The following is a 108013-nucleotide window of genomic DNA, read 5'->3' on the forward strand; positions in this document are numbered from 1 at the left end:
GATCGCCATCGCCGGGGCGTGGCTCGTGCCTGTCACCGGTGCCGTCGTGAGTGCCCTTGCATTGACGCTGTTCCTCGTCGGTTACGCCAGGCGACGGATGCCCGCCACGGCGACCCCGGTCGCACCCGGCACCGCATCGGGCGAGCCCGGCGAGCGGGTGGTCGCCGGCTGAGGCAGAACGCCCTCGGCGAACACGGCCTCGAGCGGCACCCTCGACGCGCCAAACGATATATCGTTGACGCGTCGCGCGGGTGGATGTCTGTCGTGCGCGCCGCGGAGCGAGAGGAAGCGCCATGAGCATGATGGGACGACCCGGTGGCGGTGGTGGCCGCGGTAGGGGCGGCGACATCGCTGCGCAGAAGGCCGCGAACGCCCGCGCACCGAAGATCCCGCATCTGATGCGCCGGGTGACCCAGCTGTTCGCGCCGTACAAGGCTGCACTGTCGGTCACCGTGGTGCTCGTGCTGATCTCGGCGGCGCTGTCCGTGGTCCCGCCGTTGCTGACCCAGCGCGTGTTCGACGACGGGCTGTTTCCGAAGACCGGGCATCCAGACCTGCGGGTCACGGTCATCCTCGTCGTCGCCATGATCGTCGTGTATCTCGTCTCGGGTGGTCTCGGCGTGTGGCAGACCTTTCTGACCGCGACCGTGGGCAACAAGGTGATGGGGTCGCTGCGTGTGAAGCTGTTCCGTCACCTGCAGTCGATGGAGCTCAGCTTCTTCACGCGTACGAAGACCGGTGTCATCCAATCTCGGCTCCAGAACGATGTCGGCGGCGTCTCGAACGTGCTCACCAACACGATCTCGAGCGTGCTCGGCAACATCGTGACGGTGATCGCGGCGTTCGTCGCCATGATCCTGCTGAACTGGCAGCTCACCCTGATCGCCGTCGTGCTGATGCCGTTCCTCGTCATCGCCCAGCGCCGCGTCGGTCAGGTGCGGGCGCGCATTGCGACGGCGACCCAGGAGTCGCTGTCCGACATGACGGCGATCACGCAGGAGACGCTGAGCGTGTCGGGCATCCTGCTCTCCAAGAGCTTCAATCGGCAGCGCGCAGAGACCGCACGCTACTCGAACGAGAACGAGATCCAGATCTCGCTGCAGGTCAAAGAGACGATGAGCGGCCAGTGGTTCTTCGCGATGGTGCAGATCTTCCTGTCATCCATTCCCGCGATCGTCTACCTCGTCGCAGCGTGGCTTCTCGGCCGTGGCGCGCCCGACATCACGTCGGGAACGATCGTCGCGTTCACCACGGTGCAGGCACGCCTGCTGTTCCCGCTGATCGGCATCATGCAGACCGCGCTCAACCTGCAGACATCCGGCGCTCTGTTCGCCCGCATCTTCGAGTATCTCGACCTGAAGCCGGCGATCGCCGACCGACAGCACGCGATCGACGTTCCCGCCGATGGGCCGGTGGGCGAGATCGCGTTCCGCGGCGTCACGTTCAGGTATCCGGATGCCCGTGCCACCGAGCGCGCGACCCTCGACGACGTCGACTTCACGATTCGACCCGGCCAGTTCGCCGCCTTCGTCGGGCCGAGCGGAGCGGGCAAGACGACCGTGTCCTACCTCGTGCCACGCTTCTACGAAGCCAGCGAAGGTGCCGTCATGTTCGCCGGCAAGGATGTTCGCGAGCTCAAGCACGAATCCCTCGTCGACCACATCGGCATCGTGAGCCAGGAGACATACCTCTTCCACGCCTCGATCGCCGAGAACCTCAGGTATGCGGCGCCGGATGCCACGCAGGAGCAGCTCGAGGCGGCGGCGCGTGCCGCGAACATCCACGACACGATCGCCGGGTTCCCCGACGGATACGACACTCTCGTGGGCGAGCGCGGCTACCGGCTCTCCGGCGGAGAGAAGCAGCGCATCGCGATCGCACGCGTGCTGCTGAAGGACCCGGAGGTGCTCATCCTCGACGAAGCGACCAGCGCGCTCGACACCATCTCGGAGCGCGTCGTGCAGCAGGCGCTCGATTCCGCCGCGACAGGACGCACCACGATCGCGATCGCACACCGACTCTCGACGATCGCCGCGGCCGACGTCATCTTCGTGGTCGACCACGGGCGCATCGCCGAGCGGGGCACGCACGCCGAACTGCTGGCGGCCGACGGCATCTACGCCCGCCTCTACGACGAGCAGGCCGCCGTCGCGGCCGCCCCGCTGGTCGAGTAGCGAGGGATCAGCGCAAGTACAGCTCCACCACCGGCACCGCGACATCCGGCCGGCGCACCGGCAGGGTGAGCGTCAGCGTGCCGGCGGGCTGCCCGCCCTGCGACATGTTCTGCGCCGTGGCGTTCGGGTCGATGACCCGCATGCCCAGCTCCGATGCGTCGTTCAGCAGTTGCGCGTACTCGACGTGCTCGGCGAGGCCCGGCAGGTGCAGTGTCTCGAACGGCCATGCGAAGAGGTGTGCGTAGAGCCGGTCTCCGCGTTGCGTGTAACGGATGTCGGTGGGCGGCGTGAACGAACTGCGCCCGGCGCCGTAGATGGATCGCGAGTGCAGGCGCATCCATTCGCCGATCCCGTCGAGCGACTCGAGAGCGTGCTCGTCGAACGCGCCGCGACCGTTCGGGCCGACGTTGAGAAGCAGGTTGCCGCCCTTGGCGACGCCGTCGATCAGCATGCGCACGAGCATCCCGACGTCTTTGTAGTCGGTGTTGTCGCGGTCGTAGCCCCAGCTTCCGTTCAGTGTTTGGCACGCCTCCCACAGCACAGGCTTGCCGCCGACCTCGAGCGGAGAATCGGGCTGGTACTGCTCGGGCGTGACGAGATCGCCAGGGATGCCGAGGCGATCGTTGACCAGGATGCCCGGCTGCAGCTCGCGCACCATCGTGAGCAACTGCTCCGACGCCCAGTCCTCAGCGCCCTTCGCACCCCAGACGACGGGCTCGTGGTTCACCGCGTAGGAGAAGTCGAAGAACAGGTAGTCGACGCGGCCGTAGCGGGTGAGCAGCTCGCGCACCTGGCCGTGCAGATAGTCCCGATAGCGCGCCAGGTCGCGCTCCTCGTTGACCGCGGCGGCGTTCGGATCGTCCCGCTGCGGGTGGAATCCGTCGATTGTGAAGTCGGGGTGGTGCCAGTCGAGAAGCGAGTGGTAGAAACCGACCTTGAGGCCGGCATCCCGAACCGCCTCGACGAACTCGGCGACGACATCGCGACCGAACGGCGAGGTGGTGACCTTGTAGTCGGTGAGGTCGGAGTCCCACAGGCAGAAGCCGTCGTGGTGCTTCGTGGTGAGCACCACGTACTTCATGCCTGCGGCCTTTGCGGCGGCGGCCCATTCCCGTGCGTCGAAGAGGTCGGGATCGAAGTGGCGGGCGTAGCGCTCGTACTGCTCAGCCGACATCCGTTCCCGGTTCATCAGCCACTCGTGGCGTGCACCGAGCGCATAGACGCCCCAGTGGATGAACATGCCGAAGCGGTTGTACGTGAACCAGGCCGACTGCTCGGTCGTGGCTGTCATGTCTGGATGCCTCCCCTGTCTGATGGCCCGATCAATGCAGACTCACTCGCTTCGGCAGCGCGAACACGAGCAGGAACGCGGCGACCGCGAAGACGGCGCTCGTCATCATCGCGAGAGCGGCGCCGTGGCCGAACGCAGTGGCGAGGTTCTGATCGACGTATTGTGTGATCGCGTGCTTGATGGCATCCGCTCCGCCCGCCGCGTGTTGCTGAGCGATCTTCGCGGTCTCCGCCTTGCTCGGGGCGAAGGAACTCGGCAGTTGTCCGAACAGGATGCTGCCGATCACCGCGATGCCGATCGCCGACCCGACACGCTGAACGGTCTGGATGACGCCGCTGGCTGCACCGGCCTCCGAGTTGTCCACGGTCGACACGATGAAGCGCGCGTTCGGCGCGATGAAGAGTCCGCTGCCGAACCCCGCGACGAAGAGCGGGACGAGCAGGTCCCAGTTGACGAGGTCGGTGGTGGGCGCCAGCCAGAGGATCAGCCACAGCGAGACGAGACCCAACGCCACGAGACCCGTGCCAAGGCTGAGCACGTTGCGGCCCATCCTGACGGCGAGCCGGTCGCTCAGTGCGGCGCCGACGATGTTGCCGATGGAGAACGGCAGCGACACGAGCCCCGATTCCAGGGCGGTGTGCTGCAGACCGGCCTGCCAGAGCAGGGAGATCGTGAAGAAGATGCTCGTGAACGCCGCGAAGTAGACGAACGCGAGCAGTACGCCCCCGGTGAACTGCGGATGGGAGAACAGGTGAGGCGGCACGAGCGGCTCGGCATCCGTCTTCGCGACGTGTCTCTCCCAGAACGCGAACAGCACGAGCAGCACGACGCCGCCGGCGAGGCTCAGGAACGTCCAGACCGGCCAGCCGAGATCCTCGCCCTCGATGAGCGGAACCAGCAGGGCGACCATGCCGGCGATGGCGAGCAGGAGGCCGAAGGCATCCGTCGAGAGGCGCTTGCCCTCTGCGCCGCCTGGCACGAGCAGGATGCCTGCGACGATCACGAGCACGCCGATCGGAGCGTTCACGAAGAAGATGGAGCGCCATCCCTCGGCCTCGCCGAACGCCTGGATGAGCAGCCCGCCGACGATCGGCCCGAGCGCAGTGCCGACGCCGATCACGGCGCCCATCAGGCCGAAGGCCCTTCCTCGGATGCGCGGCGGGAACATCAGCTGGATCAGGGATGCGACGGCCGGCACGTAGATACCGCCTCCGACGCCCTGCACGACCCTGGCGATCACGAGCTCCGTGCTCGACTGGGCGAGGCCGCACCACACGCTCGCGAGCGTGAACACCGCGACACCGATCACGAAGATCCACTTGTGGCCGAACCGGTCGCCGATCCGACCGGCGGGAATGAGCAGCAGTCCGAATGCCAGCGCGTAGCCCGAGATCACCCACGACAGCGTCGCTTCGTTCGCGTTCAGGCTCGTGCGGATGGTCTGCAGCGCCACGTTGACGATGCTCGTGTCGAGCAGTGCCATGAACATGCCGGCCAGGAGCACGACGAGCGCCCACCAGGCGCGTCTGCTCACCGTCGTGCCGGACGGGTCGGGGGAGAGCGTGAATCCAGCGGATGCCATGGCGCGCCTTTCGATCTGACGAGCGCTACGACGCGCGTATCGATCGTAGTCGTGCACCCGGGCATCCGGCGTGGCCGACTACGCTTGCTCTACCTTCGCCAGATCCGGAGTTCCCCATGCGAATCCTCGACTCCATCGACGACGCGCTCATCGCAGAGTTGCGTGCACAGAGCGAGTTCTTCTGGCTCGATCTCACGGCGCCGAGCGCCGCTCAGGTCGAGCACCTCGGCCAGCTGCTCGGCTTGCATCCGCTCGCCGTCGAAGACAGTGTCAAGTTCGGGCAGCGGCCGAAGCTCGACACCTACGGAGACACGGCGCTGCTGGTGCTGCAAGGCGGAATCGAGTCTCAGCCGGAAGACGAGAATCTGCACCCGCTGGAGGAGATCCATTGCCATCTGAGCGGTGATTTCATCGCCACCCTGCACCGCAACCCGTACGCGGAGCTGCAGAACCTCACCACCACCTTCTCGCATTCGCCGGCATCCAAGACCGAGCGTTACTACGTCTACAAGATCATCGATGTGGTGGCGGACAGCTATTTCCCGATCCTGGCCGACCTCGACGACGAGATCAATGCGCTCGAGGATGCCATCGTCTCTGGCGCAGGACGCCGCGAGTTGGAGGAGACCTTCCGGCTCAAGCGTCTGCTGCTGAAGCTGCGCAAGGCGGTGGTGCCGATGCGGGATGTCTTCGCTCGCGAGATCGAGGTCATCGCCGACCTCGCCGGACTCGAGCCGGACAGCCACGATTACTTCCGCGACGTCTACGACCACTTGATCCGCATCACCGACGAGCTGGACTCGTACCACGAGATGGTCGCGGGCTGCACCGATCTCTATCTCTCGACGGTGGCGAACAAGCAGGGTGAGACATCCAAGCAGCTCGCGATCATCGCGTCGATCTTCCTTCCGCTGAGTTTTCTCACCGGGTTCTTCGGCATGAACTTCAGCTGGGAGGTCGGTCACGTGCTGGTCGGTCCGTGGTCGTTCTTCCTGCTCGGCCTCGGGACGATGCTGGTGTCGGCGGGATTCATGTGGTGGTGGTTCCACCACAAGGGGTGGACCGGAAACGACGGGTGAGCACGCTCACCCGTGGACGGTGTCGGTGGGGCGCGCTAGCGTTCGGCCCATGATCGGAACATGGGAGTCCCTCATTCTCGATTGCCCCGACCCCATCGCGCTCGGACACTTCTACGAACAGCTTCTGCCGATGCAGATCGTGGTCGAGGAGCCCGACTGGGTCGAGCTCGCTTCGGGGCCGGAATCGAAACCGCTGCTCGTCTTCCAGAAGGTCGACGACGTGTACACGCCACCGCAGTGGCCTGGGCAAGAAGTACCTCAGCAGATGCACATCGACGTGCGGGTCGAAGACCTGGATGTCGGCGAAGCGCAGGTGCTCGCCCTCGGCGCAGTGAAGGCGGGGTCGGATCACGAGACGTTCCGGGTCTACCTCGACCCGGCGGGGCATCCGTTCTGCCTCATCGCCCCGACCGACTGAGCGCCGTCGTCGCCCGCCGCCGGGTCAGATGTCGAGTTCCACCTCGATGCCGACGTGCACCGTGTCGCCGAGGTCGACGTCTTCGCGCGTGCGGATCGACTTCTTGATGGCCAGAGCGTAGGTGCCGTCGGATTCGGGGAAGATCGAGGTCGACCAGCGTGACGAGCCGAGAGTGGCAGTGACCTTGATGGAGTTGAACCCGCCGCGCGGAAGCGGAGCATCGTCGAGTTCCTCGGAGATTTCGGCCGGCACGTGCGCGAACACCCAGAGTTCGCGCCGGGCCGCCCAGGGGACGAGCGTGGACTCGAACTCGTAGCGCATGCCGGCCATGCCCGAAGAATACCGGCGGCCGCCGACCTCCTTCCGGCACTGATCCGTGGCGAGACCCTGGCAGAACCCGGAAGTGCCTGCCACGGCCCGTCACGCTGCTACGCCCGGTAGTAGCGGTCGGCGACCGCGAGCGCCGTGTCGATGGCGTCCAGTCCGCGGCGCAGTTCGTCCTCGGTGATGACCAGCGGGGGCGCGACGTGCATCCGGTTGAAGTGTGTGAACGGCCAGACGCCGGCCGTCTTGCACGATGCGGCGACCTCGCCCATGGGTGTGGCATCCGCACCGCTCGCGTTGAACGGCACGAGCGGCTCGTGTGTCTCGCGATCGCGCACCAGTTCGAGCGCCCAGAACAGGCCGCGGCCTCGCACCTCGCCGAGCGAGGGGTGCGTTTCGAGCCATCCGGTGATCGTCGGCTCGACGACCCGTGAGCCGAGGTCGCGCACGCGCTGCAGGATGCCGTCCCTCTCGAACACCTCGAACGTCGCGATTCCGGCGGCACAGGCGAGGGGATGCCCGGAATACGTCAGGCCGCCCTGGAACGAGACGTCGTCGAAGAAGTGGGCGATGGCATCCGAGATCACGACGCCGCCGAGCGGCACGTACCCGGAATTGATGCCCTTCGCGAAGGTGATGAGGTCGGGTGTGACGTCGTAGGCATCCACCGCGAACCACTCGCCGACGCGGCCGAAGCCGACCATCACCTCGTCGGCGATGAACACGATGCCGTACCTGTCGCACAGCTCGCGCACGCCCTGCAGGTAGCCGGGCGGCGGCATCAGCACACCGTTCGTGCCGATGATCGTCTCGAGCAGGATGGCCGCGACGGTCTGCGGGCCTTCGAGTGTGATCACCTGCTCGAGGTGCTCCAGCGCGCGCTGTCCCTCTTCGGCCTCGGAGGTGGCGTGGAACGCAGAGCGGTACGGGTACGGCCCGAAGAAGTGCGCGACCGAGCCGTCGGCATCGGGCTGGTTGGCCCAGCGGCGCGGATCGCCGGTGAGGGCGATGGCGGTGTTCGTGTTGCCGTGGTACGAGCGGTACATCGAGAGCACCTTGTGACGGCCGGTGTAGCGGCGTGCCATGCGCACGGCGTTCTCGTTGGCATCCGCTCCGCCGTTGGTGAAGAACACGTGGTTCAGGTCGCCTGGCGCGACCTCGGCGATGCGGCGGGCGAGCTCGCCGCGCACATCGTTGGCCATCGACGGCTGGATCGTCGCCAGCCGGCCGGCCTGCTCCTGAATGGCGCGCACGAGATCCGGATGCTGATGCCCCAGATTCAGATTCACGAGCTGCGAACTGAAGTCGAGGTACGCGTTGCCCTGGTAGTCCCAGAACGTCGAGCCCTCACCGGCCGCGACCGGCGTCGGGTTGATCTGCGCCTGCGCGCTCCACGAATGGAACACGTGCCCGCGGTCGTCATCGCGCACACGCAGCTCCTCGGCCGCGTCGCCGAAGCGATGGGATGCCCCCGTGCGGTCGGTGTATCCGGTGCGGGCCTGCTGTTCGGTGATGGTCATCGTCGAGTTCTTTCCAGTCCGGTGGTCGAGCGGCGGTGGCGTCTAGTGGTTCCCCGGGAAGGCGAGCTCCACGCGGGACTGCGCGGGCTCCGGCCACCGGCTCGTGACCACCTTGGAGCGCGTGTAGAAGTGGAACGACTCCGGTCCGTAGATGTGGGAGTCGCCGAACAACGAATTCTTCCACCCCCCGAACGAGAACGATCCGACCGGGACCGGAATCGGCACGTTCACGCCGACCATTCCGACCTCGATGTTGAACTCGAACTCGCGGGCGGCCCCGCCGTCACGCGTGAAGATGGCCACGCCGTTGCCGTACGGGTTGGCGTTGATCAGCTCGATCGCGTCGTCGAGAGTGTCCACGCGCACCACGGAGAGCACCGGTCCGAAGATCTCGTCCCGGTACGTCTTCGACTGAAGCGGTACGTTGTCCAGCAGCGTGGCCCCGATGAAGAACCCGTCGCCCTCGAAGTGCTTCTGCGAACCGTCGACGACGACCGTCGCACCCTCGGATGCTGCACCTGTCACGTACGAGAGAACCTTCTCGCGGTGCTGCTCCGTGACCAGGGGGCCCATGCCGCTGGAGGCATCCGTTCCGTCGCCGATCACGAGGTCGTCGATGCGCTTCTGGATGGCCGGGATGAGCTTGTCGCCCGCCGCCCCGACGGCGACGAGCACGCTGACCGCCATGCAGCGCTCGCCGGCCGAGCCGTACGCGGCCGACACCGCGGCATCCGCTGCCGAGTCGATGTCGGCGTCTTCGAGCACCACCATGTGGTTCTTCGCGCCGCCGAGTGCCTGCACGCGCTTGCCGTTCGCGGCTGCGCGCTGGTAGATCGACTTCGCGATCGGGGTGGAGCCCACGAAGCTGACGGCAGCGACGTCGGGGCTGTCGAGAAGGGCGTCGACCGCCACCTTGTCTCCGTGCAGCACGTTGAGCACGCCGGCGGGCAGGCCGGCATCCGCGAACACCTTCGCCAGGAACACGGATGCCGAGGGGTCCTTCTCGCTCGGCTTGAGTACGACGGTGTTGCCGCACGCGATCGCACTGGCGAGCATCCAGAGCGGAACCATCACCGGAAAGTTGAACGGCGTGATGCATCCGACCACGCCGACGGGCTGCTTGACGCTGTGCACGTCGACACCCGTGGAGATCTGCTCGCTGTAGTCGCCCTTGAGGTGCTGGATGAGACCGGAGGCGAACTCGACGTTCTCGAGGCCGCGTGCGACCTCACCCGCCGCGTCGGAGAGCACCTTGCCGTGCTCGCTCGTGATGATCGCCGCAAGCTCGTCGCGACGCTCGGTGAGCAGGTGGCGCGCGCGGAACAGCACGTCGGCGCGCTTGGTGAGGCTGGTGGACCGCCATCCGGGGAGAGCGGCCTTGGCGGCGGCGATGGCGGCGGCGGCGTCCGATTCGGATGCCATGATCACCTGGTGCTGCACAGCACCGGTCGCAGGGTTGTAGATGTCCGAAGTGCGCTCCGGGTCGCCGAACTCGGCGCCGTTCACAACGTGGCGGATCAGGGCCATGTCAGGTCCTTTCGGTCGTGATCTCCCCATTGCGTCGGCGTGCTCCACGTTGTGGAAGCTGCCGAACGGTCGTGTCGAGCGGTCGAGCCGATGGCGGCATCCGGACGATTCGACGGAACGAGGGATAGTCTGGTTTCTCCCATGTTCACAGAGAAGTGGAAACGATAGCGGTGCCAGAACGTCACGGCTTCGCCGAGGGTCGCACAGATCGTCCGATCGATGGTCGCAGCGAGCCCGGCAACCTTCCCGACCATGCGGATGACGCGCTCGACCCGTCGTCCGCACCCGCGCTCGACGCTGATCGCACGGCGACGCGCCAGGCGGTCTCCCGTCAGGCCGTGCTCCCGACGATCCGCGATGTGCTGCGGCTCGAAGAGGTGGTCGGAGCCGTGCCGGAGGTGCTCGCCGGCGAGGATGCCCTCGATCGCGCAGTGCGCTGGGTGCACGTCTCGGAGACGGCCGACGTCGCCCACCTGGTGAGGGGTGGCGAGCTGATCCTGTCGACCGGGGTCGCCTGGCCGACGGATGCCGTCTCGTTGCGCACGTTCGCGTCCCGCCTGGTCGACGCGAAGATCGCCGGAGTCGTACTCGAGCTCGGCCACCGGTTCCCCGAAGCGCCGAAGGCGTTCGCTGACGCTGCGCGTTCACTGGATCTGCCGTTCATCGTTCTGCACCGCGAGGCCCGTTTCGTGGCGATCACCGAGGCCGTGCACGCCCGCATCATCGCCGACCAGATGGCCGCGCTGCGCGCTCGCGACGAGATCCACGCCCTCTTCACGCAGCTGAGTCTGCGGGGCAGCCCGATCGACTACATCGTGTCGCAGGTCGGCCGCACGCTCGGCTCGCCCGTCGTGCTCGAAGACCTCACGCACCGCGTCATCGCCGTCGAGGCGATGGGACACGACGCGCAGGTGCTGCGGGACTGGGAGCAGCGCTCCAGGCAGGCGCACGAACGGGCGGCGGATGCCGTCTCCCGTGGCGCGATCACGGGCAACGACGACTGGACCATCGTGCCGGTGGAGGCGCGCGGCACCCGCTGGGGTTACCTCGTGGCGCTGCCGGGAAGGCCGCATCTCGCCGGGCGCACGAACGTGCTCGAGCAGGCAGCGGTCGCCCTTGCGCTCAGCCGGCTCGCCGACCGCGGCGCCGACGAGTGGACGAGGAGCAGCCACGAGCGCATCGTCGCCGTTCTGCTCGGGCGCCGGTTCTCCAGCGAACGGTCGTTGGCTGACAGGCTCGAGGCCGCCGGCCTGCCGGTGACGGGTCGCACGTTGGTCGGGGTCTCCGTGCGCGTGCGAGGGAGCTCGCACTCGGCGGCCGCCGCGGCATCCGCTGCCCGCGAGCTCGGGGTGCCGACGATCACGGCGGCGCATCCGTTCGCCGATGCGTCGACGAGCGTGCTGATCGCGTCGGTCGCGCCCGGCGCCCAGCTGGCAGATGCCGTTCTGCTCGCCTTCGCGAATGCCGTTGCGCGTGCTGCGGAGGCGGCGCCCGCCGACGTGACGCTGGCCATCGGAGCGGATGCCGACGGCATCCCCGGCCTGCTCGCCTCGATCGAGCAGGCGACCGAGCTGCTCAGCCCGCAGGAGGATCACAAGCGTCGCGGTCCGCTGATCGTGCGGGTCGAGGATCGGCCGTTGCTGCGGCTGCTCAACTCGTTCGGGAGCGATCCGCGCCTGCAGGCGCACAGCGAACGGATGCTCGCTCCGCTCATCGAGTACGACCTGCGTCGCAGCGGCGATCTTCTCGACGTGCTCACGGCGTATCTCGCGTACCCGGGCAACCGCACGCGGGCAGCCACTGCGAGCCACCTCTCGCGAAGCGTGTTCTACCAGCGCATCGCGCTCATCGAGGACCTGCTCGGCGTCTCGCTGGACGACGGCGAGGTCGTCAGCGCGCTGCACGCGGCGCTGCTGGCGCGCCGGGGCCGCTGACCCCGTTCTTCGCTACTCGGCCAGCGGGGGAGTGTCCGTCTCGTCGTACCGCTCGGTGATCATGGGCATGGTCGCCGTGATGACGGATCCGTCCGGCCGCAGAGCGCCCTCGATGTCGCTGGTCGACGGTGCACCTTCGAACGTCGGTGAGTCGTCGACGAGCAGCGGAACGCGGATCGGCCGGCCTGCGAACACCTCCACCTCGCGTCCGCAGACGCTCACCTTGGCCGATGCGCCCTCCTCGATCGTCAGCGTGACGCTCGAGGATTCGGTACGCACGCGGAGCCGAGCGCCCAGAAGGGTGACCCGGAATGTCAGGGATTCCCACTCCTCGGGCAGCCGCGGGTCGATCGTGAACGTTCCGAGGTAGTCGCGCATGCCGCCGAAGCCGAAGACCAACGCGTTCCACACTCCACCGGCCGACGCGACGTGAACTCCGTCCGACGCGTTGTGATGCAGATCGCTCAAGTCGACGAACAAGGCCGAGTTGAAGTACTGCAGCGCGAGATCGCGGTAGCCGACCTCCGCGGCGACGATGGACTGCGTCGACGCCGAGAGCGTCGAATCCCCCGTGGTCAGGGCGTCGTAGTACTCGAAATCGCGCCGCTTCACGTCGCCGCCGAACTCATCACCCTGAAGCAGGAGGGCGAGCACGACGTCGGCCTGCTTGATCACCTGGAACCGGTAGATCACGAGGGGGTGGAAGTGCAGCAGCAGCGGATATTTCGACGGAGGCGTGTTCTCGAGGTCCCACAGTTCTTTCTCGAGGAACTGCGAGTCCTGCGGGTGGATGCCGAGATCCTCGTCGTATCCGATGTACATCGACTCGGCGGCCTCCGACCACTCGACGATCTCGTCTTCGTGAAGGTGCAGCCGGGACGCCATCGCCCGGAAGGCATCCGGGTCGCGCTGCATCAGACCACGGGTGCGACGTACCGCCGCGCGCAGGTTGGCGCGCGCCATCACGTTCGTGAAGAGGTTGTCGTTGACCACCGTCGTGTACTCGTCGGGTCCCGTCACGCCATGCACGTGGAACGATCGCGTGCCGTCCTCTCGCCAGAAGCCGAGGTCGGCCCACATGCGTGCGGTCTCGACGAGGATGTCGATGGCCCCGTCGCGGATGAGGAAGTCCTCGTCGCCGGTTGCCGAGACATACTGCGAAAGGGCGTGCGAGACATCCGCATCGATGTGGTACTGCGCCGTGCCCGCCGCGTAGTACGCGCCGGCCTCGAGCCCGTTGATCGTGCGCCACGGGAAGAGCGCGCCCCGCTGGTTGAGTTCGGCGGCGCGCTCTCGCGCGGCCGGAAGCATCCCGTGCCGAAAGCGCAGCGCGTTGCGTGCCACGTCGGGTGAGGTGTACGTGAGGAACGGGAGCACGTAGATCTCGGTGTCCCAGAAGTAGTGGCCGCCGTAGCCGGACCCTGTGACGCCCTTCGCCGCGATTCCGCCGCCGTCGGTGCGCGCCGTGGCCTGTGCGAGTTGGAACAGATTCCAGCGGATCGCCTGTTGCTGCGCCGCATGCCCGGGAACCTCGACGTCACTGCGCGCCCAGAACGCATCCAGCCAGTCGCGCTGGGCCGTGAACGCGTCTTCGAGCGGGCGCGACTCGATGCGATCGAGCGTGCGTTCGCACCGATCGGCCAGCTCGCGGGTCGGCACACTGTTGGTCGTGTGGTAGCTGATCACCTTGACGAGCTTGATCGACTTGCCCGCTTCGGCGTGCACCGCATAGACCTGCTTCGCGAGATCGTCCTCGATCTGCGAGCTCTCGGTCCAATCGTTGTCGGTCGTGAGCCGGTGATCGACGCCGCAGGCGATCGTCATGCCCGAGTTCGACGCCCGGTAGCCCAGGATGAACCGTGAACCGTCCGCTCGTTTGAAGCGCGGTTGCAGCACGCGCTCGCTGAACGCGGCGGCCTTGCGAGGGTCGTCGACCGGCTGCGCGTCGGCGGATGCCGCGTATTCGTCGACCCAGTCCTGACGGTTGAGAATCTGACTCGACAGCAGCACAGAGGCATCCTGATCGAGCATCGTCACCTCGTACTCGAGGATGGCCAGGTGCCGGTCGGTGAACGACACCATGCGGCGCGAGGTGATCGACACGTGCTTGCCAGACGGCGTGCGCCATTCGATGTCGCGCTGCAGCGTGCCGTTGCGGAAATCCAGGATGCGCTCGTAGTGCACGCACTCCGCCTCGCCGACGATCAGCGGCTCGTCATCGACGTAGAGCTTGATCAGCTTGGAGTCGGGGACGTTGACGATGGTCTGCCCGACGCGGGCGAACGCATATGCCTCCTCAGCGTGCCGGATGGCCCAGGTGTCGTGGAATCCGTTGATGTACGTGCCGTTCGCGTGCCAGCCGTAGCCCTCCTCAGGGCCGCCGCGCATGCCGAGGTATCCGTTTCCGATCGCGAAGAGCGTCTCGGTGAGGCCGGCGCTGTCCGCGTCGTACGAGGTCTCGCTCAGCGCCCACTCGTCGATCGGGAATCGCTCGCGGTCGAGTGGATCGGGAGTCAAGGTGATCATGACGGCTGGTCCTCCCGTTGCGATGAGACAGCGCCGGCCGGCACGGAACCGGCAGGCACAGAGCTCGCCCGCCCGGAGTTCAAGAACGGCGTCAGCTCATTGAGGTCGGAGACGACCACGTCCGCGCCGGCGGCGAGAAGCGCGGTTTCGCTGACCCCGCGGTCGAGTCCGATCACAAGGCCGAATCCGCCGTTACGTCCGGCGGCGACTCCCGAGATCGCGTCCTCCACGATCGCGCAGTCGGCCGGTTCGAGACCGAGCAGATGCGCGCCGAAGACATACGTGTCGGGTGCGGGTTTGCCCGAGAGGCGATGATCGGCTGCGGTGATTCCATCGACGACGAACTCGAAGCGGTCCCGCAGCCCTGCGACGTCGAGCACGCGCTGCCCGTTGAGCGAGCTGGTCACGACCGCGACCTGCAGGCGGGCGGCGATCACGGCATCCAGGAACGACACCGATCCGGCGTAGGGACGAACGCCCTCGTTCTCGAGCACGGACCTGAATTCACCATTTTTGCTGTTGCCGAGGCCCCAGACGGTGGGTGAGTCGGCCGGATCGTCCGGAGTCCCGTCGGGCAGCTCGATGCCGCGCGAGGCGAGCATCGCCCGCACGCCGTCGACGCGCGGGCGCCCATCGATGTAGGCGTAGTAGTCGGCGACCGAGTAGCTCGGCGTGACGTGATGCTCGGCCAGGTAACGGCTGAACAGTCGCGACCACGCCGCGATGTGCACGTCGATGGTCGGGGTGAGAACGCCATCCAGATCGAACAGAACGGCCCTCAGCGATCCGAGACGTTCTGCGGGTGTTGGTGGTACAGGCGGCATATGACTCCTGTCGGGAATGGCGACGGCGCCTCGTCGTTTCAGCGTAAGGCCGATCGTGCCTTCGTGCGTGTCCCTGATGCTTCGATCAGGTGACCGAAAGGGCCGTCGCAGGTCGGGATGACGGGCCGATCGTCATGGCGTCGCGGTCGATCTGCGCCGTCGCGGGATCACGCTGATCGCGAGGCCGACGATCGTGAGCATCGTGCCCAGCACGGTGATGATCTGCAGGGTGGTGCCCTTCGCGGGGAAGAGCGCCTCGATCAGGAGTGCCGCAACGAGTTGGCCGCTGACGGCGGCGAGTCCCTGCAACAGCACGCCGACGACCGGAACGACGACGGCGGCGATGGTGATGAAGATCACGCCGAACACGCCGCCGAGATAGAGCAGCGGGTTGCCGGGGAGTGAGGTGGGAGGCCCAGCGATGGCGATGTGCACCACTGCGATGATGCCGAGCAGCAGCGTTCCGCCGATGAAGTTCACGAGCGTCGCCGTGACGGGAGAGCCGGCAGCGGTGCGCACCTGGCCGTTGACGGCCTGCTGCCAGCCGGTGAGGCATCCGGCGATCAGAGGCATCAGCAGCACGAGGAACGGTGCGTGGGCGTTGATCTGCGGAGACACCGAGAGTGCGACGGACCCGACGACGACGATCGTGCCGATCACCCGAGTGATCGTGACAGGCTTCGGCGGCACCGTGCCGATTCCGCGCGCATCGATCACCAGGCTGCCGATGGTCTGGCCGGCCACGATGGCGACGGTGAACAGTGCGACGCCGATGAGGGTCACGGTGAGTCCCTGCGAGAGCACGAGCGTGGCGCCGCCGAAGCCGCCGAGCAGCATCCACCAGGGGAGCTCGCCGCTGCGCACGGCGGCCGGGATCAGGCGGATGCCCCGCCGCGCCTTCGCCGACACCGTGACCATCACCGCGATGAGGACGAGTCCCACGAAGAACGAGATGAAGGCTGCGGTGTATCCGTCGTCCAGTTCCAGCGACAGCTGCCCGTTGACGCGCGCCTGAATGGTGATCAGCCCACCGCCGAGAGCAGCCACCACGACGGAGGCCACCGCGACGACAAGTCGTGGCGAACGACTCGGCTGGGGCTCAGCGAGCGCCGTCTCGACCTCGCGGCCGTCGGCGATGATCTCGCGTTCGATCTTCCGCAGCCCCGTGTCGTCCGTTTCGCCCTGATGCACGTGCCCATCCAACCCGATGCGGCCGCCCCGCATTCCCACGCCCTCGTGCCGCCACCCCCTGTCACCTCACGCGAGACTGCACGCCAGCGCCGAGACCGTGGGTATTACCCGCGCCTTCGTCGCGGGCGTGCAGTCTCGCGAGGTGGAGAGTGCAGCGGACGGAGCGTCAGGACTTCGCGCCGCCCCTGCGGGTCACGGCGCCGTTCAGCAGCGCGATAAGCAGTGCCACCACGAAGACGATCGTGCCGAAGCAGAGCACCTGCGGCGGCAGGCCGACCTTCGCGGCGCCGTACACGAACAGCGGGAACGTCACTGTCGGACCGGCGACGAAGCTCGTGATCACATAGTCGTCGATCGACATGGCCAGCGCCAGGGCCGCACCGGCGAACATCGCCGGAATCAGCATCGGGAACGTCACCTTCCAGAACGCGGTGAACGGATTCGCACCGAGGTCGCCGGCCGCCTGCTCGAGCACGGTGCCCATGCCGCTGAGACGGGCGCGAACGACCACCACGACGTACGCGATGCAGAACGTGACGTGCACGAGAAGGATCGTCAGGTATCCGAGCGGAACCGACGACGACAGGAAGAACGACAGGGATGCCGCGCCGACGACGATCGAGGGCGCCGCGATGTTCGCGAACACCACGGCGTTCAACGGTCCGCGCAGCGCGAACCGGTAGCGCTCCAGCGACATCGCGAGCGGAACGCCTATCGCGATCGAGATGACTGCGGCGAGCACCGCGATCTCGATCGACACCAGGAACGACCCGCCGAGTCCCTGCACCTGGGTGAGGTTCTCGTACCAGTACGTCGTGAACCCGTGCCACTGGAACGTGATGCGGTTCGTCGGCGTGTTGTTGAAGCTGTAGATGATCATCACGAGGATCGGCACCATCGTGATGGCGATGACGACCCAGTAGATGATCGGCAGCAGCGGCCGCTTGCGGCCTCGACGTTCCCCGATCGGCTCGCTCACCAACTGCGCGGTGGTGACCGGCTCGGTTCCGAGTGCGGCGCTCATACGAGATCCTCGATGTTGTCGGTCCCGGCGATGCGGGCGTACACGAACAGGATGATCCCCAGCACGATCATCAGCACGGTCGAGAGAGCGGCCGCGACGTTGTATTGCTGGTTGGTGAGGTAGGCATCCTGAATCGCTTGGCCGATCACATAGGTGTGCGTGCCGCCGAGCAGCGACGCGTTCACCGGGTCGCCTGCGCTGTCGATGAACACCAGCAGGATGCCCGCGAACAGACCGGAGCGCGTCAACGGCAGCACCACGCGCGTGAACGTGCGCGTCTTGTTGCCGTACAGATCGGCGGATGCCTCGATCAACCTCGGATCGATCCGTTCGAGTGCCACATAGAGCGGCAGCACCATGAAGGCGAGGTCGTTGTACGCCATTCCTCCGATCACCGCTGCGCTGGTGCCGAGAATGTGGAAGTCCTTGCCCGCCAGGTGCAGGTCGCGCAGCACGGTCAGCACCGGTCCCTGGTCGGAGAGCACGAACGCCCACATGTCGGTGCGGATGACGAACGAGACGAAGAAGCTCAGCGCCACCAGCAGCAGGAGCGCGTTCTTCCACCGCTGCGAAACGCGAAAGGCGATGAAATACGCCATCGGGAATCCGATGATGATCGTGACGAGTGTGGCAGCAGCGGCGTACCACAACGCACGCCACAAGAACAGTCCGTACGAGACGCCGGAGTTGAAGAAGACGTCGTAGTAGACGCTCCAGTTCCACGTGAGCGTGTAGCCCTGCTCCGGGTTGCCGGTCATCAGCGACACGGCGAGGCCCGAGATGAGCGGGATCACGAACAACAAGAGCAGCCACACGATGCCGACGAGTCCGAGCAGGTACGGCGTGGAATGGCGCTTCAAACTGCGGCGGAAGCGACCTTCCTGGCGCTCGAGCGGGGTCTGGCCGAGTCGCTTCTTGTCGACCGGAGTGCCGACGGTCATGGTCGTCATGACTGGATCACAGGGTTGAACACCTTGTTCCATTCCTCGTAATCGTCGTAGTTCTTGAAGACGTAGAAGTTGTGCAGCTTCTCGTCGGTCGCCTCGTTCGGGAACACGAGCGGGCTGTTGGCGACAACGGGGTCGCGGAGTTCGTGCAGGATGTAGTCCCTCGCCCCTGGCACCGGACAGACGTAGTTCACGTAGTCCGCCACCATGCCGGCGATCTCGGGCGTGTAGTAGAAGTTCATCCACGAGAGCGCCGACAGCGGGTTCTGCGCCTGCATCGGGATCATCATGTTGTCGTGCCAGAGCATGACGCCCTCTTGCGGAATGACGAACTTGAGGTGCTTGTTGCCCCCGGCGATCGCCTGGAACACGTCGCCAGACCACGCCTGGGTGATCCAGGTGTCGCCGTTGGAGAGCTTGTCGATGTAGCTCTGGTCGTAGTAGCCGGCGACCTGGCCAGAGTCGCGCTGCTTCGTCAGCCAGGCGGCCGCCTTCTGCCAGTCGGCAGGGGTCGACTTCGTGGGCTCCACTCCGGTGGCGAGGAGCCCGAGGCTGCCGAGCTCGGTGTTGTCGTTCATCATGCCGACGTGGCCCTTGAAGGCCGGGTCGAGCAGGTCCTGCAGGCTGTTGATCTCGCGCGTGATCAACTTCGTGTTGTACGCGATGCCGGTGAATCCGGTCTGCCACACCACCGAGTGCTTGTTGGCCGGATCGTAGGGCGGGTTCTTCACGTTCGCCGCACCGTATTTAGCGAAGTTCGGCAGTTTGGAGTGATCGAGTTCGATCACGAAGCCGTTCGAGATCATCTCGGTGAGTTCCCAGCCATTGGTCATGACGACGATGTCGTAGCCGGTGTCCTCGTGCGCACGCAGCAGCGGCGAGACCGTCGCATAGAACGGGGCGTTGTTCTGGATGACCGGCTGGTAGTTCACCGCGATGCCGGTCTTCTTCGTGAAAGCTTGCAGCGACGGGTACTTGCCCTTGTCCTGGTCGATGTAGAGCGGCCAGTTGGCGAAGTTGAGCTTCGTCGTCGGCTTCTGATCGGACCAGAACTTCGTCCAGTCGACCTTCACCTCGTTCTGGCTGCCGAGTGAACCAGGAATGCTGCAGCCCGCCAGGGTCGATCCGAGAGCTGCGACGCCGACACCACCGAGCACGCCCTTGAGCATCGTGCGGCGCGAGATGCGTTGCTGGGTGAGCCCGCGCCACAGCGAGGGATCCGGAGAGGGGGTCATGATCCAGCTCCGGATGCCTGTGCCGACGTGCCGCCCACGCCTGCCGCCTGCTCTTCGGCCTTCTCGGCGGAGAGAGGGGTCGGCTCGGGCGAAGGGGCGAGCACGAACGCGTGCGCGGCATCCCACGTGAGCACGACGTCTTCGCCGGGCCGTGCGCGCGAGGAGTCCGCGAGGTTCTGGGCGAAGGCCTTGAGGATCCCGCCCCACGGGGCACGAACGTCGTACTCCGTGCTGGCGCCGAGGTAGGTGGCGGTGACGACCGTGCCGCGAACCGCGTTGGTCGTGGCGACCGGGCCGGCGACATCCGCTCGGGTCACCACGAGCTTCTCGGGACGGATGCCGATGCTCGCGCCCTCTGGCAGCCGCCCGTCCACGCCGTCCACCTCGAGGCCGGTGCCGTTCGGTAGCCGCAGCACGCCGCCGTTCGTCTCGGGCGCGATCACGTTGCATGTGCCGAGGAACTCCGCCACGAACCGGGTCGCCGGGCGGTCGTAGACGCGATCCGGCGTTCCGATGTCTTCGGTGCGGCCGAAGTTCATCACGGCGAGGCGGTCCGCCATCGACATGGCCTCGTTCTGGTCGTGGGTCACGTAGAGGAACGTGATGCCGACCTCGCGCTGGATGCGCTTGAGCTCCAGCTGCATCGACTTGCGGATCTTCGCATCCAGAGCACCCATCGGCTCGTCGAGCAGCAGCACCTTGGGCTCGTTCACGAGCGCGCGGGCGAGGGCGACGCGCTGCTGCTGTCCGCCGGAGAGCTGCAGCGGGCGGCGCTTGCCGTAACCGGCGAGGCCGACCATCTCGAGGTGGCGCTCGACCTTCTCGCGGATCTCGCCCGTCGGCACCTTGCGCCGCTTGAGCCCGAACGCGACGTTGTCGAACACCGTGAGGTGCGGGAACAGCGCATACGACTGGAACACCGTGTTCACGTCGCGCTTGTACGGCGGCAGCATGGTCACGTCTCGGCCGTCGAGGTAGATGTTCCCGAGGCTCGGAAGCTCGAACCCGCCGACCATGCGCAGGGTCGTCGTCTTGCCGCAGCCCGAAGGGCCGAGCAGGGCGAAGAACTCACCCTGGGCGAGTTGCAGGTCGATGTCGTCGACGGCGATCGAATCGCCGAACCTCTTCGTCACGTTGTGGATCGCGATCGCCGGATGGGCGATCCCGGTTGCTGCGTCGGGAAGGGCTGTTGCGCCCTCGCTCGCCAGGGTCGTCATGGTTCTCCTTCGAATCACCGCCAAGCGGGGCTCGGGCAGAGGTCGCACCGGCGGTGCGGGTATCACCTCGTTTGTCGTGCTCGGCCTGACGATTTGTGTCATTCTCGCAAGCATGCCTGTGCCCGCGCGACCTATTCGGTCGCGAATCGGTATCGACTTCGGGCATTTCGTCCGGGGGCGCCCTCGGGCGTGACAGTCCCGTTACGGATGCTCCCGCTCACGTCATACGGACGAAATGTCCGGGCTGTCCTGGTGCACGCTCGCCGGATGCCCGGTCGCGATCGACTCGTATGCCGCCAGGACCACTTCGAGTGCTCGAAGTCCGTCCAGCCCGTCTGGTACCGGTCGTCGCCCCACGGCGACGGCGCTGAGGAACTCGTCGAGCATGGCGGCGTCGAGATCCACGCCGTAGGAGAGCCACACGGGCGACCTGTCCGTCTCGGAGAAGCCGTCGACACGTTCCGCGAACGGGGCGAGCTCGGCGTTGCCGCCCTCGGCGATCACTCGCATGGTCAACCCGCCCCAGGTGGGGTAGTGGTCGGGAACAGACCAGCTGCAGTCGATCACCGCGGTCACTCCGTTCGAGTACTCGATGGAGACGAGCCCGGCCGTCTCGGCCTCGCGGTCGGCGTGCAGCATCCGGTTGGCGACCGCGAACACCTTCACGGCGTCGACGCCGGGGAAGAGTCCGAAGACGAGATCGGCGACGTGCACGGTGTGGTCGGCGACCGCACCGCCCCCGGCCAGCACGGGGTCGGTGAACCACGCGCGCTCCGCCGGAAGGCGTCCGTTGTTCGCTCCGCTGATGCTCAGCACCTCGCCCAGCGCCCCGCTCTGCAGACGATGCCGCAACTCTGCATACTGCGGGGTGAAGCGAACGGGGAAGGCCGTCATCAGCGACACACCTGCCCTGTCGCAGGCGTCGATGATGCGCACGGCATCCGGCCGGGTGGTGGCAAGAGGCTTCTCGCAGAGGATGTGCGCGCCCGCCGCTGCCGCGCGTTCCACGTCGTCGACGTGCCTGGCGTTCTCCGAGCACACGATGACGGCATCCGGATGCCAGGCCAGCAGCTCGTCCACCGTGTCGAGATAGCCGACGCCGATGCTCTCCGCGAGTGCACGGCCTCCCGACTCGCCGGCCGGACGCAGTGCATGATCCGGATCGGTGACGACGCACTCCACGTCGGAGCGGTCGCGCAGGATGGCGGCGTAACTGAGCGCATGCGTGTGCGCGAACGAGATGATGCCGACCTTCATCGTTCGCCTTCCCGATCGTCCCCGGCATGCAGGCTGGGTGCGGTGTCGAGCGCGATCTCCGTGTGCTCGTCGATGGAGCGATTGACCGCGGTGGCGATGCGCACCGCCTCCAGCGCGTCTTCCGCACTGACCCGGGCCGGGCTGCCGTCGCGGATCGCGCGAGCGAAGTCCGCCAGCTCAGCCGTGTAGGGGCTGGAGGCGGGGTCGACGGGCGGCAGATAGCCCTTGTCGGCATCCGCGAGCCCGTCGTACTGCAGGACCGGGTAGCGGAGCGAGTCGTGCTCGAGCAGCCCGTCGGGTCCGACGACCGTGAATCCGTAGCGGAAGCCGAGGCCCGGTCTGCCCCAGACGCCGTTCACGTGCGTGATGGTGCCCGAGCGGTGCCGGAGGATCGCCTGAACCGTGGTCGGGCCGGCGCCCTCGTCGCCCGTGCGTGTCGCATACACGGTCTCCACCTCTCCGGCACTGAAGCGTGCCTGGTCGAAATCGTGGATCAGCTGGTCCATCGCGAGACCGCCGGATCGAGCTCGGTCCCGGAACCACGGCTGCTTCGGGGCAGACCCGATGCGGTAGAACCGTTGCGCGGCCGGAGTCCCGACCCGCCCGGCGGCGACCGCCGCCTGCATGGCTGTGTACGCGTGAAAGTAGCGCACCACATGCGCGGGGAACAGCCGCACGCCCGCCCGGCTGCACGCCGCGATCATCGCTGCGCTGTCGGCGACGGTCAGCGCCAAAGGCTTCTCGCACACCACGTGCTTGCCGGCCGCGGCCGCCCGCTCGACGATCAGCCGATGCGTGTCTGTCGGAGTGACGACATCCACGATCTGGGCCGCGTCGAGGAGCTCGTCCATGGAGTCGACCGCACGTCCCCCGAAGCGATCGGTGAGTTCGCGCGCCTTGCCGTCGATCGAATGGACGACGACGTCGAAGCCCAGGTCGAGCCATCCGGGCAGGTGGACCTGCGCGATTCCTCCTGCCCCTACAAGGCCAACCGTGGATGCCGTCACGTTCGCTCCTTCTCGAGTGTGCCGCCCCAGCTGCTCCAGTGTCCGCCGGAATCCAGCTTGTCGAGGATCGCCCGCTGCAGCGAGGTCTCCCGCGGCAGCGTCGACCTGTCGAACTCTCCGCGCCTGCGGAACACGAAGAAGACGGCATCCTCGTCGGCTGGGCCGATCTCACCGGTCGGGGTCCACCGCTTCTGGAATCGCACCATGTTCGACTCGGGTTTCAGCACGGCCGCCAGTTGCGGGTCCAGCAGCCAGGAGCCGCAGTAGAACAGCCGCGTCGGGTAGTCGGGGAAGTGCTCGGCGAAGAAGGCGGATGCCTGGCGGAAGGAGTCGTCAACCGATTCCGGCGTCAGAGGGCCGATCTCCGGGATATGGGTCGAGAGCATCCACTCTCCGTCGTGCTCGACCAGGTTGAACTGAAGCCTGCCCAGCCAATACAGGTTGCCGGAGAAGGCGGTGGCCATCCATTCGTACGTGTGCAGGCCGAAGGCGCCGAACGTTCGCCGATGCACCCAGGCCTGCTGGCCGAGGTCCGACAGGGAACAGTCGGACACAGCGGTCGAGATTCCACGTGAGCGGTGGAACGAACGCACGTCGTCGGCGACCGCGAGCAGCGCGAGCATCGGCACCACGCCGATGCCTCGCCACGTGCTGTCCGCGGGCGGGAGCTCGAGGGAATCCGCCGGACTCTCGATACGGCCGATGGCGGAGCGCAGTCGTTCGGCCAGCGTCTGAATCTCGGCCAGCCGCTCCGGCTCGTGAAGCGCGGCCTCGATCGCGAGTCGCACCTCCGCCCGGTCGTCGTCGCGGAAGCCGAGTACGGCCAGCGCCCGGTCGTCGGATGCGGCCTCGAGTCGAAGAGCGAGATCGGAGAGATCGATCATGCTGCAGCCCCCATCGAGTCCTCCGCGCGGCCCGCGTTCTCCGCCGCGACATGGCAGGCCACCTCGTGACCGGGTTGCAGCTCGAGCAGAGGCGGGGTGACGTGCCGGCACACCTCACGGACCAGCGGGCACCTGTCGGCGAATCGGCAGCCCGGTTTCGGGTTGACGACCTTCGGCGGTTCGCCCGCCGCCTGCTTCGCCGTCATCGTCAGCTTCGTCCGCGGGTCGGGCACGGCAGCGACCAGGAGTTGGGTATAGGGATGCTCCGACTCCTGCAGTACTTCCTCGACCGGGCCCGACTCGACCACCCTGCCGGCATACATCACCATCATGCGGTCGGCGACGTAGCGTGCGCTCGCGATGTCGTGGGTGATGTAGAGCAACGAGACCTGTTCGTCGTCGCGGAGCTTCTCCATCACATTCAGCAGTCCGATGCGAATGGAGATGTCGAGCATGGAGACCGGCTCGTCGGCGAGAATCACCTTGGGCCGGTAGGCGAGGGCCTGGGCGAACCCGATCCGCTGCCGCTGGCCGCCGGACATCTCGTACGGGTACTTCTCCAGCATCTCGCTCGCAGGCGACAACCCGACAACCTCGGTCACGCGCTCCGCTTCGGCCCGGCGACCGGAGGCATCCAGGTCGGGGCGGTGCAGCTTCAGTCCGCGCAGGATGCCGTGTGACACTCGGTAGGACGGGTTCAGCGAGCTGAACGGGTCCTGGAACACCATCGGCACCGCCGCGCGATACCGCATCTGATCGTGGCGGCTCCGCAGCTGTGGGAGCGGCGTGCCCTGGAACAGGATCTCGCCGGAGCTCGGCGTGTAGACCTGGGCGAGCAGACGGGCGATCGTCGACTTTCCGCTTCCGCTCTCGCCGACGAGGGCCACGATCTCCGACTCGTTGATGACGAAATCGGCGTCGTCCACGGCGTGCAGTTCGCTTCGGTTGGTGAAACCACCGACACGGAAAACCCTGGTCAGGCCGCGCGCCTCGAGGATCGGTGTGCTCACGGTTCGCTTCCCTTCGCGGTCGGGTCGATGGGTCCTGCTGGTTCCTTCGGTCGGTGATCCGGCGAATACAGCAGGCAGCGCGCCAGCACGTCGTCGACCGTGTACAGCTCGGGCTCGACGACCTTGCAGTCCGCATACGCGAGCGGGCATCGTGGCTCGAACCGGCATCCCGGCGGCATGGCCGACAGCGCGGGGGGAGACCCCGGGATGCCGATCAGCGGCACCTTGGGCCCGCGGATCGAGGGGAACGCGTCGAGGAGCCCCTCCGAGTACGGATGCTTCGGGGCGTCGAAGACGGCGCGAGTCTCCCCGAACTCGACCTCCTGGGCGGCGTACATGACGAGCAGCCGGTCGGAGAAGTGGCTCACCAGCGACATGTCGTGCGTCACGAAGAGCACGGCGAAGCCGAGCTGTTGCTGCAGTTCCTTGATCTGAAGCATCAGGGAGCGCTGCGCGACGACGTCGAGGGCGGAGGTCGGCTCATCCATGATGATCAATTCCGGCGCGAACAGCAGGGCCATCGCGATCATGGCGCGCTGTCGCATGCCCCCCGAGAGCTGGTGCGGATAGCTCTCCAGGTGGATCTTGTCGATGCCGACCAGGGCGAGCACCTCTTCGGACCGCGACCTGATGGTGGCCTTGCTCTTCACGCCGTGAGCTTTCATCGTGTCGGCGTATTGAGCCCCGATGCGGCGCACCGGGTTCAGTGCGTTCATCGCCGACTGCATCACGACGGAGAGGTTCCGCCACCGCACGGGCGCCAGTTCCTTGTCGTTCATGGTGACCAGGTTCTCGCCGCGGAAGATGACCTCACCGCTGGAGATTTTGGCCGGTGACATGAGCAGCTGCGCGATGCCGAACAGCATGGTCGACTTGCCGCAGCCGGACTCGCCGACGACGGCGACGAACTCCCCGCGGTTCACGGTCAGGTCGACGTTGTCCACGGCGGTGACCGTGCCGGACGAGGTTTCGTAGACGACGCTCAGCCCTCGCACCTCCAGCAGCGGCGCGCCGCTCGAGCCGTCGCTGGGCGTTGTCGACTCGGATGCCGTCGCACTCGCTGTCGCATTACTTTCGGACACGGTTCCTCCTGTTCCGGCGCACCGGCCGCAGGGCCGGGTTGGAGATCTCGTCGAAGGCGTAGTTGAGCAGGGCGAATGCGGCGCCGAGGAGCGCGATGCAGAGGCCGGGTGCGATGACCCACCACGCCTGGCCGGTCTGCAGCGCCTCGGCGGACTGCGCCCAGTGCAACATGGTGCCCCAGCTCTGCGAGCTCGGGCTGCCGAGGCCGATGAACTGCAGGCCGGCCGCGGTGAGCACCGCGTACAGGGCAGCGCCGAGGAAGTTCGCGGCGATCAGGGAGATCATCGTGGGCAGCATCTCGAAGATGACGATGTAGAACCAGCCCTCGCCGCGCACGCGAGCGGACTCCAAGAAGTCCCTTCTGCGCAGCGACAGCGCCTGGGCACGCAGCTGGCGCGCACCGTACGACCACCCTGTGATCACGAGCACCACGATGATGATGGCCAGGTTGCCGCCGTTCGCGTACGCGGCGATCACGATGATCAGCGGGAACGCTGGTATGACGAGGAAGACATCGATCAGCAGGGACAGCAGGTCATCGGCCGCTCCGCCCAGGTAGGCGGCAGCGACACCGATCAGCACCGACAGAATACTGGCCAGGGCCCCGGCGACCACCGCGACGACCAGAGTCTCGCGCGTCCCCCAGACGAGCTGAGCCCAGATGTCCTGACCGTACGAGGTGGTGCCGAGCGGATGCGCCGAGCTCGGCGGCAGGCTGAGCGCATACGCCCGGTCATTTGCGTTCGTCACCGAGGTGAACAGCTGCGGGAAGATCGCGGCGACCAAAAAGATGAACAGCAGAATGGCGCCGGCCAGCGCCTTGCCGTTTCCGCGGATCGCACGCCAGATCGCCATCCCGCTGCCACTGGGTCGACGATTCGTCTTCGGCGCGGTCGTTTCCGTCGTTTCTGCGGTAGCTGATGTCATGGCCTAGCCCTCCGTTCGGGCGCGCGGGTCGAGTGCGACGGTCAAGAAGTCGCAGATCAGCACGGCGACGAGCACCGTCACGGTGATCATGACGAACATCGCCTGCATCAACGGGTAGTCCTGATTGTTCACCGCCTGCAGCAGCATGTAGCCGACGCCGGGGTAGTTGAACGTGTACTCCACGAGGATGGCTCCGGAGACGACGAAGCCGAGCGACATCGCGAATCCGGCCAGGTTCGGCAGCACGGCGTTTCGTGCCGCATAGCCGTACATGATCTTCGTGTTCGACAGGCCCTTGGCCCTTGCCATCCTGATGTAGTCGTCCGCCAGGACCGTCACCACGTTGTTGCGCATGGTGAGGATCCAGCCGCCGATCGAGATGATCAGGATGGTGGCGGCCGGCAGGATCGCATGCGTGAGCACGCTGCCGATGAAGTCCATGTTCCATCCGGGCGCCAGCGTCACGTCATACGCTCCGTCGTTGGGCAACACGCTCAGAGTGACCGAGAACAGCAGCACCAGAAGCAGGCCGACCCAGAAGAACGGCAGCGCTCCGGTGATCACGAAGACCGGGGGCAGCAGGCTGTCCAGCGCGCTGCCGCGGCGCCAGCCGGCCACGAGACCGATCAGTGTGCCGAAGACGAATGCGAGGATCGTGGTCACGCCGACGAGGCCGAGCGTCCATGGCAGAGCCTGGAGGATCACCGTTCCGACCGACTGCGGAAAGAAGGTCAGCGAGGTGCCGAAGTGACCGGTGAGCGTGTTCCCCAGGTAGTCGAAGTACTGCTCGATGAGCGGCTTCTGGGTGTTGATTCCGAATGCAGCCTCGAGCGCCTTCAGAGCGCTCGGATTCACGCGACCTCGGAAGCGCGCCATCATCGCCTCGGCAGGGTTGCCCGGCATCAGCCGTGGGATGAAGAAATTCACCGTCAACGCGATCCACAACGTGATGACGAACAGACCGAGGCGCCGCAGGATGTATCTCACGCCGGCCTCCACGAATACGTCACTTCAGCACTCCTCTTCGAACGTCGAATCCAACGACCGGGCTCCGCGCCCGTACCGTGCGGCCAGGGCCGCCCCGGTACGGGCATCGGAGGCTCGGATCAGCTGGCCGCCTTCAGGTGGAGTAGGAGCTGCTCGTTGTCCGGGATGTTGAAAGGCGCCGGCAGCGCATACGGGTTCGACGCGCTCGGCCATCCGGTGAAGGACTTCGTGTTGTACTGGAACCAGTTCACCGATTCCGTCGTCGGGATGATCGGAACCTGGGTCAGCATCACCTTCTGCAGCTGGCTGACGATGGTGTGCTGCTCCGATTCGGATGCGCCGGAGTACTGGTTGATCAGCGCGTCGACCGCCGGGTCGGAGAACCGCATGTAGTTCGTCGAGGCATCCTGCCCGAGTGGCGCGGTGTTGCCGCTGTACAGCTCTTGCCGCAACTCGTAGTACGGCGATGGGCCGCCGGTCTCGGAGATGTACGCCAGATCGAAGTCGCCCTTGTAGAGGCGCGTGTTGTAGGTCTGGCCTGCAAGGTCTTGAACCGTCAGGTCGACGTTCACCTTGGCGAGTTCCTGCTTGATCTCCTGGAGCGAGGCATCCCAGTCGGTGTAGCCGCTCACCGTGAGCACGCTCAGCTTGAGAGGGTTGCTCGCCGAGTACCCGGCAGAGGCGAGAAGCTGCTTCGCCTTGTCCTGGTCGGGCGAGTAGTCGTACTGCTTGGCGAGATCGCTGTCGTACCACTCCTTGAACGTCGGCAGAACGATGCCGGACTGGTTCGCGGCGGGTTGGTAGCCGCCTTCACCGACCTTCGACACGTTGTCGCGGTCGATCGCGTACGCCAGAGCCTGCCGTACCTTGACGTTGCCTGTCACCGAGTGCTTGAGGTTGAACGCCAGGCTCACGTTGGTGGTCGGCGGGTACCAGTAGTGGTTGTGCGCCTTGTCCTTGTCGACGTAGTACTTGTCGATGCTGGGGATGAACTGGCCGCCCCACTGCGCCTTGCCGTCGGCCAGATCCTGGTTGGCGGGCGAGTTGTCGGTGTACGACGGGTAGTTCACCGTCTTCACCGCCGGCTTGCCGGACTGCCAGTAACTGGTGTTCGCGGTGTACTGGATGTTCTGCGGCGTGCAGCTCGCGACCTTGTACGGTCCGGTGCCGACGGGCTTGGAGTCGGAGTAGTTCACCGGGTTGCCGACCTTGCTCGTCGACCAGATGTGCTCGGGAACGATCGGTGTCTGGTCGGCGATGTAGTAGAGGTACGGCTGCGCGGCAGACGCGAACTGGAAGACCACCTGATCCGAACCTGACTTGGTGACCGACTGAAGGCCGGATGACCAGATCGCGTTCAGATCCAGGCCCTTGTTCTTCTTCAGCAGGTTGAAGGTGAAGGCGACGTCAGAGGCGCTGAACGGCTTGCCGTCGCTCCACTTGACGCCCTTGCGGATCGCCATCGTCAGGGTCTTGAAGTCGTCGGACCACGTCGCCTTGGTGGCGAGCATCGGCGTCTGCTCGCCGTTCTTGAGCGTGTTCATGTAGATCAGCGGCTCGTAGGCGAACCCGAACGACTCCTGGAAGACGGCGGGATTGAACGGGTTCAACGCGCACGTCCAGGTGGCTCCGCCGACATTGGCGATACGGAGCGACGCCGAGGATCCCGAGCTGTTGGAGCTGCTGCAGCCCGCGACCACCGCGGTGGCCGTGGCGAGTGTCACAAGGGTGACGCCGAGTCGACGCCACCTCGAAAAACGCGATGATTTCATTGCTAACCCTTTCCCAGGCTCGTTGTTCACGAGCGTTTGCCGTGGTGACTCCTATGAAGTTGGGACCCGTGATGGCCTCAAAGTGGGTGGATCCGATGGTGCTGTGATCTCGTGCGGTCTTCAGTGCAGTTGTGCTGGCGCCTCCCGATGTTCGCGGGCGTCCTCGAACACGTCGTCCCTGAGTCGCCTCAGGGCCTCGTCCAGGGCGCCCTGGCGGACCGAGTTGTCGTACCCGGTGCCGGCCACGACACGCGGCCGGTGCATGAGCAGCTCGTGCAGACGCACCTTGGTCCTGGCGGCCAGCTCGTCGCCGCCCGCCGTTCCGATATCGCCTGCCAGGATGATCAGCTCCGGATCGATGAGGGCTACCGGCGAGGCGAGCACGTCGGCGATCTGATCGGCGAACTCGGATAGGAAGCTGTCGTCGCCGGCACTGCGATCGGTGCTCGATGCCCGCTCGAGCACTGCGACGGCGTCGGACGCCGGGAGCCCGTGTTTTTCGGCCAGCTTCAGAACCCCTGCGGTCGAAAGGAGGTCGCCGGCGGTGACGCCGTCGGTGCCGATCGGCACGTAACCTACTTCGCCGGAGCTGCCCCGGAAGCCGCGCTGCAGCCGGCCGTCGGCGATCACCGCGATCGCGATGCCCTGCCCCATCCACAGCAGCAGCACGTCATTGCTTCCGACGGCATGGCCACGGATCGACTCGTCACGAAGGACCAGCTTGACGTCGTTCTCGACTGCGACCGGCACGCCGAGCAGTCGCGAGACGCGTCCTTGCACGTCGAAACCGTTCCATTCGGGAATGTGGTCGGCGTGACTCAGCTCGCCCGTCTCCGGATCGACAGAACCGCTGATGCCCATCACGACCTGGCGCACATCGGAGCGCCGGAGGCGGGCGCGCCGTGCAGCCGAGGTGAGCACCTTCTTGAGTGCGGGCATCGGGTCATCCCCCCTGCCGACCGCGAGCTTGGACTCGCCGAGCGGATGACCGTTCAGATCGGCGATCACGGCGTCGATTCCCGATTCGGTGACGTCGATCCCTGCGGCGAAGGCGGCGCGTTCGTTGATCGCCCACAGCTGGGCCTGTGGCCCGCGGACCCCTGGACGGTGGCCGGCTCGGCGGGCGAGTCCCGAGACCTCCAGTCGCCGCAAGAGTTCGGCGGCCGCCGGCCGCGACACGCTGATCGACGACTCGAGATCCTGGCGGGAGAGCGGCCCAGACTCGAGCAGCGCGAAGAGCGCCGCCCGGTCGTTCAGCTTGCGCAGCGCGCTGGGACTGCCCACTGTTTCTCCTCGTTCGTCGCCAAGTTTTAGAAGAAGCTAGCGCAGACTTCGTTCCACCTCTACGCTGATCCGAGAAATCGTCTAGAAACTTTCAAGTTTGTAACAAAGAGGACGCCGCGCCGTCGCACGCCGCGTTTCGCACCGGCCGCAAGGAAGGACATCCGTGACTCGAAACATCTCGCTCGGCGTGAGTTCGTACAGCTTTCATCAACGCCTGAGCAGTGGCGACATGGATCTGCTCGACGTGATCGAGTGGGTCGCCCAGAGCGGGGCCGAGCACCTCGAGCTGGCCGTGCTCTCGGACGACCCCGACTCGCCGATCCCGAACCTGGCGTCGGATCCGGCTTTTGTGGAGAGGGTGCGCGCGGCGGCCGAATCCGCAGGCGTCGTGTTGTCGAACCTCGCGGTGGGCAACGCGTTCTGGTCGACCGAACCGGTCGACGTGGCCGCAGCTGTCTCACGTGTCGAGGCCTACGTCGATCTTGCTTCCAGCCTGGGCATCTCCAAGATGCGCCACGACGTGGTCGGCCACGAGAACCATCCGGGAGACGACACACCGCTTTTCGAGGCGGCGTTTCCCGCCATCGTCGCCGGGTCCAAGCAGGTCGCGCGGTACGCGGCGACGAAAGGCGTGACGACGAGTCTCGAGAACCACGGATTCTTCGTGCAGTCGGCTGACCGCGTACGCCGGATCGTGCACGCCGTCGACGAGCCGAACTTCAAGACGACACTGGATGTCGGCAACTTCGTCTGCGTCGACGAAGACCCGGCGGCCGTGGTTGCCGAGAACCTGCCGTACGCGATGGTCGTGCACCTCAAAGACTTCTACGTTCGTGACATCGCGCCCGGCGATGGTTGGTTCCGTAGCCGAGGGGGCAAGTACCTCCGTGGCGCGATCGTCGGCAACGGCGATCTCGACCTGGTGTCGGTGGCGAGGTCGATCGTCGAATCCGGCTATGAAGGATACGCAGCCATCGAATTCGAGGGCATCGAGGACTGCCTGCTCGGCATCGAGCGGGGTCTGGCCAACGCCAGACGGCTGCTCGCCCTCGCCTGACCTTTACCTGACCAGCCTTGAACTGCCCTGACCTGCTGTTCCGCCCGAATCAAACCAGGAGGAGTCCGACGTGACACGCGTGAAAATCGGTGTGATCGGAACCGGATCGATCGCCCAGCTGCATCTGGATGCCTATGCCGCGAATCCGGAGGTCGAGTTGGTCGCCGTCAGCGACATGAACCTCGACCGTGCCCGTTCGGTGGCCGAGAAGTACGGCGCGCCGCGGGCATACGCCGACCCGAACGAGCTGCTCGCCGATGCGGACATCGACGGCGTGAGCATCTGCACCTGGAACGACAGCCACGCTCGGTGGGCGATCGCGGCGATCGAGGCGGGCAAGAACGTGCTGGTCGAGAAGCCGATGAGCCGCACCTACGCCGAGGCCGCGGAACTCGAGAAGGTGGTCGAGGCGAGTGACCGCATTCTGCAGGTGGGTTTCGTGCGGCGCCACTCTCCGAACGCCGAGGTGCTCAAGACCTTCATCGACAACGGTGAGCTCGGCGACATCTACTACGCGAGGGCCAGCGTCATCCGACGGGTCGGCAACCCCGGCGGGTGGTTCGCCGACAAGGCCATCTCGGGCGGCGGCCCGTTGATCGACGTCGGTGTGCACGTCGTCGACCTGTGCTGGTACCTGATGGGTTCGCCGAAGGCGGTCGCCGTCAGCGCCAACTCCTATCAGAGACTCGGCAACCGGGCGCAAGTCACCACGATGCCGCGCTACCAGGTCTCTGACTACGACCCGACGACGAACAGCGTCGAGGACATGGTCAACGCCCTGGTGCGATTCGAGAACGGCGCATCCATGCTGGTCGAGACCAGCTACTCGCTGCACGCCACGAAGGACTCGATCGGGGTGTCCGTCTTCGGCGACAAGGGCGGCGCCGATCTCGAACCGGAGCTCGAGATCGCGACCGAACGGTACGGGTCGGTGGTCAACGTCATTCCGCAGATCTCGTCACCGACCTTCGAGCTCGAACGCGCATTCTCCAATGAGATCGGCAACTTCGTCGGCGCGATCCAAGGGAAGGCGCAGACGATCGCGCCCGTGTCGCATGGTGCGGAGATCACGAGGATTCTCGAGAGCATCTACGCATCCGCTGAAGCCGGCCACGAGATCTCGCTTTGACGCTTGCCGCGGAGAGCACGATCGTCTCCTGGCGCAACTCGATCGTGCTCGTCTTCGGATTCTCCGGCTTCGCGCTCGCAAGTTGGCTCTCGCGGGTGCCGAGCGCGCGGGACGGGCTGAACGCGACCATCCTGCAGATGGGTGTTCTGGCGCTCGGCATCTCCGCCGGTTCGATCGGCGGGTTCTACGTGGCGAGTCGCGTCGCCCCTCGCTTCGAACCGCAGCGTGTCATCGTCATTGCTCTGTGCGGGTCGACGGTCGGCCTCGTGGTGGCGGGGCTCGGTGCCTCGACGTTCGGGAGCTATCCGCTCACCTTCGCAGGACTGCTGCTGCTCGGACTCTCCAACGGCACCTGCAATGTGACGATGAACCTCGAGGGCTCTGGGATCGAGCGTGCGCTCGGCAAACCGTTGATGCCCTGGTTTCACGCGGCATTCAGCATCGGCGCGGCGGTCGGAGCGGGAGCCGGAGCGCTTGCGGCGGGCCTCGGAATGCCGGTGGCACTGCATCTGGGAGCGGCGGCAGTCGTGATGGTCGTCGTCGGCGTCACTGCGACGCTGCGGCGTTGGCCCGCTGTCGGCTCGGAGCCGGCCGTCTCGGTGAGCGCAGAACCATCTGAAGAGCCGCTTCCGCCCGTCACGCGCCGCCGATCGGCCTGGTTCGAGAGGCGCACCCTCCTCATCGGCATCGTGGTGCTGGGCATGTCGTTCGCGAACGGTGCTGCCAATGACTGGGCGGCTCTCGCGACCGCGGACAGCCGTGGTGCGAGCGACGGCGTGGCAGCGCTCACCATCGATGTGTTCACACTCGCCGTCGTGGCCGCGCGGCTGAGCGGCGTCTCGGTGCTCGCTCGCTTCGGGCGAGTACGAACCGTGCAGGGCTCGGCGTTCGTCGCGGTCGTCGGCATGCTGTTGTTCATCTTCGGCGGGAGCGTCGCCACCGGTTTCATCGGCGCGGCCCTCTGGGGTCTCGGAGTGGCGCTCGCCTTCCCGATCGGAATGTCCGCGGCCGGCGACGACCACCGCTTCGCTGCGTCTCGCATCGCGGTGGTGGCGGCGATCGGCTACGCAGGATCGCTCGTCGGCCCTCCACTGATCGGGTTCGTCGCCGGTGGCGCCGGCCTGCTCTACGCCCTGCTCATCCCGCTCGCGCTGATCGTGGTCGCCGGTATCGCTGCGCCAGTGCTGCGCAGGCCCGCGCGCTGAGCGGCATCGAATCAGCGCGACCGTCGCCTCCGCATCCGGCATTCAGGACATACGAAGGGCCATCGACATATCCGGCACGGCCGCCGAAATGTCCTGAATCGTGGTCGTGAATCGTCCTGAATCGTGGTCGTGAGCGGCCCGCCGCGGTCGCGGCCACCCAGCAGCTATCGCGCGAGCAGCCGGTCGATCGCGGATGCCGTCGGCAGCGACCCGCGCGCACCCGCCGCGAGAGTGGCGATCGCGCCACCACCGACGGCCCGGCTCACGGCGTCGTCGAGGTCGCGCCCCTCGGCGAGGGATGCCGCCAGCACGCCGATGAACGCATCGCCCGCGCCCGTCGTGTCGACAGCGTTCACCCGCGGTGCCGGAACGGAGAACGACTCGGCGCCGCGACGCACGTCGGCACCGAGCGCCCCGCGGGTCACGACGACGACGGCTGAGCCAGATGCTGCCAGCTCGTCGATACCGCCGATCGCTGCAGCTTCGTGCTCGTTCGGCACCAGCACATCGACCGCGGCGAGCAGCTCGCCAGGCAGCGGCGTGGTCGGTGCCGGTGCCGGGTTGAGCACGACGGTCCAGCCGAGTTCCGCCGCCGCGACGGCCGCATGCGTCACGGTCGCCAGCGGAATCTCGAGGCACAGCACGATGACAGCGCCGGATTCACATGATGCGATCGATGCGAAGGCGCTGTCCACGTCAGCGGGCATGAGCTCGGCGTTGGCGCCCGCGACGACGGTGATGGCGTTCTCGCCGTCGTCGGCGACCTGGATGAGGGCGACGCCGGTGGCGGCATCCGCTCGTCCGACGTGCGTCGTATCGACGTCGACGGCGGCGAGCGCAGCCAGTGCGTCCGCCCCGTGCGAGTCGTCACCGACGCGACCGACCATGAGCGTTCGTGCTCCCGTGCTCGCCGCAGCACTCGCCTGATTCGCGCCCTTGCCACCCTGACCGGAGCTGAACGATGATCCGCTGATCGTCTCGCCCGGCTCGACGACACGCGGCGCCCTCACGACGAGGTCGACGTTGATCGATCCGACGACGACGACCGGCAGCGGATGCCCGAGCTTGCTCATGCCTCGACCCTATGGTCCGTTCTGCTCCGAGACGTTCTCCCTGCTCCGCCGCAGAATTCGCACAGCCGCGTGAGCGAGAGTTGATCCTCGTGGAGATCGTGGTCGACGTCGTGCTCGCGCTCGCGGCCGTCGTGGCGATCGTCATCGGCTGGCGTCGCGGCGCGCTCCTGACAGCGCTGTCGATGGTGGGACTGATCGTCGGCCTGTGGGTCGGACTGCTTCTCGCTCCCCTCATCGTCGAGTGGCTCACACCGTTGGGCCTCACGAACACGGTCGCGCGCGCTCTGCTCGCCGCGGTCGTCGTGCTCGCGTTCGGATCCGTGCTCTACGGAGTCGGCACCACGCTCGGATCGATGCTGCGCACCCGCATGCACCACGGGCCCGTCGGCCGGGTCGACTCGGCAGGGGGATCGGTGGTCGGCGTCGTGGCGTGGGCCGTCGTCGTGTGGCTCGTCGCCGGGTTCGTGCAGACCTCTTCGCTGTATCCGGCGTCGCAGCTGGCGTCGGAATCGCGCATCGTCGCGGCGCTCGATGCGATGTCGCCGGTGCCGGCATCGGCTGCCCTCGGCGCGCTCGACGACGCGCTCGCCGGTGCTGGCCTGCCGGAGGTCTTCAGCCACGGCGAGACGATCCCCGGAACCGAGGCGCCGGACTCCAGCATTCCCGCCGCGGTGACCGCCAGGTCGCAGAGCGTGGTCAAGGTGCTGTCGCTGGAGCCGAGCTGCTCGATGGAGTCGACGGGCAGCGGATGGGTGGATGCCGCGGGCACCGTCGTGACGAACGCCCACGTCGTCGCCGGCTCCTCCTCGGTCGACGTGCAGACGACTGATGGCCACACGTACGACGCCACGGTCGTCGCGTTCGACCCGCAGCGCGATGTGGCCGTGCTCAGCGTGCCCGACCTCGGCGCTCCGGCGCTGCCCACCGGCAGCCCGTTGACGGCTGGTGAGTCGGCGGTGGTCGCCGGGTATCCGGGAGGCGGGTCCCTCACGTTGGGCGGTGCGCGCGTGCGGGCGGAGTTGACGGCGCTCGGCACCGACATCTACCAGCGGGATGCCGTCGCCCGCGACGTCTACTCCCTGCGCGGAACGGTGCGGCCCGGCAACTCCGGCGGGCCGCTCTTCGACTCCAGAGGTCGCGTGGTCGGCGTCGTCTTCGCGCGATCGACGACGGATTCCGACACCGGCTATGCCCTCACGCTCGCCGAGATCGAGCCTGTCCTGAAGTCCGCGGGCTCGATGCCGGTGGCGACGGGCGCCTGCGCGGCCGGCTGAGGCGGATGTCTGAACACGACACGCATCCTCCTTCGCATCGGGCAGCGATCGACGCTTGCGAGCCGAGGGGCCGACGCGTAACCTGACCCGGATTGAATCGATTCGATTCGATGAATCCAACCACGACTTCCGCTCCGAAAGAGAGCGCTGATCAGAGGAGATCCATGCGCATCACCGTGTGGAACGAGAACTTCCACGAGACCACGCAGCCGCAGATCGCGGAGATCTATCCCCACGGCATCCACGGCGCGATCGCGGAGGGGTTGGCCGAGCGGTTGCCGGATGCGGGCATCCGTACAGCGACGCAGGACCAGCCAGAGCACGGTCTCGATCGCGAGACGCTCGAATCCACCGACGTGCTGTTGTGGTGGGGGCACATGGCCCACGACGACGTGTCCGACGAGGTCGTGGAGCGCGTGCAGGAGCGCGTGCTCGCCGGCATGGGGCTCATCGTGTTGCACTCGGCGCACTTCTCGAAGATCTTCCGCCGCCTGATGGGCACGACGTGCTCGCTGAAATGGCGCAACGAGGCGGAGCGCGAGCTGGTCTGGACGGTCAACCCGTCGCATCCGATCGCCGAGGGCATTCCGTCGCCGCTCATCATCGGGCAGCAGGAGATGTACGGGGAGTACTTCGACGTGCCGACGCCGGACGAACTGGTCTTCATCAGTTCGTTCTCGGGCGGCGAGGTGTTCCGCTCCGGTCTCACCTACCGACGCGGCAACGGCAAGATCTTCTACTTCAGCCCCGGCGACCAGGAGTACCCGGTCTACCACCACGACGACGTGCGGAACGTGCTGGCGAACGCGGTGCGCTGGGCCGCTCCCGCCGGTGCGGTGGCGCAGGCGCCGTCGGTCTCGAACCCCGCACGCGACTGGTTCAGCACCGACGCCGTAGCAGTGGGGAGCGCATCGTGAGCACACTGAAGGTCGGCGTAGTCGGCGCCGGATGGGCAGGACGACAGCACCTCGGCGGTTTCGCGGCACGCAACGACGTGGAGATCGTCGCCCTCGCCGGACTCGAAGTCGACCAGGTCGCGGCGCTCAAGGCCGAGTTCGGCATCCCCGCGACATTCCCGCGGTGGGAGCAGATGCTCGACGAGGTCGAGCTCGACGCCATCAGCATCGCCACTCCGACCGCGCTGCATGCGCCGGTCGCGATAGCGGCACTCGAGCGGGGCATCCACGTGCTCACCGAGAAGCCGATCGCGGCGAGCCTCGCGGATGCCCAGAGCATGGTGGACGCCGCCCGTGCGGCCGGTCGCGTGCTCCAGGTCGTGTTCAACCACCGGCTGCGCGGCGACATCGCCGAGCTCGCTCGCATCATCGCAGCGGGAGAGATCGGCGAGACGTATGTCGCGAAGGCCGGATGGCTGCGTCGCGCGGGCATCCCGGAGTCCGGCTGGTTCGCCAAGCGCGAGCTCTCAGGCGGCGGCCCACTGCTCGATCTCGGCGTGCACGTCATCGACTACGCCCTGCGTCTGCTCGGCGAGCCCGACGTGCTCACCGTGTCTGCTTCGACGTATGCGGAGCTCGGCACGAAGGTCGTCGAGGGCTTCGACGTCGAGGACATCGCGATCGCGTTCGTGCGGCTTGCGAACGGAACGACGCTGACCCTCGAGACCAGTTGGGACGCCTACCGCCCGAACAACAACGAGTTCTGGATGACCGTCTTCGGCACGGAGGGCGGTGCGGAGCTGCGAGTCATCGACTACACCGAGAGCGAGCTCAAGGTGTTCCGCACTCGCGATGGCGTCATCGACGACTACGTGGCCGTTCCCGGGCCGAACGGTGCGCACCCCGAGGTGATCGCCGAGTTCGTCGACGCCATTCAGGCCGGGCCCCTCGAGTGGCCGGCGCACGACGGCTCGCTCGGGCTGCGGCGTGCCGCCGTGATCGACGCGTGCTACCGCTCCGCCGAGTCCGGCCACGAGGTGACCGTCACCGCCGGCTGAGCCCCACCCACCCCGCTTCACCACACCCACCCGCTTCACCACACCAACCCCCCCCCGAAAACAGGCAGGGTCGCGCTCTCTGCCCCGGAACAGGCTAGATCTGCCTGTTCCGGGGCGTTTTGCCTCCGTTGGGATAAGCGAGGGTCTACCCCCATCTCGGGGCACTCGATGGAGCATTCGCTGAACACTGAGTGAACTCGGTGAACGGCAGGTTAACCGCCCCGATTCCGCTGGGAGCATGGCATCCGCGCGGGGCTTTCGGGTGGTTCCGCGCGACCTGACGTGTGAACTCTGAGGGCGGTACTGGGTGATGCGGCATGCCTTGGCTATCGGAGTGCTGGCGGCCTCGCTGGTGCTCCTCGTCGGCGGAGGCGTCGCGGTGCAGCTGACCCACTCTGCTGGCGGGGCCGACGGCGGACATGCGGATGCCTACACCGTCACCGCAGGCATCTCCGGCTGCGGTGACGGCTGGCAGGAAGGCACAGCCGGCGTGCAGACGTTCGACGTGAAGAACACGTCGATCGCCGGCATGGAGGTCTATCTGCAGTCGGCGTCGAGCAAGGATGTCTACCTCGACCTCGAATCTCTCGGCGCCGGCAGCACGACTCGCGCGCAGGCCACCATCGCGGCCGGAAAGTACCGCTTCGTCTGCCTGCCCGCCGACGAGAATCCGATCGCCGGTCCCGTCGTGACGGTCACAGGGGCGGAGCGCGTGGCCGACGCGACGCCGGGGATCGCGCCGGTGACGCAGAACGACCTCATTCCCGCGTCGAAGGCGTACGGCGAGTGGATCGAGGGCAGGTTTCCGGTTCTCGCCGCCGGCGTGGCCGCGCTGAACGGCGACGTGGCATCCGGTGATCTCGCCAAGGCGAAGACCGACTGGCTCGGAGCGCACCTCGTGTACGAATCGCTCGGCGCAGCCTATGGAGCGTTCGGCGATGCCGACGCCGCGATCAACGGCATGCCGGCCTCGAGCACGACGGCGCTGAGCGATCCCGACCTCACCGGCTTCCACAAGATCGAGGCGCTCCTGTGGTCGGGTGCGCCCGCCGCGAAGATCGCGCCGTTCACGTCGAGGCTCGTCATCGACGTGGGGGACCTGCGCACGAATTTCCCGAACGCGCGCATCGACCCGCTCGACATCGGGCTGCGTGCCCACGAGATTCTGGAGAACGCCCTGCAATTCGAACTCACCGGCAAGACGGATGCCGGCAGCCATACCAACCTCGCCACCCTCGACGCGAACCTGGCCGGCACGGTGCAGGCGCTCGAGCCGATCAGCGGCATCCTGAAGACCCGCTACCCCGACCTTGCGAAGACGGATGCCGCCATCGCCGCCTCACGCACCCTCGTCGAGTCGTACCGGCACACCGACGGCAGCTGGGTTCCGCTGCAGTCGCTCACGACCGCGCAGCGCGAGTCCCTCGACGCGCAGATCGATCAGACGATCGAACTGCTCGCACCGATCGCCGCCATCTGCGACGTGAGGAGGGCGGCATGAGCGATCCCCAGCGGCCTGAGTCCGAGCTGCCCGAGTCCGAGCTGAGCGATCCCCAGCTCCCTGAGCGAGCGCGGCGAGTCGAATGGCCCGTTTTCGCCAACGGCGTCGGCCGCCGCGGGTTCCTGCACGGGCTCGTCGGCGCCGGCATCGCAGCTCCGCTGGCCGCCGTCGCCGCTGCACCGGCGATGGCGGCCGCAGCCACCGAGACGCCGTCGCCCGACAGCCTCGCCCACCCTGCGGCGACGGGCACGGCCACGGCATCAGGGTACGGGTTCCATGGGGCGCACCAGGCAGGCATCCTCACCCCTGCGCAGCGCAGCGCGGCGTTCGTCGCGTTCGACCTCACTGCAGCAGGCAGAGCCGAGCTCACCGACCTGATGAAGACGCTGACGGATCGGGTGCGATTCCTCACGGCCGGCGGAACGCCTCAGACGACCGGCATCACCGCGCCGCCGTCGGACTCCGGTGTGCTCGGCCCGACCGTGCCGGCCGACGGGCTCACCGTGACCGTCTCGCTCGGTGCGTCGGTCTTTGACGACCGCTACGGGCTCGCGTCGAACAAGCCGTATCGACTGCTCACCATGCAGGACTTTCCGAACGACGACCTCGACCGCGCGACCTGCGACGGCGACGTGCTGCTGCAGGTGTGCGCCCACAACGCCGATACCGTCGCGCACGCTTTGCGCGACATCGCGCGGGCGACGCGCGGCGCCATGCAGATCCGCTGGCGCAAGGACGGGTTCGTCTCGCCGCCTCGGCCGTCGGGTACCCCGCGCAACCTGATGGGTTTCAAGGATGGAACGTCGTCGCCCGCGTTGGCTGCGGCATCCGCTCCGAATGAACTGGTGTGGACGCACGCGGGTGATAAGGAGCCGGGGTGGGTGGAGGGCGGTTCGTACCACGTGGTGCGCGTCATCCGCATGCTCGTCGAGTTCTGGGATCGTGTCTCCCTGCACGAGCAGGAGAACATGATCGGTCGCAGGCGTGACTCGGGGGCCCCGCTCACCGGCACGCACGAAACCGACGACCCGCACTACGAGACCGACCCGACGGGCGATGTGATCCAGATGGATGCCCACATCCGCCTCGCCAACAACCGTTCGAAGCCGCAGGCCAAGGAGCAGATGCTGCGGCGTCCGTACAACTACGACTCGGGCGTCGACGTGAACGGCAACATCGACACCGGCCTGATCTTCGCCTGCTTCAACCAGGACCTCGAGCGCCAGTTCGTCACGGTGCAGAAGCGTCTCATCGACGAGCCGCTCGTCGACGACATCTCACCCACCGGCGGCGGCTACTTCTTCGCGCTGCCCGGTGTGCGTAACAAGACCGACTGGTTCGCCAGCGGACTGCTGACCTGATTCGCAGGCGGTGGGCAGCACCTGTTCTCCCGATGAAAGGATCACGAATGCCCAAGGTGTTCGGGCGGCGCGCCTTACGCGTCGCAGCCATCCCGGTCGCGCTCGCCGCGATCGCGACGACCCTCGCCCTCGCGGCGCCGGCGTCGGCCAATCAGCCGGATCATTCCGGAACCACCCAGACGCCGATCAAGCACCTCGTCGTGCTGTTCGACGAGAACATCTCGTTCGACCACTACTTCGGCACCTACCCGAACGCGGCGAACACCGACGGCACGAGGTTCACCGCGGCAAAGGGAACGCCCAAGGCGAACACGGTGCAGAACGCCGGCCTGATCACGACGAACCCCAACGCGTACACCCCGCAGCGGCTCACGTCCGCCCAGGCCGTCACATGCGACCAGAACCACAACTACGGTCCTGAGCAGAAGGCCTTGAACAACGGCGCGATGGACAAGTTCGTGGAGAACACGAGCAAGGACACCTGCACCGGCATGTACGGCAGTCCCGGCCTGGCGATGGATTACTACGACGGCAACACCGTCACGGCCGAGTGGAACTACGCGCAGAACTACGCCATGAGCGACAACGCGTGGGACACCGTGTTCGGTCCGTCCACCCCCGGCGCGCTGAACCTCGTCTCGGGTCAGACGCACGGAGTGACATCCATCGATCCGACGACCGGCAAGCAGACCGCGACTCCGGATGCCTACACGGTCGCTTCGCCCGACGCGAAGGGCGTCGGCACGGTGATCAACGATCCCGATCCGGCCTACGACGACTGTGCAGACAACAACCACACGTCGACCAACGCGCTCGGCTCGATGTCGGGCACGAACATCGGCGACCTGCTGAACGCGAAGAACGTGACGTGGGGCTGGTTCCAGGGCGGCTTCACGCCGACCACCGCCTGGGACGGCAAGTCCGGTGACTACGCCGCCTGCGGCGCGACCTCCACGAACGTGGCCGGCGCGGCATCCGTCGACTACTCGGCGCACCACAACCCGTTCGAGTACTACAAGTCGACGTCCAACCCGCACCACCTTGCCCCGTCGAGCAGCAAGATGATCGGCCACACCGACCAGGCGAACCACCAGTACGACCTCACTTCGTTCGACACCGCGCTCAAGCAGAACAATCTGCCGGCCGTGTCGTTCCTGAAGGCGGCCGAGGCGCAGGATGGCCACGCCGGATACTCCGACCCGCTGGATGAGCAGAAGTTCCTCACCAACGAGATCAACGCCATCGAGCAGTCCCCGGAGTGGTCGAGCACCGCGATCGTCATCAACTACGACGACTCAGACGGCTGGTACGACCACGTCGCGCCGACGATCCTGAACGGATCGAAGGATGCCGCGAACGACTCCGCCATCTGCAGCACGGCCACCGCGTCGGCGGCCGGCGGCTACGCGGACCGTTGCGGGCCGAGCCAGCGCCTGCCCTTCCTGGTGATCTCACCGTTCTCGAAGCAGAACTACATCGATCACACCGCGATCGAGCAGACGTCGATCACGAAGTTCATCGAGGACAACTGGAAGACCGGACGCATCGGCGACTCGTCGTTCGACGCCAGGGCAGGATCGATCACCGGCATGTTCGACTTCTCGCACCCGCAGCAGCGGGCGGTCCTGCTGGGTAGCAACGGAGCGGTCGCGAAGGTCATCCCGGTTCATGTCGGCGGCAACAGCGGCAATCCGGGTCACGGTGGGAACCCGGGACAAGGCGGCAACCCCGGCAGTGGCGGTCACTCTTCGCCCGGCCAGTCCATCTCGGATGCCGTCAAATGGCTGCTCGATCAGCTGAAGCAGGTGCTCCACCACCTCTTCTGATCCGCACGTCGCTGGTCGAGTAGCGCCGCCGCGCGCTACTCGACCAGCGCGGGTTGCACCGGCGCCGCGACGGGCGCCACGGCATCCTCCTCGTCCCAGTCCTTCACATGCACGATCTCGCGAGAACGGAAGTGGCCGACGAACTGCAGCACGAGCCCCAGCACCGACCAGCCGATCAGTACGAGCACCGGGAACCCGATCGCGGCATCCGGAAAGTACGACAGGTCGCGCAGCAATGTCGTCGCGGCGCCCGGCACGAACCACTGGCCGACCGCACCCCACGGCTCGACCAGGAACTGCATCGGCTGCGCAGGCGATGCCAGCGGATTGCCGATGAGCATCGTGATCACCGATCCGACGCCGATACCCGCACCGCCGAGCAGTGCGCTCGTTCCCACGATGAGGGATGCCGTGCCGAAGAGCGAGAGCGCCATGGCTCCGACGTTCGCGAGGTACGACCCCTGAAGCACCCCGAGCCAGGGCTGCATCACGCTCACGATCACGACGCCGGCCGCGGCCGCGTAGACCACGGATGCCGCCAGCCGCCGCCACACGCCCGTGACCAGCAGCGAGATGACGATGCCGCCGATCATGCCGCCGAGGGTCAGCGGGAAGGCCGCCGCGGTCATCCCCGCTCCTCGCGAATCAGTGCTTGCGAACGGCACGACGTCGGTGAGCTTCACGGTGACCGTCGGCACGGATGCCTGAGCCTGCAGCACCTGCTCGGCGCTCGCCCCCTGCGCTGCCGCGGCCTGCCCAGCGCCCTGGGCTGCTGCGGCGAGCTGCGCGCTCACCTGTGCCTGCAGCTCGCCCTGCACCTGGGTCATCATCTGCGTGACGACCGGGCTCGCGGCGGATGCCGTGAGCACCTCAGGCGTCGTGCCGAGCACGATGCCGCCGTCGTAGCTGCGGTCGTGGATGCCGTTCACGATCGCGCTGCGACCGGACACCTTCGTGAGGTCGAAGACCCCGTCGGCCTTCTGGTCCAGGGCCTTCTGCAGCGCGCTCACCTGGGCGCCCGGCCCGGCGATCGCGACCGGCAGATTCTGTGCCGTCGCGGTGGTGGTCGGCCAGAGGAAGGCGAGTACGACGACCCCGATCGCGACGGCGGCGGCCACTCCGATGAGCAGCGCGCGACCCCACGTGGTGTGGGCGATGCGTTCCGACATGATCTTCTCCTGTTGTCAAAAACGAATGTTCGTTCTTTATAATGAGACCAACGCGCGAGCATGTCAACGCGAGGTTTCCGCCCGCGAGACTGCACGCCCGGCGCGAGACTGTGGGGAATACCCGCAGTCTCGCCGCGGGCATGCAGTCTCACGAGGTGCGGGCGGGGCGCGCGAGCGCCGCGAGTGAAGGAGGAATGGATGCCCAAGGTCAGTGACGAGCATCGCGAGCAGCGTCGTCAGCAGATCCTGGACGCTGCGATGCGCAGCTTCGCGAGCAAGGGATTCGACGACACCGTGATGAGCGACATCTTCGCGGAGGCCGGGCTTTCCGCCGGAGCCGTCTACGGGCATTTCGAGGGCAAGCAGGAGATCCTGACGGCTGTGGCGGAGGCCGTGCTCGACGGAGGGCGTCTCCCTGCGGCGCCGGCGCGGCAGGCGGATGGCACGCCAACGCATCCGATCGACTTCGCGGATGGCTTCGCGACGAGGCTCATGGATCACGTCGGCGGGGCGGCGCTTCCGCTCCAGATATGGGGCAGGGCAGCAGCGGATCCTGCGCTGCACGCGGTGTTCGATGCGGTGTTCCCGCGGATCGTCGACGCCTTCAGCGAGCAGATCGCGATCTGGCTGCACGAGACCAGGGGGCTGTCGGCAGCGCAGGCGGGGGTGCGCGCGCGGTTGCTGGCATCCGTGCTCGCCGGGCTGCTCCAGGGCGCCATCGTGCAGCTCGTGTTCGTCCCGGACTTCGACCGAACGGCCTATCTCGCCGAATCCCGGCCGATCTTCGACACAATCCACGAGTGACACTGTGGCCAGTCGGCGCGAACATCTTCGCCGGACTGGACCCGGAGCGCGCTCCGTCGGCAATCATGGAGACATGAAGACCTTCACTCTCCCGAACACCACGATCGACGGAAGCAACGTCATCCTGGGCCTGATGCGCATCCTCGAGCTCAGCGACGAGCAGATCCGCACGCTGGTGAGCACGGCGCGCGACGCCGGCATCAACTTCTTCGACCATGCCGACGTCTACGGTGGCGACCACGGATGCGAGCGGCGCTTCGGCGACGCCGTGCAGTTCACCGGCGCCGAGCGCGAGAGCGTGTACCTGCAGTCGAAGGTGGGCATCCGGAACGGCTACTGGGATTTCTCGAAGGAGCACATCCTCGAGTCCGTCGACGAGTCCCTGAAGGCGCTGCGCACCGATTACCTCGATGTGCTGCTGCTGCACCGTCCCGACACGCTCATGGAGCCGGACGAGATCGCGGATGCCTTCAGCACGCTCCACGACGCCGGCAAGGTACGGAACTTCGGCGTCTCGAACCAGACGCCGGGGCAGGTCGAGCTGCTGAAGCGCTCCGTGCAGCAGCCGCTCGTCGTGAACCAGGTGCAGCTCAGCATCACGCACGCGAACCTCTTCGCGCAGGGCATCGCCGCGAACATGAACGGGCTGGACCAGTCGATCGATCGCGACAACGGCATCCTGGACTACTCGCGCCTGAATGACATCACGCTGCAGGCGTGGTCGCCGTTCCAGAAGGGGTTCTTCGACGGCGTGTTCCTCGGCGACCGCGAGCACTACGCGGAGCTGAACGACGCGATCGACGAGATCGCCGCCGCCTACGGTGTGACGCCCACCGCGATCGCGGTCGCCTGGATCACCCGCCACCCGGCGAACCTGCAGGTCGTGCTCGGAACGACGAACCCGCAGCGCGTGACGGATGCCGCGGCCGGCTCCGACCTGCCCCTCACCCGCCCCGAGTGGTACCGCCTCTTCACCGCGGCGGGTCACACCCTCCCGTAGCGCCTATCGCTGGCGGCCTTACCGCTGGTCGAGTAGCGCCCGCGCAGCGGACGCGTATCGAGACCCGCACCACGGCATACAAACGCTTGCGGGTCTCGATACGCGAGCGGCTTCGCCGCGCGCTACTCGACGACCGCGGGCTAAGATGGTTCAGTGGTCGAACTATCTGATGGAACGCCGACAGCGCCTCCCGGCGCCGATGCCCGCGCCGCCGTGCACTCGCTCACGCGCATCTCGCGCATTCTCGAGAGGTCGATTCCCGAGTTGAGTCTCGCCGACTTCCGGGTGCTCTCCGCCGTGGCGGAGGGGGAGGCGCGAGCATCCCGGCTCGCCCAGCGTCTCGCGCTCGGCAAGCCGGCGATCAGCTCGACCGTCGACTCGCTCGTGCGGCGGGGCCTCCTGCGTCGTGAGGCGCACGACACCGACCAGCGTGCCGTCGACCTCGTGCTCACGGCCGCCGGAGACGCAGCACGCACGGCGGCCGAGAACGAACTCGCCGTCGTGGTGACGGCACTCGCCGCCGGAACCGATGACCCGCATGCCGTGCTCGCCGCCCTCGCGGCGCTCGGAGACGAGATCGAGCGCCGGCAGGCATCCTTCGCCGCCGCGCGGCAGACTTTCGATGCTGTGACCGACAGCACGGTGGCGGCGACCGAGGCGGCCCGGTGAGCCGCACGACAGCGACCACGGCGCCGGAAGCCACCTCGGACGCCCCTTCGGCCCGGCAACAGGGCTGGCTTCGCCGGCTCGGCCACTACCTGTGGCGGCACCGCAAGAACGTGATCATCTCGGTTGTCGCCGCCATCATCGGCTCAGCGTGCCAAGTGGCCACGCCGCTGATCGCCCGCCAGATCGTCGACGGTGTGATCGTCGACAAGACCGCGTCGCTTCTGCCGTGGCTCAGCCTGCTGATCGTGTTGGCGTTGATCGCGTTCGGATTCTCGTACCTGCGGCGCTACCGAGGCGGCCGCGTCGCGCTCGACGTGCAGAACGATCTGCGCAACGACATGCACGACAAGCTCCAGCGCCTCGACTCCGCGGCACTCGACACGATGCCCGTCGGGCAGCTCGTCGCCCGTGCCAACTCCGACTCCGCGCTCGTGCAGGGTCTGCTCAACTTCCTGCCGCTCGTCACCGGCAACGTGCTGATGATGGTGCTCTCGCTCGTCGTCATGTTCGTGTTGTCGCCGCTGCTGGCGCTCGTCAGCCTCGCCGTCGTGCCCGCGCTTCTCGTCGTCAGTTATCGGATGCGACGCCGCGTCTTCCCCGCCACCTGGGACGGCCAGCAGAAGGAGGGTGAGCTCGCCGAGATCGTCGACGAGGATGTCGGCGGCGTGCGCGTTGTGAAGGCGTTCGGCCAGGAGCGACGTGAGCTGGAGCGACTGACCGGCACCGCGACCACGCTGTACGGATCGCAGATGCGCGCCGTGCGCATCCAGTCGAAGTTCCAGCCGCTGCTGGAGGCGATTCCCGCGCTCGGGCAGGTCGGCATCCTCGCCCTCGGCGGCTGGCTGGCGATGAACGGCAACATCACGCTCGGCACGTTCCTCGCGTTCTCCACCTACATCGCGCAGCTGATGGCTCCGGCCAGGCAGCTGGCAGGCATCCTGACGATCGGGCAGCAGGCCCGCGCGGGCCTCGAGCGCATCTTCCAGCTTCTCGACCTGAAGCCAACGATCGCGGATGCCCCCGACGCCGTCGACCTGCCTGCACGCCCTGGCGCGATCGAGTTCCACGGCGTGACGTTCGGCTACCAGCCGCACACGACGGTGCTCGACGACTTCTCCCTCACCGTGAATCCGGGCGAACGCGTTGCACTGGTCGGCTCGAGCGGCAGCGGCAAATCCACCGTCGGCCGCCTGCTCGTGCGCTATTACGATCCGGACTCCGGACGCGTGACGATCGGCGGTCAGGACGTTCGCGACGTGCGCCTCGGATCCCTCCGGCAGACCGTAGGCATGGCCTTCGAAGACGCCTTCCTGTTCTCCGAGTCGGTGCACGACAACATCGCCTATGGCGCACCGGATGCCACAGACGACCAGATCGAGGCGGCCGCCCGTGTCGCGCAAGCGCACGGCTTCATCATGGACTTGCCGCGCGGCTACGACACCGTCGTCGGAGAGCGCGGGCTGAGTCTCTCCGGCGGCCAGCGGCAGCGCATCGCCCTCGCCCGCGCGATTCTGCGCGACCCTGCCGTCCTCGTTCTCGACGACGCGACGAGCGCGATCGACGCCCGCACCGAGCAGACCATCCACGACGCGCTGCGGTCCGTGATGGAGGGTCGCACCGTGCTGCTGGTCGCGCACCGGCACTCCACCCTGCATCTCGCCGATCGCATCGTGGTGCTCGATCACGGCCGCATCGTCGATCAGGGGACCCACGACGAACTCATCGACCGCAGCGACACCTATCGCGCCCTCTTCGGTGCAACGGATGCCGCCCGCCGCGGCGACATCGACGCACTGGCCCCCGCTGCGGAGTCCCCTCTCGCCGGTCGAGTAGCGAGCACCCCCGCTGGTCGAGTAGCGAGCACCCGCGCTGGTCGAGTAGCGAGCGTCGAAGACGCACGCGTATCGAGACCGTCCCCCTCCGCGGTCCCCGAGCCGGGTCTCGATACGCGTCCGCTGCGCGGGCGCTACTCGATCGGCGGCAGCAGCAGCGGCAAGTCTCACATCGCCGGCGCCCCCGGCATCGGCATGGGGCTCGGCGGCGGAGGCGGTGGCATGCGCGGCATGAGCGCCGGCCTCGCGCCGACTCCCGACCTGCTCGAGCGCGTCGCGGCGCTCCCGCCGGTGCGCGATGTGCCGACAGTCGACCTCGACGAGGAGTCCCGGCACGATTCCGACTTCTCGCTGGTCAAGGTGCTGCGCGAGTTCAAGCGTCCGCTGACGCTCGCCCTGGTGTTCGTGGTGATCGACGCACTGGCGGGACTCCTCGGACCCGCCGTGGTGAAGACCGGCATCGACCAGGGCGTGACGACGGGAGCGGGGGCGGTGCTGTTCGGGGCATCCGCCATCTATCTGCTCATCACTGTCGCCGATCTGTTCAACGGCATGGCCGAGGCGTTCGTCACCGGACGTGTGGCGCAGCGCATCATGCTGTCCCTGCGCATCCGCATCTTCGCTCAGCTGCAGCGACTCTCGCTCGACTACTACGAGCGCGAGATGGCGGGCCGCATCATGACCCGCATGACAACGGATGTCGATCAGTTCGAGTCGCTGCTGCAGAACGGACTGCTCGGCGCGCTTGTCGCGTTCGTCACGTTCGTCGGCGTCGGCGTCGCGCTCGTGATCGTGGATGCCCCGCTCGGCCTCGCAGTACTCACCATCGTGATCCCGCTCGCGCTGGCCACCGTGTGGTTCCGTCGTCGCTCATCGCGGCTGTACGACCTCTCGCGTGAGCGCATCGCGATCGTGAACGCGGCGTTCCAGGAGAGCCTCTCCGGCGTGCGCGAGTCGCAGGCGTTCACGCACGAGGAGGCGACGATGCGTCGCTTCCACGGGCACGGCAGCGCGTACCTGCGCTCCAGGGTCGCCGCTCAGCGGCTGGTCGCCTTGTACTTCCCGTTTGTGCAGTTCCTCTCCGCCATCGCAGACGTCATCGTGCTCGGCCTCGGTGCGGCGCTGATCGTGCAGGGACAGCTCACCGCCGGCGCCTTGATCGCCTTCCTGCTCTACATCGACATGTTCTTCTCTCCGATCCAGCAGCTCTCGCAGGTCTTCGATGCCTGGCAGCAGACGAGGGTCTCCGTCTCGCGTGTCTCGGGCCTGATGAAGCTCGAGACGCTCACACCGCAGCCCGAACATCCGGTCGCCGTCGGCGATCTGCGCGGAGACGTCGCGATCGACGATGTGCACTTCGCGTATCCGAGCGCTCCCGTCACGACAGAACTCCGCGGACCGAAGGATGCCCGCGACCCCCGTTCGCGCGACGCGTTGGCCACGAAGCCGCCGGAGGCGCTCTCGGGAGTCGAGCTGAGCATCCGTCCGGGCGAGACCATCGCGCTGGTGGGGGAGACCGGTGCAGGCAAGTCCACCGTGATGAAGCTGATCGCGCGGTTCTACGACCCCGATCGCGGCGCCGTGCTGGCAGACGGCACCGACCTGCGCTCGCTCGATCTCGGCGGCTTCCGGCGCGAGCTCGGCTACGTGCCGCAGGAGTCCTTCCTGTTCACCGGCACGATCGCCGACAACATCGCGTACGGCCGGCCGGATGCCCCCGACGCCGTCATCGAGGCCGCCGCCCGCTCCGTCGGCGCCCACGACATGATCGAGGCTCTGCCGTTCGGCTACGACACCGAGATCGCCGAGCGTGGCAAGTCACTCTCGTCGGGCCAGCGGCAGCTGATCGCACTGGCCAGGGCGGAGCTCGTCGATCCGGCGATTCTTCTGCTCGACGAGGCGACAAGCAACCTCGATCTCGCCACCGAGGCACGCGTGACGGATGCCATGCACCGCCTCGCCCGCGACCGCACCACCATTCTCATCGCCCACCGGTTGCAGACGGCGATGGGAGCCCACCGCATCGTGATGCTCGACCACGGCCAGGTCATCGAGGTCGGCTCGCACGATGAGCTGCTCGAACTCGGCGGCGCCTACGCGGCGATGTGGCGGGCTTTCGAGATGGCGGCGGCGTAGTCACCGACCGATCGTCTGCTCAGGTCTTGGCATCCTGCCGCGGTATGAAGATCTGCTTGATGATCAGCAGGATCGACGCGGTGACGGGAATCGCGACGAGTGCGCCGAGCAGACCCAGAAGGGTTCCGCCGACCAGCGCGCCGATGATCACGAGGGATCCGGGCACCGAGATGGCTCGGTTCATCACACGCGGCGTGAGCACGTATGCCTCGATCTGCATATAGATCAGGTAGATGATCGCGAAGACGAGTGCGCTGAGGGGGCTGCTGAACAACGCGATGATGGTTCCGATGAACCAGAACAGCACGGAGCCCACCAGGGGGATGAGCGTGATGCAGAACGCCACCACGGCCATCAGCAAGGGGAACGGCAAACCGAGGAAGAGGTAGAGGAAGAACGCCACCAGCGAGTTGAAGAAGGCGAGCACGACCATGCCGCCGAGGTAGCCGCCGATACCGGATGAGATCTGCTCGATCATCGATGAGACCGTTCGACGGCTGCGTGCGGGCGCCAGACGCGTGAACGCGGTCTTGATAGCCGGCAGCGACGCGAGGAAGTAGAGGCTGAGCACGAGCACGATGATGATGCCGGAAATGGTCGTGCCGACCGTGATTCCCACCTTGACCACGCCGCCCCCGATGGCCGCGATGTTCGCCGGATTCGAGAGGAACTTCTGGACTTGATCGGTGATGGATGTCACCTGGTCGCCGAAGTTCGCGTGCAGCCAGTCGTAGAAGTCCGAGTTCTCGAAGTGCGTGATCGTCGTAGGAATGCTCTGCACGAATTGCGAGATCTGGCTCACCATGGTCGGCACGACCAACCAGAGCACTCCGACCAGGATGATGGCGAACACCGTGTAGACGATGACGATGCCCCAGGCGCGCTTCACACTGTGGCGTTCGAGCGTTTTCACCACGGGGTCGAGTCCAAGGGCCGCAAAGAGCGCGAACACGATGTAGATGATGATCGTCGACAGGTTCGAGAAGGCAACGCCGACAACGAAGGCGGCGAGCCCTCCGAGTGTCATCAGGAATCCGAGCGCGAACGGGCTGTTGAGGTTCGCCCAGAATGTGCGCGACGGAACCGGCTCGTGGGCGCGAAGCGCGGCAGCGTCGGCCTCGGAGAGCTGTGCCGCGCTGTCCGCGTGCGCGGCATCCGCAGCCGCATCGACAGCCGGCGTACCCGTCGTGGTGGCGTCTTCGATGGGCGAGGGCGCCGAGGATTCGGGTTCGGAACCCGTCGTGCCGGAGGCATCCGTCATGGCTCACACACTAGATGAGCGCGTGCGCCCGCCGCATGATCGGCGCGGCACGAGTGGGCGAAACGGTCAACGCTCGGGGCACGGCCGCCGCCGTCGAGTCAACCCAGCCGCTCGAGCTCCTCGGTCGTGAGCTCGATGTCCACAGCTGTCACGGAATCGAGGATGCTCTCCGGCCGAGATGCGCCGGGGATCGGGATGACGTGCGGCCCCTTCGCGAGCTCCCACGCGAGCGCGATCACCTGCGGGCTCACGGCACGAGCATCCGCGACCTCTTGGAACGCCTCGAATCCCCGACCGCTCCCGGAGCGGCCGATACCGCCGAGCGGGCTCCACGGCAGGAACGCGACACCGATCTCTGCGCAGAGCTCGAGCTCGGGTTCGCTCGACCGAAAGCGCGGCGAGTACTGGTTCTGCACGGAGACCAGGCGACCCCCGAGCACGTGCTGGGCGATGCGGATCTGTTCCGGAGTCGCATTGGAGACACCGGCCATCTCGATCACACCGTCGTCGAGCAGGTCGCGCAGCGCCGTGACCGACTCCTCGTAGGGAACGGCAGGGTCCGGCCGGTGGAATTGATACAGGCCGATCTTCTCCACGCCGAGCCGCCGGCGCGAGTCTTCGGCCGCACCGCGGATGTAGTCGGGGTTGCCGTTGACGATCCACGTTCCGTCACCGGGCCGGATGTGGCCGCCCTTCGTGGCGACCAGCACGTCGGAGGTGTCACCGTCGTACTCGCGCAAGGCTCTGGCGATGAGTGCTTCGTTGTGTCCGACCTCGTCGGCGTGCACGTGGTAGGCGTTCGCCGTATCGATCAGTGTCACTCCGGCATCGAGCGCGGCGTGGATGGCGGAGATCGACCGCTTCTCGTCTGGGCGTCCTTCGATCGACATCGGCATGCCGCCGAGTCCGATCGCGCTGACCTTCCTCGTTCCGATCGTGCGCTGCTGCATCAGTGCTTCCCTTCCGTGTGCTTCACGCCTGCGGCCTGCTTGGTGGCAGTTCCGGCACGCCCCTCGACGGAAAGTCGCAGCTTCTCGGTGAGGGACTGGAGCTGCTCGAGTTCTTCCGCGCTGAGCGCGCTGCCGACGTGGTCGATGATCGACCGTCCGTGCTGCACGGCGCATCGCCGGTAGAGCGCGTAGCCAGACTCGGTGAGACGCACGAGCGAGCCGCGCGCATCATCCGGTTCAGGGCATTTGGCGACGAGCCCTCGGTCTACGAGCCGGTCGACGAGCCTGCTCACGCTCGGCTGTGTCAGCAGAACCTGCGTGCGAAGATCACGCATGCGGATGCTGTGATCCGGCTGCTTCGAGATGGTGAAGAGCACGTCGTACTCGGTGAGGCTGAGGTCGGCGTCGCGGGGGAACTCGGCGCTGAGGGCTCGCATGACTGTCACTTGGGTGCGGAACAGCGACTCCCAGGCGCTGATCGCGGACTTCTTGGCCACAGTCGCTCCCTTCGATGCGCTGGGGAATGTCCCACTCCAGCGTAGGGGTGCGCGTCGATCGATGGGCGCGGCATCCCCGTCGATGCGCGCCCCATCGAGCACGATCGAACGACTCGCCCCCGCTGCGAGCGGCTAGCCTCGAGACATGGAAGATCTTCACCCCACGTACCCCGCCCGCACCGGCGCAGCCGGCGTCTGGATCTGGACCGCAACGGCCCTCGCCGTGATCGCGGCGGCCGGTTTCGTCGTCACGCTCGTGGTCAACGGCGGCTCGGCGGGCTGACGTTCCGGCGGCCTCGACTTGCAAGCAGTAAGGTCCCGGCAGACAGAACAAGGGCCGGTCGTAGAGGCTTACGACCGACCCTCTCCCTTGCACCAAGAGTGTCCTGCAATCACATTCCGCACCGGCCGCCACAGCAAACAACCGGTGCTCTTGCACTCTATAACGAACAGGTAACGGGGCGCTAGTTATCTGTTCGTTATTTTCTGATGGGTTTGCTGTGCCGACTCCGCCGGCGGCCTAGCGTGGAGGGCATGTCGACGACTCCCTTCCACTCACTCGAGGACTACATCGCCCTGCCCCGCATCGAGGGCCTCGCCCTTTCGCCCGATGGTCGGCACGCGGTGTTGACCGTTGCGACGCTGAAGAAGGACGGCACCGGGTACGAACGGGCACTCTGGCAGGTGTCGACTGACGGTTCGGAGGGCGCGCGACGTCTCACTCGTTCTGCCAAGGGGGAGGCATCCGCGGCGTTCACCTCCTCGGGCGACCTGCTGTTCGTCTCGGCGCGTCCGGATGCCGGAGCGGACGCAGACGACGAGAACGGACAGCTCTGGGTGCTTCCTGCCGAGGGTGGCGAGGCCAGGCCGGTGACCAGGTTGGCCGGCGGTGCCGGCGGTCTGGCCGCGGTGGCGGAAGCATCCGATCGCGTGGTGATCGGCGCCGGCATACTGCCAGGTGCCGCCACGCTCGAGGATGACGCCCGGCTGCGGTCGGATCGCTCGAAGCACAAGGTGTCCGCGATCCTGCATGAGTCGTATCCTGTGCGGTTCTGGGACCACGACCTCGGCCCCGACGAGCCGCACCTTCTCGCGATCGGCCTCGACGCTCTGACCGAGCCCGTCGGTGCGGCGGCGGCCGATGCCGGAACGGATGACGCGGCCCAAGCCGCGCAATCGGCATCCGACTCCGACGCTCCCGCGCCGTATCCGTCATGGATGCCACGTCCCCTCGACCTGACGCCCGCTCCGGCGTCGCGACTCGACGACGCAGGGGTCGCCGTCACTCCGGACGGCGTGACGGTCGTCGCCTCCCTCCCTGTGCCTCACCGGAACGACGAGCGCTTCCGGCTGGTGGCCATCGATGTCCCATCCGGGACGCAGACCGTGCTGCTGGACGAGCCAGGGGTCGATTTCGAGTCGCCGACGATTTCGCACGACGGATCGCAGGTGGCATTCGTGCGCACGGTGCGCAGTACGCCGGCCGGACCGGAACAGCAGGAGCTGTGGGTCTTCTCGCTCGCCGCAGACGTGGCGTCATCCGACGCCCACCGTGTCGTCGACTGGGACCGCTGGCCGACGAGCCTCGTGTTCGACGCCGACGATCGCGCGCTGATCGTGACCGCCGATCAGGATGGCCGCGGCCCGATCTTCCGGGTGCCTCTGGAGGGCGGGCAGCCGCAACAGCTCACGCACGACGACTTCACCTATGCCGACGTGCACGTCGACCGTGCCCGCGGTGGTCTTGTCGCTCTGCGCTCGTCGTGGATGGTTCCGCCGCACCCCGTGCGCATCACGTCGGACGGAGCGATCACAGAGCTCGAGGTGCCGGGTGGACTACCCACGGTGCCGGCGACGATGACAGAGGTGGAGACCACTGCCGAGGACAGCGCGCGGGTGCGCGGCTGGCTGCTCACGCCAGATGGGGCGTCATCCGACTCCCCTGCGCCGTTGCTTCTGTGGATCCACGGCGGCCCGCTGAACAGCTGGAACGCGTGGAGCTGGCGGTGGAATCCGCAGCTGGCGGTCGCCAGGGGCTACGCCGTGCTGTTGTCCGATCCTGCCCTCTCGACCGGCTACGGGCTCGACTTCATCGCGCGCGGCTGGAACAACTGGGGCGGCGCTCCCTATACCGACCTGATGGCGATCACGGATGCCGTCGCTGCCCGCCCCGAGATCGACGACACCCGCACTGCCGCGATGGGCGGATCGTTCGGCGGCTACATGGCGAACTGGGTGGCTGGCCACACCGACCGTTTCCGCGCGATCGTCACGCACGCGAGCCTGTGGTCGCTCGATCAATTCATCCCCACGACGGATCTCTCCCCGTACTGGAATGACATCTTCACGAAGGAAGGTCTCGTCGCGAACTCGCCGCATCGGTTCATCGACGACATTCGCACCCCGATGCTCGTCGTGCACGGCGACAACGACTACCGGGTGCCGATCGGTGAGGGGCTGCGACTGTGGTCGGAACTGAACGAGCGCTTCGCTGCGGAGGACGGCTCGATCGACCATCGCTTCCTGTACTTCCCCGATGAGAACCACTGGGTTCTCAAGCCGCAGCATGCCGTGATCTGGTACGAGACGGTGTTCGCATTCCTCGCCCAGCACGTGCTCGGCGAGGAATGGGCGAGGCCGGCCCGCCTCGGCTGAGAGGCTCGCACGCCATCGCCACTTGACGCTCGACGCCGATCCCGCAACACTAAACCAAATGGTAAAGCATGAGTCGAGCCTGTCGAGCATCTACGGGGCGCTTGCGGATTCCACGCGCCGACGTATCCTGCACGATCTGCGCACGGGCGAACGCACCGTCAGCGAACTGCGCTCGCCGCACGACATGACGCTCGCCGCCATGGGCAAGCACGTCGCGGTACTGGAAGCCGCCGGGCTCATCCGAACGACCAAGCGAGGACGGGTCCGATCGTGCGCCCTCGTGCCGGGAGCTCTGAGTGCCGCCCAGTCCTGGATCGACGAGCAGAGCCGGTTCTGGAACGAACGGCTCGACTCACTCGTGTCCCACCTCGAAGGAGAAGCATGACCGCGATCGAGATCCATCGAGACCTGCCGGCGGACATCGGCACCGTGTGGCGATCCTGGACGGATGCCGACCTACTCGCGTCGTGGTTCTGGCCGCCGAAGTTCGGCACGATGTGTTCCGTCGACCTCAGGGTCGGAGGCCGGTTCCGCATCGATGCCCCGAGTGCGCGGTTGAGCGTGCTCGGCGAGTACGTCGTCGTCGAGGAACCGACTGTGCTCGCCTTCACCTGGCAATGGGACGGGGAAGGCGAGGAGACGCTCGTCACCCTCACCTTCACGCCGACGGATGCCGGCACACGCCTCGAGCTGGTGCACGAGCGCTTCGCGGACGAGCAGGCGCGCGCCGACCACGAGCAGGGCTGGAACGACTGCCTCGATCGGCTCCCCGGCTTCCTCGGCTGAGTCGTTCGGCTCAGAGGACGATGAACCCGATCGCCGCGCTGACGACCGAGATGACGCCGAGCACGAGCGACGGTGCGAACGATTCCTTGCGGCGGGCGTGCACGACGATGGCACCGATCATCACCACAACGAGGCAGACCGCTGCGATCGGGGCGAGGATGACCGCGATGCCAGTGAACAGCGGGAGTGTGAGACCGAAGGCTCCGATGATCTCGGCTGTGCCGATCAGCTTGACCGACGGTGCTCGGAAGTCCTCGACCCATCCCATCATTCCCGCGAGACGCGTTTTCGGCTGCGACACCTTCGCGATCCCGGATGCGAGGAAAGCGAGCGCGAGAACGATGTTGATGATCCAGAGTGCAATGGTCATGGGGGCCGATTCCTTCATGGTTACGATCAGTAAGTAATGCCATGATGCTTTGCCGAAGCGCCGAGTGCAAAAGGCACACCGACGTAACCGGCCGAGGGGAGACGTCATGGAACCACGACCGGATGCGTCGCTGAGCGCCTACGAGGCATCCTGCGACGGCGACGCCGACTCCGGCGCGGCAGTACGCGAGGTGCTGGACCGCATCGGCGACAAGTGGTCGCTGCTCGTGATCGGCACACTTCGCGCAAGACGGCTCCGGTTCACGGAGCTGCGCCAGCACATCCCCGGCATCTCGCAGCGCATGCTCACGCTCACACTGCGTCAACTCGAACGCGACGGGCTCGTCGTGCGCACCGCGTACGCGGAGGTTCCGCCTCGCGTCGAGTATGAGCTGACCGGTCTGGGTGGAACGCTCGTCGAGCTGGCCGTCGCACTGGGCGACTGGGCGATGGACAACCGCCGAACGATCGAGGCATCCCGCGCCGCCTACGACGAGGTGCACGTGGTGCGCTGACCCGTTCGCCCGTCAGGTCAGGGTCACGCGCTGAATCTCTGTGCGAGCGATCGCGCGGCCCCTCTCGTCGGATGCCGCGGCGCGCCTCGGGTCGGCCAGGTAGGCATCCAGAGCGGCTTGATCCGGCAACTCGATGACCTGCGTCTCGAACGGATGCCCCTCACCTGCCTCGCCCTCCGCCGACGTCTCCGCGCGCACTCGGGTGACGACTCGTGCTCCGTGTTCTGGGAGCAGGGCGAGCACGGAGTCCTCGTACGACACGAGGGTCTGCTCCTGCCCGGGGTTCGGCCACAACGTCACGCACAGCACCACGCTCATGATCCGACCGTATCGCGTTGCCGCGCACGTGCGTCCTTGACGGAATTCATCACGTGGTGAATTATGAGATCGAGAATGCGGGAGGCCCACCATGCGTGCGATCGTGCTCAAGGAGTTCCAGGAACTGCGCCGCGACCGGCGCACACTCGCTCTGCTCATCGTGATGCCGCTGCTGTTGCTGATCATCTTCGGGTACGCGGCCAATTTCACGGTCGATCATCTGACCGTCGCGGTCTATGGCAGCGGCGCCACGACCGTGACCAAGCTGATCGACGACAACGCAAAATTGAAGGATCACCTCGACGTGGTGAGCACCGACGCGGGTGGCACGAAGACGGATGCCCGCAACGGCCTCCGGGACGACAAGACAGACGTGGCGATCGTGGCGGCGGCGTCGAACGTCGACGTCTACATCGACGGCTCGAACCTGTTCGCCGCTCAGTCCGCGAGGACGATCTTCGCCCAGCTGCAGCAGCAGGTGGCCCAGCAGGCAGGGAAGCAGGGGCAGGGCACGGCATCCGCTCAGCAGACGACGACGATCACAGTGACCACGCTCTTCAACCCCGACCTGAAGACGTCGTGGGTGATGATCCCGGCGATCATCGGACTGATTCTGACGTTCATCGGCACGATCATCACGTCGATCGGCCTGGTGCGCGAGCGTGAGGCAGGCACGCTCGAACAGCTCGCCGTGATGCCGCTGCGACCGAGCGCCGTGGTGCTCGGCAAGATCTCGCCGTATTTTCTGCTCGCATGCTTCGACATGGCGCTGATCACGGTGCTCGGACTGCTGCTGTTCGGTGTGCCGTTCAACGGGGATCCGCTGATCTTCATCGTCGGGGCAGCACTGTTCCTCTTCGTCGTGCTCGGGCTCGGCGTGCTCATCTCGTCGGTGTCGCGCACGACCGGTCAGGCGATCCAGCTCGCGTTCATGGTGCTGCTGCCGCAGATTCTGCTGTCCGGCATGATCTTCCCGCTGTCGGCGATGGCGGCGGGAGTGCGCTGGATCGGATACTGCCTGCCCCTCACCTGGTTCACGATGATCTCGCAGGGCGTCATGATCCGTGGCGCGGGCTGGAACTCGCTGTGGTTCCCGCTCGTGATCCTGGCCGCGATGGCCGTCGTGATCTTCGGTCTTGCCGTCGTGCGCCTGAGCCGTAGCATCTCGCCCGTGAAGCAGCACGAGCATCCCGAAACGGATGCCCAGCACGACGCGGTCGCGGAGGTCGCGCGATGACCGTGGTCGGCGTGCGCGACCTCACCGTCGAATTCGGACACGTCGTCGCGCTCCAGGACGTGACGCTGGATGCCCGTCCCGGCCGGATCACGGCAGTGGTCGGCGGCGACGGCGCAGGCAAGTCCACGTTGCTGCGGGTTCTCGCGCACCGGGTGCGGGCAGTGAGAGGCGAGGTGCTCACCGTGGATCGCGAGCGACTCGGCTACCAGCCGTCAACGTCGGGCGTGTGGGCGACTCTCACGGTCGACGAGAACGTGGAGTTCGTCGGTCGCTCGTACGGCATGTCGACGCGTCAGATCCGCACGCGCTCGGCCGAGTTGCTGGAACGCGCCGGGCTCGCCGAGGCGGGCGGCCGATTGGGCCGAGAGCTGTCCGGTGGCATGCGGCAGAAGCTCGGCTTCGTGCTCGCGATCCTGCACGAGCCGCAGGTGGTGCTGCTCGACGAGCCGAGCACCGGCGTGGATCCGGTGAGCCGCGTCGAGCTCTGGCGACTCATCTCGACCACGGCGACCGGCGACACCGTCGTCGTGATGGCCACCACGTACCTCGACGAGGCGCAGCGGGCGGCATCCGTGCTCGCCCTCGACGCCGGACGTGTGCTCGCCGCCGGCACCCCCGACGAGATCATCGCCGCCGTACCCGGAACGATCGCACGGCTCGACGGCACGGATGCCCCGTCCGCCGAACTCACGCCCCTCACCTGGCGCCGCGGCACCGAGCGCCACATCTGGCTGCCGGCCGGTGTCCCGACGCCTCCCCATGGCGTAGCGGCCCCCGACTTCGAGGACGCCCTGGTGGCGCTCTCTCTCGCTGCCGCCCCCGCTGGTCGAGTAGCGCGCGACCGCAGGTCGCTCGCGTATCGAGACCCGACAAGCGAGCACTCCGAGGTCTCGATACGCGACGCCTCCGGCGGCGCTACTCGACCAGCAGAGGCGGCACCGACCGCGGCCCCGACGGCGTCCGCCACCGCCGTCACCAAGCGCTTCGGCCACCACCTCGCGCTCGACGGCGTCGGGCTCGAGGTGCGTCCGGGCGAGATCGTCGGCCTGATCGGCGCCAACGGGGCGGGCAAGACGACTCTTCTGCGCATCCTGCTCGGCCTCGAAGGTGCCGACGATGGTACCGTCACGCTCTTCGGCCGTGCGCCAGACAACGCTTCCCGTCGCCGGCTCGGATACGTCCCCCAAGGGCTCGGCCTCTACACGACGCTCAGCGTGCGCGAGAACGTCGCCTTCCTCTCGCGCGTCTACGGGGTGCCCCGGCCGCAGCTGCCTCCCGCGCTCCAGGAGGTGCGCTCCAGTCTCGTCTCCGACATCGGCCTCGGCCGACAGCGCCAGCTCGCGTTCGCGCTCGCACTGAGTCACTCGCCAGAGCTGCTGGTGCTCGACGAACCGACGTCGGGCGTCGATCCGCTGGGCAGGGCGAGGCTGTGGGATGTCATCCACACGCAGGCGGAAGCCGGTCGCGCCGTCATCGTCACGACCCACTACCTGCAGGAGGCCGAGCAGTGCACGCGTCTGGTGCTACTGGCCAGTGGCCGGCTGATCGGCTCGGGTACCGTCTCCGACCTCACTCGCGGCACCAGCGCGGTGCTCGTACGCAGCGAGGACTGGCAGCGCGCATTCGACGCCCTGGACCGCTCGAGACTGCCGATCATGCTGACCGGGCGCGACATCCGCGTCGCCGGAACGTCGGCGGCAGTGGTGCAGGATGCCCTCGCCGGCATCCCCGCCACCGTCACGTCCGTGCCGCCCACCCTCGAGGAGACGATGGTGCTGCTCGACCGCGACCGCGATCACGAGCACCGGGAAGGAGCGGCGGCATGAGCGGCCGCCGCAGGGGACCATCGACGACCCGGCAGGAACTGCTGGATGCCGCCCGCGAAGTGTTCGCCGATCGAGGCGACAGCGCGACGACGAGGGAGATCGCCGGCAAAGCCGGGGTGGATCCGGCGATGATCGCGCACTACTTCGGCTCGAAGGGCGGCCTCTTCGACGTCGTCACCTCGCTCTCGGTCGATCCGGCGGATGTCGTCGCCCCCGTTCTCGAGGCATCGCCCGACGACGCCGCGCGCGAGTTGCTCACGACACTGATCGGCGTGTGGGATTCGCACTCGTCGATGCTTGCCGCCCTGCTGCGCACCGCGACGCGCAACAAGACGCTCGCTGCGCAGATGCGCACCTTCATCCTCGACCGCGGGATTCGGCCCGTCGTGATCAGGTTCTCGCCCGATCCGAGCGAGGTGGAGACCAGAGCCGCACTCATGGCCACCCAGGTCGCGGGCCTCGTCCTCGCGCGCTACGTGCTGCGTTGGGAACCGATCGCTTCGGCCGAACCGGCCTGGGTGGTCGAGCACATCGCTCCGGCCGTGCAGCGCTATCTCATCGGCCCGTTGGAGTGACGGTTTGCGTCACGACAACCCCGCGGCTGCGCGCCTTTCCCTATCGTGGAGAGCATGCAGACCGTGATCCAGTACAGCCGCTTCGGCGGGCCGGACGTGCTCGAGGTGGCGGAGCACCCTGATCCGACGCCGGGCGACGGCAAGGTGCTCGTCGACGTCAAGGCAGCAGGGGTGAACCCGATCGATTGGAAGTTGCGGCAGGGCATCCGTCCCTCCGCGCCCATCGAGACGCCGCGCAGGCTCGGCTCCGATGCGTCCGGCGTCATCGCGCAGCTCGGACCCGGCGTCGAGGGCTGGTCGGTCGGCGACGAGGTCGTGGTGCGCGGGGCGAGCGGTGCGTATGCGAGCGAGCTGGTGGCATCCGCAAGCAAGCTCGTGCGCAAGCCGCACAACGTTCCGTTCGACCAGGCGGCGGCGATCGGCGTCCCGGCCGGGACGGCATATCAGGCAGTGAAGTCGCTTCGGGCGGGCGAGGGCGATGTGCTGCTCATCCACGGTGCGTCCGGCGCCGTCGGACAGGCGGCGATCCAGTTCGCGAGGGATCGCGGCGCCACGGTCGTGGGAACGGCGAGCGCGCGCAACCTCGAACGCATCCGCGAGCTCGGCGCGATCGCACTCGAGTACGGCGACGGGCTCGTCGAGAGGGTGCGTGCCGCCGTGCCGCAGGGTGTCGACTACGTACTCGACATCGCGGGAACGGATGCCGCGCTCCAGGCATCCTTCGACCTGGTCGCCGACCGCTCCCACATCGGAACTGTCGTCGCGGGCGCGAAGGCGGCCGAGCTCGGCATTCACGCGTGGTCTGGCGGAAGCCCGGTGCCGCTGACGGAGCAGCAGGAGGAGTGGCGCACCGAGGGCGTCGACGTCGCGCTTGCAGGCCTTTCCGACGGCACGTTCCAGGTGGAGATCGGCGCCGAGTACCCGTTGTCGCAGGCAGCAGAGGCGCACCGCGTCGGGCAGGCTGGCGAGGTGCGCGGCAAGATCATCCTCATCCCGTAGCCGCTCAGTCCTGGAGCGCCTTCTGCCGCGCCAGGTTGTCCCAGTCGTGCTGGAAGACGGCATCGAAGTACGCGGCGACCCGGGCGCTCTCAATGATCACGCCCGCGTCGCGGTTCTGCAGGGTTCCCGCCGTCGACCAGTTCTGACTGCTGACCAGCGTGCGGGCGCCGTCGACGACGATGCCCTTGTTGTGTACATTGTTCTGCAGCTTCACGCCGTGCACCACGTCGAGGCCGAGCTCCTGCAGTTGCTCGAGATAGCCGCTGGTCTCGAACTGGCTCATGATCACCTTCACGTCGACGCCCGCTTTCTGCCTCGCGATCACCGCGTCGATGAGCGCGGAGAACGGGGCGGACGTAGTCGTCTTCGTCCGCGGCGGCTCGATGTACTGAAACTGAAGGTGCAGGGATGTCTGCGCGCTCTCGATCAACGCGCGAACGGCATCCGTATAAACACCGGGGTCAGGTGTGAGCACGGGCGTGATCGTCATCTGCTCGCGCAGGGTGACGGCGGCCGAGAAGTCCTTGAACGGCGGCGTCTGCACCTGCGGCTGAACGAGGAACAGCTCTTCGGATGCCTGAGCCGGCGCCACCGCTTGGTGGTGAGCCGCGATGGCGTGGTCGTTGCGCAGATAGGTCTCGAACACACCAGCAAGAGCCACGTCGTGAATCACCACGTGCCAGTCGCGGTCACGGATGCGCGCCTCGGCTCCGTCGGCAGGGTTGTGCACCGGATCGATGTCGGGCTGGTTCGAGTTGTTCCAGTTGCCGCTGGAGAGCCAGACCGAGTTCGAGTCCCGCACGGCCGTCTTGATGTGGTACGCCGAGGGGAAGATCCAGGCCGCGGCGTGCGGGTCGGCGCGCTCGAGCGCCCACACCTGGTCGAAGCCGCTTCCGAGTGCGGCTTCGAGGTCGGCGACGGTCTCGTCGTCCGTCTGATCGGCGGTCGGATTCTTCGCAGGATGATCGAGCACGAGCGACACCGTCTTGTCCTTCGCTGCGGTCTCGAACTCGCTCAGCACGTGCGCCGACGTGAAGTCGTAGAGGCCGATCGTGAGCGATTTCTCGGTTCCCTGTAGGAACTCCTTCAGCACGGGCCAGCCCGAGTCCGGGCTCGCGCTCAGCTCGATGCGGATGGTCGCGGTCACCGGCGAGAGCGAGACACCGGACGGCGGCGTGTAGGTCAGCTGCTCCTTCGCCGGTGCCTTCAGTGCTTGCTCAACCGGGGTCTGCTCGGTCGGTGCCGTCAGCACGCGCTCGTCGGCGAACGTCGGCACGGCGCCGTTGTCGGGGGCGAACCCGAGCTGTCCGAAGGATGCCCTGGGCTGCGCGCCTGCACCCAATTGCGCCAGCTTCGCCTGCGATGCGACGCGGATGTCCACCGGCACGCCCCCGATCTCGTCGGGCAGCCCCGCTGTGGCTTCCGCGCCGGGCGCCAGAGTCGCGACGATCGCCCGTTCGTCGGTGATCCAGCCATCGCTCATCCGGAAGCCGGGGCGAACGCTGAGCACCCCTGCGTGCCGAAAGGCGTCGAGGTGGGCGTCGATGATCCTCTGAATGTGTTCTCGCGTCGTCGCCACGATGCCTCCAGCATCCGAACGGCTGAGCGTCCGGTTGCGCTCACGCTACCGGCGACGCCCGACGCCGGACCAGATGATTCGCGACGTTCACCGTGCGGTCGCTCACACTCAGCTTCACCCGGCCAGGGTGACCGCATGCGTGTTGCGAGGCGCATCCTTGACACGACACATTGCGCGGGTGGAAGGCACAGGCATGAGCGAGTTGGAATACGGTCCGGTCGAGTTCGTGCTGATCGGATTTCAGGGCGATGCGCCGGATGCGGGCGTCGTCGACGCGGTGCACGAGCTCGTGGCCGAGGGTGCAGTGCGTATCATCGACGCGTTGCTGATCACGCGCACGATCGAGGGCGACGTCGAGACCATCGAGGTCGAGGACAGCACGGATGCCTACGGTCTCGACGGCGCGGACCTCGACCTGGCCGGCCTCGCCGCCGATGAAGACATCGAGTACTTCGCCGAAAGTCTGGAGCCGGGTACGAGCGCCGAGCTCCTGGTCGTCGAATTGCTCTGGGCGAAGAAGCTCGCTTCGCGTCTTGCGGCGTCGGGCGGAGCCGTGATCGCCAGTGAGCGCGTGCCGGCGCCGGTCGTCAACGACGTCGTCGCGGCCGTGCGCGCGCAATGATGACAACGAGAACAGGGATTGGGGCATAGCCGATGTTTCGCAGGGTGGGTCGTCCGGGTCTGATCGGTCTCGCAGCACGCACGGCCGTTGTCGCGGGAACGGCGACGGCAGTGAGTGGTGGCATGGCTGCCAGCCGGGAACGCAGGGCGCAGGAGCAACAGCAGGCGGAGCAGTTTCAGGCCTCTCAGCAGCAGGCGCAGGTCGACCAGGCCGCACAGCAGGCGGTCGCTGCCCAGCAGCCCGCCGCCCCAGCAGCGGCGTCAGGTGTGGACGTCGTCGGCCAGCTGCAGAACCTGGCCGCGCTGCACCAGTCCGGCGCCCTCAGCGACGGCGAGTTCGAGGCCGCCAAGCAGAAGCTGCTCGGCCTCTAGTCAGGACGCGCCGGGCAATCCCTCAGACTGGGGTTGCGCAAGAGCGATCATCTCTGCAACGTGACACGCGCGCCGTTGCGGCGGCCTTGACGGCGCAACGATCCCGTCGTGCGCCCGCCCGACCGCGGTGCGCCGGGCAGGGACCGGCGCACAATCAAAACAAGTCAGGGCTAGGGGCGCCTGCGTGGCGGATCGCGACGTCTGCGTGCCGGTCGAAACGGTATCCGACACCGCGAACGGTTCGAACGATGTCTTCGTAGCGGCCGAGCTTGGAGCGCAGGCGCCGGATGTGCACGTCGATGGTGCGCTCGTTCGGCACCTCGTCGTCGCCCGCCTGCCACAGCGATGAGATGAGCTCGGCCCGGTCGATCGTGCGGCCCTCGCGCAGCACGAGATACTGCAGCAGCTCGAACTCCTTGTAGGTGAGCGGCACGGTGTCGTTGTCGAGCAGAAGACGCTTGCGCGAGATGTCGACGATGACGCCACTGGCTCGGTCCTGCGTCGGGTCGACGGCCGGACGGTTCTTGGCGACGGCGGCCGGATCCTGCAGAGCGAGCCGTACGACATCCACGTCCCGACCGCCTGCGGCCTCGGGAGCAAGGGCGACGGCCGCGTAGGTCTCGGAGCCCGGTGCGATCTCGGCGGCGAGGCGCTTCAGCGCCTCGACCACGTGGCCGAGGTCGGTACCGGCCGCGGCAGCCTTGTCCTCGTCGAACCCGACGTACAGTGCGAAACCTCTGGCGCGGGTGCCGTTCGGAACGGCACGGATGCGAGCGGGGGCCGGGGCATCCGTCACGGGGGTAGCGGTCGAGCGTGTCGCACGCTGCTGCACGGGGAGCGGCTGGATCGGCTCGTGATGGGTCGGGTGCACACGGCGAGGATGCGCGGTGCGTGACGGCGATGCAGCCGGCGCAGCGGGCGTTCGCCCCGTCGTGGCGGCGGGGCGCGCTGCCGTGGTGATGGGACGCTCTCTGTCGGTGTCGGAGAGCGTGGTGACATCGGTACTGGTCAGAGGAGAGATGGTGGCGAGAGACATGGGAATCGAGTCCTTGTGGCGATGATGCGGTGAACCCGGGCGGTACGCCGAGACGACGGATGCCCCGCAACGCGAGTTCGAGAAGTGGCCGTCAGATGGCCGGTACGGAAGTCCTCATGTGCCTGGAGCGGGACTTCAGGGGAGTGTCGCCGGGCGAGAAGAAAGAGATCTCGCGCATCAGCTGGCGACGACTCGGCGGGTCGAACGTCGGATCAGCGACACATTCGACAGCACATGACAGCGTCGCGGCCGGGCATCATCATGCCGGCGTGCCCAAGAGCCTCGAAGGAGGTCAGGGTGCGCGAATTGCCAGTCATGTAGGAAAGTAAAGCGGACTCGGCCTCCGGAAGTCAACTCTCGGCGGCGAATCGGGAGAATCCTTCCGTCCACATGGTGCCGCCGGGGGCCCGGAATGCACCTACTTTCACCTGGCCCCTTGACGGGGGGCAACTCATCGCTAAACTGGCGAGGCTGCGCGGCTGAAAGTAAGCCGTGAGCGCCCCCCGAAACCCCCGAACATCCCTAGTCCCGAACGCTCGTCGCCGTTGCTCCTGTCCCGGTGAGCACTGTCATGGCGCGTCCCCTAGCGCGCCATGACGTCCTTAGTGTTCCCCGGGGCGGCGAGCGTTTCAGCGTCGTGTCGACGGTGCTGTTCGGCGTGCCCGAAAATACCTCGAACTCTCGCCGGCTCGATTCCGATCGAACCGGCTCGAACTTCACGGTTGATCCCGGATCGGTGGGCACGTTGAGTAGCCACGTACCGGAGAGACAGTTGATGAATCTGAAGAGAATGGGGGCGATCGTGGGCACGGCCGCCCTGCTCGCCGTCGGGGCCGTCGTCGGCCTCGCGGCACCGGCCAGTGCCCATAACGCCGATGTCACCGCGAGCGCCCAGTGCGAGTCGGACGGAACGTACACGATCACGTGGGTTGTGAAGACCGCGAACACCCCGACGCGATACGGCCACAAGTCCAACACGTTCGATGCGTGGGTGACATCGCCCGTCAAGACCCAGATCGGTGACGGCGTCGCTCCGAACACCGGTGTGACGTGGGTGCAGAAGCTCGTCGCAGGTACAACGACGAGCGCAACGGCATCGTTCAAGGAGACCTGGCTGGATCACTACAGCGTCTCGACTTCCGGGTCCATCACGCTGAACGGTGGTTGCGGGTCGGCTCCCTCGCAGAACGCAGTCGCTTCGGCCACGATCACGCCGCCCACCTGTCAGAGCGACGGCAAGGTCGCGTTCGCGGTCCAGAACGCCAGGTGGCGCGACCGCACTCCGAGCAGCTCCGTCGGCTCGCACACCCGTGTCGCCGTTGCGGACGCCGGACACCTCTTCTCCGACGGCAGATCGACGCTGAAGGTCGAGTACACCATCGAGGCGAAGCTGAAGCAGGGAGCCTGCACACCGACCGGATATCAGACCGTCGTGTGGCAGATGCCGACCAAGCCGTCGGGCCCTGACAGTTCAACGTGGCCCCAGACGTTCGTGAGTGCCACGCCGGAGAACGTTGAGACGCTGGCGGTCGATGTTCCCACCCTCTGCGACACCTACTACCAGGTCGACAGCTACGTCGACAACGCCACGACGCAGAGACTGATCGCTGCCGCGAAGTCCGGGACGAAGCTCACCTCGCCGGGGCATCCCGCCGAGTCGCTGGCGCCGGGCGGCCTCGGCACCGCCTGGAGGTTCGTCATCAATCCCGACTGCGCGTCGGTGACGGAACCGACCGTGTCGTCGACCGACAACGTCTGCGGAAACGGCACCTCGAACGCCACGCTGACGCTGCCGGCGGTCGAAGGCATCGTCTGGAACGTCGGCGGATCGACGAAAGCGCCCGGCACCTACCCGATGAGCCCCGGAGGCCCGAAGGTCATCACGGCGGCCGCTGCACCCGGCTACACGTTGGCGCATCCGTTCGAGCAGGATGTGACGTTCGGACCGATCAAGACGAACCAGAGCACGAACCCGCAGGGTGACTGCTACGTCGCACCGACGGTTGCGAAGTGCGCAACACCGCTGCCGGACATCCTGGCGTCGAACCTCGACGACGCCGGCTGGACCTACTCGACGAGCTCGGCCGGTCACCACGACTACACGCCGACCACGTTGCGCGTCTGGACGGATGCCACCGCCGGCGGGTCATCGGTCGACGGTATTCGTGCAGTGGACATCCCGCTTCAGGATGCCGGCGCACCGGCGATCGATCTGACGAAGGTGTCCGGCGCCTCACCCGACCTCCGACTGGGCATCGATCTGGGCGGTGACGGGGTTTCCGACGGAACGCTCGTCTACCAGGGCGGTGACCAGTGGGGCACGACCGCAACCGGCTTCGGTGTGCCGGCGGGATCCGGTTTCGCCGGTCTGGGCACCTTGCAGGACTACCTCGCCGCCAACCCGAAGGCGACCATCGTGAGTGTCGGGTTCGAGTTGGAGTCGACGGACGCGGCATCCGCGGAGATCGTGTCGATCACGGTCGGATGCCAGCGGTTCACGTTCGACTCCAAGCCCGTCGCGGTCACGGCGGTGACCCCGTCGTCGAGCGACTCCGACTCGTCCAGCGCCCTCGCGGACACCGGTTCGAACCTCACTCCTGCTCTTGCGGCTGGAGGGATGATCATCGCGCTCGGTGCGATCGCGCTCGCCTTCGGAATGATCCGTCGGCGCCGCTCGGCCGAGGAGCACTAGGCCTGCAATCGCAGTAGAAAGAGAGGGGTCCGTCCGAAAGGGCGGGCCCCTCGACCAATTCCCGAGCACCTCGGGCCTTCGGGTCGGCGCGGAGTCGGCGACGTTCCGCCTACACCAGGCCGTAGAGCCGATCGCCGGCGTCGCCGAGACCGGGGACGATGTAGCCGTGCTCGTTGAGTCGCTCGTCGACTGCGCCGACCACGAGGGTGACGTCGCGCCCCTCGGTGAGTCGCTCGACGGCAGCGATCCCCTCGGGCGCTGCGAGGATGCAGATGGCCGTGACGTCCACGGCGCCGCGCTTGAAGAGGAACTCGATGGCGGCGCTGAGCGACCCACCGGTCGCGAGCATCGGGTCGAGCACGAAGCACTGGCGGTTGGAGAGGTCATCAGGCAGCCGCTCGGCGTAGGTCGCGGGCTCGAGGGTCTCCTCGTTGCGCACCATGCCGAGGAATCCGACCTCGGCCGACGGGACGAGCTTGACCATGCCCTCGAGCATCCCGAGACCTGCGCGCAGGATCGGCACCACGAGGGGCTTCGGGTCGGCCAGCGTGACGCCCGTCGTCGCCGTCACCGGTGTGACGATGTCGATCGGCACGACGCGCACCGAGCGGGTGGCCTCGTACGCGAGCAGCGTCACGAGCTCTTCGACCAGTGCGCGGAAGGTCACGGCCGGAGTGTCGCGGTTGCGCAGCACCGTCAGCTTGTGGGTGACCAAGGGGTGATCGGCAACGTGCACTCGCATAGGCTCAAATCTAGTGGTGACATCGTCCACTTCAGCCGCGAGAGCGTGAGGAGCAGCGTGACCGGCATCGACCAGGCAGCCTGGATGCGTCGCGCGATCGACGACGCGAGGCTCGCTCTGACGACCGGCGACGTGCCGGTGGCCGCGATCGTTCTGGATGCCGATGGCCGCGTCATCGGCACGGGACGCAACGAGCGCGAAGCCCGGCAGGACCCGACAGCGCACGCCGAGTTGATCGCGCTGCGGCAGGCAGCCGAGACGACGGGGGACTGGCATCTCACGGATGCCACGCTCGTCGTCACGCTGGAACCGTGCGTGATGTGCGCAGGCGGCATCCTCTCGGCGCGCGTGCCGACAGTGGTGTTCGGGGCGTGGGACGACAAGGCCGGTGCAGCGGGCAGTGTCTATGACGTGTTGCGCGACCGACGGCTGAACCATCGCGTCGAGGTGTACGGCGGGGTGGAAGCGGATGCCTGCGCCGCGCTCCTCGAGGAGTTCTTCGAGCAGCGGCGCTGAACTGCGTACCCCCAGCTCGCTGAGCGAGCGCAGCGAGTCGAAGCGCGCGGCTCAGACGGCCTCCGCCCGCGTCACCGCGGGCACACGCATCCGTGTTCCAGCGCTCGTGCCGTGAGCTACCGACACGATCGCGCGCGCGAAGCCGTCGTCGAGCGTGAGGTCGATCATCGCGGCTGCGAGATCCACACGACGGATCGAGAAGACACCGCGCACGTTGAGCGTTTCGCGATAGACGTAGCCCTGCGCGTCGCCCTCGCGCAGCATGGGGGGCCGCACGATCGTCCACGCCTCGTCGGACTCGCGAAGCACCGCCTCGGCGAGGCGCATGTCGGCGAATCCCTCGCGCAGGAACCGCCCGAGGATCGGCTTGACGATCGAGCGGGTGAAGAACCCGTCGCCGTCGGTCTCGTGTCCGGAGGCCGTGATCATCGAGACCCGGGAGACATCAGCACGTCTCATGGCGTCGAGGGTGGTGCGGATGCCGTCCACCATGATGCGATTGCTGCCACCGGCCGCGTGACCCAGCGTCGAGATCACGACGTCGGCGCCGCGGATGCCTGCGATCAGCCCGTCGAGATCCGTCGCGTCTGACTGCACCACCCGCATCCGCTGGGCGAGGTCGCCGAGCTTGTCGGGGGAACGCACCACGGCGGTGACGTCGTGCCCGTTGCCCAGGGCGTATTCCGTCGCGAGCCGGCCGGTACGGCCGGTCGCTCCGATGATGGCGATGCGCATGTCGTCTCCTTGGCGTCCGTGAAAAGCATCAGGGTGAGTAAACACTTACTAACCACTGTCTCAGTGTAGGGTTAGTGAACACTCACCTGTCAAGTCCATCGACCTGTGAAGTCACCCACCAGCACGTCCCGAGGAGCGCGATGACCGACGCAGAGGCGACGAACGCACCGCGGCAGAAGGCGGCGCGGGAGCGCATCCTCGACGCCGCGGCATCCGTCATGCGCGAGAAGGGCATCGCAGCCGCGACCACGAAACAGATCGCGCGCGCTGCCGGGTATTCGGAGGCGATGCTCTACAAGCACTTCGATGACAAGCAGCAGTTGTTCCTCAGTGTTGTGCACGAGCGGTTGCCGTCGTATCGGCGGCAGGCTGAGGACGACCACCTCGGTGTGCGGGAGGGTCTCGAGTCGATGGTGGCGGGGCTGCTGCGGTTCTACGCCGAGTCGTTCATCATCGCGGTCTCGGTCTTCGGGTCACCGGAGCTTCTCGCCGCCCAGCGCGACGGAGTGCGTGCGCATGGCGCGGGGCCGGAGGGGCCGTCTCGCGCCGTGAGCGCCTACCTGACGCGGCAACGCGACGCGGGCGCACTCCCGACGGGCTTCGATCCCGATGCCGTCGCGACTCTGCTCGTCGGCGCGGCCCTGCACACGGCGTTCCTCGCTGCCTTCAACGGCAGCGATCAGGTCGACGATGCCGACGACGTCGCCAAGGCGTTGGTTGCGGCAGTGCTGCCCGCCGACGTGACGTAGTGCGACTCCTCTAGTCCTCGCCCTTGATCACGATCGTCTCGGTCGGCGCCGCCGGCCCTGCGTCCTCGTGGAAGACATCCGGCTCGAGGTAGATGACTCTGGCGACCGGTACCGCAGCGCGCACCCGGGCCTCGATCGCGTCGATGGATGCTGCCACATCGCCCAGGCTCCGGCCGGCCGGCTGTGCGATCTTCGCCGCGACCATCAGCTCCTCCGGCCCGAGATAGAGGGTCTTGAGGTGGATGACCCGGTCGGTCTCGCCTCCGGAGAGGATCGCGTTCTCGATGGCGGCGGCATCCGCATCGCTTGCGCCTTCACCCACCAGCAGGCTCTTCGTCTCGATGCCGAGCACGATCGCGACGACGACGAGCAGCGCGCCGATGAACACGGTGCCGATGCCGTCCCAGACGCCGTCGCCCGTGATGATCGCCACGCTGACGCCGATCAGGGCGAACGTGAGGCCGATGAGCGCTGCGACGTCCTCGAGCAGCACGATCGGCAGCTCGGGCGCCTTCGCCCTGCGAATGAACGCGAACCACGACCGCGTCGTCTTGTGCGGCTTCGACTCGCGGATCGCGGTGCGCAACGAGAAGCTCTCCAGGCAGATCGAGATCACCAGGACGAGCAGCGGCAGCCACCACACCTCGATCGGGTGCGGGTGAGCGATCTTCTCGATGCCCTCGTAGATGGAGAACACGCCGCCGACCGAGAACAGGATGATCGACACCACGAACGCGTACACGAACCGCTCGCGGCCATACCCGAACGGATGCTCGCGGTCCGCCGCCCGCTTCGCCCGGTTCCCGCCGACGAGCAGAAGCACCTGGTTGCACGAGTCGGCCAGCGAGTGCACGCCCTCGGCGAGCATCGACGACGAACCGGAGAACCCCCACGCGATGAACTTCGTGATGGCGATGCCGAGGTTCGCAGCAAACGCGGCGATGATCGCCCTGGTGCTGGATCCTTCGGCAGTAGCGGATCCTTCGGCAGCCTCCGTCATGCGTTCAGCCTAGAGGCCGACCACGGCTCGCCTAGGCTCGATCCCATGAGCGAAGACGTCGTGGAGCTGCCGAAGATCGCCATTCTGGGCGCCGGATCGATGGGCCGTGCCATCCTCAGCGGTCTGCTGAAGCCGGGCGTTCACGCTGACGGCATCGTCGTGACGAATCGCAGCGGGGAGCGGGCGGCATCCCTCGCGGGCACTCCGGGCGTCACCGCCATCGCCACCGACGATGATCCGGATGCCAACCGCACGGCGGTGCGCGGCGCCGGCGTCGTGCTCGTCGCAGTGAAGCCGGCCATGGTGCCCGACCTGCTGGCCGAGATCGCGGAGACGATCGAGCCTGACGCCATCGTCGTGAGCGTCGCCGCGGGAGTCACGGTCGCGCGGTTCGAGGAGCTGCTGTCGGCATCCGTCGCCGTGGTGCGTTCGATGCCCAACACGCCTGCCATCGTCGGCAAGGCGGTCACCGGCGTCAGCGCGGGAACGCGATCGACGCCCGAGCAGGTCGCCCTGGTGCGTCGGCTGTTCGAAACGGTCGGCAGCGTCGTCGAGGTGCCCGAGTCGCAGCTGGATGCCCTCAGCACCATCTCCGGCTCCGGTCCCGCTTACGTGTTCTTCCTCATCGAGCAGCTCACCGCGACGGCCGTCTCGAAGGGTTTCACGCCCGAGCAGGCCGCCGACCTGGTGAACGGGACGTTCATCGGCGCGACCCGGCTGCTCGAGGTCTCGGACGAGACACCGATGCAGTTGCGCCTTCAGGTCACGAGTCCGAAGGGCACGACCGAGCAGGCGGTCGCCGTGCTGCAGGATGCCGACCTCGAGTCGGTCTTCGACCGCGCGACGGATGCCGCCCTCGCCCGCGCGAGAGAGCTCGCCGCCGGCTGACGCTCAGCACCGGCCCGCGTCACTCCAGGGCGGCGAAGCGTTCCACGTCGGAGCTGGCGCCCGAGACGATGATCAGGTCGTGGTCGGTGACCACGGTGTCCGGGGTGGCGTAGGTGAACGGCTGGCCAGGCGACTTCACGCCGACGACGGTGATGTCGAACTTGCGGCGCACCTGCGACTGCGTCAGCGAGATGCCGCGGATCACCTTCGGCGGGTACATCTTGACCAGCACGAAGTCGTCGTCGAACTCGATGAAGTCGAGCATCCGTCCCGCCAGCAGGTGGGCGATGCGCTCGCCGGCCTCCGCCTCGGGGTAGATCACGTGGTTCGCCCCGATGCGCTGCAGGATCGTGCCGTGCGACTTCGAGATGGCCTTCGCCCAGATCTGTGGAATGCCGAGGTCCACGAGGTTCGCGGTGATCAGAACGGATGCCTCGATCGAAGACCCGACGGCCACCACGGCGATCGCGAAGTCCTGCGCGCCGATCTGGCGCAGGGCGTCGATGGTGCGGGCATCCGCCTGCACGGTATGCGTGATGCGCTCCGACCACTTCTGCACGAGTGCGAGATCGGTGTCGACGGCGAGCACCTCGCGTTCGAGGCGGTCGAGCTGGCCGGCGGTGGCCGCGCCGAAGCGGCCGAGCCCGATCACCAGCACCGGAGCGTCATGTTTGATGCGGTCAGCCAACGATGGGCCTCTCTTCCGGGTTCTGGTAATACTGTCCACGTTGCGACTGTGCGAGAGCTGCGGCAAGTGTCACGGTGCCGACGCGTCCCAGGAACATCGTGATGGCGAGCACATACACCGCACCCGTCGGCGCACCTTGCGTGAGGCCGGTCGACAGACCACAGGTGGCGAAGGCGCTGATCACGTCGAACAGGGCGTGATCGAGCGATTCCTTCGTGATGGCGAGCACCGTCACCGTCGAGATCGCGACGATGGTCGCCCCCCACAGCACGACGCTGACCGCGACGCGGAGCACGTCGGTGGGGATCCGACGACGGAACGCCTCCATCGACTCGACGCCGCGCGCCTCGGCGAGAGCGGCGAGGAACAGCACGGCGAGCGTCGTCACCTTGATTCCGCCGGCGGTGGATGCCGACCCGCCCCCAACGAACATCAGCATGTCGGTGACCATCAGCGACGACGTGTGCAGGTGGTCGACGCCGAACGTGGAGAAGCCGCCCGACCGTGCCATCACGGAAAGGAAAAGAGATTGGAAGACCGCATTCCCTGGACCGTGGGAATCGATGGTCCTGGTATTGCCCGCCTCGAGGGCGAAATACAGCACCCATCCTGCGACGAGCAGCAACGCGAAGGTGACGATCGTGAGCTTGACGTGCAGCGTCCAGAACCTGCGCCTGACCTTGCGTCGCAGATTCTGGCTGAGCGCGTAGATCACAGGAAAGCCGATCGCGCCGGCGATCACGCCGACCATCAGTGCGGTGAGAAACACGTAGTCGGTGGCGAACGGAGCCATGCCGGATGCGTTCGGCGAGAACCCCGTGTTCGTGAACGCCATCGCGGAGTAGTACAGCGAGTTGAGCGAGCTGTCGTAGAGCGAGAAACCGTGGGCGAGCATCCGTGGGAACAGCACTAGCGCCACGACGAGTTCGATCGCGATGCCGCTCAGTGCGACCGTGCGCAGCAGGCTGCCGATCTCACCGAGCCGGATGGCCTGGCCCTCGGCCACCGGGCCGGCGTGCGCCCGCAGCGGGTTGCTGTCGCTCGCCGCGATGAGCTTCGCGCGCAGGCCCAGCCGGCGCGAGATGACCATGCCGAGGATCGACGCGAGCGTCAGCACGCCGATGCCGCCGATCTGCACGCCGAAATACACGACGATGTGGCCGAAACCCGACCAGTGCGTCGCCATGTCGACGGTCGACAGGCCGGTCACGCAGATGACCGAGACCGCCGTGAAGAACGAGTCCGCGAGCGGTGTGACGGCGCCTCGCGCCGACGAAACCGGCAACGAGAACAGCAGCGTGAAGATCAAGACGAGCGACGCGAAGACGATGAGCGCGAACCTCGAGGGGCTCGCTCCCGAGAACGTGTTGACGCGCAACTGAACGCGCCCCCACAACGTCGTGGGTACGAGGTGCCGAGATGCTTGTGCCGTTGCCCGCATCGGCCGCCCTCCCCGCGAACGCCTCGCGCGGTGTCGATGCTACCTTGCGCGCTGGAGGTGGCGACCGGTGCCTTTGCCGTGTGCCGTTTGCGGCATGGAACACTCGGACGGATGCCCGTGAAGGCATGGTGTCGTCAGGCTCCGCCCAGTAGCCTGGGGTGATGCCGGACATCTTTGACATCGTCGCGGATGCCACACGGCGCGACATTCTGCGCGTGCTGCTCGAAGCATCCGAAGACTCGGACAGCGGTGAAGTGAGCGTTTCGCAGATCGTCGGCGACCTCGAGCTGAGTCAGCCGACCGTGTCGAAGCACCTCAAGGTGCTGCGCGAGGCCGGACTCGTCACCGTGCGTGAAGAGGGACAGCACCGCTACTACCGCATCGACGTCGCCCCACTCGACGAGATCGAGGACTGGCTGATGCCGTTCACCAGCGGCGGGTTCGAGATCGAAGACATCGACGTGACCACGCTGGCGGCAGGCATCACCGACGAGACGAAGGACTTCGCCGCGCAGGTGGGAAAGGTGTTCGCCGACACCAGCCATCGGGTCTCGAGCGTCGTCGATCGGGTGCGCCCGAAGCGTCGTCGCTGACCACGCGTCGGGCGAGGCCCGGCCGGATGGTAGACTGGGCGACCGTGCTGCCGCGCGCTGCGCAGCATCCCGATGAACTTTTGTGAGGTCTTTGTGGGTTCAGTTATCAAGAAGCGCCGCAAGCGTATGGCGAAGAAGAAGCACCGCAAGCTGCTTCGCAAGACCCGCCACCAGCGTCGCAACAAGAAGTAGGCAACGCTCGAACGAGCGCCGGGCTGTGCCCCGGCGCTTTTTCGTTTGCGCGCACTGGAGTCGCAGCGACGGTGCCTGCGAGGTGACCGATCTAGGCTCCTGTTCGTGCCAGACATTCAGCTCACCCTGATCGGCAAGCCCGGCTGCCACCTTTGCGACGACGCGCGGGATGCGATCAGCCGCGTGACGCAGACGCTTCCGGATGCCTCGCGCGTCACCGTCGAGGAACGCTCGATCCTCGACGAGCCGGAGCTGTTCGACCGGTACGCGGAGGAGATCCCCGTCGTTCTGATCGACGGTCGGCAGCACACCTACTGGCGTGTCGACACCGATCGGCTCGCCGCAGCGCTGAACGCGGCGCTCGCCGCGGACGGCTGACGCTCATCCGGCCGACGCAGCCCAGGATCGCATCGCGCAGCTGCCGCTACGATCGTGGGCCTACGCACAGGAGGAATGATGACGCTTCGGCACGTTGTGACCTGGAAGGTCGCTGGCGACACGGATGACGAGCGCGAGCGACTGAAAGCGGAGTTCCGTGACCGGCTGCTCTCGCTTCCGCCGCAGATCGACGTGATCCGCGAGTTCGAGGTCGGCCTCAACGACGCCGGCGCCGCCGACAACTACGACGTCGTGCTGGTGTCGGAGTTCGACGACGAGGACGCCTTGCAGACGTACATCCACCACCCGGTGCATCAGGAGGTGGTCGCCTTCGTGCGTGCCAACACGGTCGGTCGCGCGGGAGTCGACTACACGGTCTGAGCTCTCGCCCTCGCTGTCCCTCGAACGGTGGCGAAAGAGGCAGCGTGCCGATGCGTCAGCGGGCGCAGCGGAAGCCGATGTGGGTGGTCGAGGTGTCCTCGGCCTCCGGGGAGCGCGCGGCCGGACGGTAGCGCAGGCAGTACTCCGGTGCGCAGAGGTGGGAGCCTCCCTTGAGCGTGCGGCGCGCTGTGAGCGAGCCGGGCTCACGGCTCGCGGCCGCCCTGCCGGCATCCTCGGCGTCGTGGTCGGACGGGTGTTGAGCATCGGCGCTCACGGGCTGAGGGCGGATCGAGCCACCGGGGCCGCAGGCGCATTCGGCGTCGTGGGCTGCGGCATCCGTTCCGTGGTCGTGCTCGGAGTGGTCGTGATGGTCGTGCGACTCGTGAGCGTGCACGTGCGCGTGCGTCTCCGATGGGCCTCCGCTGACATCCAGCAGGCCGAGCGAGCGCGACGGGGCGACGTCGTGGCGTGGCGAGTAGTAGGTGGACGTCCACTCCCAGACGTTGCCGATCATGTCCAGGAGCCCGTACCCGTTCTCGGGGAACGAGCCGACCGGCGATGTGCCGACCCAGCCATCCGCGCCCGTGTTCAGGTAGGGGAACCGGCCCTGCCAGGTGTTGGCCATCAGTCGTCCGTCGAGCCTGGGCTCATCGCCCCACGCGTAGGTGAGGCCCTCGGCTCCGCCGCGCGCGGCGAACTCCCACTCCTGTTCGGTGGGCAGGCGCTTGCCCGCCCAGGCGGCGTAGGCGAGAGCATCCTCGTAGGCGACCTGCACCACAGGATGCCGCTCCTCGCCCTCGATCGACGATCCTGCTCCGAACGGATGCCGCCAGCTCGCTCCAGCACCCCACGCCCACCACTGCCGCCAGTCGGCGAGGTTCACCGGCCCGCTCGACGGCGTGAAGACCAGTCCGCCGGGAATGAGGTCGGCCGGGTCGGCACCGGGGAAGTCCGCCGGATTCAGCGGGCGCTCCGCGACGGTCAGATAGCCGGTGGCGTCGACGAACAGAGCGAACTCCTCGTTCGTCACGGGGTGCTCGTCGAGCTCGAACGCTTCGACGTGCACGCTGTGCACCGGACCCTCGTCGGCGTAGAACCGGTCGGACCCCATCAGGTAGTCGCCGGCGGGCACACGCGCCATCTTCGTCAGCGTTGGCATGGCTTGATCGTAATGTCGAGCGCGCCGGGCGGGGCGCCCTCGACGGGTGAGATCGGGACGCCCGTCGTCCCTATGCTGGTGCCCATGACACCGGATGTCCGCCCCTGCCTCGATCCCGTCGTGCGGGTATCCATTGCACGGGCATGCGCCGCACGAGTGCGGTCGCACGCGGCATGAGCGCACCAGACAGCGGCGCTGAGCAGACACCCGCCGCGCAGTTGCCGCCATGGATGCGGCGACCGCGGGGTCTCGCGGGCTGGGCAGGGCTTTCGGTGCTGGTGGCGGCGGCATCCGTGGTGCTGCTCGCGATCGGGCTCGTCGCCCTGGTGGTCGCGCTCGCCGCGTGGATCGTGCGCGGCGTCGTGTGGCTGGTGCTCACGGTGGTCGACTGGTGCTGGTTCTTGGTGAGAGGGTATGCGCGCCGTCCGTACCCCTTCGAGTTGAAGCCGCCGCTCGACGCGGCTGACCGAGCCGTCGTGATGAACGACACGTGGGTGGCGACGCTGCCTCGCGCCATCGGGCTTGCAGCGCGCACCGCGGGCTTTCTCTTCGCGCCGCTGGCCCTGCTCGCCTCGGCGGTCGGACTCGTGCTGCCGAGTCTGCGCGCCCGGCCGTACATCGCCGTGTTCAACGTGCCCGGACTCGAGGCGAAGCTGGTCGGTCTCGGCCGCAACCGCGGATACTTCGACGACGGCTCCGAGGTCTCCGTCATGCCCTACGACGCGTTCCTTCGGGAGTCCTTCCCGCAGCGCGCCGACTTTCTGGACTGGTGGCGCGATCCAGCGGCAGCGCAGCGGTTCGAGCCGGCGTCGTCGCGCTGGAACACGCCTGCGCACTTCTCGGGACTCGCGCTCGGGCCGTATCCCGATGTGCTCGGGCTCCCGGGGCTGGCGCTCACCGCGTTGCGCCGCACCCGCATCGACGGGCTGCGCGAGCTCTTCATCTCGCAGCGGGAGATCGACGACCTCGGCGACCCCGACCTCGACGATCGCGCGGATGTCGCCGTGATCCGCGTGGTCAGCGTCGACGATCCCGTGGCCGCTGCGGCCGGCCCCGCCGCGGATCCCGTTGATGGGACGACGGCAGGCACGGATGCCCGTCCCGGCCGCCGCTGGATCGTGCAGTTCCCGAGCACGCAGACCTGGCATCCGCGCTCGGGTGTCGCGCCGAACGACCTCACCGCCGACTTCGTCGCCCTCTCGATGCAGGAGACCACGCTCACGCGCGCGGCCGTCGAGGCGATGCGGCAGGCGGGCATCCGCGCGGGGGAGCCGGTGCTCGTCGCCGGGTTCAGCCTTGGCGGCATGGTCGCGGTGCAGGTCGCCGACCTCTCCGAGCGGGAGGGCTTCACGGTGACCCATCTGGTGACGGCGGGATCGCCGATCGGACGATATCGCCTGCCGCCCACCACCCGTGTGCTCGCGCTGGAGCACATCCTCGACACGGTGCCCCGGCTGGAGGGCCGCGAGAACCCGGTGATCGTCGAGAGCGGTCATATCGTGTCGGCTCGAGTGGCCGGGCAGGATGCCGCAGAGTGGCTCACCGTGAAGGCAGGTCCGCCGTTGCCGCTCGGGTACCGCATCGCGGTGACGCACCACTCGCCGAGTTACGCCGAGACGGCGGGCTCGATCGAGCAGAGTCCGCCCTCGCCTCAGGTGGCCGCGTACGTCGAGGGCATCCGACCGTTCTTCGTCGGCGAGCAGGTGATCGCCGACTACGCCGCCAGGCGGATCGGCTTCGATGTGCCGCGTCCTGCCGTGCCGGTCTACTTCCATTCCACGGTCGAGTACGGCGTCACCCGTGATCACCTGCGGGTCACGTTGAGGCGGGTGCCCGGCGTGATCGCGGTAGACATCTACCAGTCGCGCACCGGTTTTCCGACGGCGATCCTCTGGAGTGCCGACGTGCTGGTGCGCAGCCTGCGGCCGTGGTTCGAGGAGGTGGGGCGGGCATCCGTCTACGCGGGACTGCTCACGCTGCTCTCACGCGAGCGCGGCATCGGGCTGCACCTGCGACTGCAAGCCAAGCAGACCCCGGGCGTCACCTGGGAGGCGACCCTGCAGCGCATGGCGGACGGCCGGTGGCGCGAGCGCGTCGACGTGAGCTTCGACACGGATGCCGCGCGCGCCGAATGGGCCGACCTTCTGATGCCGAGCGGCTGGACGTCGCAGGTCACGTATTACGACGCGACCGCCTTCGGGTGACACACCGCCGTTCCCTGCAGCTCCCTGCCGTGCTGCTGCCGTTCCCTCCCGTTCCGCGGTACTTTCGGCAGACACGCGGGCCATCAGCAGGTGCGGATTGCGCAAAGTGCAGCGGATCGGGTGACGAGTGCAGCGGAACGGGTGGACGAATGCCCCCGGACCTACGGCTTCAGGCGGGTCGGGCCACGGAAGAGGTAGGTGACCTCGCGGATCGACTGCTCGCCGAGCAGCAGCATCAGTACGCGGGCGAGGCCCATGCCGAATCCACCGTGCGGCGGCACGCCGTAGCGGAAGAAGTCGAGGTACGACTCGAGGCCTTCGAGCTCGAGGCCCTTCTTCACCGCCTGCGCTTCGAGCACGTCGATGCGGTGCTCGCGCTGAGCACCTGTGGTGATCTCGACGCCGTTGTAGATGAGGTCGTAGCTCTTCGTGAGCCCTGTCGCCTCATCGACCATGTGGTAGAACGGCCGGATCGACAGCGGGTACTCGGTGAGGAACACGAATTCGTGGCCGTACGTCTCCTTGACGTAGGCGGAGATCTGGCGCTCGCCCTCCGGGTCGAGGTCGCCGTCTTCACGTTGCACGGCGTACCCGCGTTGCTTCACGATCTCGAGCGCCTCAGCGAGCGGGATGCGCGGGAACGGCGTCGCGGGCACCTGAACCTCGATGCCGAACGCGGCGCGGATCTCGTCGGCGTGCTTCTCCTTGACCGCTGTCAGGCCTGCGACCAGCAGTTGCTCCTGCATGGCCATGACGTCTTCGTGGGAGTCGATCCAGCTGATCTCGGCGTCGACCGACGTGAACTCGGTCGCGTGCCGTGACGTGAAGGACGGGTCCGCACGGAACACCGGCGTGATCGCGAACACCTTGCCGAGGCCGGCGGCCTGTGCCGCCTGCTTGAAGTGCTGCGGGCTCTGGGCCAGATAGGCGGTGCCGAGTTCGAAGTAGTCGAGCTGGAACAGCTCGGCGCGCGACTCCGAAGGCGTCGCCATGAAGGTCGGGGTGTGCAATTCGATGAAGCCGTTGTCGATCCACCACGTGCGCCAGGCGTGCTCGAGCGTGGTCTGAATGCGGAAGATCAGGTTGTTGCGCGGCTGGCGCAGGTCGAGGAAGCGCCAGTCCAGTCGCTTGTCGAGGCTGGAGTCAGACGCGATCGGCAGCTCTGGGTGCGCATACGTCGCCACGGTGAGCGACTCGACCTTGATCTCGATGCCGCCGAGTTTGACGCGCTCGTCGTGCTTCAGCTCGCCGGTGACCGTCACGAAGGAGCCGAGGGTGAGCGACGAGATCGTCTCTGCGAGGTCATCCGTCACGCTCACGCCGACCGGAACGTCGCCGGATGTCTCGATCACTTCGGTCGCAGGCGCCGCGGCCCGCGGGTGCACGAGCTGCACGTCGCCGGACTCGTCGCGCAGGATGACGAACTGCACCTTCTTCTGATCGCGCACGGTCTCGACCCATCCGGAGACGGAGACGGAGCCGTCTTCACGGGCGGCGAGGTTCTTGACGAGTACGCGGGAAGTCACCCGGAAAGTCTAAGTGCGATCGAGGCGAGAGCCGGGCGCGCTTGCGCGTGCGGCCGAGCCGACCGAGCACCTGAGCGGCGCAGCCGCGCTATGGGCGATCGAGGCGAGAGCCGGGCGCGCTTGCGCGTGCGGCCGAGCCGACCGAGCACCTGAGCGGCGCAGCCGCGCTATGGGCGATCGAGGCGAGAGCCGGGCGCGCTTGCGCGTGCGGCCGAGCCGACCGAGCACCTGAGCGGCGCAGCCGCGCTATGGGCGATCGAGGCGGGCGCTGGGCGGCGCTGTCGCAAGCCAGGCATCCGTCACGATCTCGCCGAGGCGTTGCAGCGACACCGCGTCGAGCCACACCAGCACCGAGGGGTAACCGTCGAAGTGCGGCGTCGTGAAGAAGACATCCGGCTCGTTCTCGGCCAGCGCGAACTTGGTCGCCTCGTCGTCGACCTTCGCACCGAGCACCCGTCCTGGCTGCTCATCGAGACCGAGCGCGGCCAGGTCTGGCTTCCGGAGCGGGCGCTCCCAGACGAATCCCTTGCCGTGCACTCGCCAGAAGGCGCTGCCGCGGCTCACGGTCTCTTCGGTGTCGGGCAGAGCCAGCGCGAGGCGCCGTACGTCGTCCCAGTCTGCTTCGGGCATCGTCGTCCTCCCGCGTCGTCGCCGATGCATCGCACCCTACGCCGGCCGGGCGACAGCCCTGAGGGAACGCAACTGCCAGACCCCTCAGGCAATTCACCAGCGCTCGCTGAATACACTTGCAGGGTGGCAGCTTCCCAGGTGCATCTCGTGCGTCACGGCGAGGTGCACAATCCCGACGGCATCCTCTATGGCAGGATGCCCGGCTTCCACCTCTCCGAACTCGGCAGGCGTATGGCGCAGGCGGCCGCCGACGACCTCGTCGCACGTCACCGTCCGGCGACGGCGGTGATCGCGTCGCCCCTGCAGCGCACCCAGGAATCTGCGGCGCCCGTCGCCGCGGCATTCGGCCGTGAGATCGAGACGGATGCCCGCCTGATCGAACCCAGCAACCACTTCGAGGGAACGGTCATGTCGCACGCGCTGCGCAACCCGGTCAACTGGCCGTGGCTGATCAACCCCCTTCGCCCGAGTTGGGGCGAGGCCTACCGCTCGATCGAGCAGCGCATGCTGGCCGCGGTGAACGGCGCCTTCGACCGGCTCGACGCTCAGCAGTCCGACGCCCGTCAGTCCGACGCCCAGCGCCCCGACACCGAGGATGCCGGCGGAGACATCGCCCTCGTGAGCCACCAGTTGCCGATCTGGGTCGCGCACCTGTCGGTGGCAGGAGAGCGCTTCGTGCACGATCCCCGCGATCGTCGCTGCTCCCTCTCGAGCATCACCACGTTCGAACGCCACGATGGACGCCTCGTCGAGATCGCCTACAGCGACCCGGCGGCCGTGCTCGCCGTCGACTCCACCGATGTGGGGGCCGTGTGAAGCGCCGCATCCTGTTCGCCGCCGTTGCAGCGCTCGCCACAGGAGCCCTGCTCTCCGGCTGTGCGAACGACGAACTCGCCAAGCAGTACACGTCGGGCGTCGACAAGAACTTCATAGCCGGCAGCAGCGGCGTGACCGAGCTCACACCGTCGCAGCGCGGCAAGCCCATCGACTTCTCCGGCAAGACCGAAGACGGAACAACGGTGTCGGCGAAGGCCGATCGCGGCGACGTCATCGTCGTGAACTTCTGGTACGCGGGATGCCCGCCGTGCCGTGCCGAGGCATCCGACCTGCAGAAGATCTACGCGCAGTACCAGGGCAAGGGCGTCTCGTTCATCGGCGTCAACACGCGAGACGACGCGGCGACAGTGCAGGCGTTCGACGGCACGTACAAGGTGACCTACCCGTCGATACTCGACGCTGACGGCGGCGCCGTGCAGCTCGCGTTCAGCGGTTCGATGCGGCCGAACGCCACGCCGACCACACTCGTCATCGACAAGCAGGGCCGCATCTCGGCGCGCATCGCCGGTTCCGTCGACGACCAGCCGTCGACCCTCACCACGCTGATCGACAGCGCGCTCGCCGAGGGCAAGTGATGGGCATCGAGAACTTCGTGCTGTCGGCACCTCTGCTGCTGACCGTGCCCGTCGCGCTGCTGGCCGGGCTGATCTCGTTCGCGTCGCCGTGCATCCTGCCGCTCGTTCCTGGTTATCTGGCTTACATCGGCGGCTTCACCGACGGCCGGTCGACCGCCGCGAAGGGGGATCGCACCGGGCAGCGGCGTCTCGTCCTGGGCGTCGCGCTCTTCGTGCTCGGGTTCGCCGCCGTCTTCGTGCTGACCGGTTTCGTGTTCGGTGCGCTCGGGTTCTGGATGATCCAGTGGCGCGACCTGATCACCCGCGTCGCCGGAGTGATCCTGATCCTGCTCGGACTCGTGTTCGTCGGGCAGTTCACGTTTTTGCAGCGCACGTTCAAACCACAGTGGCGGCCGATCACCGGACTGGCGGGCGCCCCGCTGCTCGGCATCATCTTCGCGATCGGCTGGAGCCCGTGCACCGGACCGACGCTCGCGGCGATCACGACGATGAGCTACTCCAGCGGATCCGCGTGGCAGGGCGCCGTGCTCGCGCTGTTCTACGCGCTCGGGCTCGGCGTGCCGTTCGTGCTGATCGCGCTCGGGCTCGGCTGGGCATCCGGCGCCGTCACGTTCATGCGCAAGCACACCCGCGTCATCAACATCGTGGGCGGCGCGGTGCTCATCGCCATCGGCATCCTGATGGTCTCGGGTGTCTGGAACCAGTGGATCATCTCCCTTGCGGGGGTGATCCCCGGTTTTGGAACCGCCATCTGACGGCACGACGGCCACGGTGAAGGAAGAGCAGAAGTCTGCTCGCATCGACGCACGCCCCGACGGTCACGTCGACACCGCCGAACCCGGTGCGGATGCCGGCGAGCTCAGCCAGCCGAAGCTCGGCTTCGTCGGCTGGCTGCGCTGGATCTGGCGACAGCTCACCAGCATGCGCACCGCACTCTTCCTGCTGCTGCTGCTCGCGGTGGCCGCGGTGCCCGGATCACTGGTGCCACAGCACACCAGCGATCCGAACGGCGTAGTGCAGTATCAGCAGTCGCACCCGACGCTGTACCCGATCCTCGACAAGCTGCAGGTCTTCGACACCTACACGTCGGTGTGGTTCTCGGCCATCTACCTGCTGTTGTTCATCTCGCTCGTCGGCTGCGTGGTGCCGCGCATCAAGCACCATCTGGAAGCGATGCGCGCCGCGCCGCCCCGCACTCCGGCGAGGCTTCAGCGCATGGCCGGCTTCCGCGTGCGGGTGCTGCAGGGCGCCACGGCGGACGGCTCGTCGGTGGATGCCGGCGCCGCGCGCTCCGCGGCCGTCGCGTCGGCGCAGAAGCTGCTGAAGGCATCCGGCTATCGCACAGTCGTGTTCGAGAACGCGCGGGATGCCTCGGTCTCCGCCGAGCGCGGATACCTGCGCGAGACCGGCAACATCGTGTTCCACGCGGCGCTCGTCGGCATCCTCGTCGCGGTCGGCGTCGGCGGCGGTTTCGGGTACACCGGCCAGCGCATCGTGGTGGACGGCCAGACGTTCGTGAACACGCTCGTCAACTACGACTCGTTCAACCCAGGACGCTTCGTCGACACCAGCTCGCTGAAGCCGTACTCGCTCACGCTCAACGGGCTCGACGTCAGCTACGTGACGAACAACGTGAACGCGATCGGCGCCCCGAGCGACTACACCGCCCACGTCACGACGACGAAGGACGGCGAGACGAGCAAGCAGACCATCAAGGTCAACGACCCACTCGGCATCGGGAGCACGAGCGTCTATCTGCTCGGCAACGGCTACGCCCCGGTGCTCACGGTGCGCGATCCGAGCGGCAAGGTGGTCTTCCACGAGGCGACGCCGTTCCCGTCGCAGGACGAGAACATGACGTCGCAGGGGGTCATCAAGGTGCCGGATGGGCTGAAGAAGCAGCTCGGCATCATCGGGCTCTTCTATCCGACCGCGAAAAAGCAATCGACGGGTGCACTCGCGTCCACGTTCCCCGACACGCGCAATCCGGTCATCGACCTGTCGGTGTACTCCGGAGACCTCGGCCTCGACAAGGGCGTTCCGGTTTCGGTGTACACGCTCGACATCGACAAACTGAAAGAGATCGCGGGTCCCGGCGTCAAGACCAAGGGGCTCGAACTCAAACCGGGTGAGACCGCGCAGTTGCCGAACGGACTCGGGTCGGTCACATTCGACGGCGTGAAGCGGTTCGCGAGCCTCGACATCCATCACGATCCGACACAGGGCTGGGTGCTGTTGTTCGCGATCCTGGTGCTGGGCGGCCTGCTCACGTCGCTGTTCGTGCCGAGGCGCAGGCTGTGGGTGAAGGCAGTGACCGAAGCCGACGGCTCGCTTCGGCTGGAATACGCGGGACTCGCTCGAGGCGAGGATCCGCGGTTGGCGGATGCCGTGGCATCCTTCTCCGACAAACACATCGCCCGGTTGACCGGGCGGTCCACCGATTCCGCAAACGATTCGACGACGTAGGATTCATCACATCGTGCTCGAAACACTCTCGCTGATCTTCATGTATGTGGCCATGGCCCTCTATGCGGCCGCGTTCGTCGCGTTCGCACTCGATCTGGCGCGGCGCAGTGCGCGGGCCACGATTCCGGCGTCCGTTCCCAGTGCCGTCTCACGTCGTTCCGCCGATGCAGAAGACGTCGTCTTCGTCGAAGCGGGAGCCGTGCGAGCGGATGCCGTGGCCACGACGACCGCGACGGTCACGCGAGAAGGCGGCGAGGCATCCGATTCAGGTGACGGTGCCGGCAGACTCGGTGCCATCTCGCGTCTGAGCTCCCGTGTCGAAGACGACGTGCACGGCGACAACGTCACGTCGACGAGCCTGCGCGTGGCAATGGTGCTCACCATCGTCGGATGGTCGGTGCATCTGCTTGCCGACGTCTTCCGCGGGGTCGACGCGGGGCGCGTGCCGTGGGCCAACATGTGGGAGTTCTCGATGACGGGCACACTCGTCATCGTCGGCATCTTCCTGCTCGCCAACCTGCGCTTCGACGTGCGCTACCTCGGCACGTTCGTGATGGGCCTGGTCTGTGTACTGCTGATGGTCGCCACGACGAAGTACTACGTGCCCGTCGTGCCGTTGCCGCCGGCGCTGCAGTCGTACTGGCTGGTCATCCACATTCTGGTGGCCATCCTCGGTACAGCGTTCTTCGCGCTGGGCTTCGCTCTGTCGGTGGCGCAGCTGCTGCAGGTGCGGCGTGAGAGCCAGGTCGCGCAGGACAAGCCGACCCAGTTCAGGTTCCTCGCAACCCTGCCGACGTCGGGCACGCTGGAGAACCTGGCGTACCGGGTCAACATCGTCGGCTTCATCTGCTGGACCTTCACCTTGATCGCCGGTGCGATCTGGGCCTCGAAGGCCTGGGGCGTCTACTGGAGCTGGGACACCAAAGAGGTCTGGACGTTCATCATCTGGGTCATCTACGCGGGCTACATCCACGCGAGAGCGACTCGCGGATGGCGCGGCACCCGGTCGGCGTGGTTGGCCCTCGTCGGCTTCTCGGCCGTGATGTTCAACTTCGGTGTCGTGAACGTGTTCTTCCACGGCCTGCACTCCTACAGCGGCCTGACCTCGTAGAAGCCTTGCCTCAGAACAGCGAGGCATGCGCCAGTCGACGTACTGCCGGGGAGAAATGTCCGTAAGCGCCGACTCCGCCGAGCGGGGCCAGCACGGACATGATCGGGTCGATGGTCTGGGAGACCATGTCCGTTCGATCCGGGGCGTACGGTCGCTCGATCGGCCCGAGTTGTTCGGCACCGAGCACCACGACCTGTTCGAGCCTCGAGACGTCGGACGCGCTTCCATCGGCGATAGCCAGCAGCGCCAGTGTCGATGAAGCCGAGTGCGAATACCCGTCCGATGGCGGCCTCAACTCACGTTTCAGGTCAGCCACGACGTCGCGCGAACGGCTCGCGATGGAATATCCTCGCGCGGTGGCGATTACCCTTCCACGAAAGCGTCGTGCGTAGCCCAGCCTGCGAGTGAGATCGCCGAGTCGCCGTCCAGGGCTCACCATGTCTGGGGTGACCAGCTGCCACTCGAGCTCGGCCTCGAGGTCACCGAGGGTGGCGTCGTCGAGCCACCCATCGTCGGCCTGCTCCACCCCGTTCGATCCGAGACGTTCGACGAGCCGCCGAAATCCGACGGCGAGCGACGCCATCGTTGCGTCATCGAATCGCGGTTGTTGAAGGAGGGCTGCGTCCTCGAGATGAGCGCGCAGCCTCAGGCGGCTGCTGGCGGGCAACGCCTCCAGCAGCCCCACCAGTGGCGATCCGCTCCGGATGTCGTCGCCGAGCATGCTCGCGCGCTTGGCCGGCGTGGGGACGTATCCGTATGCCAGCTCCAGTTCGTGCTGCACGTGGTCGGCACGAAAGGGTGCCAGCCTGCTTTGCCAGTCACCTCGCGTCGACGACTTCAGTGGGCTCTCGGGATTGTTGATCATCGTCACCCATGGCTCCCCGACGACGGCGCGTCGGGAGCCCAGCCGGCGAATCACGTACCTGTCTGAGATGCCGGATGTCTCTTCGCCGCGAGGCGTTCCGTAGTCGGAGAATCGATCGCCGTCTCCCGAACCCGGGTCGTCATCCGAGTCGAGAGCGAGATGCCAGGGGGAGTCTTGGTCGTATGAATCGCACCCCATCGAGAGGTTGAACGCCGAGTGCAACCAGGAGGACGGAGCATCCTGTGGCAGGTCGAACGTTCGTGAGAATGTCGGATCGCCAGGATCGGTTACGTGCACCCGCATCATGCGATCAAGAGGGCTGTCTTCCCAGAAATCGTCGAACATGTGGCGACGCTAGCGATCGGGAATGCGCCTTGTGGGCACAGCGGTCGTCGACGTGCAGAAACTCGGTGGGACCGACTTGTGGAGGGAGACCTTTCGATCCCATTCCGCTGCGCGATCGAGTAGAAGTACTAGTTTCACCCCCAGCTCCCTGAGCGAGCACAGCGAGTCGATGGGTCGAGCCCTCCGCTTTCCTTACTCCACAACGGCAGTAGGGCGCGTCGCCGACGTCATGCACTCGGTGACGGATGCCTTCGGCCGCCCAGCGAGCACAGCGACGGCGATCGTCGCGAACGCGAGCAGTAACAGCACGGGCCCGACCAGGTCGAGGCCTGCGCTGATGCCGAGCTCGGTGGCGAGCACTCCGAGGCCGACCGACGTCACCACCTGGCCGATGTACGCGAACAGGTAGACCATCGAGAGCGTGCCCGCCCTGTGGTGAGGGGCTGCGTTCGCGGCGATCAGGCCGAGTCCGCCGAGGAACAGCAGACCGCTCGCGCCGCCGAAGATCAGCGATGCTGCGATGAAAAGCGGGAGCGAGGAGGTGTAAGCGCTGCCGACGAGGGCGATGACCGTCAGGCCTCCGAGCACGCCGCCCACGATGGTCGAGGTGCGGGGAGGCATCCGTCGAAGACTGATCGACACCACGCCGCTCACGGCGGAGCCGATGGCGAGAACGATTCCGGCGGTCAGGGCGTTGTCGGTGTGCAGCACGTCCTTCACGATCTGGGCGCCGAGCGAGATGAACACCGAGCCGACGGCGAAGCTGAGCGTGATCGCAAGTGCCGCGGTGGCCAGGATGCCTCGAATCGCCCGCGGCACGCGGATGGGCCGCGGGCGCCACGCCGGCAGGCTGGTGTCGCGTACATGGCGCGGCAGGAAGACCGCGGCGACCGCCACCAGAACGACGACGCCGAGCAGCACCCAGAACGTCAGCGCTCGCGGCGCGGGACCGTACTGCACGAGCGCGCCTCCCACGACCGTGGCGAGTGTCAGGCCGATGGCGATCGCGACCGTGTTGACCGTGCTCGCCCGCTTGCCGGTGCGATCGAGTTCGACGAGCGCTGCGCCGGCTGGGCTGAGCGAAAGGCCGACACCGAGTCCCTGGAAGACCCGGCCGACGAAGAGCCACTCCACGTTCGGCGCAAGGGCGAAGACGAGCACGCCGATGAAGATCGAGGCCAGCCCGAGCAGAATCGCCGTGCGGCGCCCGATGTGGTCCGACAGATCGCCGAAGAGCAGCAGCACGACGATCAACACGAGCGGGTACACGGCGAAGACAGACGTGGTCACGGCGGGAGGCAGACTCCAGATGCGCTCGTAGAGCGGGTACACCATGGCGGGGGAGCCGCTCGCCCAGAGTGCGACGACGATCACGGCGCCCGCCGTCCAGAATGCGAGCGGAGCGCGGCCGGGTGCCGATGGCATCGTCGTATCGACTTGCTGCTCTGTCGCCGTCATGCGCTCGCCCTTTCACAGGACGAGTCGACGCCCGCCCTTCATCGGCGGCGCCGTTGCCGTGAGCTTGAGGCAACCACACACCACCGACGCGCATTCCCGAAGGGACAGCAGCCGTGTGACGAACGAGCTCAGGCGGCCGACTCTGCGAGCACGCGGTAGCAGCGCTCGACGCGGGCCATCCACCAGGCGCGTCGATCGGCATCCGCTGCGTGTTCGGCCAGCAGCGTCTCGTCGGCCTCGACGCGACGCACGGGGATGGCGCCGTCGACGGGCGTGAGCGGCTCGCGCGTGACATCCGCAGCCAGAAGTGCTGCTGTGCCGAGCCCGCAGTCGAAGTCGAGTCTCGGCACGGATGCCGCCAGCATCGCCCCCATGGCGAGCCCCACCGACGTGTCGATCGCGCTCGACACCACGATGGGCAGCCCGGCGAGCGAGATGATCTCGAGCGCCGAACGGATGCCTCCGAGCGGCTGCGCCTTCACGATCAGCACGTCAGCTGCTCCGGCCCGCGCCACCGCGAGCGGGTCTGCTGCCTTGCGCACGCTCTCGTCCGCCGCGATCGGGATGCCCATGTACTTCACGCGCCGCCGCACGTCGGCCAGCTCGTCGACGGTCGCGCACGGCTGCTCGACGTACTCGAGGTCGCAGGCGGCGAGTGCGTGGATGGCGTGCTCCGCCTCGTCGACGTTCCAGAGGCCGTTCGCGTCCACGCGGATGCGGCCCTCGGGCCCGAGCACCTCGCGCACGGCGGCCACACGGGCGATGTCGTCCGCCAGCTGCTGTCCAGGCTCGGCGACCTTCACCTTCGCTGTACGGCAGCCCGGGAACCTCGCCAGCACGGATGCCACGTCGCCGGCCGCCACGGACGGCACCGTCGCGTTCACGCGAACGCTGTCACGCACCGGCTCGGGGTCATCGCCCCAGCCGAAGTCGAGCGCGGCCGCGAGCCACGCGGATGCCTCCCGGTCGCCGTACTCCACGAACGGCGAGAACTCCGTCCAGCCTCTTGGACCGCGGGTCAGGAACGCCTCGCGAACGGTGATGCCGCGAAACTTCGTGACCATCGGCAGCGCGACGACGTGCGCCTCCGCGAGCAGGTCTTCCAGCGGCGGAAGGTCGGCCGCCGGCATGGCGGCGGGCACTGCGGCGTGCGGCTCAGGCATCTTCACAGTCTGGCACCGCCAGCACAGCCGACGTGTGTGAGGCTGGTTCTCGCGCCCGAACGCGCATCGTCTCGAGGAGGAACCGATGACACTGGACCTGGAAGCCGTTTACAAAGACCTGCACAGGCATCCTGAGCTGTCGTTCCAGGAGCATCGCACCGCGAAGATCGCAGCCGACGGTCTCAGAGAACTGGGTATCGAGGTGATCGAGGGCATCGGACGCACCGGCGTCGTCGGCGTTCTGCGCAACGGAGATGGCCCGACGGTACTGCTGCGCGCCGACATGGATGCCCTCCCCGTCGAGGAGGAGACCGGCCTCGACTACGCGAGCACGCAGCGCGCCACCGACCCCGACGGCGCTGACGTGCCGGTGATGCACGCGTGCGGACACGACGTGCACGTGACCTGCCTGCTGGGCGCGGCCGAGGTGTTGGCGGCCTCGCAACCGGAGTGGAACGGCACAATGGTGTTCCTGTTCCAGCCGGCGGAGGAGCTGGGCTCCGGGGCGCTCGAGATGATCGCCGACGGCCTCTACGACCGAGTGCCGAAGCCCGACATCGTGCTCGGCCAGCACGTCGCGCCGGCGCCCGCCGGAGTCGTGGGCGTGCACGCCGGACCCGCGTTCGCCGCCACGGACGACGTGCGGATCACGCTGCACGGCGAAGGCGGCCACGGGTCGCGCCCTGAAGCGACGATCGATCCGATCGTGATGGCCGCAGCGACGGTCATGCGGCTGCAGACGATCGTGTCGCGCGAGATCGCCGGCGGGGAGACGGCCGTGGTGTCGGTCGGCACGCTGCACGCCGGTACCAAGGTCAACATCATCCCGCCGGATGCGACGCTCGGCATCAACATCCGCACGTACGACACGGGAGTACGTGACCGCGTCGTGTCCGCGATCACGCGCATCGCCGAGGCCGAGGCGGCGGCATCCGGGGCGACCAGGGCGCCGGATGTCGAGCTCACCGACTCGTTCCCCGTGCTGTACAACGACGAGGAGGCGACGGCCCGCACGATCGGTGCCTTCGTCGCTGCGTTCGGTGAGGCACGAGTGATCGACCCTGGCCGTGTCACCGGCAGCGAAGACGTCGGCGCCCTCGCGACGGCGGTCGGCGTGCCGATCGTCTACTGGCTGCTCGGCGGCGAGGATCCGGCGCGCTTCACGAGCGGACTGGTGAACGGGACGACGGATGCCGACATCCCGTCGAACCACTCGCCGCACTTCGCGCCCCTGCCGCACCCGACCCTCGAGGTGGGTGTGCAGGCCCTGGTGACCGCCGCCCGCGAGTGGCTATCGGCCGCCTGACACCCGCCTGCGAAGTCTCGCTCCTAGGCTTGAGGGCATGAGCGAGCGCGTGCAGGTATCCGAGCTGTTCGATCCGAGCGTGTGGACACTCGCTCCGATGGGCGAGGCGTTCACCGACATCACGTACCACCACTCGAACGACGGGCGCATCGCCAGGGTCGCGTTCAACCGGCCGGAGGTGCGCAACGCGTTTCGCCCGCACACCGTCGACGAGCTCTACACCGCGCTCGACGACGCGCGCCAGAACCCGCGGATCGGCGTCGTGCTGCTGACCGGGAACGGTCCGAGTCCCAAGGACGGCGGCTGGGCGTTCTGCTCGGGCGGGGACCAGCGCATCCGCGGACGCGACGGGTACAAGTACTCCGATTCCGAGACGGCCGTCGTCGACGGCGCGGGAGGAACGGCTGACAAGGTGGGCAGCCACGGTGCCGTCGGCCGCCTGCACATCCTCGAGGTGCAGCGGCTCATCCGGTTCATGCCGAAGGTCGTGATCGCCGTCGTGCCCGGCTGGGCCGCCGGCGGTGGGCACTCCCTGCACGTGGTGTGCGATCTCACGATCGCCAGCGCCGAGCACGGCAGGTTCAAGCAGACGGATGCCGACGTCGGCTCCTTCGATGGCGGTTACGGCAGTGCCTACTTCGCCAGGCAGATCGGGCAGAAGTTCGCGCGTGAGGTGTTCTTCCTCGCCCAGGAGTACTCGGCGCAGCGGGCGTACGAGATGGGCGCGGTGAACGCGGTCGTGCCGCACGGCGAGTTGGAATCGACGGCAATCGAATGGGCGCGCACCATTCTTGGCAAGTCGCCGACCGCCATCCGGATGCTCAAGTTCGCGTTCAACGCCGTCGACGACGGCATGGTGGGCCAGCAGGTGTTCGCCGGCGAGGCGACGCGGCTCGCCTACGGCACCGACGAAGCGGTCGAGGGGCGGGATGCCTTCCTCGAGAAGCGGGACCCCGACTGGTCGTCCTTCCCCTGGCAGTACTGACTGGCCGTGCTGGCTGGCCGCACCGAGCCGCTGTGCCGGCCGGCCGCACTGAGTGGCTGTCTCTCAGCGGACCTTCGGCGCCAAACCCTTCACGAACGTGGCGAACGCGGCGGTGTCGGCGTAGCCGAGGTTGGTGCTCGGAGGCGTGTAGGCCTTGCCGTTGACGATGATGGTCGGGGTTCCGAAGCCGGTCGCAGGAACCGTGACCTTCGAATTCGGGAACGTCGTCCCCGGTGGCGTGATCCGGTTCGTCGCGGCTGTCACCCAACCCTTGAATGTCTCGTCGTTCACGCACGCAGAGACATGGGCGCCGTCGGCGCCGGCCGACTTCATGGTCGCCAACAGCTGCGTATTCGAGCGACCATTGCTGCCTTCCTTCGGCTGGTCGCCGTAGAACGCCGAGTTGACGGCCCAGAAGTCCTTCGGGTCGTACTGCGCGACGCAGGCCATCGCGTTGGCGGCACGTGACGAGTATCTGTTCCCGCTGGAAAGCCGATCGAGAATCGACACGGGGTGAATCTCGACCGTCGCCGTTCCAGCATTCAGCCAGCCGCTGATCTGAGGGTCGTTCGCCTCCTCGAACTGTTGGCAGACGGGGCACTGCAGGTCCTCGTACAGGGTGATGTGCGCCTTGCCGTCGTCCGCCTGTTTCGTGGGCGTCGGCGAGCCGCCGTTCGGAATCGCTGCCGTCGGAACATAGCTCGTCGTGCTCGTCAGCAGGATGCCGTCGCTGAGCATGTTCTGCGGCCCCGCCGTCTGCGGCGGCTTCGCGACCTGGATGACCACGAGAACGATGACAAGCAGCACGACGAGAATGCCGGCCCCGATCGAACCCTGCAGGATGAACCTTCTCCGCCTCGCCTTCTTCGCGGCCTCCTCCCGCATCAGGCGAGCGTGCTCGCGTGCTGCGTTCCGACGGGCCTTCTTGGCCGAGGAGCTGTTCGTCACGCGCTCAAGGTTAGGCGTTAGGGCGTCGGCTGCCGTCCTAGTGAGGCGAACGGCGGGGCCGAGTTCAACCGTCGGCGTCGCGGCGATAGCGTTGAGACGTGAGTCGCCAGCTGGTCGCCATCGATGCGGACGACCCGCACGCCGTGTATCGCGCGCTCCGCGACGCATTGACAGGAGATGGACCTGCGGTGCTGCCACGACAGGCCGGACGAGAGCCATCCGAACGATCTGGCACTGCGCCGCAGAGCGTTGCGCTCGTCGTCGAGACTTCCGGCTCAACCGGCACTCCGAAACGAGTGGCGCTGAGCGCTGACGCACTGCTGGCGAGCGCCGCGGCATCCGCGGGCGCGGTCGGCGGTCAGGAGCCCGGCGTCGCCAGGTGGCTTCTCGCCCTTCCCGCCCACTACATCGCCGGCGCGAACGTGCTCGTCCGCTCCATCGCAGCGGGCACCGAACCGGTCATCCTGCCGCCCGGACACTTCGACCCGCTCGCCTTCTGCACCGCCGCCGCGACTCTCGACTCCGATCAGAGCTTCACATCACTGGTACCGGTGCAACTCGCGCGTCTGCTCGAGGTCGCCAGGCCGGGCGGCTTTGCGCTCGACGTGCTCCGCCGCTTCCACGCCATCCTCATCGGCGGTCAGGCGCTGCAGCCCGAGCTTCGCGAACGTGCTCTCGACGCCGGCCTGCGCATCGTGCGCACCTACGGATCCAGCGAGACCGGTGGCGGATGCGTCTACGACGGCATGCCGATCGGCCCCGTGCATGCCCACGTGGCCGACGGCCGCCTCGAACTCGCCGGCCCGGTGCTCGCCGAGGGTTACCTCGACGACGAAGGCTCCATCGACCGTGACCGTACGGATGCCTCGTTCCATACGGCAGACGGCGTGCGCTGGTATCGCACCGGCGATCTCGGCACGGTGGACGACGACGGTCGGGTGCAGGTCACGGGCCGCGCCGACAACGTCATCATCTCGGGAGGCGAGAAGGTGTCGCTCGATGCGGTGCAGGCATCCGTTCGCAGGCAGCGAGGGCTGAGCGACGCGGTCGTCGTGGCCACGGCCAGCGACGAGTGGGGCCAGGTGCCGATCGTGATCGTCGAAGGCGAGCCGCCACTCTCGCTTGCGCACCTGCGAGCAGCGGTGCAATCCGAGCTCGGCAACGCGGCGGCGCCGACCGGCATCGTGTCCGTCGAGCGGATGCCGCTACTCGCCTCCGGCAAACCGGATCGCGTCGCCCTCGCGCGACTGGTCGCATCGCAGAACACCATCGAAAAGGGTGTCTCAGATAACAGCACAAGAGACGCGACCTAACGTGCGTCGATATGATGCCCCCTTGTGATGAGCAGCACGCGTAGGAAGCCGAAGCCCAAGTCGAAGCGCAAGGGCGGACATCCGGCCGGACGACCAGGTGCCGTCGCTCCCGCACGCTTCGGGGACTGGGTGGGAGGCGCACGCCTGCGCACCCTTCCGCTGGCCATCGCACCCGTGCTGGTCGGCACAGGTGCCGCCGTCGACGCTAGCGATCCGGGCGTCTTCCACTGGATCCGCGCCATCCTCTGCCTCGTGGTGGCCCTGTGCCTGCAGATCGGCGTGAACTACGCCAACGACTACTCGGACGGCATCCGTGGCACCGATGCCTACCGGATCGGCCCGAGCCGGCTGACCGGATCGGGCAAAGCGAAGCCGCGCGTCGTGTTGGCCGTCGCGCTCGTCTTCTTCGGCCTCGCCGCGCTCGCCGGCCTTCTGCTGGTCGTCGCGTCGCAGCAGTGGTGGCTGTTGATCGTCGGTGCCGCAGCCATCGCCGCTGCGTGGTTCTACACCGGCGGCAAGCATCCGTACGGCTATTACGGGCTCGGCGAGATCTTCGTCTTCGTCTTCTTCGGCCTCGTCGCCACAGCTGGCACGATGTACGTGCAGGTGCTCAACGTCTCCCAGGTCGCGTGGTTCGGAGCCGTCGCCGTCGGACTCTTCGCGTGCGCCGTGCTCGTCGTGAACAACCTGCGCGACATCGCCGTCGACGAAGAGGCCGGAAAACGCACGCTCTCCGTGCTGATCGGTCGCGCCTGGTCGCGGGTGCTCTTCGCGATCTTCGTGCTCGTGCCGTTCCTCATCCTGGCGCTGATCAGCCTGATCTACACGCTCGGATGGCTCGGCTTCTTCACACTGATCGCCGCCGTTCCCGCCGTGATCATCGCCCTCTTCGCACGCACGCCGAGAGAGCTGATCATCTCCCTGCAACTCACGTCGATCAGCGCCTTGGCATACGCAGCGTTCCTCGCCGCCGCCCTCGCCTGGTCGCCGCTGTAGATCGCCTACTCGGCCGCGCGACGGCTCCGCTCGTTCGCCGCGTCGACCGCGGCATCCTCGACCTCGTCGTCGACCGTCGGCTTCGCCTCGGTGCGCTCCCGCTTGCGCGCTGCGGCGAGCTGATCGGCGACGGCCTGACGAGGCTTGCGCAGAAAGAGGAACGACAGGCACAGCCCGATGATCACGGCCGCCGCGGCGGAGAAGATCCAGTACTCGCCGGGCAGAACCAGCAGGAGCACCGCCAGAGGCACGGCAACGAAGAGCAGCCGCAACACCGTGTACGTGAGCCAGCCCGGAATGCGTTTCACCCTTCAAGTGTAGGTACGCGCGCTGTGCATCAGATCAGGGCTGCGGCCCGTGCGAGTGAGCCTCCTGTGAGGTTCGCCGTGGACGGACGGCGAAGGGCCTCGCGGGTTAGCATGGCCTCATGGTTCGCGTGTGGCTCGTCATCGGGGTCGTTGCCGCGCTGCTCTACATCTATTCGATCGTGGACTGCGCGTTGGCGGAACGAGACCGCGTTCGCGGACTGCCGAAAGCGGCGTGGGTTCCGATCGTCATCGTCTTCCCGTTGATCGGTGCCATCCTGTGGTTCGCCATCGGTCGCCCGCGTCGCGACAGGCAAGCCGGACCGCGCACTGTCGCTCCCGATGACGACCCCGACTTCCTCCGCAACCTCGAACGCGATCGTCAACAGCAGGAACGCATCCGTCGCCTCGAGCGCGAGCTCTCCGACCTCGACGACACACCCAAGAAGAAGTCAGGCGACACCGACGGCAGACGGGATGCCTGAGCCGGCACATCGCGGCGACTCCGGCACCGAGAGCGTCAGCACGCCCTCCAGCCTGCCGGCCACCGGCAACCCGGCCACCGACGCATCCCTCGCACTGCTCGTTGAACTCGTACGTCGCGGACTGAAGCACATCGTGCTCAGCCCGGGCTCACGCTCGCAGGCGCTCGCGCTGGTCGCAGCCGAACTCGAACGCGTCGGCGCCGTCGAGCTGCACGTGCGTGTCGACGAACGGGTCGGCGGCTTTCTCGCCCTCGGACTGGCCGTCGAGGGCGGTCGTCCCGCCGCCGTCATCACCACGAGCGGCACCGCAACGGCCAACCTGCTGCCCGCCGTCCTCGAAGCACACCACTCGAACGTGCCGATGATCGTGCTCACGGCGGATCGGCCGGTGCAGCTGCGGGGCATCCGCTCGAACCAGACGACGGTGCAGGCCGGCATGTACGGCGCAGCGGTGCGACGAGCACTCGACGTCGATGCTCCGACCGGCGCCGACGACGAGACGGATGCTTACGCCCGGCTCGCCGCCCAGGCCTGGTCCGCAGCCCTCGACGACGCGGGCCCGGTTCACCTGAATCTCGCCTTTCGCGAGCCGCTCTCCGTCGCCGTTCCCGACCTCACCGACGTGGCGGGCCCTGCGGCGCTCGTGACGGAGACGACGTTGGATGACGAGACGGATGCCACCCCTCCGGCACCGCTGGGCCGCGCGCACCTCGTGCTCGAGCCGGGCATCCACACGGTCGTCATCGCGGGCCACGCCGCTGGACCGGCCGCCGAAGAACTCGCACGCACCGGCGGCTGGCCGCTGATCGCCGAGGCCTCGAGCGGCTCCCGGTTCGGACCCAACCTCGTGGTCGCCTACCGCGAACTGCTGAACGATGCGGAGTTCGGCGGTGCGGTGGAGCGCGCGATCGTGTTCGGGCACCCCACGTTGAGCCGCGAGATTCCCGCCCTGCTCTCGCGCGACGGCGTCGAGGTGATCGTCGTCGCCCCTGTCGGCGAAGAGGTCTACGACCCGGCGCGATCCGCGAAGGCGGTGGCGTCCGTCGAGGTGCGCGACTCAGATCCGCGCGACAGAGAGGCCCGCGCCTGGGTGGGTCGCTGGGTGTTCGCGAGCCGCGCTCTGCTCGACGACAGGGCCGATGTCTCGGCAGACGAGGTCTCACCCGACGTTGAGGCGGGGAGGTCCCACTCGCCGCAGCAACGACTGGCCTTCGCCAAGGCGGAGTTCGCGGCCGTACGTGCCCCTGTCACTCGGCGCATGCTCGCCGAGGCACTCTGGCGCTTCACCTGGCCGCATGACCGCCTGGTGCTGGGAGCATCACGCCTGATCCGCGAGCTGGATGCCGCCGTGCCAGGCAAGCGCATCAGCGTGCACGCCAACCGCGGGCTGGCAGGCATCGACGGCACCATCTCGACGGCGATCGGCATCGGCCTCGCCTCGCAGCGCCCCGACACGGATGCCCCGCACGGCACGACCCGCGTGCTGCTCGGCGACCTGGCGCTGTTGCACGACGTCGGGGCGTTGCTGTTCGGCGATGGCGAGCGCCGTCCGACCGTTCAGGTCGTGGTCGGAGACGACGACGGAGGCACGATCTTCGACTCGCTCGAGGTGGCGACGACGGCGCCGCCCGAGGCGATGCGCCGCGTTCTGACGACGCCGCAACAGGTCGAATGGCCGCGACTGGCCGAGGCCTATGGTTGGAGCTACCGCCGCGTGACGACGCGCGGCGAGCTTGACCAGGCGCTGTCGGCTCCGCCGCGCGGAACGAGCATCGTTCACGTGCCGTTGACGCACTGACGAGCTACTACCCGAACGCCTCGGTGATTGGCCGGAACTTCATGCTCGTCTCCGCGAGCTCGCGCTCCGGAACGGAGTCGCCCATGATTCCGCACCCGGCATACGCGGTGATGTCTCCCGACGCCTTCACCTGAGCGCCACGCAAGGCGATCGCCCACTCTCCGTCGCCGTTCGCTCCGATCCAGCCGACGGGGCCGGCGTAGCGCTCACGGTCGAACGGCTCCAGTTCATGGATGACCCGCAGGGCGACGTCCGTCGGCGTTCCGGCGACGGCAGCCGTCGGGTGCAGTGCCGCGACGAGGTCGAGCGAGCCGGATCCGTCGCTCAGCGTGCCTGAGACATCCGTCGCGAGGTGCCACAGGTTCGGCAGCTTCAGCGGGAACGGCTGGCTGCTGGCCTCGAGCGTCGAGGTGTGCGGCGCCAGCGCGTCGACCACGCTGCGCACGGCCACGGCATGCTCGTGAAGGTCCTTGGAGCTGCGCAGCAAGTCGTCGGCCGAGTCGTGATCGGATGCCGCGTCACGGCCGCGCGCGCTCGTGCCGGCCAGCACCCGTGCGTCGAGTGTTCCGCCGTGCACTCGCACCAGTGTCTCGGGGCTGGAACCCAGCATGCCGTCGACGGCATACGTCCAGCAGTCGGGATAGCCCAGTGCGAGCTCGACGAGCGCACGGCGCACGTCGGATTCGATGGGGAGGTGGGCACGCAGGTCGCGCGCGAGCACGACCTTCTCAAGCTCCCCATCGCGGATGCGCTCGGTGGCGGCGACGACAGCGCGCTTGTACGCCTCGCGGGTGAGCGCGCCGGGGAGCATGGTGAGACGGTATTCGGCGCCGAACGGCTGGGCGTGCGGCACGGTCGGCATGACCTGCTCGTCCGTGTGCCTGATGCGCGTGATCCACGCCGTCCCGCCCCTGCGGCCGATGACGATCCGAGGCACGATGAGCACGCTCGTCGCGGCACTCTCGTCGTCGAACGCGAACGTTCCGAAGGCGACGAGGCCGCTGCCGGGCATCCGTACCGGGTCGGTCACCGTGCAGGCCGCTGCGAGCTGCTTCCAGGCGGCGGATGCCTGCGCGATGCGGTCCGCGCCGTGGAACTCCAGCCGAAGCGCCTCGCCCGCGCCGGCGATGCCCTCGCCCTTGCGCAGCCACACGAGAGGGGCATGCGCGTCGGTGAAGGGGAGGATGTGTCGGACGTCGTCGAGCTGGGTGGTCTCGACCGTCAACGCCTGTACTCGGGTCGCGGTTACGGTCACGGCACTAGCGTACGTCCACGGCCCTGGGCGGGTGCTCAGGGCCGTGGAGCACCTGGGTCGCGTGGCTCGACCCGCTTCAGACTCGACGGGGAGTGCTTCGGGACCAGGCCGAATCGGTGGTGAAGCCACCGCTCGGCCAGCCGAACTAAGCTTGATCGGGTGAGTAGGGCCGACCTGAGCAAGCAGCCGTCGGACGTCGCCGCAATGTTCGATGAGGTCTCGTACCACTACGACCGCACGAACACGGTGTTGTCCGTCGGCAACGCGACGCTCTGGCGCATCGCGACGACTCGCGCGGTCGATCCGCGTCCTGGCCAACTCATCCTCGATGTCGCGGCGGGCACCGGCACCTCGAGCGCCTCGCTCGCCCGCTCGGGTGCGCGCGTCGTCGCCGCCGACTTCTCGCCCGGCATGATCGCCGTCGGCAGACAGCGGCAGGCAGGCAACACGAACGTCGAATTCGTGCAGGCGGATGCCACGCAGCTCCCGTTCGACGACGACAGCTTCGACGCCGTCACCATCTCGTTCGGACTGCGCAACATCGTGGACCCAGCCGCCGCGCTGGCGGAGTTCTTCCGGGTGACGAAGCCGGGGGGCCGGCTCGTGGTGTGCGAGTTCTCGCGGCCGCCGGCATCCGTGCTCCGCTCCGCCTACCACGCCTATCTCACGTACGGCATGCCGATCTTCGCCCGACTCGCGTCGTCGAACCCGTCCGCGTACTCCTATCTCATGGAGTCGATCCGCGACTGGCCGGACCAGCAGTCGCTCGCACATCTGATTAGCGGCGTCGGTTTCGAGCGCGTCGCGTACCGCAACCTCACGGCCGGAATCGTCGCACTGCACCGCGGCTTCGTGCCGGATCCCACTGCGGCCCCCGGCCGGGGCGCAGCAACGAAGGGTGACCAGTAGTGCCATCGCTGCCTCTCGCACGTCGCGGGAACACCCTGTCGAGCCAGATCGGCTTCACGGAGCGGCTCTTCGCGTCGAGCGACGACAAGCAGTTCGCCAAGCGCATCGACGCGGGCCTCGATCTGGTCGAAGGCGGCCTGCGCGAGCAGGTGCGCTACGCGGACGAGGTGGCGGATGTCACGGCGCGCTATCTCCTGAACGCCGGCGGCAAGCGTGTGCGCCCCATGCTCACGCTCCTCACCGCACAGCTCGGCGAAGGTGCGACGCCCGAGGTGATCACCGCGGCACAGGCCGTGGAGATCACCCACCTCGCGTCGCTCTACCACGACGACGTGATGGACGAGGCGCTCACCCGGCGGGGGGTTCCGAGCGCGCAGCACGTGTGGGGAAACTCCGTCGCCGTGCTCACCGGCGACCTGCTGTTCGCCAGGGCGAGTCAGTTGGTCGCCAGCCTCGGCGAAGGTGCCATCAGGCTGCAGGCAGACACGTTCGAGCGACTCTGCCTCGGCCAACTGCACGAGACCATCGGCCCGAACGAGGGCGACGATCCGGTCGCCCACTACATCAGCGTGCTCTCCGACAAGACCGGCTCGCTCGTCGCCGCCTCCGCGCAGATGGGTGTGATGTTCTCGGGAGCGCCGCAGGAGTACATCCGTCCCGTCATGGAGTTCGGCGAGAAGGTCGGCGTCGGCTTCCAGCTCGTGGACGACGTCATCGACCTCTCTGCCGAGGGCGAAGAGACGGGCAAGACGCCCGGCACGGACCTCCGCGCCGGTGTCGCGACGCTGCCCCTGCTCAAGCTGCGCGCACGAGCGGCGAGCGACCAGGCGGCATCCGCTCTGCTCGAACGGCTCGAGACCGAAGTGCTCGGAGCTCCTGACGACGTCGACGTGAGCGACGCTGTGGCACAGTTGCGAGCGCATCCCGTCACGCAGGAGACGCTCGACGAGGCGTACCGTTGGGCCCGCGAGGCCGTCGAGGCCATCGCGCCATTGCCCGATGGGCCAGTCAAGCGGGCTCTCACCCGGTTCGCCGATACCATCGTCGAGCGTTCCAGCTGACCGCGCGCACCGGATGCCGCCATGCACGTCAGTAGCGCACTGCACGCAGACAAGCAGCAAGGCTGCGACGAAAGGGAAGACTTCATGACCAAGCTCCGCCTGGCCATCGTCGGAGCCGGGCCTGCCGGCATCTACTCGGCGGACATCTTGCTCAAAGCCGAGCGCGAGTTCGACGTCTCCATCGATCTGTTCGAGCAGCTTCCTGCGCCGTACGGCCTGGTGCGCTACGGCGTCGCGCCGGATCACCCGCGCATCAAGGGCATCATCACCGCACTGCGCGACGTGCTCGACCGCGGCGACATCCGCATCTTCGGCAACGTGAACTACGGCACGGACATCACGCTCGACGACCTCAAGCAGCACTACAGCGCCGTCATCTTCGCGACCGGCGCGGTGCGCGACTCGTCGCTCGCCATTCCGGGCATCGAGCTCGACGGGTCGTACGGAGCAGCCGAATTCGTGAGCTGGTACGACGGGCATCCCGACTACCCGCGCACCTGGCCGTTGCACGACGAGTCAGTCGCCGTGATCGGCAACGGCAACGTGGCACTGGATGTCGCGCGCGTGCTCGCGAAGCACGCCGACGACCTGCTCCCCACCGAGATTCCCGACAACGTCTACAGCGTGCTGAAGCAGTCTCCCGTCACCGACGTTCACGTGTTCGGACGCCGTGGCCCGACCTCGGTGAAGTTCACGCCCCTCGAGTTGCGCGAGCTCGGCGAGCTACGCGACGTCGACATGATCCTCTATGACGAGGACTTCGACTACGACGACCACGACCGTGCGATCGTCGCCGGCAACAAGCAGGTGCTCGTGATCGACCGGGTGCTGCAGCAGTGGCGGCAGCGAGAGATTGGTCAGGCATCTCGTCGGCTGCACCTGCACTTCTACGCCAAGCCCGTCGAGTTCGTCGACGACGGCAACGGACGGGTGGCCGCCATCAGGTACGAGCGCACGGCGCCCGACGGGCAGGGCGGCGTGCACGGCACCGGCGAGCTGCGCGAGGTGCCGGTGAGCGCCGTGTACCGCGCGGTCGGATACTTCGGGTCGCCTCTGCCGGGCATCCCTTTCGACGAATACCACGGCGTGATCCCGAATCACGAGGGCCAGGCGCTGCACACCGAAGACAACACGCAGTTCTACGGCGTCTACGCCACCGGCTGGATCAAGCGCGGGCCGGTCGGCCTCATCGGGCATACCAAGTCGGATGCGATGGAGACGGTGTCGCACCTCATCAACGACCTCGGCAACTGGTGGACGCCCTCCGAGCCGTCGGAGGAATCCGTCGTCGAACTGCTGCGCTCCCGTGGCGTTGAGTACACCGACCTCGAGGGATGGCACAATCTGGATGCCCACGAGCAAGCCCTCGGCGCTGCCGAAGGTCGTGCGCGCATCAAGGTCGTGCCGCGCGACGAGATGGTGCGCATCTCGAATCCTTAAGCCGCTCGACAACAGCGCCAGTTGCGCTTAACCGCGCCAGTCGAACGGGCGCAATAGTGCGCACATGGCGCTGTTGCTTGGCGAGTGGCCCGTGGCGCCCGGGCCGCGTCGAGCCGCCACGTAGGCTGCCCCCATGGGGGAGTGGGAGCCGGATGTCCTCGGCCACCCGTTCGAGCAGCGCACGTTGCCGCTCGGACGCGAGTCCGATCAGGAGATCGTCGCAACGTTGGTGCGGTACCGCCGCGCCCCGCGCATCCTGCCGGCCGTTGGGCGTGGTGTCGACGTGCTCTACGTGCACGGATGGTCCGACTACTTCTTTCAGCGCGAGCTCGCGGAATTCTGGTGGCGGCAGGGCGCCCGGTTCTACGCACTCGACCTTCGTCGTTACGGGCGCAGTCTGCGGCCGGGCCAGACACCTGGCTTCATCACCGACCTGACCACGTACGACCAGGACATCGCGGCGGCGCTCGCCGCAATGGGGCACTCCACGCAGTCCGCAGCACCGTCTCGTCGCAGACTCGTGCTGATGGGGCACTCGACGGGCGGGCTCACGCTCAGCCTGTGGGCGGCACGGCACAGGGGCGTGGCATCCGCGCTCGTTCTGAACAGCCCGTGGCTCGAGTTCCAGACCGGCCCGCTCGGCCGTGAGGTGCTGCAGCCGCTGATCGGCGCACACGCCAGGGTGTCGCCGCGAGGCAGGATGCCCGCGGTCGACCTCGGCTTCTACACCCGCTCCGTTTCGGCGACGCGGGAAGGCGAGTGGGACTACGACCTCGCCTGGCGGCCCGAGCGCGGCTTCGCACTGCATCCGGCCTGGTTGGCGGCCGTGTTCGCCGGGCATCAGCGGGTTGCGAACAGGCTCGGCCTCGACATTCCGGCGTACACGATGCTGTCCGCGAGGTCGGCGATCGCGGCTGCCTGGAGCGAGGCGATGCGCCACAGCGACGTGGTGCTCGACGTGAACGAGATCGCCGAGCGGTCGACCCGCCTCGGCTCACTCGTCACGATCGAGCGCTTCGATGGCGCGCTGCACGACATCCTGCTGTCGCAGAAAGACGTTAGACAGCACGCCTACGACTCGCTCGCCCGCTGGCTGCCGTACGCGCTTCGCTGAGCGCTTCGGCTGCCTCGAAGGATCAGTGCGGATCCGCGCTGCATCGCATCGTCAGTGTCCCTGTGCCTGCATCGTCCCCGGTCTCGAGCGTGACCGACACGGCGCTCAGCTCCGCGAGCGATGACACGTGGGTACCGCCGCACGCGATGCGCGCCGTGCCGTCTGGCAGTCCGCAGACCCAGAAACGCGGGTCGCTGAGGCCCTCGCCCTCGCGCTCGATCTGCACTGGGGCATCCGTCGCGACCCAGTCGCGCAGGGTTGCCGTGATGGCATCGCGGATGCCGTCGAGCGCGCCATCGAGACCGTCCGTCGCGAACCCCTTGCGGCGCAGGGACTTGTTCAGCCGAAACACGTCGACAGAGCCGTTCGGCACGATCGTCGACGACTGAATGGCCTCGTGGTCGAAGTCCGGGTGCCCGAGTGCGTCATCGCGCACCGGCTTGCCCCAGCGGTCGGCGACGGCCGCGTTCAACGCGAGGGAGGCGAGGTGGCAGAGGGTGTGGCCGACGGAGAGCGCCCGCCGGTGGGCGGCATCCACCGTGACGGTCACCTCGTCGCCGACCGCGATACGACTCGGCTCGGCGAGCACGTGCACGACGACGAACGCCCACCCCTCCGTGCCGCGTCGCACGGGCACATCCGCACCGACGAACAGGTTGGTGCCGTCGGTGGCGCCCAACAGCACGTCGACGAGTTGTTGCTCTCGTTCATCGGCGAGGATCGTGCCGCGATCGGGTCCCTGGTCGGGCCACGCGGCATCCACGGGATGCGCCGGGGTGCGATCAAGAAGCACGAGCTCGCGACCGTCGCCGTACGGCTGAACGTGCAGTACGACGGCTGATGCGGTGAGCGACTCGGGATTTTCAGCTCCGAGCGGATACAGGACGACGGTGTCGGTCGAGGGAAGCGGCATGCGTCAGCGGAAGTTCACGAACTGCAGGTCGAGGTCCACGTCGGCCTTCTTGAGCAGCGCGATCGTGGCCTGCAGGTCGTCGCGGCTCTTCGACGAGACGCGCACCTCGTCGCCCTGGATCTGACTCTTGACCGTTTTCGGCGCCTCGTCGCGGATGAGCTTGTTGATCTTCTTGCCGGCGTCCTGGTCGATGCCCTCCTTGAGGCTGACCTCGAGACGGAACTCCTTGCCGCTGGGGTAGGCGTCTCCGACTTCCAGGCTCTTCAGCGAGATTCCGCGCTTGATGAACTTGGACTCGAGCACGTCGAGAATCGCCTTGACGCGCTCCTCGGTGTTGGCCTTGAGCAGGATCTTCTCGCCGCTCCATTCCACCGACGCCCCGATGTTCTTGAAGTCGTAGCGCTGGTCTACCTCTTTGCGCGCCTGGTTCACAGCGTTGTCGGCCTCCATCTTGTCGACCTTGCTGACGACGTCGAACGAGGAATCTGCCATGGCTTGTCGCCCCTTTCACATACGCGTGCGAGCGGATGTCTTCAGACGGCTCCCCTCGCACCTGCGAGTCTAGGCTGGCTCCGGGTCGCGCGTCTCGTGCGGCAGGGCTGGTGACGCCGACGCCTGCCGGCCCTATAGTTGCCGCGTGAACCAAGACTTGGGCGGCCTCGCCGCGACCGGATCCAACGTGACCCCGTGGCTGATCGTGGCCGGCATCATCGTGCTGCTCGGCGTGATCGCACTCGTCATCGCCGGCGTCGTGCGCTCGAGGCGGGCCGAGCGCCAGGTGGAAGACGCGGCGGAAGTGGTGGCGGATGCCGGTGGCACGCTGCCCGCACCGGACGCGAACGCGCCTGCATCCGATGAGACAGTCATCCAGGAGGCGGCTGAGATCGGTGGAGCCGGCGCCGCTGCGGCGACGGGGACTGCGGCGGCGGCCGCGGAGAACCCCGAGACGGAGGTCGCGCCGTTCGACCCGCCGACCGAGAACGACGACCCCTCGAAGTAGTCCGCACCGCGCGGATTTCATGGGATGCCCGCACCCGGGTATTCTTATCAGGCGCGTTCGGTCAGGTGATTACATGTGGTCGGGAGCGCCTCGGCGAGTTACCCAAGCGGCCAAAGGGATCTGACTGTAAATCAGACTGCTCAGCATTCGGGGGTTCGAATCCCTCACTCGCCACAACTGTCTTGAGTCGCGACATAGGTGACATCTGAGTCGCGACATGGGAGACGTTCATGAGCGAGAG

General features: G+C 67.3%; 100 protein-coding genes and 1 tRNA gene (1 of these 101 only partly in view). 55 read left to right on the forward strand and 46 right to left on the reverse strand.

Annotation, left to right across the window (positions count from 1 at the left end; genetic code table 11):
* Positions 1-172 carry the final stretch of an MFS transporter gene (locus MJ603_RS16330; RefSeq protein ID WP_243064815.1) on the forward strand. It extends 1070 nt beyond the left edge of the window, so the window shows 172 of its 1242 coding nt (coding positions 1071-1242); its start codon lies beyond the left edge, outside the window; it ends in the stop codon at positions 170-172.
* Positions 173-293: 121 nt separating this feature from the next.
* Positions 294-2174 carry an ABC transporter ATP-binding protein gene (locus MJ603_RS16335; RefSeq protein ID WP_243064816.1) on the forward strand — a complete coding sequence of 627 codons (1881 nt, stop codon included), beginning with the start codon at positions 294-296 and terminating at the stop codon, positions 2172-2174.
* A 7-nt stretch (positions 2175-2181) separates the two neighbouring features.
* On the opposite strand, the gene MJ603_RS16340 is transcribed toward MJ603_RS16335, so the two are convergent.
* The gene (locus MJ603_RS16340; protein ID WP_243064817.1) at positions 2182-3465 is read right to left on the reverse strand and encodes an alpha-L-fucosidase; all 1284 of its coding nucleotides are present in this window, start codon (positions 3463-3465) and stop codon (positions 2182-2184) included.
* Between the two features lie 31 nt (positions 3466-3496).
* Entirely contained in the window at positions 3497-5047 is a 1551-nt protein-coding gene (locus tag MJ603_RS16345; RefSeq protein ID WP_243064818.1) for an MFS transporter, read from the reverse strand.
* A gap of 116 nt (positions 5048-5163) precedes the next feature.
* Here MJ603_RS16345 and MJ603_RS16350 point away from each other — a divergent pair, with 116 nt between their 5' ends.
* On the forward strand, positions 5164-6126 hold the full coding sequence (locus MJ603_RS16350; protein ID WP_243064819.1) for a magnesium transporter CorA family protein: 963 nt from the start codon (positions 5164-5166) through the stop codon (positions 6124-6126).
* Positions 6127-6175: 49 nt separating this feature from the next.
* Entirely contained in the window at positions 6176-6544 is a 369-nt protein-coding gene (locus tag MJ603_RS16355) for a VOC family protein (RefSeq protein WP_243064820.1), read from the forward strand.
* A gap of 24 nt (positions 6545-6568) precedes the next feature.
* Here MJ603_RS16355 and MJ603_RS16360 read toward each other — a convergent pair whose 3' ends face one another.
* From MJ603_RS16360 to MJ603_RS16370, 3 genes are all read right to left on the reverse strand, one after another.
* Positions 6569-6874, reverse strand: a complete 306-nt coding sequence (locus MJ603_RS16360) for a DUF1905 domain-containing protein (RefSeq protein ID WP_243064821.1) — start codon at positions 6872-6874, stop codon at positions 6569-6571.
* Between the two features lie 98 nt (positions 6875-6972).
* Positions 6973-8388, reverse strand: a complete 1416-nt coding sequence (locus MJ603_RS16365; RefSeq protein WP_243064822.1) for an aspartate aminotransferase family protein — start codon at positions 8386-8388, stop codon at positions 6973-6975.
* A 42-nt stretch (positions 8389-8430) separates the two neighbouring features.
* On the reverse strand, positions 8431-9915 hold the full coding sequence (locus MJ603_RS16370; protein ID WP_243064823.1) for a CoA-acylating methylmalonate-semialdehyde dehydrogenase: 1485 nt from the start codon (positions 9913-9915) through the stop codon (positions 8431-8433).
* 170 nt (positions 9916-10085) lie between these two features.
* On the opposite strand from MJ603_RS16370, the gene MJ603_RS16375 reads away from it, so the two are divergent.
* Entirely contained in the window at positions 10086-11849 is a 1764-nt protein-coding gene (locus MJ603_RS16375) for a PucR family transcriptional regulator (protein WP_243064824.1), read from the forward strand.
* A gap of 12 nt (positions 11850-11861) precedes the next feature.
* On the opposite strand, the gene MJ603_RS16380 is transcribed toward MJ603_RS16375, so the two are convergent.
* The 16 genes from MJ603_RS16380 to MJ603_RS16455 form a co-directional block, all read right to left on the reverse strand.
* A complete protein-coding gene (locus tag MJ603_RS16380) occupies positions 11862-14375 on the reverse strand; it encodes a glycoside hydrolase family 65 protein (RefSeq protein ID WP_243064825.1) in 2514 nt (837 codons plus the stop codon).
* Positions 14372-15199, reverse strand: a complete 828-nt coding sequence (locus MJ603_RS16385; protein WP_243064826.1) for an HAD family phosphatase — start codon at positions 15197-15199, stop codon at positions 14372-14374. Before MJ603_RS16385 ends, MJ603_RS16380 begins: the two co-directional genes overlap by 4 nt.
* Before the next feature lie 132 nt (positions 15200-15331).
* Positions 15332-16390, reverse strand: coding sequence for a DMT family transporter (locus MJ603_RS16390; protein WP_243064827.1), 1059 nt, complete (start codon positions 16388-16390; stop codon positions 15332-15334).
* A gap of 166 nt (positions 16391-16556) precedes the next feature.
* Positions 16557-17414, reverse strand: coding sequence for an ABC transporter permease (locus tag MJ603_RS16395; protein ID WP_243064828.1), 858 nt, complete (start codon positions 17412-17414; stop codon positions 16557-16559).
* Positions 17411-18364: an ABC transporter permease gene (locus tag MJ603_RS16400; protein WP_243064829.1), complete on the reverse strand. Its 954-nt coding sequence runs from the start codon at positions 18362-18364 to the stop codon at positions 17411-17413. The genes MJ603_RS16395 and MJ603_RS16400 overlap by 4 nt, the downstream gene beginning before the upstream one ends.
* A complete protein-coding gene (locus MJ603_RS16405) occupies positions 18361-19596 on the reverse strand; it encodes a spermidine/putrescine ABC transporter substrate-binding protein (RefSeq protein ID WP_243064830.1) in 1236 nt (411 codons plus the stop codon). The genes MJ603_RS16400 and MJ603_RS16405 overlap by 4 nt, the downstream gene beginning before the upstream one ends.
* Positions 19593-20813, reverse strand: coding sequence for an ABC transporter ATP-binding protein (locus tag MJ603_RS16410; RefSeq protein ID WP_243064831.1), 1221 nt, complete (start codon positions 20811-20813; stop codon positions 19593-19595). The genes MJ603_RS16405 and MJ603_RS16410 overlap by 4 nt, the downstream gene beginning before the upstream one ends.
* 222 nt (positions 20814-21035) lie before the next feature.
* A complete protein-coding gene (locus tag MJ603_RS16415) occupies positions 21036-22070 on the reverse strand; it encodes a Gfo/Idh/MocA family protein (RefSeq protein ID WP_243064832.1) in 1035 nt (344 codons plus the stop codon).
* Positions 22067-23077, reverse strand: coding sequence for a Gfo/Idh/MocA family protein (locus tag MJ603_RS16420; RefSeq protein WP_243064833.1), 1011 nt, complete (start codon positions 23075-23077; stop codon positions 22067-22069). The genes MJ603_RS16415 and MJ603_RS16420 overlap by 4 nt, the downstream gene beginning before the upstream one ends.
* The gene (locus MJ603_RS16425) at positions 23074-23961 is read right to left on the reverse strand and encodes an acyltransferase domain-containing protein (RefSeq protein WP_243064834.1); all 888 of its coding nucleotides are present in this window, start codon (positions 23959-23961) and stop codon (positions 23074-23076) included. The genes MJ603_RS16420 and MJ603_RS16425 overlap by 4 nt, the downstream gene beginning before the upstream one ends.
* Positions 23958-24971, reverse strand: a complete 1014-nt coding sequence (locus MJ603_RS16430) for an ABC transporter ATP-binding protein (RefSeq protein ID WP_243064835.1) — start codon at positions 24969-24971, stop codon at positions 23958-23960. Before MJ603_RS16430 ends, MJ603_RS16425 begins: the two co-directional genes overlap by 4 nt.
* Positions 24968-26053: an ABC transporter ATP-binding protein gene (locus MJ603_RS16435; RefSeq protein ID WP_243064836.1), complete on the reverse strand. Its 1086-nt coding sequence runs from the start codon at positions 26051-26053 to the stop codon at positions 24968-24970. Before MJ603_RS16435 ends, MJ603_RS16430 begins: the two co-directional genes overlap by 4 nt.
* Complete coding sequence (locus MJ603_RS16440; RefSeq protein ID WP_243064837.1) at positions 26040-26909, reverse strand: ABC transporter permease; 870 nt, start codon at positions 26907-26909, stop codon at positions 26040-26042. Before MJ603_RS16440 ends, MJ603_RS16435 begins: the two co-directional genes overlap by 14 nt.
* Before the next feature lie 75 nt (positions 26910-26984).
* A complete protein-coding gene (locus tag MJ603_RS16445; RefSeq protein ID WP_243064838.1) occupies positions 26985-27968 on the reverse strand; it encodes an ABC transporter permease in 984 nt (327 codons plus the stop codon).
* A gap of 119 nt (positions 27969-28087) precedes the next feature.
* Positions 28088-29740 carry an ABC transporter substrate-binding protein gene (locus tag MJ603_RS16450; RefSeq protein ID WP_243064839.1) on the reverse strand — a complete coding sequence of 551 codons (1653 nt, stop codon included), beginning with the start codon at positions 29738-29740 and terminating at the stop codon, positions 28088-28090.
* Positions 29741-29860: 120 nt separating this feature from the next.
* Entirely contained in the window at positions 29861-31024 is a 1164-nt protein-coding gene (locus MJ603_RS16455; RefSeq protein ID WP_243064840.1) for an ROK family transcriptional regulator, read from the reverse strand.
* Between the two features lie 163 nt (positions 31025-31187).
* Here MJ603_RS16455 and MJ603_RS16460 point away from each other — a divergent pair, with 163 nt between their 5' ends.
* The 3 genes from MJ603_RS16460 to MJ603_RS16470 all read left to right on the forward strand — a co-directional run bounded on the left by MJ603_RS16460 (position 31188) and on the right by MJ603_RS16470 (position 34415).
* Positions 31188-32081, forward strand: a complete 894-nt coding sequence (locus MJ603_RS16460; RefSeq protein ID WP_243064841.1) for a sugar phosphate isomerase/epimerase — start codon at positions 31188-31190, stop codon at positions 32079-32081.
* Between the two features lie 70 nt (positions 32082-32151).
* Complete coding sequence (locus MJ603_RS16465; protein WP_243064842.1) at positions 32152-33210, forward strand: Gfo/Idh/MocA family protein; 1059 nt, start codon at positions 32152-32154, stop codon at positions 33208-33210.
* The gene (locus MJ603_RS16470) at positions 33207-34415 is read left to right on the forward strand and encodes an MFS transporter (RefSeq protein WP_243064843.1); all 1209 of its coding nucleotides are present in this window, start codon (positions 33207-33209) and stop codon (positions 34413-34415) included. The genes MJ603_RS16465 and MJ603_RS16470 overlap by 4 nt, the downstream gene beginning before the upstream one ends.
* 164 nt (positions 34416-34579) lie before the next feature.
* Here the strand turns inward: MJ603_RS16470 and MJ603_RS16475 are convergent, their stop codons facing one another.
* Complete coding sequence (locus tag MJ603_RS16475; RefSeq protein WP_243064844.1) at positions 34580-35488, reverse strand: ribokinase; 909 nt, start codon at positions 35486-35488, stop codon at positions 34580-34582.
* 89 nt (positions 35489-35577) lie between these two features.
* Between MJ603_RS16475 and MJ603_RS16480 the strand changes: the two genes are divergently transcribed.
* The 6 genes from MJ603_RS16480 (at position 35578) to MJ603_RS16505 (ending at position 43404) form a co-directional block, all read left to right on the forward strand.
* The gene (locus MJ603_RS16480; protein ID WP_243064845.1) at positions 35578-36762 is read left to right on the forward strand and encodes a MarP family serine protease; all 1185 of its coding nucleotides are present in this window, start codon (positions 35578-35580) and stop codon (positions 36760-36762) included.
* Positions 36763-36926: 164 nt separating this feature from the next.
* Positions 36927-37679: a ThuA domain-containing protein gene (locus tag MJ603_RS16485; protein ID WP_243064846.1), complete on the forward strand. Its 753-nt coding sequence runs from the start codon at positions 36927-36929 to the stop codon at positions 37677-37679.
* Positions 37676-38716, forward strand: a complete 1041-nt coding sequence (locus tag MJ603_RS16490) for a Gfo/Idh/MocA family protein (RefSeq protein ID WP_243064847.1) — start codon at positions 37676-37678, stop codon at positions 38714-38716. Before MJ603_RS16485 ends, MJ603_RS16490 begins: the two co-directional genes overlap by 4 nt.
* A 322-nt stretch (positions 38717-39038) precedes the next feature.
* Entirely contained in the window at positions 39039-40217 is a 1179-nt protein-coding gene (locus tag MJ603_RS16495) for an EfeM/EfeO family lipoprotein (RefSeq protein ID WP_243064848.1), read from the forward strand.
* Entirely contained in the window at positions 40214-41578 is a 1365-nt protein-coding gene (gene efeB, locus MJ603_RS16500) for an iron uptake transporter deferrochelatase/peroxidase subunit (RefSeq protein WP_243064849.1), read from the forward strand. Before MJ603_RS16495 ends, efeB begins: the two co-directional genes overlap by 4 nt.
* A 47-nt stretch (positions 41579-41625) precedes the next feature.
* Entirely contained in the window at positions 41626-43404 is a 1779-nt protein-coding gene (locus MJ603_RS16505) for a phospholipase C (protein ID WP_243064850.1), read from the forward strand.
* Positions 43405-43439: 35 nt separating this feature from the next.
* On the opposite strand, the gene MJ603_RS16510 is transcribed toward MJ603_RS16505, so the two are convergent.
* The gene (locus tag MJ603_RS16510; protein ID WP_243064851.1) at positions 43440-44573 is read right to left on the reverse strand and encodes an ABC transporter permease; all 1134 of its coding nucleotides are present in this window, start codon (positions 44571-44573) and stop codon (positions 43440-43442) included.
* Positions 44574-44771: 198 nt separating this feature from the next.
* Between MJ603_RS16510 and MJ603_RS16515 the strand changes: the two genes are divergently transcribed.
* The 4 genes from MJ603_RS16515 to MJ603_RS16530 all read left to right on the forward strand — a co-directional run bounded on the left by MJ603_RS16515 (position 44772) and on the right by MJ603_RS16530 (position 51014).
* A complete protein-coding gene (locus MJ603_RS16515) occupies positions 44772-45377 on the forward strand; it encodes a TetR/AcrR family transcriptional regulator (protein ID WP_243064852.1) in 606 nt (201 codons plus the stop codon).
* Positions 45378-45450: 73 nt separating this feature from the next.
* Positions 45451-46377 (forward strand): aldo/keto reductase family oxidoreductase, encoded by a 927-nt coding sequence (locus MJ603_RS16520; protein ID WP_243064853.1) that lies wholly within the window; start codon positions 45451-45453, stop codon positions 46375-46377.
* 153 nt (positions 46378-46530) lie between these two features.
* Entirely contained in the window at positions 46531-47046 is a 516-nt protein-coding gene (locus tag MJ603_RS16525) for a MarR family winged helix-turn-helix transcriptional regulator (protein ID WP_243064854.1), read from the forward strand.
* The gene (locus tag MJ603_RS16530) at positions 47043-51014 is read left to right on the forward strand and encodes an ABC transporter ATP-binding protein (protein WP_243064855.1); all 3972 of its coding nucleotides are present in this window, start codon (positions 47043-47045) and stop codon (positions 51012-51014) included. Before MJ603_RS16525 ends, MJ603_RS16530 begins: the two co-directional genes overlap by 4 nt.
* A 19-nt stretch (positions 51015-51033) precedes the next feature.
* Here the strand turns inward: MJ603_RS16530 and MJ603_RS16535 are convergent, their stop codons facing one another.
* From MJ603_RS16535 to MJ603_RS16545, 3 genes are all read right to left on the reverse strand, one after another.
* Positions 51034-52275, reverse strand: a complete 1242-nt coding sequence (locus MJ603_RS16535; RefSeq protein ID WP_243064856.1) for an AI-2E family transporter — start codon at positions 52273-52275, stop codon at positions 51034-51036.
* Positions 52276-52373: 98 nt separating this feature from the next.
* A complete protein-coding gene (locus tag MJ603_RS16540) occupies positions 52374-53225 on the reverse strand; it encodes an aldo/keto reductase (protein WP_243064857.1) in 852 nt (283 codons plus the stop codon).
* Entirely contained in the window at positions 53225-53722 is a 498-nt protein-coding gene (locus tag MJ603_RS16545; RefSeq protein ID WP_243064858.1) for a MarR family winged helix-turn-helix transcriptional regulator, read from the reverse strand. Before MJ603_RS16545 ends, MJ603_RS16540 begins: the two co-directional genes overlap by 1 nt.
* Positions 53723-53867: 145 nt before the next feature.
* Between MJ603_RS16545 and MJ603_RS16550 the strand changes: the two genes are divergently transcribed.
* From MJ603_RS16550 to MJ603_RS16565, 4 genes are all read left to right on the forward strand, one after another.
* Entirely contained in the window at positions 53868-54005 is a 138-nt protein-coding gene (locus MJ603_RS16550; RefSeq protein WP_243064859.1) for a hypothetical protein, read from the forward strand.
* A 251-nt stretch (positions 54006-54256) separates the two neighbouring features.
* Positions 54257-56377 carry an alpha/beta fold hydrolase gene (locus MJ603_RS16555; protein ID WP_243064860.1) on the forward strand — a complete coding sequence of 707 codons (2121 nt, stop codon included), beginning with the start codon at positions 54257-54259 and terminating at the stop codon, positions 56375-56377.
* Between the two features lie 58 nt (positions 56378-56435).
* Positions 56436-56762 carry a helix-turn-helix transcriptional regulator gene (locus MJ603_RS16560; RefSeq protein WP_243064861.1) on the forward strand — a complete coding sequence of 109 codons (327 nt, stop codon included), beginning with the start codon at positions 56436-56438 and terminating at the stop codon, positions 56760-56762.
* Positions 56759-57163 (forward strand): SRPBCC domain-containing protein, encoded by a 405-nt coding sequence (locus MJ603_RS16565; protein WP_243064862.1) that lies wholly within the window; start codon positions 56759-56761, stop codon positions 57161-57163. The genes MJ603_RS16560 and MJ603_RS16565 overlap by 4 nt, the downstream gene beginning before the upstream one ends.
* Positions 57164-57173: 10 nt before the next feature.
* Here MJ603_RS16565 and MJ603_RS16570 read toward each other — a convergent pair whose 3' ends face one another.
* Positions 57174-57533 carry a DoxX family protein gene (locus MJ603_RS16570; RefSeq protein WP_243064863.1) on the reverse strand — a complete coding sequence of 120 codons (360 nt, stop codon included), beginning with the start codon at positions 57531-57533 and terminating at the stop codon, positions 57174-57176.
* Between the two features lie 106 nt (positions 57534-57639).
* Between MJ603_RS16570 and MJ603_RS16575 the strand changes: the two genes are divergently transcribed.
* A complete protein-coding gene (locus MJ603_RS16575) occupies positions 57640-58047 on the forward strand; it encodes a helix-turn-helix domain-containing protein (RefSeq protein WP_243064864.1) in 408 nt (135 codons plus the stop codon).
* Positions 58048-58059: 12 nt separating this feature from the next.
* Here MJ603_RS16575 and MJ603_RS16580 read toward each other — a convergent pair whose 3' ends face one another.
* Positions 58060-58365, reverse strand: coding sequence for a DUF1330 domain-containing protein (locus MJ603_RS16580; protein WP_243064865.1), 306 nt, complete (start codon positions 58363-58365; stop codon positions 58060-58062).
* 91 nt (positions 58366-58456) lie between these two features.
* Between MJ603_RS16580 and MJ603_RS16585 the strand changes: the two genes are divergently transcribed.
* The 4 genes from MJ603_RS16585 to MJ603_RS16600 are packed head-to-tail and all read left to right on the forward strand — an operon-like array spanning position 58457 to position 63002.
* Positions 58457-59602, forward strand: coding sequence for an ABC transporter permease (locus MJ603_RS16585; RefSeq protein WP_243064866.1), 1146 nt, complete (start codon positions 58457-58459; stop codon positions 59600-59602).
* Positions 59599-61428, forward strand: a complete 1830-nt coding sequence (locus MJ603_RS16590) for an ATP-binding cassette domain-containing protein (protein ID WP_243064867.1) — start codon at positions 59599-59601, stop codon at positions 61426-61428. Before MJ603_RS16585 ends, MJ603_RS16590 begins: the two co-directional genes overlap by 4 nt.
* Complete coding sequence (locus MJ603_RS16595) at positions 61425-62003, forward strand: TetR family transcriptional regulator (protein ID WP_243064868.1); 579 nt, start codon at positions 61425-61427, stop codon at positions 62001-62003. Before MJ603_RS16590 ends, MJ603_RS16595 begins: the two co-directional genes overlap by 4 nt.
* A 54-nt stretch (positions 62004-62057) precedes the next feature.
* Positions 62058-63002 (forward strand): NADP-dependent oxidoreductase, encoded by a 945-nt coding sequence (locus MJ603_RS16600; protein WP_243064869.1) that lies wholly within the window; start codon positions 62058-62060, stop codon positions 63000-63002.
* 4 nt (positions 63003-63006) lie between these two features.
* Here the strand turns inward: MJ603_RS16600 and MJ603_RS18810 are convergent, their stop codons facing one another.
* Complete coding sequence (locus MJ603_RS18810) at positions 63007-64581, reverse strand: phospholipase D-like domain-containing protein (RefSeq protein ID WP_243064870.1); 1575 nt, start codon at positions 64579-64581, stop codon at positions 63007-63009.
* Positions 64582-64774: 193 nt separating this feature from the next.
* On the opposite strand from MJ603_RS18810, the gene MJ603_RS16610 reads away from it, so the two are divergent.
* Both MJ603_RS16610 and MJ603_RS16615 read left to right on the forward strand, forming a co-directional pair.
* Positions 64775-65203, forward strand: coding sequence for a DUF6325 family protein (locus MJ603_RS16610; RefSeq protein ID WP_243064871.1), 429 nt, complete (start codon positions 64775-64777; stop codon positions 65201-65203).
* A 44-nt stretch (positions 65204-65247) separates the two neighbouring features.
* Positions 65248-65574 (forward strand): SHOCT domain-containing protein, encoded by a 327-nt coding sequence (locus tag MJ603_RS16615; RefSeq protein ID WP_243064872.1) that lies wholly within the window; start codon positions 65248-65250, stop codon positions 65572-65574.
* A 154-nt stretch (positions 65575-65728) separates the two neighbouring features.
* Here the strand turns inward: MJ603_RS16615 and MJ603_RS16620 are convergent, their stop codons facing one another.
* On the reverse strand, positions 65729-66421 hold the full coding sequence (locus MJ603_RS16620; protein WP_374230954.1) for a winged helix-turn-helix domain-containing protein: 693 nt from the start codon (positions 66419-66421) through the stop codon (positions 65729-65731).
* Positions 66422-67385: 964 nt separating this feature from the next.
* Between MJ603_RS16620 and MJ603_RS16625 the strand changes: the two genes are divergently transcribed.
* Positions 67386-69302, forward strand: a complete 1917-nt coding sequence (locus MJ603_RS16625; protein WP_243064874.1) for a hypothetical protein — start codon at positions 67386-67388, stop codon at positions 69300-69302.
* 109 nt (positions 69303-69411) lie between these two features.
* Here the strand turns inward: MJ603_RS16625 and upp are convergent, their stop codons facing one another.
* Positions 69412-70044, reverse strand: coding sequence for a uracil phosphoribosyltransferase (gene upp, locus MJ603_RS16630; protein ID WP_243064875.1), 633 nt, complete (start codon positions 70042-70044; stop codon positions 69412-69414).
* A 57-nt stretch (positions 70045-70101) separates the two neighbouring features.
* Here upp and tadA point away from each other — a divergent pair, with 57 nt between their 5' ends.
* Positions 70102-70560: a tRNA adenosine(34) deaminase TadA gene (gene tadA / locus MJ603_RS16635; RefSeq protein ID WP_308220613.1), complete on the forward strand. Its 459-nt coding sequence runs from the start codon at positions 70102-70104 to the stop codon at positions 70558-70560.
* A gap of 51 nt (positions 70561-70611) precedes the next feature.
* On the opposite strand, the gene MJ603_RS16640 is transcribed toward tadA, so the two are convergent.
* Positions 70612-71295 carry an NAD(P)-dependent oxidoreductase gene (locus MJ603_RS16640; RefSeq protein ID WP_243064876.1) on the reverse strand — a complete coding sequence of 228 codons (684 nt, stop codon included), beginning with the start codon at positions 71293-71295 and terminating at the stop codon, positions 70612-70614.
* 140 nt (positions 71296-71435) lie between these two features.
* Between MJ603_RS16640 and MJ603_RS16645 the strand changes: the two genes are divergently transcribed.
* On the forward strand, positions 71436-72044 hold the full coding sequence (locus tag MJ603_RS16645) for a TetR/AcrR family transcriptional regulator (RefSeq protein ID WP_243064877.1): 609 nt from the start codon (positions 71436-71438) through the stop codon (positions 72042-72044).
* A 10-nt stretch (positions 72045-72054) separates the two neighbouring features.
* Here the strand turns inward: MJ603_RS16645 and MJ603_RS16650 are convergent, their stop codons facing one another.
* The gene (locus MJ603_RS16650) at positions 72055-73044 is read right to left on the reverse strand and encodes a cation diffusion facilitator family transporter (protein WP_243064878.1); all 990 of its coding nucleotides are present in this window, start codon (positions 73042-73044) and stop codon (positions 72055-72057) included.
* 45 nt (positions 73045-73089) lie between these two features.
* Between MJ603_RS16650 and proC the strand changes: the two genes are divergently transcribed.
* On the forward strand, positions 73090-73932 hold the full coding sequence (gene proC, locus MJ603_RS16655) for a pyrroline-5-carboxylate reductase (RefSeq protein ID WP_243064879.1): 843 nt from the start codon (positions 73090-73092) through the stop codon (positions 73930-73932).
* A gap of 19 nt (positions 73933-73951) precedes the next feature.
* Here the strand turns inward: proC and MJ603_RS16660 are convergent, their stop codons facing one another.
* Positions 73952-74620: a TrkA family potassium uptake protein gene (locus MJ603_RS16660; RefSeq protein WP_243064880.1), complete on the reverse strand. Its 669-nt coding sequence runs from the start codon at positions 74618-74620 to the stop codon at positions 73952-73954.
* The gene (locus tag MJ603_RS16665; protein ID WP_243064881.1) at positions 74613-76061 is read right to left on the reverse strand and encodes a TrkH family potassium uptake protein; all 1449 of its coding nucleotides are present in this window, start codon (positions 76059-76061) and stop codon (positions 74613-74615) included. The genes MJ603_RS16660 and MJ603_RS16665 overlap by 8 nt, the downstream gene beginning before the upstream one ends.
* 161 nt (positions 76062-76222) lie before the next feature.
* On the opposite strand from MJ603_RS16665, the gene MJ603_RS16670 reads away from it, so the two are divergent.
* The 4 genes from MJ603_RS16670 to MJ603_RS16685 all read left to right on the forward strand — a co-directional run bounded on the left by MJ603_RS16670 (position 76223) and on the right by MJ603_RS16685 (position 77605).
* The gene (locus MJ603_RS16670) at positions 76223-76654 is read left to right on the forward strand and encodes a helix-turn-helix transcriptional regulator (RefSeq protein ID WP_243064882.1); all 432 of its coding nucleotides are present in this window, start codon (positions 76223-76225) and stop codon (positions 76652-76654) included.
* A 93-nt stretch (positions 76655-76747) separates the two neighbouring features.
* Positions 76748-76846, forward strand: coding sequence for a 30S ribosomal protein bS22 (locus MJ603_RS16675; protein WP_003792170.1), 99 nt, complete (start codon positions 76748-76750; stop codon positions 76844-76846).
* 105 nt (positions 76847-76951) lie between these two features.
* Positions 76952-77224: a glutaredoxin family protein gene (locus tag MJ603_RS16680; protein WP_243064883.1), complete on the forward strand. Its 273-nt coding sequence runs from the start codon at positions 76952-76954 to the stop codon at positions 77222-77224.
* A 78-nt stretch (positions 77225-77302) separates the two neighbouring features.
* Positions 77303-77605 (forward strand): Dabb family protein, encoded by a 303-nt coding sequence (locus MJ603_RS16685; protein WP_243064884.1) that lies wholly within the window; start codon positions 77303-77305, stop codon positions 77603-77605.
* Between the two features lie 55 nt (positions 77606-77660).
* Here the strand turns inward: MJ603_RS16685 and MJ603_RS16690 are convergent, their stop codons facing one another.
* Positions 77661-78764 (reverse strand): formylglycine-generating enzyme family protein, encoded by a 1104-nt coding sequence (locus tag MJ603_RS16690; RefSeq protein ID WP_374230952.1) that lies wholly within the window; start codon positions 78762-78764, stop codon positions 77661-77663.
* Positions 78765-78907: 143 nt separating this feature from the next.
* Between MJ603_RS16690 and MJ603_RS16695 the strand changes: the two genes are divergently transcribed.
* Entirely contained in the window at positions 78908-80968 is a 2061-nt protein-coding gene (locus MJ603_RS16695) for a hypothetical protein (RefSeq protein ID WP_243064885.1), read from the forward strand.
* A 161-nt stretch (positions 80969-81129) separates the two neighbouring features.
* Here MJ603_RS16695 and aspS read toward each other — a convergent pair whose 3' ends face one another.
* Complete coding sequence (gene aspS, locus MJ603_RS16700) at positions 81130-82494, reverse strand: aspartate--tRNA(Asn) ligase (RefSeq protein WP_243064886.1); 1365 nt, start codon at positions 82492-82494, stop codon at positions 81130-81132.
* A 246-nt stretch (positions 82495-82740) separates the two neighbouring features.
* Entirely contained in the window at positions 82741-83124 is a 384-nt protein-coding gene (locus MJ603_RS16705) for an MmcQ/YjbR family DNA-binding protein (RefSeq protein WP_243064887.1), read from the reverse strand.
* Between the two features lie 123 nt (positions 83125-83247).
* Here MJ603_RS16705 and MJ603_RS16710 point away from each other — a divergent pair, with 123 nt between their 5' ends.
* From MJ603_RS16710 to ccsB, 5 genes are read left to right on the forward strand one after another with little or no spacing between them, the layout of a single operon-like run.
* Positions 83248-83940: a histidine phosphatase family protein gene (locus tag MJ603_RS16710; RefSeq protein WP_243064888.1), complete on the forward strand. Its 693-nt coding sequence runs from the start codon at positions 83248-83250 to the stop codon at positions 83938-83940.
* Entirely contained in the window at positions 83937-84536 is a 600-nt protein-coding gene (locus MJ603_RS16715; RefSeq protein ID WP_243064889.1) for a TlpA disulfide reductase family protein, read from the forward strand. Before MJ603_RS16710 ends, MJ603_RS16715 begins: the two co-directional genes overlap by 4 nt.
* On the forward strand, positions 84536-85291 hold the full coding sequence (locus MJ603_RS16720; RefSeq protein ID WP_243064890.1) for a cytochrome c biogenesis CcdA family protein: 756 nt from the start codon (positions 84536-84538) through the stop codon (positions 85289-85291). Before MJ603_RS16715 ends, MJ603_RS16720 begins: the two co-directional genes overlap by 1 nt.
* Before the next feature lie 16 nt (positions 85292-85307).
* Positions 85308-87002, forward strand: coding sequence for a cytochrome c biogenesis protein ResB (locus MJ603_RS16725; RefSeq protein WP_374230953.1), 1695 nt, complete (start codon positions 85308-85310; stop codon positions 87000-87002).
* A 40-nt stretch (positions 87003-87042) separates the two neighbouring features.
* A complete protein-coding gene (gene ccsB / locus MJ603_RS16730; protein WP_243064916.1) occupies positions 87043-88113 on the forward strand; it encodes a c-type cytochrome biogenesis protein CcsB in 1071 nt (356 codons plus the stop codon).
* A gap of 10 nt (positions 88114-88123) precedes the next feature.
* On the opposite strand, the gene MJ603_RS16735 is transcribed toward ccsB, so the two are convergent.
* The 3 genes from MJ603_RS16735 to MJ603_RS16745 all read right to left on the reverse strand — a co-directional run bounded on the left by MJ603_RS16735 (position 88124) and on the right by MJ603_RS16745 (position 91944).
* Positions 88124-89323 carry a hypothetical protein gene (locus MJ603_RS16735; protein WP_243064891.1) on the reverse strand — a complete coding sequence of 400 codons (1200 nt, stop codon included), beginning with the start codon at positions 89321-89323 and terminating at the stop codon, positions 88124-88126.
* Between the two features lie 192 nt (positions 89324-89515).
* Positions 89516-90781, reverse strand: a complete 1266-nt coding sequence (locus tag MJ603_RS16740; protein WP_243064892.1) for an MFS transporter — start codon at positions 90779-90781, stop codon at positions 89516-89518.
* A gap of 128 nt (positions 90782-90909) precedes the next feature.
* A complete protein-coding gene (locus tag MJ603_RS16745) occupies positions 90910-91944 on the reverse strand; it encodes an o-succinylbenzoate synthase (protein ID WP_243064893.1) in 1035 nt (344 codons plus the stop codon).
* A gap of 85 nt (positions 91945-92029) precedes the next feature.
* Between MJ603_RS16745 and MJ603_RS16750 the strand changes: the two genes are divergently transcribed.
* On the forward strand, positions 92030-93250 hold the full coding sequence (locus MJ603_RS16750; protein WP_243064894.1) for an amidohydrolase: 1221 nt from the start codon (positions 92030-92032) through the stop codon (positions 93248-93250).
* A gap of 37 nt (positions 93251-93287) precedes the next feature.
* The gene (locus tag MJ603_RS16755) at positions 93288-94235 is read left to right on the forward strand and encodes a 1,4-dihydroxy-2-naphthoyl-CoA synthase (RefSeq protein WP_243064895.1); all 948 of its coding nucleotides are present in this window, start codon (positions 93288-93290) and stop codon (positions 94233-94235) included.
* Between the two features lie 63 nt (positions 94236-94298).
* Here the strand turns inward: MJ603_RS16755 and MJ603_RS16760 are convergent, their stop codons facing one another.
* Positions 94299-95183, reverse strand: coding sequence for a thioredoxin domain-containing protein (locus tag MJ603_RS16760; protein ID WP_243064896.1), 885 nt, complete (start codon positions 95181-95183; stop codon positions 94299-94301).
* A 98-nt stretch (positions 95184-95281) separates the two neighbouring features.
* On the opposite strand from MJ603_RS16760, the gene MJ603_RS16765 reads away from it, so the two are divergent.
* Positions 95282-96496, forward strand: coding sequence for an AMP-binding protein (locus tag MJ603_RS16765; RefSeq protein ID WP_243064897.1), 1215 nt, complete (start codon positions 95282-95284; stop codon positions 96494-96496).
* A 27-nt stretch (positions 96497-96523) separates the two neighbouring features.
* On the forward strand, positions 96524-97492 hold the full coding sequence (locus MJ603_RS16770) for a 1,4-dihydroxy-2-naphthoate polyprenyltransferase (protein ID WP_243064898.1): 969 nt from the start codon (positions 96524-96526) through the stop codon (positions 97490-97492).
* Between the two features lie 5 nt (positions 97493-97497).
* Here MJ603_RS16770 and MJ603_RS16775 read toward each other — a convergent pair whose 3' ends face one another.
* The gene (locus tag MJ603_RS16775) at positions 97498-97800 is read right to left on the reverse strand and encodes a DUF4229 domain-containing protein (protein WP_243064899.1); all 303 of its coding nucleotides are present in this window, start codon (positions 97798-97800) and stop codon (positions 97498-97500) included.
* 119 nt (positions 97801-97919) lie between these two features.
* On the opposite strand from MJ603_RS16775, the gene MJ603_RS16780 reads away from it, so the two are divergent.
* Both MJ603_RS16780 and menD read left to right on the forward strand, forming a co-directional pair.
* Entirely contained in the window at positions 97920-98282 is a 363-nt protein-coding gene (locus MJ603_RS16780; protein ID WP_243064900.1) for a PLD nuclease N-terminal domain-containing protein, read from the forward strand.
* Positions 98275-100080: a 2-succinyl-5-enolpyruvyl-6-hydroxy-3-cyclohexene-1-carboxylic-acid synthase gene (menD, locus tag MJ603_RS16785; RefSeq protein WP_243064901.1), complete on the forward strand. Its 1806-nt coding sequence runs from the start codon at positions 98275-98277 to the stop codon at positions 100078-100080. The genes MJ603_RS16780 and menD overlap by 8 nt, the downstream gene beginning before the upstream one ends.
* Positions 100081-100087: 7 nt before the next feature.
* Here the strand turns inward: menD and MJ603_RS16790 are convergent, their stop codons facing one another.
* Positions 100088-101335 (reverse strand): isochorismate synthase MenF, encoded by a 1248-nt coding sequence (locus MJ603_RS16790; RefSeq protein WP_243064902.1) that lies wholly within the window; start codon positions 101333-101335, stop codon positions 100088-100090.
* A gap of 159 nt (positions 101336-101494) precedes the next feature.
* Here MJ603_RS16790 and MJ603_RS16795 point away from each other — a divergent pair, with 159 nt between their 5' ends.
* The 4 genes from MJ603_RS16795 (at position 101495) to MJ603_RS16810 (ending at position 105859) form a co-directional block, all read left to right on the forward strand.
* On the forward strand, positions 101495-102244 hold the full coding sequence (locus tag MJ603_RS16795) for a demethylmenaquinone methyltransferase (RefSeq protein ID WP_243064903.1): 750 nt from the start codon (positions 101495-101497) through the stop codon (positions 102242-102244).
* Entirely contained in the window at positions 102244-103305 is a 1062-nt protein-coding gene (locus MJ603_RS16800; RefSeq protein WP_243064904.1) for a polyprenyl synthetase family protein, read from the forward strand. Before MJ603_RS16795 ends, MJ603_RS16800 begins: the two co-directional genes overlap by 1 nt.
* Positions 103306-103389: 84 nt before the next feature.
* Entirely contained in the window at positions 103390-104745 is a 1356-nt protein-coding gene (locus MJ603_RS16805; protein ID WP_243064905.1) for an FAD-dependent oxidoreductase, read from the forward strand.
* A 133-nt stretch (positions 104746-104878) separates the two neighbouring features.
* Positions 104879-105859, forward strand: coding sequence for an alpha/beta hydrolase (locus tag MJ603_RS16810; protein WP_243064906.1), 981 nt, complete (start codon positions 104879-104881; stop codon positions 105857-105859).
* Positions 105860-105881: 22 nt separating this feature from the next.
* On the opposite strand, the gene MJ603_RS16815 is transcribed toward MJ603_RS16810, so the two are convergent.
* Together MJ603_RS16815 and MJ603_RS16820 are read right to left on the reverse strand one after the other, a co-directional pair.
* Positions 105882-106772, reverse strand: a complete 891-nt coding sequence (locus MJ603_RS16815) for a metal-dependent hydrolase (RefSeq protein ID WP_243064907.1) — start codon at positions 106770-106772, stop codon at positions 105882-105884.
* Positions 106773-106775: 3 nt separating this feature from the next.
* Positions 106776-107264: a YajQ family cyclic di-GMP-binding protein gene (locus tag MJ603_RS16820; RefSeq protein ID WP_243064908.1), complete on the reverse strand. Its 489-nt coding sequence runs from the start codon at positions 107262-107264 to the stop codon at positions 106776-106778.
* A gap of 145 nt (positions 107265-107409) precedes the next feature.
* On the opposite strand from MJ603_RS16820, the gene MJ603_RS16825 reads away from it, so the two are divergent.
* Both MJ603_RS16825 and MJ603_RS16830 read left to right on the forward strand, forming a co-directional pair.
* The gene (locus tag MJ603_RS16825) at positions 107410-107772 is read left to right on the forward strand and encodes an LPXTG cell wall anchor domain-containing protein (protein WP_243064909.1); all 363 of its coding nucleotides are present in this window, start codon (positions 107410-107412) and stop codon (positions 107770-107772) included.
* 92 nt (positions 107773-107864) lie between these two features.
* A tRNA-Tyr gene (locus MJ603_RS16830) sits at positions 107865-107946 on the forward strand.
* Positions 107947-108013 lie beyond the last annotated feature (67 nt).

Source organism: Humibacter sp. RRB41 (genome assembly GCF_022761015.1).
In the GTDB taxonomy this organism is placed as follows: domain Bacteria; phylum Actinomycetota; class Actinomycetes; order Actinomycetales; family Microbacteriaceae; genus Humibacter.

What these genes read in the sequence shown, in the direction of transcription:
- MJ603_RS16335 (WP_243064816.1), top strand. Translation starts at nt 294, where the DNA reads ATGAGCATGATGGGACGACCCGGTGGCGGTGGTGGCCGCGGTAGGGGC.
- MJ603_RS16340 (WP_243064817.1), bottom strand. Translation starts at nt 3,465, where the DNA reads ATGACAGCCACGACCGAGCAGTCGGCCTGGTTCACGTACAACCGCTTC.
- MJ603_RS16345 (WP_243064818.1), bottom strand. Translation starts at nt 5,047, where the DNA reads ATGGCATCCGCTGGATTCACGCTCTCCCCCGACCCGTCCGGCACGACG.
- MJ603_RS16350 (WP_243064819.1), top strand. Translation starts at nt 5,164, where the DNA reads ATGCGAATCCTCGACTCCATCGACGACGCGCTCATCGCAGAGTTGCGT.
- MJ603_RS16355 (WP_243064820.1), top strand. Translation starts at nt 6,176, where the DNA reads ATGATCGGAACATGGGAGTCCCTCATTCTCGATTGCCCCGACCCCATC.
- MJ603_RS16360 (WP_243064821.1), bottom strand. Translation starts at nt 6,874, where the DNA reads ATGGCCGGCATGCGCTACGAGTTCGAGTCCACGCTCGTCCCCTGGGCG.
- MJ603_RS16365 (WP_243064822.1), bottom strand. Translation starts at nt 8,388, where the DNA reads ATGACCATCACCGAACAGCAGGCCCGCACCGGATACACCGACCGCACG.
- MJ603_RS16370 (WP_243064823.1), bottom strand. Translation starts at nt 9,915, where the DNA reads ATGGCCCTGATCCGCCACGTTGTGAACGGCGCCGAGTTCGGCGACCCG.
- MJ603_RS16380 (WP_243064825.1), bottom strand. Translation starts at nt 14,375, where the DNA reads ATGATCACCTTGACTCCCGATCCACTCGACCGCGAGCGATTCCCGATC.
- MJ603_RS16385 (WP_243064826.1), bottom strand. Translation starts at nt 15,199, where the DNA reads ATGCCGCCTGTACCACCAACACCCGCAGAACGTCTCGGATCGCTGAGG.
- MJ603_RS16395 (WP_243064828.1), bottom strand. Translation starts at nt 17,414, where the DNA reads ATGAGCGCCGCACTCGGAACCGAGCCGGTCACCACCGCGCAGTTGGTG.
- MJ603_RS16400 (WP_243064829.1), bottom strand. Translation starts at nt 18,364, where the DNA reads ATGACGACCATGACCGTCGGCACTCCGGTCGACAAGAAGCGACTCGGC.
- MJ603_RS16405 (WP_243064830.1), bottom strand. Translation starts at nt 19,596, where the DNA reads ATGACCCCCTCTCCGGATCCCTCGCTGTGGCGCGGGCTCACCCAGCAA.
- MJ603_RS16410 (WP_243064831.1), bottom strand. Translation starts at nt 20,813, where the DNA reads ATGACGACCCTGGCGAGCGAGGGCGCAACAGCCCTTCCCGACGCAGCA.
- MJ603_RS16415 (WP_243064832.1), bottom strand. Translation starts at nt 22,070, where the DNA reads ATGAAGGTCGGCATCATCTCGTTCGCGCACACGCATGCGCTCAGTTAC.
- MJ603_RS16425 (WP_243064834.1), bottom strand. Translation starts at nt 23,961, where the DNA reads ATGATCGATCTCTCCGATCTCGCTCTTCGACTCGAGGCCGCATCCGAC.
- MJ603_RS16440 (WP_243064837.1), bottom strand. Translation starts at nt 26,909, where the DNA reads ATGGCGATCTGGCGTGCGATCCGCGGAAACGGCAAGGCGCTGGCCGGC.
- MJ603_RS16450 (WP_243064839.1), bottom strand. Translation starts at nt 29,740, where the DNA reads ATGAAATCATCGCGTTTTTCGAGGTGGCGTCGACTCGGCGTCACCCTT.
- MJ603_RS16475 (WP_243064844.1), bottom strand. Translation starts at nt 35,488, where the DNA reads ATGAGCAAGCTCGGGCATCCGCTGCCGGTCGTCGTCGTCGGATCGATC.
- MJ603_RS16485 (WP_243064846.1), top strand. Translation starts at nt 36,927, where the DNA reads ATGCGCATCACCGTGTGGAACGAGAACTTCCACGAGACCACGCAGCCG.
- efeB (WP_243064849.1), top strand. Translation starts at nt 40,214, where the DNA reads ATGAGCGATCCCCAGCGGCCTGAGTCCGAGCTGCCCGAGTCCGAGCTG.
- MJ603_RS16505 (WP_243064850.1), top strand. Translation starts at nt 41,626, where the DNA reads ATGCCCAAGGTGTTCGGGCGGCGCGCCTTACGCGTCGCAGCCATCCCG.
- MJ603_RS16510 (WP_243064851.1), bottom strand. Translation starts at nt 44,573, where the DNA reads ATGTCGGAACGCATCGCCCACACCACGTGGGGTCGCGCGCTGCTCATC.
- MJ603_RS16515 (WP_243064852.1), top strand. Translation starts at nt 44,772, where the DNA reads ATGCCCAAGGTCAGTGACGAGCATCGCGAGCAGCGTCGTCAGCAGATC.
- MJ603_RS16520 (WP_243064853.1), top strand. Translation starts at nt 45,451, where the DNA reads ATGAAGACCTTCACTCTCCCGAACACCACGATCGACGGAAGCAACGTC.
- MJ603_RS16535 (WP_243064856.1), bottom strand. Translation starts at nt 52,275, where the DNA reads ATGACGGATGCCTCCGGCACGACGGGTTCCGAACCCGAATCCTCGGCG.
- MJ603_RS16540 (WP_243064857.1), bottom strand. Translation starts at nt 53,225, where the DNA reads ATGCAGCAGCGCACGATCGGAACGAGGAAGGTCAGCGCGATCGGACTC.
- MJ603_RS16550 (WP_243064859.1), top strand. Translation starts at nt 53,868, where the DNA reads ATGGAAGATCTTCACCCCACGTACCCCGCCCGCACCGGCGCAGCCGGC.
- MJ603_RS16555 (WP_243064860.1), top strand. Translation starts at nt 54,257, where the DNA reads ATGTCGACGACTCCCTTCCACTCACTCGAGGACTACATCGCCCTGCCC.
- MJ603_RS16560 (WP_243064861.1), top strand. Translation starts at nt 56,436, where the DNA reads ATGGTAAAGCATGAGTCGAGCCTGTCGAGCATCTACGGGGCGCTTGCG.
- MJ603_RS16565 (WP_243064862.1), top strand. Translation starts at nt 56,759, where the DNA reads ATGACCGCGATCGAGATCCATCGAGACCTGCCGGCGGACATCGGCACC.
- MJ603_RS16570 (WP_243064863.1), bottom strand. Translation starts at nt 57,533, where the DNA reads ATGACCATTGCACTCTGGATCATCAACATCGTTCTCGCGCTCGCTTTC.
- MJ603_RS16575 (WP_243064864.1), top strand. Translation starts at nt 57,640, where the DNA reads ATGGAACCACGACCGGATGCGTCGCTGAGCGCCTACGAGGCATCCTGC.
- MJ603_RS16580 (WP_243064865.1), bottom strand. Translation starts at nt 58,365, where the DNA reads ATGAGCGTGGTGCTGTGCGTGACGTTGTGGCCGAACCCCGGGCAGGAG.
- MJ603_RS16585 (WP_243064866.1), top strand. Translation starts at nt 58,457, where the DNA reads ATGCGTGCGATCGTGCTCAAGGAGTTCCAGGAACTGCGCCGCGACCGG.
- MJ603_RS16590 (WP_243064867.1), top strand. Translation starts at nt 59,599, where the DNA reads ATGACCGTGGTCGGCGTGCGCGACCTCACCGTCGAATTCGGACACGTC.
- MJ603_RS16595 (WP_243064868.1), top strand. Translation starts at nt 61,425, where the DNA reads ATGAGCGGCCGCCGCAGGGGACCATCGACGACCCGGCAGGAACTGCTG.
- MJ603_RS16600 (WP_243064869.1), top strand. Translation starts at nt 62,058, where the DNA reads ATGCAGACCGTGATCCAGTACAGCCGCTTCGGCGGGCCGGACGTGCTC.
- MJ603_RS16610 (WP_243064871.1), top strand. Translation starts at nt 64,775, where the DNA reads ATGAGCGAGTTGGAATACGGTCCGGTCGAGTTCGTGCTGATCGGATTT.
- MJ603_RS16625 (WP_243064874.1), top strand. Translation starts at nt 67,386, where the DNA reads ATGAATCTGAAGAGAATGGGGGCGATCGTGGGCACGGCCGCCCTGCTC.
- upp (WP_243064875.1), bottom strand. Translation starts at nt 70,044, where the DNA reads ATGCGAGTGCACGTTGCCGATCACCCCTTGGTCACCCACAAGCTGACG.
- MJ603_RS16640 (WP_243064876.1), bottom strand. Translation starts at nt 71,295, where the DNA reads ATGCGCATCGCCATCATCGGAGCGACCGGCCGTACCGGCCGGCTCGCG.
- MJ603_RS16645 (WP_243064877.1), top strand. Translation starts at nt 71,436, where the DNA reads ATGACCGACGCAGAGGCGACGAACGCACCGCGGCAGAAGGCGGCGCGG.
- MJ603_RS16650 (WP_243064878.1), bottom strand. Translation starts at nt 73,044, where the DNA reads ATGACGGAGGCTGCCGAAGGATCCGCTACTGCCGAAGGATCCAGCACC.
- proC (WP_243064879.1), top strand. Translation starts at nt 73,090, where the DNA reads ATGAGCGAAGACGTCGTGGAGCTGCCGAAGATCGCCATTCTGGGCGCC.
- MJ603_RS16665 (WP_243064881.1), bottom strand. Translation starts at nt 76,061, where the DNA reads ATGCGGGCAACGGCACAAGCATCTCGGCACCTCGTACCCACGACGTTG.
- MJ603_RS16670 (WP_243064882.1), top strand. Translation starts at nt 76,223, where the DNA reads ATGCCGGACATCTTTGACATCGTCGCGGATGCCACACGGCGCGACATT.
- MJ603_RS16685 (WP_243064884.1), top strand. Translation starts at nt 77,303, where the DNA reads ATGACGCTTCGGCACGTTGTGACCTGGAAGGTCGCTGGCGACACGGAT.
- MJ603_RS16690 (WP_374230952.1), bottom strand. Translation starts at nt 78,764, where the DNA reads ATGCCAACGCTGACGAAGATGGCGCGTGTGCCCGCCGGCGACTACCTG.
- MJ603_RS16695 (WP_243064885.1), top strand. Translation starts at nt 78,908, where the DNA reads ATGCGCCGCACGAGTGCGGTCGCACGCGGCATGAGCGCACCAGACAGC.
- MJ603_RS16705 (WP_243064887.1), bottom strand. Translation starts at nt 83,124, where the DNA reads ATGCCCGAAGCAGACTGGGACGACGTACGGCGCCTCGCGCTGGCTCTG.
- MJ603_RS16720 (WP_243064890.1), top strand. Translation starts at nt 84,536, where the DNA reads ATGGGCATCGAGAACTTCGTGCTGTCGGCACCTCTGCTGCTGACCGTG.
- ccsB (WP_243064916.1), top strand. Translation starts at nt 87,043, where the DNA reads ATGTATGTGGCCATGGCCCTCTATGCGGCCGCGTTCGTCGCGTTCGCA.
- MJ603_RS16735 (WP_243064891.1), bottom strand. Translation starts at nt 89,323, where the DNA reads ATGTTCGACGATTTCTGGGAAGACAGCCCTCTTGATCGCATGATGCGG.
- MJ603_RS16740 (WP_243064892.1), bottom strand. Translation starts at nt 90,781, where the DNA reads ATGACGGCGACAGAGCAGCAAGTCGATACGACGATGCCATCGGCACCC.
- MJ603_RS16745 (WP_243064893.1), bottom strand. Translation starts at nt 91,944, where the DNA reads ATGCCTGAGCCGCACGCCGCAGTGCCCGCCGCCATGCCGGCGGCCGAC.
- MJ603_RS16750 (WP_243064894.1), top strand. Translation starts at nt 92,030, where the DNA reads ATGACACTGGACCTGGAAGCCGTTTACAAAGACCTGCACAGGCATCCT.
- MJ603_RS16755 (WP_243064895.1), top strand. Translation starts at nt 93,288, where the DNA reads ATGAGCGAGCGCGTGCAGGTATCCGAGCTGTTCGATCCGAGCGTGTGG.
- MJ603_RS16770 (WP_243064898.1), top strand. Translation starts at nt 96,524, where the DNA reads ATGAGCAGCACGCGTAGGAAGCCGAAGCCCAAGTCGAAGCGCAAGGGC.
- MJ603_RS16780 (WP_243064900.1), top strand. Translation starts at nt 97,920, where the DNA reads ATGGTTCGCGTGTGGCTCGTCATCGGGGTCGTTGCCGCGCTGCTCTAC.
- menD (WP_243064901.1), top strand. Translation starts at nt 98,275, where the DNA reads ATGCCTGAGCCGGCACATCGCGGCGACTCCGGCACCGAGAGCGTCAGC.
- MJ603_RS16805 (WP_243064905.1), top strand. Translation starts at nt 103,390, where the DNA reads ATGACCAAGCTCCGCCTGGCCATCGTCGGAGCCGGGCCTGCCGGCATC.
- MJ603_RS16810 (WP_243064906.1), top strand. Translation starts at nt 104,879, where the DNA reads ATGGGGGAGTGGGAGCCGGATGTCCTCGGCCACCCGTTCGAGCAGCGC.
- MJ603_RS16815 (WP_243064907.1), bottom strand. Translation starts at nt 106,772, where the DNA reads ATGCCGCTTCCCTCGACCGACACCGTCGTCCTGTATCCGCTCGGAGCT.
- MJ603_RS16820 (WP_243064908.1), bottom strand. Translation starts at nt 107,264, where the DNA reads ATGGCAGATTCCTCGTTCGACGTCGTCAGCAAGGTCGACAAGATGGAG.